A 115,343-nucleotide genomic window follows, 5' to 3' on the forward strand; every position below is an offset into this window, starting at 1 on the left:
CCCTGCATACAGCGCACCGTGCGCCTGGGCGGCATCTTCCAGTACGTTCAGATTGTAGTACCGGGCCAGGTCCATGATCGGCGTCATGTCGCAGCAGCGGCCGTAAAGATGCACAGGCAGGATAGCCCGGGTTCGGGACGTAATAGCCGCTTCGATGCGGGTGGGGTCGAGCAGGTACGTTTGCGGATCCGGTTCTACCCAGACCGGCGTCAGACCGGCGTGCGTAACACTCAGCACGGACGCAATGTAGGCGTTGGCCGGAACGATAACCTCGCTGCCGGCCGGAAAATCCCAGGCTTTCAGCACGAGCGTCAGCGCTTCCAGCCCATTGGCCACGCCAATGCAATGGCGGGTTCCGCAGTAGTGAGCAAACTGTTGTTCAAACGATTGAACCTCTTTCCCCAGAACGTACCAACCCGATTGAATCACTCGTTCGGTAGCGGCACTGATCCGGGCCTGATAGGGTTCGTTAATTCGTTTAAGGTCGAGAAAGGGAATCATTCCGAAGCCGCCAGTACCCGGCTGTTCGGGTAAGGATCGTAGATATAATCGTTTTTATCGTACGGCTCGTTGGAGACAACCAGCAGAATAGCGTCCTCCGAAAACTCATCCATAATGTGCCAGTCTTCCGGTTCCAGCACCAGACACTGGCGGGGGTTTGTGAGTCGGTACGTCGCTTCTGACTGCCCGTTGTGACTATAAACCCGGCAGCTACCCGACAGGCAGACCAGCGCGTTCCAAGCCCGATGGTGGCGGTGCCCCGCACGCGGACTTTGCCCAGCTTCGTAAATGTAAAAAACCCGTTGAATCGTACCGGGAATGATATTCTCAAACACGGTCAGGTTTCCTTTATCTGAAACGAAGGTTTTTAATTCGTGCAGTTGCGCCATCGAACGTTGTAATAAGTTTATTTAGTGGGACTAATCCACGCTTACAGCGGGGCCAAAGATAAGTAGAAACACGCAATAAACACCTGAAAAGCTCTATGATAACATGTCACTATGATGCCCTTTTCTGCTACCTATTGCAACACATCACATTAAAAACCCATTAAATATAGATGAGAGAACCGTTTCTATTATTCACTATTGACATGCTTTTGTTTCAAATCCTATGTTAAAAAATAAATTCTTTTTGACCGGCCTATTTCTGCTGGTGCTTATTGTGCTGTATTACAGCTTTTTCGATGGAGGTAACCTAACCTCCGGTGGGGGTGTCGATGAGGTGATCGAGCCCGAAACGTACCGTCAGCAGATTGATGCGGAGCGCAAGCGAAAAGATGAGTTTTTTCGCACCAGTGAGCAATCGCCGATTACGGACAAAGACGCCTTCAAAGGACTTCGGTATTTTGCACCGGACCCCGACTACCGGATACCGGCTCGGCTCGAACCCTTCGCCGACAAAACGCAGAAACTGGTCATCCGTATGACCGACGGCAGTGAGGAAGTATACGATAAATTTGCTCACGCCGTATTCAGCCTCAACGGCGAAACCCACCGACTGCTGATCGTCAAGCAGGGCGAAACGTACGCGATTCAGTTCCGCGACGCCACCTCCGGCCAGGAAACCTACGGCGGTGGGCGCTACATTGAACTCAACCCCGACGACGTAACCGACAACCGCGTAACCCTGGATTTCAACGCGGCTTACAACCCTTACTGCGCCTACAACCCTACGTTCGCCTGTCCACTCCCCCCCGCCGAAAACAAGTTACCCATCGCCATAAAAGCCGGAGAGCGGTATCATTGAAAAGGGGAGAAAGGAGGAGAGGAAGGAAAGGAGGAAGGGGAGGAGAAGATGAAGGCGATACAGGGATTCAATAATGAACCCTGTCATTCCCTTCCTCCCCTTCCTCCCCTTCCTCCTTTCTTCCCTTCCTCCCCTTCCTCCTCTCCTCCCCCTTTCCTCCCTTCTCCCTTTTCTCCTTTCTTCCTACCTTTGCCTTTATTTTCGAATTGCCGCCGTATGGAAGTTTCTTATAAGTGGTTACAGGAGTACATTGAGTTGCCCGAATCGCCCGAAGAAGTGGGAAAACGCCTGACGGGCACGGGGCTGGAAGTAGAAGGCATTGAAAAAATAGAAGCAATACCCGGCGGCCTGGAGGGAGTTGTGCTTGGCGAAGTGCTGACGTGTGAAAAACACCCCGACGCCGATAAGCTAAGCATCACGACGGTCGACGTAGGTGGTGAACAACCCCTCAACATCGTTTGCGGAGCACCCAACGTAGCGACCGGACAAAAAGTAGTCGTTGCGCTGGTCGGAGCAACCCTTCACCCGACAAACGCCGAGCCGTTTCAGATCAAGAAAGCCAAGATTCGGGGGGCGGCCTCGGAGGGGATGATCTGCGCCGAAGACGAAATCGGCCTGGGTACGTCCCACGCCGGCATTATGGTGCTCACTACCGACATGCCGAACGGGACACCCGCAGCCCGTTACTTCAACCTCGAAGCGGATTACCAGATCGCCATCGGCCTGACACCGAACCGTATCGATGCGGCTTCGCACCTGGGCGTAGCCCGCGACCTGAAAGCAGCCCTCAACCGGCCCCTGCGCTGGCCGTCGGTGGATGCCTTTGCCGTTCAGAACCACGACCTGACGATCGACGTTCGGGTGGAGGCCCCGGAAGCCTGCCCACGTTACACCGGCCTGACCATCACCGGCCTGGCCGTTGGCGAATCGCCGGACTGGCTGAAGCAACGCCTGCTGAGCATCGGCCTGAATCCGATCAACAACGTAGTCGACGTAACCAATTTCGTCTGCCACGATCTCGGTCAGCCGCTGCACGCCTTCGACGCCGACAAGATTACGGGTGGGCAGGTTGTGGTTAAGACCCTTCCCGAAGGTACGCCGTTCGTCACCCTCGACGGTATTGAGCGGAAGCTCACGGCCACTGACCTGATGATCTGCAACGGTGCCACGGATCCGGCCGAAGCCGCCATGTGCATCGCCGGCGTGTTCGGAGGCCAGACCTCAGGGGTAACGGCTTCAACCACCCGCATTTTTCTGGAATCGGCGTATTTCTCGCCGACCTCCGTCCGTAAAACAGCGCAGCACCACGGTCTCAAAACCGACGCATCGTTCCGGTTCGAGCGGGGTACGGATCCCAATATGCCGGTCTTTGCCCTCAAACGGGCGGCCTTGCTGATTCAGGAAGTTGCCGGCGGCACCATCAGTTCCGACGTTACCGACCTGTATCCGGAGCCCATCGAGCCCTTTCGCGTACCGGTGCGTTACCGCAACGTTGATCGGCTGATTGGTATCCGAATCGACCGCAGCGAAATCCACCGCATTCTCGAAGCACTTGACATCCAGGCGGACGACCGCACCGACGAGGGCTTCGTGGCTATAGTTCCCCCCTACCGCGTTGACGTAACCCGTGAAGCCGACGTAACCGAAGAGATTCTGCGCATCTACGGTCTGGATAACGTACCGCTGTCGGACCACCTGGGCGCCGATTCGCTGTCGGAGTTTCCGGCCACCGACCCCAACCAGTTGCAGAGTCGGGTCGGGCAGGCATTGGCGGCTAGTGGTTTCTTTGAAATCCTGACCCTGTCGCTCACCCGTCCGTCCTACCACGACGCCATTCGGCAAACGCTGCCGGGTGCCGACGTAACGCTGCTCAATCCGCTGAGCGAAGACCTGTCGGTCATGCGGCAGACGCTGCTGTTTCAGGCCCTCGAAACGCTGGTATACAACAGCAACCGCCGGCAGAAAGACCTGAAAGTGTTTGAGTTCGGCAAGGTGTATTACAAAGCCGACAGCGACAACGGCACGGGTAAGTACGTCGAGAAAATGCGGCTGAGCCTGGCCATGACGGGCAATCAGCAGGCCGAAAGCTGGCTGGCCAAAGGGCAGCCCGTTGCGTTTCATGATCTGGCCACGGCCGTTCAGCGCGTACTGAATCTGTTCCGTATCCGGGCGTTTGAGACCCAGCCCGCCGATGCTACGTTGTATCAGTACGGGCTGACTTACGTAGTCAACAAAAAGCCCCTGGTCAGTGTGGGGCTGGTGCAGCCGAAGCTGACCCGCCTGGTTGATCTGAAACAGCCGGTCTTTTACGCTGATTTCGACTGGGACGCCCTGCTGAAGCAATACAGTGCCAAAGCCCGCTACGAAGAAGTACCGCGGTTCCCCGAAGTCCGGCGCGACCTCTCGCTGGTGCTGGATCAGGCCGTTACGTTCGAACAGATCAGCCGGCTGGCGCACCAGACCGAGCGGAAACTCCTGCGGACGGTCAATGTGTTTGATGTATACGAAGGGGAAAACTTGGGTACCGGCAAGAAGTCGTACTCCGTAAGCTTTACGCTGCAGGACCCCGCCCAGACGCTCACCGACGCGGCCATCGACAAAACGATGCAGCGGCTGATGACCACCTTCGAAAAAGACCTGGGTGCCGTAATTCGTAAATAATTGAATGATTGAGTTGTTGAACGACTGAATTAATTGCTGTCCAACCAATTCAATCAGTCAACAACTCAATCATTCACTCAGTCAACTATGGTCAGCGAACATCAGATCATCGCCGTCATTGAGCAGCTCGAACGAAAAATCGGGTTGCTTAAGGGCGTTTGTGAAGATGCCAAACGCCGGGTGGAGTTCCTTGAAGGCGAAAATAAACGCCTGCGCGACGATCTGAAGAAACAGGAAGACCTCGCGAAGCGTTTGCACAAAAATCAGGCTAATTCCGATAAACCCTTTCCGAAGTCAAAAGAAATTGGTAAGATTGTAAGCAACAATCTGTCAGCAACAGATACAAGTACCGAACTAAAACAACAACTCGACGAGTATATCCGGGAAATTGAACGGTGTATTGCTCATTTGAGTAGTTTGTCATAAACCAGAATTGGGCCGGTGTATGGACGCCCCGCGTCGATTCGCCGAACTGACCGCAGCGATGGAAGAGCTATCTATTCGCCTTAAAATTGCCGACCGGGAGTACGGGATAAAAGCCGAACCTGACAACGAAACGCTGGTACGCGATGCCGGCCGCCTGCTTCAGGAGGAGCTGAAAAGATACCGTGACATGGGTGTCCGCGACACGCAGGACGCGCTGGCAATGCTGGCCTTCGATTGCCTGGTAACGAAGCTGCGGAGCGATCAGCAAATACAGCGCTTACAACGAATGGTATTTGACAAAATTACTCAATTGGATCAGATCGTTACGCCCGTGATTACCACGTAAGTGAGATCCGTGTTTTTAAGCGCCGGAAGACGAATATAGTTTTGATTGAGTTAACGACTGTTGATTGTCTTAAAAACAAGTACTTACAGGCTTAACATCCGCTGGTTAGGCTGTTGAGTGAGTTTTATGTTTGGGACGCTGTATCGCGGCAGGTTGAGCTGGTTATTTGTTCAACCCAAACGATATAAGTACCATGAATACATCGAGCTGGCTGATGCTCTTTCTTGACAATGTTGTCATGCTGGGCATCGGCATTTACGTCGGCAGGAAACTGCTGTATAAAGTGTTCAGTAAACGCGAGCAGGAAGCGGAAGAACGCGCTGCCAATATCCTGAAAAACGCGGAACTGCAGGCCGAAACCCTCAAGAAAGACCGGATGCTGGAGGCCAAGGAGAAGTACCTGAAATTAAAAGCTGAATTCGAAGAAACGACCAATCAGAAAAAGAATTTACTCCTCCAGAACGAAGGTAAGCTTAAGCAGCGTGAGCAGCAGCTAAACCAGCAGGCCGAGCAGCAAAAGCGCCGGGAAACCGAACTTGACCAGCAGAAACACGCGCTGGCTCAGCAGCAGGACGCCCTCAATAAACGCAAAGAAGAAGTGGAACGCCGTCGGCAGGAAGCCGAGCAGATGCGGGCGCAGCAGGTCGAGCAACTCGAACGGATCGCCAATCTGTCGGCTGAGCAGGCCCGTGACCAACTCGTCGAAACCCTCAAGGCCGAAGCCGATTCGCGGGCGTCGTCGTACGTCAAGAACGTTATCGAAGAAGCCAAACTGACGGCTACCAAAGAAGCCAAAAAGGTGGTCATTGAAACCATTCAGCGGACCGCCACCGAACACGCCATCGAAAACTGCGTGTCCGTATTCAACATTGAATCCGACGACGTAAAAGGTAAAGTGATCGGTCGGGAGGGCCGTAACATCCGGGCCCTCGAAGCGGCCACGGGCGTTGAAATTATCGTTGACGATACACCCGAAGCCATCATCATCTCCGGTTTTGATCCGGTTCGGCGCGAGATCGCCCGGTTGTCGCTGCACCGCCTGGTTCAGGACGGTCGTATTCACCCCGCCCGGATTGAAGAAGTGGTGGCCAAAACCCGAAAAAACATTGAAGACGAGATCGTTGAAATCGGCGAACGGACCGTTATCGACCTTGGCATTCACGGCCTGCACCCCGAGCTGATCAAGATGGTGGGACGGATGCGTTTCCGGTCGAGCTACGGCCAGAACCTGCTCCAGCACTCCCGCGAAGTAGCGAAACTCTCGGCTACGATGGCCGCCGAACTGGGACTGAATGCCAAGCTGGCCAAACGCGCCGGTCTGCTGCACGACATCGGTAAGGTGTGGCCGGAAGAAGCCGAACTGCCCCACGCCATTCTGGGCATGGAACTGGCCAAAAAATACAAGGAGAACGCCGAAGTTGTCAACGCCATTGGCGCGCACCACGACGAGATTGAAATGACCAGCATGATTTCGCCCATCGTCCAGGTTTGCGATGCGGTGTCCGGCTCACGGCCGGGTGCCCGCCGGGAGATGATGGAGTCGTACATCAAGCGGCTGAAAGAACTGGAAGAACTGGCAACCAACTTCTCAGGTGTGACGAAATGTTACGCCATTCAGGCGGGCCGGGAGCTGCGGGTTATGGTCGATGCCGATCACGTAACCGACGACCGGGCCAGTGCGCTGTCGTTTGAAATCTCGCAGAAAATCGAAAAAGAGATGCAGTACCCCGGTCAGATCAAAGTGACCGTGATTCGGGAGATGCGCTCCGTTGCCTACGCGAAGTAGACGGTTTTTTTGGCAAACGCAGAGGAAACAGAGACTGCATGAGACACAGAGTTTATCTCTGCGCGCTCTACGGACCTCTGTTTTCTCTGCGTTTCTGGTTACAACAAACCCACCCTAAACCGGTTAAGTGGACTATGGATTTTCTGACTACTGTGCTTTTGCTGATCGTTGGCGGAGGGGCTGGTGTTGCGTTGTCGAATGCCCTGCGAAAACGATCGGGGGTTACCGACGTTCGGCGGGAGTCGACCCTGCTGCTCGAACGCATTGAAAAGGTATTTAAGGTGGTGATGGCCGAGGGTTATTTTTCGGAGATTTACAACTATCAGGACCAGAAAAAGATCCTGTATCTGTTCAACGACCCCAAGAAAGCCATGATCATTGCCCGGTCTAAAGTACTGGTTGGGTTTGACTTCGCGAAAGTACGCTTTCGGCAGCCGGAGAACGGCGAAAAAAAGCTGCTTATCGAGTCCTTTCCGGCACCGGAAGTGCTGTCCATCGACACGGATTATAAGTTCTACGACATCCAGGCGGGTATTTTGAACCACTTCCACGGCGAAGATTACACCCGGCTTCTGGACGAAGCGAAGCAGGCTATGAACGAACGGGCCATGCAGAGTGATCTGCCCAAAATTGCCAATAACCAGATTCAGTACATGATGTACCAACTGGCCAGTTCGATGGGCTGGCAGCTTCAGCTTCCCGAAGCGGAGCAGCAACAACTGGAAGCCCTGAAAGCACAGGCTGAGCAGCCCATCACGGTACCAAAGCAACTATCGGTCGGCTAATTGCTGTCTGCACAATGAACCCCAACTCATATTGGTTTACGTGGCATGAACTACCGGCTCTTCATATTGCTGCTGCTGTTTCCGCTGCTGGCCTCGGCTCAGGCAGATGAAGCCGACGGCGCCCGGGCCTGCCAGCAGGGAAAGGTCCGGTATTTTGGTCAACTGGCTACCGACCCCAGGGCGCGGGTGATGTACCCGGGCGATTCCACCATCGACGTAACGTATTACGGGCTTGACCTTCGGCTTACGCATACCCCGGCTTACCTGCGGGCTGCGGTTACCATCGGCCTGAAAAGCACAGCGCCTGCGCTTTCCAGTTTTGCGCTGGATTTACGTTCCGGAACAACGCCGGGCGCAGGGCTGCGGGTCGACTCGGTCAAAGCGGGTAGCCGGCGACTGTCTTTCCGCCACGAACAGAACAAGCTAACCATTACGTCCCCACAACCCCTCGCCCGGGGGCAGTCCCTCGCCGTAACGGTCTATTATCAGGGCCGGCCCGGTACCGGTGGGTTCGGCGGATTTGTGTTCGGTACGCACAGTCGCGAACCCGAGATTTGGAGTTTAAGCCAGCCGTTCAGCGCGCCGGAGTGGTTTCCCTGCAAAGACACCCCCGGCGATAAAGCCGATTCCTCGTCGGTCAGCATCACGGCCCCGACCCGTTTTGTTTCGGTGTCCAACGGTACGCTGGAAAGCACAACCGACAATCCGGACAGCACCCGTACGTACCGCTGGCGCAACCGCTATCCCATCGCTCATTACCTGATTTCGGTGGCGATGACCAACTACGTACGCTACGATACGCCGTTTACGTACAACGGCATGACCCTGCCCGTCACGCATTACTTATACCCCGAATCGCTGGCCGAAAACCGGGCTAATCTGGACCAGACACCCGATATGCTGCGGATTTTCACCGAACGATACGGCCCTTATCCGTTCCTGCGTGAGAAGTATGGCCACGCGCAGTTCGGTGCCAGGGTTGGGGGAATGGAGCACCAGACGATCAGCTCGATGGGTACGTTTGATCCGAGTATCATCGCCCACGAACTGGCCCATCAATGGTTCGGCGACAAGGTCACCTGCCGCGACTGGTCAAGTATATGGCTGAACGAAGGCTTCGCTACGTACAGCGAATACGTGTACCGGGAAGCCCGGAACGGCCGGACTGACGCGGCATCGCTGATAGACTATTACATGCGGCTGGCCCGTACGGCAAGAGGGACGTTGTATGTCCGGTCGGTGAACAACGCCGACAGTATCTTTGCCTATAACCGCACCTACGCCAAGGGAGCCGTAGTGCTGCACATGCTGCGGGGAATTGTCGGCGACAGTCTGTTCTTCCGGACACTGCGTACCTACGCAGCCGCACCGGGTCTGGCCTACGGTACGGCGCTGACCGACGATTTTCGGACCGTTGCCGAACAGGTGTCCGGGCAGAAACTGGATTACTTCTTTCAGCAGTGGATTTACGGTGAGGGCTACCCCGCCTACCGGGTTTCTTACACGGGAAACGGTTCGCCCAGAGGGGTGTCGCTGCGGATTGAGCAGCGTAATGGCATGTCGTCGGGGCAACCCACGTTCTTTACCATGCCGGTTCAGGTACGGATTCAGTCGGCTGCGGGTGACACGACCGTTACTATCGTGAACAACCGGGCCGATCAGACCTTCAGCCTGACCGGTCGCGGACCGGTTACGGGCGTTGTCGTTGACCCTGATGCATACATTCTGAAAACGGTGGAATACCTCAACACCGTTACGTCCCTGCCCGCCATTACCAATCTGGCCGTTCAGGTATTCCCTAATCCAACAACCGAAACACTCACCGTTACGTTTGGTACCGCATCAGCCGGCCCCGTCACGCTGACACTGACCAACCTGCCCGGCCAACCCGTTCGGACACTCACCGAAGCAGTGGTTCCATCCGGTTCGCATAGCCGCACGGTCGGGATGCGGGGGCTGCCGGCCGGGCGCTATGTCCTCACAGTGGAGACATCAACCGGCCGACAAAGCCGGGTAGTTTTGCACCAGTAGCTTCTTTCTGCAGTATGAAAAAGTTTCTTTTTGCGTTCCTGTTCTTGTCCGGAACGGCGTTCGGGCAGGACAAGCTGGGGGTTATCCGGCATAATCACCTGGCGCTTCACGTCAAAGATATTCCGACGAGCACGGCTTTTTACCGCGAGGTTCTGGGATTGAAGTCCATTCCTGTGCCGGAAAATTTGAAGGCCATCCGGGCCTGGTTTGATATAGGTAACGGTCAGCAGATTCATTTGCTGGCGGGCCGGACTGAGCCGATTGTCCACGATCGTAACGGCAGCCACATTGCCCTCTTTGTCGAGAATATGGATAAATCAGAAGCTTATCTGAACGCGAAAAAGATTCCGTTTCATAAGCAAACCCGTTTTGACGGCGTCGTTCAGATCTATTTTGCCGATCCGGATGGGTATTTGTTTGAGTTAAATGAAGGCAAAAAGCTGACCGCAGGGTATTGATAGTTCGGTTTATTCAACCGACTAGCCCCGTTATTGTACAATAACGGGGCTTTTTTGTACAGCACATACCGTTTGCTCAATCTATTTTCGTGTATCTACAGATTTTTCATACGAAACACCCAATCTATCATGTTATAAAATTACGTATCTATTCGTGAACGCACCGTAACCTTCATGCAACATCCTGTATTCGCCCCCGAATCAGGCCTCTCTATGTCCCAGGAGCAGGCTTCGCTCTGGCAACAAGTTCTTCAGCACTCCGTCAGCGGACTGGTTGGTTTCATTGCTGAGCGCGATGAGGCCGGTCAGATCAGCAATCTCCGCTATTCATTCATTAATAAAGTGGCGCTCCGCGATACGTTCAGCATTGGCAGGCAGGCCGACGAAGAACAGGTGATCGGGCGCTACGTCACCGATTTCTTTCCAACCATTCGGGGTTCTGTTATCTGGCGGACCTACCTGGATGTCATTGAAACCGGCACTGCCCAGCGACTTGAACAAAAATACACCCTGAACGGGCGCGACGTCTGGATTGCCCAATCGGTAGCGCCTTTTGGGCAGGATGGGCTGCTGCTCTCCTATTCAGAGACCAGCGAACTCCACAACACCGCCCATCGGCTAACCAACCAGAGCGCCTTGCTGAACGAAATTCTGAACAGTTCACCCAACGCGATTGCTGTTTTTGAGGCCATTCGGGATGGAGCCGGCAAGCTGGTCGATTTCCGTACGACGCTGGTCAATCGGATGGTCGAACGATTGTCGGGTTTACCGGCCCATTCGTTCATTAATACGCAGCTTAGTCAGATTCACCCCCTTACGCCCGAGTCATTTGAACGGCTTAACAACCTGCTGATTACCGGCGAAAGCGTACACGTCGAACACTTTGTGCCGGGTGCATCGGTCTGGCTCGATGTAACCCTCACCCGCCTGAACGATGGGTTTGTGGCAACGCTACAGGACATCACAGCCGCCAAACAGGCCCAGCAGCAACTGGAAACGGCCATTCAGAACCTGCACCGGTCCAATCAGCATCTGGAGGAGTTTGCCTACGTAGCGAGCCACGATCTGCAGGAACCCCTGCGTAAGATTGTAGCCTTCGGCGACGTACTGCAGCACCAGTACGCCGATCAGCTCAGCCTGTCGGCCACTGATCTGGTGGGGCGGATGCAGAAATCGGCTAATCGGATGCGTTCGCTGGTCAACGATCTGCTGACCTACGCACGTCTGTCGAACAAGCCCGACGGGTTCGGTCTGGTGGACCTCAACCACCTGATCGCATCGGTAGCCGACGACCTGGAGGTAACGATTCAGGACAAACAGGCGGAGGTTACCCTGGATACGCTCCCGACGGTCTGGGGCGATACGGTTCTGCTCCGGCAGCTGTTTCAGAACCTGCTGAGCAATGGCCTCAAGTTTCACCAGCCTGGCCAGGCGCCGGTGGTCCGGATCGAAGGGCACGTAGCCACACCCGACGAGTGCCGGACGTATTTGTCGGCGACTGATGCCTCGCAGGCTGGCCGCCGATATGCCCTGATCGATGTCGTTGACAAGGGCGTGGGTTTCGACGAACGCTACCTCGACCGGATCTTTACCATTTTCCAGCGGCTGCATCCCCTCAATCAATACGTCGGAACGGGTATGGGCCTGGCCATCTGCCGGAAGGTAGTCGATATTCACGGCGGTCATATAACCGCCATCAGCCAGCCCGGCCACGGGGCAATCTTTCGTCTATTGCTGCCGATGCAGTAGACGTATATGGCCATTAGCTCGGTAATCGTAACAATTGAAGTGAGTTTCTGTTCTAATACACACATCCGCGTCAGTCTGTGCAGTCTCTGTGCGGCCTACGTTATTTAATCCTCTGCTCACTTCTTATGAAAGTTACTGACTCAACACCCCTAACGGATACTCAATCGTTATCAATCAGCTCTGTGCCGTCTGTTGCGTCGACGGTCAACGCCGTTTCATCGTCGACGACTGGTGAGACCCGCGATTTAGTTTGCTTTTCTCATCTTCGCTGGAATTTCGTTTACCAGCGTCCGCAGCATCTGCTCACCCGGGCTACCCGTAATTATCGGGTCTGGTTCATTGAAGAGCCTGTCTTCGGAAATGATCTGCGCATGGCGGTTTGTACCGAAAATGACCGGCTTCGGGTGGTGGTTCCGCACCTGCCCCACGGCAGCAGTCCGGACGATATTATCCGTTACCAGCGCCAACTGATTGACGAACTGCTCCAGAAAGAGCGCATTACCGACTTCGTAGCCTGGTATTACACCCCTATGGCCCTGTTTTTCAGCGATCATCTGAAACCACGGCTAACGGTCTACGACTGCATGGATGAGCTGTCGGCGTTCTGGGGCGCTCCGAAAGAATTACTCGATCAGGAAAAACGCCTGATGGACAAAGCCGGCATCATGTTCACCGGCGGCTACAGTCTGTTCGAAGCCAAGCAACGGCGGCACCCACACGTGTTTGCGTTCCCGAGCAGCATCGACTTTACGCACTTCTCGAGCGCCCGTCGTCCCCTGCCCGATCCGGTCGATCAGCGGTCGTTGCCAAACCCACGTATAGGGTTCAGCGGTGTCATTGACGAGCGCTTTGACTACGAACTACTGGGCGAATTAGCCGAGCGTCGGCGCGACTGGCATTTCATCATGATTGGACCAATTGTCAAGATCAATCCGGCCTTACTGCCCAAGGGACCTAATGTCCATTACCTGGGCATGAAGGACTACAAACAGCTGCCGGCTTATTTCAGCAACTGGAACGTAGCGATGCTGCCGTTTGCCATGAATGAGTCGACGCGGTTTATCAGCCCGACCAAAACGCCTGAGTACCTGTCGGCTGGGCTGCCGGTGGTTTCGACGCCAATCCGCGACGTAGTCCGGACGTATGGCAGCCAGGATTTTGTGCAGATTGCCGACACGGCTAAAGCCTTCGAAGCTGCCATCGAACTGGCGCTGCAGCAGAAACACCCGAGCGACTGGTCGGCAATTGATACGTTCCTGGCCGAAAGCTCCTGGGATTGCACCTGGGGCGAAATGAACCGGCTCATGACCGCTCAGATGGAAATAGCGGTGGAGCAATAGGAAAGGAGAAAAGGGAGGAAGGGGAGAAAAGGAGGAGGGAAACCATCCATTCCCTTTCCTCCTCTCCTCCCTTTTCTCCTTCCTCCCTATCACTCCCCCCTCGGAACGACCATCACTACGTCTTCCTTGTCGACAGTCACCTGGCCTTCGGCTAATCCTTTAGGCTTGCGGACGAATTTTTTGGGGGTAACGATGACCGGGCAGAGGCTGTCGGTGCGTCGTTTGGAGTACCAGGCAGCCAGTTCGGCGGCCCGTTCAATAACGCTTTTGGGAAACGTTTTACCGGCCTGGTACTTGATAATTACGTGCGAGCCGGATACGTCGCGGGCGTGTAGCCAAAGGTCTTCCTTGTGCGCGTACTTCTGGGTCAGCAAATCGTTGTTCTTCGCATTCCGGCCGATCAGGATACGAAAGTTTTCGACTTGTACTTCCTTGAAAAGCTGAACCGGTCCATCGGCCGGGACATCCGTAAGCAGGTTGGTTTGCTTGATGTATTTTCGCAGTTCTTTTAGTGTCTGAATGCCTTCAATGGCCTGTACGTGCTGTTTTACCTGCTCGATTTCAGCTTCGCGGTTGGCAATCTGCTGGTTCAGGTGTTCCTCTTCAATCTTCTCATTTTTCGACTTCCGGTAGTAGTTTTCGGCGTTTTTCTGCGGACTCAGATCGGTCTTGAGCTTGATGGTAATGGGTTGATCCCGGTAGAAGTCATACAACTCAACCCGCTCCGGCGACCGGGCACCCGGCACCTGGGGTATGTCGTGCAGGTTGGCCATCAGAATATGCCCCATCTCCTCGTGAGTGGCCCCTTCTTCGCGGGCAATAAGCCGCTGCATATTGGCGTCGATGAGCGCTTCAGCGCGCTTCAGGCGTTTTTCGAGCAGCCGTAGCAGATCGGCCTTCTCGCGCTCGAACGTACTGAGGCCGTTATAGGAAATATAGAATCGGTTAGCGGCTTCGATCGGATCATCGAACTCGCGGTAAACGTCCCCAAAGTACAGCAGTGAGAGCGTTGGGCGATGGTCAAATTTGATAAGATAGTAGCGCGGCTGTTCAAGCTGTGTCAGTATCGCCTGAATAATCTGCCATTTCCACCACCCTTCCTTTCCTCCCTCCTCCTTCTGCTTCAAATACGCATTCACTTCCTTCCCGAAGGTTGGGAACAGTTTACGATGATCGTAGCCGGCCCGTTCGAAGGCCTCCCACGATTGATCGATGGGCCGGTCGAGCGCGTCGAGCGTCAGGTGCTGATCGGCAACAAGCCGGGTATTGAATAACTCAATGACAGCAGCGCCCTGAAACGCCAGCAGGTTGGGGCGGTTCCCGAAGAATTTGAACAGCAGCGTGTAGTCATCCTCCAGCTGAATGGCCAGACAACGCTCATTCAGAAAGGCGCGGACACCAACCACCACGCGCCCCACCCCTTCTTCGCCACCCGTTACGCCCTCGAACAGATCGACGCTGTTGGTCCGGGCGCGCTGCACGGCTTCCGGAAACAACAGCCCGGAAAAGTCGGGCCGCAGCGTGGCTTTGATATAAAAAGGCTTGTAGTAATTCGTTTTTCCTTTCGCCTGGGCGAACACCAGCACTACCTCGTCGCGGTCCTGGCTGAAGCACTCCATGAACTTCAGGCCGGTCAGGTGGGGGGCAAGAGCGGGGGCGAGCTGGCGGAGGAAATAATAATTGGTGTGCATGATTACAAAGGTAATGCTTCCCGTTGCTGGTCGGTCAGGGAAAGTTTGAGCGTACGGAGCAATGGCGTGCTGGCATCCCCTCAGAAAGCGGTTTCGTGCAACCAAACCATCGGCTTATGCATCTTCCATAAAACGATAAATCAAGTCTATGAAGCGAGTTGCTACCCTGCTTGTGCTGCTCTCAATACATCTCAGCGCATTTGCTACCTGGTCAATCATAATCATAGATCCTAAAACGGGGGAGATCGGTATTGCAGGAGCCTCATGTACTCATAGTTGCCGGGGAATAGCCAGGATTGCACCGGGTAAAGGAGCTATTGTTGTCCAGGCGATGAGCAACAGTGACGCCCGGAAGAAGGGATTACAGATGATTATAGATCACCGGTCGCCCGAGGAAATCATCCAGGCTTTGAGAGCCCCGGAATTCGATCCGGAAAGGCAACAATACGCCATCGTAAGTACGAAGTATTTGGATACGCCAATGACTTACACGGGCAAAGCTACAACATCCTATACTGGGGCATTGACTGCCAAAGGGGTATCCGTTCAGGGTAATACGTTAGCCAGTGCTCGTGAACTAAAGGCTATTATGGATGCCGTTGTTAACGGGCAGAACGATCAACTGAGCATTAATGAGATTCTGATGCGTGCTCTTGAAGCGGGCTCAGAAGCCGGCGGAGACAAGCGTTGCGGAGAACAGCGGGCAACCTGTGCTTTTCTTATGGTCGCAAAACCGGATGATAAACCAGGAAAGCTTTACATGGATTTAGAGTTCTTCGGCCAGAAACGCGGAGGGATGAACGCAGTCCATTTACTAAGGGGTAAGTACGAAAAGTGGAAAAGAAAGCACTCCGTCTAGCATTGCCCTGTAGGCCACACCTTCACACCTGCCACTTTCCGTTCAGAGGAGTGCCGATTTTTGCGACTAAAATCCAAAACAATCGCTTTTCTGGCCTGTTATAATTCTACTCAACAACTAGACCACAACGGTATGGCTAACAATAAAACGGTAGATCAACCCGGCTCAAACGACAAGCAGCCCAACAGCGACCGGACCCGCCGGGTCAACGCACGAGACACATCCGGCAACCAGCCCAACATGGAACAGACCCGGGGCAACCACGACAAAACGGTGCAGCGCCCGGAAGAGGATCACGTGAACGACAAAACGAAATCTGAGCTCATGGAAGAGCGCGGTGGCCATGGCCACTCCGGGCATAGCAGCAGCCGGAACGGCAGCCGCAAATAGCGGAATTTCCCGGCAATGGGTAAAGTTAGGCGGTCAAGGTTAGAAGTTGGGAACTCCCCACTTTTGGCATTGAACGCCTAACTTTTTGCCCGATGGTTACTCCGCTGCCGACCCACATTCGCCAACAGTTCCACCAGGAACACAAGGATATTCTTGCCTATTGGCAGCGCTACGCGCCCGATCCGGTAAACGGCGGTTTCTACGGGCGCGTGAATTACCAGAACCAGCCCGACCCTAAAGCCGACAAAGGCATCGTGCTCAACGCCCGCATTCTGTGGACGTTTTCGGCGGGTCTGCGCCACACGCATCACGACGAGTATCGCCCCCTTGCCGATCAGGCGTTTCAGTACATCAACCAGTATTTTATCGATCCGCAGTATGGGGGTGTCTACTGGTCCGTAACGGCCAAGGGCGAACCGGCCAACGCCACCAAGCAGCTTTACGGCCAGTCGTTCGCGCTTTATGGCCTGAGCGAATACGTCCGCGCCACCAACAACCCAACCGCTAAGGCAATGGCCCAGGAGTTGTTCAGATTGATGGTCAAACACGCGTACGACCCCAAACGGGGCGGTTTTCAGGAAGGGCTGGCCCGCGACTGGTCGCCAACGGATCAGCTTGTACTGAGCAAGAAGGCAAACCAGGAAACGAAGACCATGAACACCCACCTCCACATCCTGGAGGCTTTTACGAACCTGTACCGCGTCTGGCCCGACAAGTCTGTCGATACGCAGATCCGGGGTATGCTCGACGCGTTTACGAACCACATCGTCGATCCGAAAACGTACCGCATGAATTTATTTCTGAACGACGACTGGCAGGTACGTCGGACGGCCATCTCGTACGGCCACGACATTGAAGCGTCGTGGCTGCTGCCCGAAGCTGCAGACGTTCTGAAAGACCGGGCACTGCAAAAAAGAATCAACGACCTCGGCATCAGGATGGCGCGGGCCGCTGCGGACGGCCTTGACCCCGACGGCGGCATGAACTACGAGTACGATACGGTTACGGGCCATCGGAATCGCGAACGGTCGTGGTGGGTCATGGCCGAAGCGATGGTCGGCTTTTACAATGCCTATCAGCTCACCAGAGAACAGCAGTTTCTGGACAAGTCGCTGCAAAGCTGGGAGTTTACCAAAAAACACCTGCTCGACACCAAAAACGGAGAGTGGTTCAGCGGAGTGGATGCTGAACACACCGTGTTGGGTAAGGACAAAATCAGCATGTGGAAGTGCCCTTACCACAACAGCCGGGCCTGCCTGGAAATGCTGGAGCGCTCGGAAGCGTAGCCTCCTGGAATCAATACGTAAAATTCCAACTGATTGAGGGAATGATGGTGCCGAAGACCGATAGCTGATAGCTGCGGGTGGTGGTGTTGATGCGCTGAAAATAGATCGAGTACGCGTTGCGCCGGGCATAAACGTTGTAAAGCGAGAGCGACCAGTTGCTGTAACGTCGCTGCCCCGGCACGCGCCGACCGTCTTTGGTGAACGCTACGTCTAACCGGTGGTAGTCGGGGATGCGGTCGGCGTTGCGCTGCGAATAGTCAAGCACCACTACGCCGTTCAGGCGATACGTACCGTCGGGATAGGTCGTGGGGCGGCCGCTGGTACAGACAAAATTGGTGCCCAAGGTCCAGCCGCGTTTCCATTTCCACTGCGTCGAGACGGTCAGGTTGTGGGGCCGGTCGAAGGTAGCCGGATACCAGCTGCCCCCGTTGATCTGATTGACGGCGAAGGGCGTGTTCACCCGGGCAAAGGTGCGGGCAAACGTATAGGCCAGCAGGCCCGTCAGCAGACCCCGCGTTTTCTGCACGCTCACCTCCACGCCATAGGCCCGACCCTCGGCCCGCAGCAGGTCGGCATCCAGCGTAGGGTTCAGCAGCAGCGTGGCCCCGTTACGGTACTCGACCAGGTCGGTGAGTTGTTTGTAATAGACCTCTACCGATGCCTCGTAGGTGTTGTCCAGGAAGTTGCGGAACAGCCCGGCCGCCCACTGATCGGCCAGTTGGGGGGGCACCAGCGGGTCGGCCAGTTTCCAGAAATCGACCGGTGAGATGGACGTAGTGTTCGAAATCAGGTGCAGGTACTGGCGGGTGCGGTTGTAGCTCAGCTTCAGCGACGTATTGGCCGCCAGTGTGGCCCGCACGGTCAGGCGCGGTTCCCAGCCGCCGTATTGGGCGATGGGTTGCCCCGCGCCCACCTGCGCCGTATCGGTGATGCTCTCGCGGGAGCGCGGTAAGCCCTCGGCGTATTGATACACCACGCCCGGCCCCCGGTTACTGAAGCGCACGTAGCGCACCCCTGCCTGCACCGACAACCACCGAATGGGCGTCCACTCGTCAGATACGTAGCCCGCCCACTCGGTGGCCTGCTCGGTGGGCAGCGTCTGCGGGTTGATGTTGGTATCGGTGCCGGTGGGCCGGATGAAGCCGGGCTTGAGCCGGTAGCTCGTCAGCGCACCACCCCACTCGATGCGGTGTTTGTCGGGCGTGAAAAGCCAGTCGAGCCGGGCGTCCTGCTGGCGGATTTCAGACTGGTAGCGATACGTATTCTGGGCAGTCAGGCCGTCCAGAAAGAAGCGGTAGTTGCTGTGGGTGGCGCCTGCGTTCATACTTAGCCGGGGTGAAACGTGTTGGCTCCAGCGCAGGGTAGCGAGCGTGCTCTGCCAGCCGAAGACCGTATCCTGCGGGAACTTGAAGCTGTCGAAGGCGTGGTAGCCCGTCGCCGTCAGTTGGCTGCCCTCGCCCAGCCGGTACGTGAGCCGCCCGTTGAGGTCGTAGAACGACGCCCGGTTGCGCCGGGTCGGATCGGGAAACAGGCCCAGCATGAGGTTGGGGTAGGCTAGGCGCCCACCCGCTATGAACGTCAGTTTTTTGTTGCGCGTCAGCGGTCCGTTGGCCAGCAGCCGACTCGTAATCAGGCCAATACCACCCGCAATGCTCAAACGCTCGTCGTTGCCGGGTTTGGTATTGAGCAGCAGCAGGCTCGATAGCCGCCCGCCGTAAGCGGCCGGAATGCCCCCCTTGTAGAGCGTTACGTCCTGAATGGCATCGGCGTTAAGATTACTCAACAGACCCAGCAGATGGCTGGTGTTGAAGATCGGGGCCCCATCGAGCAGCACGAGGTTCTGGTCAGCCGCCCCGCTCCGCACGTTGAAGCCAGCGGCCCCTTCGCCCACGCTCGTCACGCCCGGTTGCAGCAGCAGGGCCTTCAGTACGTCCACCTCGCCGAAGACCACCGGAATGTTTTTGAGGTTCTTCATATCGAGCCGCACCACGCTCATCTGAGCCGCCGTTACGTTGGCGTCGGGGGCGCGGCCCGTTACGATCACCGGCGCCAACTGGCGGATGTCGGGGTTGAGTTCGACGTCGAGGTAAGCGTCCCCCCGGCGCATATCGACGTAGCGGGTGCGGGTGTAGTAGCCCACCGCCGAGAAGGTCAGGGTGTAGGGGCCGGGCAGTACGCGCATCGTAAAACTGCCGGTGCTGTCGGTACGGGTCCCCGCGCCCTGTTTGGTATCATAGACCGATACGTTGGCCAGCGGCTTCTGCGTCGTACCGTCGATGACTTCGCCACTGATCGTAAAGCGTTTCTGGGCCGATACGCTCAACGCAGCGAGTAATACCGTAGCAAAAACAAGACGCGTAACTGAGCTGCGCATAGGCCGAAAAAAGGTTTACTACGTTGATCTGCCGACTCCGCTACCGGGCCGGCCAACCCGACGGGGGCACCAGAATGGGGTTAGAAAAATTACTGAAACAATTACCCGTAGGCGGAATGAACTGCTTGCCGTAGCGCACCAGAAAGCGGTTGTAATTGATGGTGTCGCCTGGAATGGTTAGGCGCTGCTGACTCACCGCCGATGCGCCAAAGAAGCCCAACGCCCGGATGGTGGTATCCTTGACGGCCCGTACATTCCCTTCGATGCTGGCGGGCTGGGCATCAAACAGCGACCCGCTACGGGTCCGCTGCTGTTCAAAGAGCGTCCAGTACTGGTAAGCCGCCCGGGTCAGCGAAAACTGCTGTACCTGCACATATTGAGCGCCAACGGCCTGTATGGGCGCACTCAGTACCACCCGTCCACTAATGCGATTCCCATTGACGAGTGCGTCTGATAACACATCGCCCGGAGGCCCGTACGTAGGCACCCAGCACGAACATGCACAATCGTCTGTAACGAAGACGGAGGGCGGAGGATTCTGGGGATCAAATCGGACCCAGCGTCGTCCATATGCCAGCGCTGACCAGCGATAGTAGTTTTCGGGGGTGGGTGGGTCCTGGGTATCAATCAAAATATCGTATACGTCGGGTTGGCGTAAGTAATCCAGTCGTCGACGGTAACGTGCCCGAAGCGGATCGAGCACAGGGACTGGATTCAGCCGTTCGGTCCGGGACTCGTAGCTGGTGCCGTCCGGCAGCGTTACAGACAGGATGTAAGAACGACCTACTTGCCCAGTGAAGGTACTATCGCGCAGACTGTAGTAAGCCGGTGCAAATGGATCGGGCACCAGCCGTACGCTTCGCCCCTGGTCGTCGCGGATGACCACCAGCGCATCGTTGACAACCAACTCGGGTGGGGCGGGGTTAGCGGATGTATAGCGTCCGGTGTAGGTAAGCCGTACCCAGGGAAACGGCCCATCGGTCACCAATCCCTCAACAACCAACCGACGCTCCGTCTGGCGAATGGGCAAGTCTACCTGATCCACACAGGCGATGAGCAGACCTATTAATAATACACTGATTGATAGCCGTTGTATCATTGCATAACCCGATCCCCGGATCAGGACTCGTGAATCAATCAAAGTTGTATTTCCCACCAATCCGTGCAGCCCACCAACCGGATGCCCCCAGCGGCCGTAGGCTGATGCTCGTATCCCCAACCAAGAAACGTACGGCCGGGTTGCTGCCCCACCGTCAGATAGATACTGCCCTGCCCAGGGTAATCCGTTACGTACTGCCAGCGATCGGTGGCGGGGTCGTATTGCCAAAGATCGCGTAACGTATCCTCATTGGCGTTAAGGCCGAGCCCAAAAAAAACCCGGCTGCCCGCCGTGAAGCCAATGCCCTGCCGACGAACCGGACCTGGGAAGTCAGCACGGCGGCTCCACTGTTCACGCTGCATATCAAACGCCCACAGATGAGCAGCCTGCCCCGGCCGCTGATTGACGACGTAGCCGGTGTCGCCAATCCGGAAAGTAGCCAGCGTACCCGTTGGCTCTGGAAAATCAGTTGTGCGGTACTGCCCCCAGTCACCCCGTCGCACCCAGACCTGCTGCGACCCTTCAACCAGTTGGTAAGCCCGGTCAAGTGTCGTAAAGAAGCGAACTTCGCCATCGGGGCCGGCAAAGAACGGCTCGATAATACGCAGCCCGCCCATGTCTTTTAGGTACACCCGTTGGCTGGGCAGCACCTCGTTGACTAAAAAGCCCAGTCCGGCCAGGTCATAGTAAACCCCTTCAACAGCCCTTAGTCGGTAACGTATTAACCCATGCCGTGGTGTGGGCGGCTGAGCATTCACCGGCACCCAGTCATCATTCTGCGTATCGTAGTACAAGGTCTGCCACTTGCTCTCATTCTGGTATCGCCACACCGACAGCAACCGGCGGTCATCGCGTTCGGGGGTGTTATCCGTACTCAGTGCGCTGCCAGCAAAGTCCCCGCCCACCAGGGGTGCATGGGCCAGCCGCAGCCAGCGCGGGCCGCTCAGGCGGTGGGTATACAGCCGCTCCACCTTGACCGAGTCGCCCCCGGCATTGCGGGTTTGGAAACGCAGCCGGTACGTTTGCCCAACGGTTAGCCCGCCAACCCGGTAAGGAACTATGTTAAACTGGGTAAGCCGCTGGGTCTGCCCAGCAGACAGCGCTTTACGCTGACCGGCCTGATCAAGCCATGTAAGCTGCCAATTGGTATCTGCAAACTGGAAGCCCGCTTTGACCACTATCTCGGCTTGATCGGAAGCTAGTGGCTGGATACTAACGACGGCTGGTGAGATGATAGTTGGCGATTCTTCGGCTATTATTATCGGATCAACGGGGCGCTGGCAGCTAAAGCATCCTGCCAGGCAAGCTGTTATACCCAAGGAAACAAGCTTCCGAACGTTGCAAAATAGCGCCGTATGTCTTCGTCCCAACACCATAAACATTCTGCAATTTATGCGTTATACTGAAGCCTGTTATTAAGCGAGAGAACCTAAGTATTTATCAGTTCAACAGGCTCACACGACGTAAGTGCAACTGCGATTTTTAGCCAGCTAATACGTGTCAGCACATAATCGGACCGGTCCAGTTGGCAATTATAGGTTACAATCACCGCAGCCTGCCCAGCAACGAGCGGTTGCACGGACACGATAGCAGCCCGAACGGGCGGCACTCTACCACCACAACTAATTCAGGTCGTTGGCTACCCAGAAGGTGAACGAAACGTAAGGAGTGAGGTGACATTGCAATATAAAAGGATTGGGAAGCATTCCCAATCCTTTTATATTGTGTCCAGTATGCGGTTCCTGAGTTACTTTATGCTCTTAGGGTTTACTGCCAGCCGCCACCCAGCGCCCGGTACAGGTCGATGAGCGACAGGAACTGCGCCTGTTTGGTGTTGATCAGGCTTAGCTCAGCATCCAGAACCGATCGTTGCGCGGTGATCACTTCCAGATACGTAGCGTAGCCGGTTCCGAACAGATCATCGGAGGTTCGGGCGGCCTGCCGCAGAACGGCTACCTCCTGCGTTTGCAGATCCGCTACGTTCCTGAAGTTTTCCAGCCCTTTCAGGCTCGTCACCACCTCCGATACGCCGGTCAGGATGGCCCGCTGATACCCATAGTACGCTTCCCGGCTTTGCGCTTCAACGGCGCGCAGATTGCCTTTCAGGAACCGGCGATTGAAGACCGGGGCCGTCAGACTGCCCAGCACGCCCAGCGCCAGCGACTGCGGATTGACCAGCACACTGGCCCGGAACGCGTTCAGACCGGCATAGGGCGTCAGGTTCAGCGAGGGCAGGAACTGCGCCTGCGCAACGGCTACGTCCACGTTGGCCGCTTCCAGTTCACGTTCTGCCTGCCGGATGTCGGGCCGACGACGTACCAACTGCGACGGAATCCCGGCCGCTACAACCGGCGGCAACTGCTGCTTTTCAATGGATTCTCCGCGCGTAATGGGTTGCGGATACCGCCCGAGCAGCGCATTCAGCTGGTTTTCAGTCCGGACAATATCCTGCCGCACCCGACCCTCCAGGCTGCGTGTGTTGAGGAGCTGCGCCCGGAACTGCTGCACGGCCAGTTCCGTAACCCGGCCGGCGGCTTTCTGAACCTCAACGAGTTCTACGGCCCGCCGTTGCAGGGCTTCGTTCTCGCGGATGATCTCCAGTTCGGCATCCAGTGCCAGCAGCGTATAATAAAACCGGGCGACATCGGCCGCCAGATTCGTGATGATCAGATTACGTCCCTCCTGCGACGCCAGCACACGGGTATAGGCCGCCCGGCGCTGGTTGCGCAGTTTGCCCCAGATGTCCAGCTCCCACGACGCCCGGAAGCCTACGAAATAATCCGGCGTGGGGTTCGGGATCACGTTCGGTCCGGTGATGTTCTCCGACAGGTTGGTATCGAAGTTACCGACGCCGTTGAGCGAGTACCGGGCGTACCGATCTACCCCGGCCGATACCACCGCATCGACCTGCGGCAGCAGCACTCCCTGCGAGATATCGTAGTTGGCCCGCGCGATTTCAATACGCTGGAGCGCAATCCGCAGATCCGGGTTGCGGGCCAGGGCCGTGTCGATCAGCGCGACCAGATTCGGGTCGGCAAACAGTGTCCGGTACGGCCGGTCGCCGATACTGGCCGAATCCTGGCCACCGGCATACGACGTGGGCACCGACATAACCGGCGTAGGCGCTGGGTTGTGCATAATCCGGCACCCCCCCAGGCTACCCGCCATGACGACACTGATGAGTGGTATTATGAATTTACGATCCTTGAAGAACGGCACCGTTAGCATTCGTTTTAATGGCTATTGACTTTTTAGATGGTTGATCGCCGGCGGAATCTTTTGGACCAAACCGCTCAGCGATTCGGGCAAACAGAACATACAGGCCAGGCACCAGCACCAGGCCAAAGATGGTACCGATGAGCATACCACCCGCAGCCGCCGTACCGATGGACCGGTTACCCAACGCCCCGGCTCCCGATGCAATACAGAGCGGAATCAGCCCCATGATAAAAGCAAACGACGTCATCAGAATCGGTCGCAGACGCGTTACGGCTCCTTCGATAGCGGCCTTGACAATTGGCAACCCCTCCTTCTGACGCTGGTTGGCAAATTCCACGATCAGGATGGCGTTTTTACCCAGCAGACCGATGAGCATGATAAGCGACACCTGGGCGTAGATGTTGTTTTGCAGACCTGCCAGTTGCAGACAGAGGAACGAGCCGAAGATACCCGCCGGCAAGGACAACAGCACCGACAATGGTAACAGCACGCTTTCATACTGCGCTACCAGCAGCAGGTACACAAACACCAGACAGATCAGGAAAATATAGATGGCCTGATCGCCCGACAGCACTTCTTCCCGCGACATACCCGACCACTCGAAGGTGAAACCACGCGGCAGTTCCTTCTCCGCCACTTCTTCAATGACCCGCAGGGCATCGCCACTACTATAGCCCGGAGCCGGACTACCGTTGATCATCGCCGACGTGTACAGGTTATAGCGCGTGAGCTGTTCCGGACCGTAGACCCGCTCCAGCCGGACAAAGTTTGAGTATGGCACCATCTCGCCTTTGTCGTTCTTTACCCGCAGCGTCAGTACGTCTTCGGGCTTGGTACGGTATTCCGGCGAAGCCTGCACATACACCCGGTACATCTGCTCGAAGCGAATAAAGTTGGTTGCATAGAAGCTACCCATCAGGGTTTGCAGCGTATTCATCGCATTCTCGATGGATACCCCCTTCTGCGCGGCCTTGTCCTGATCGACATGCAACAGGTATTGCGGGTAGCTCGGGTCAAAACTGGTGAAGGCCGTACCGATTTCAGGGCGCTTCTTAAGCTCAGCAATGAAGTCGTCGGCTACGTCCTTCACCTTCTGAAGATCGCCCGAACGGGAGCGGTCCAGCAAGCGCAGTTCGAAGCCACTGGTATTACCAAAACCCGGCACCGTTGGTGGCGGCAGATACTGAATCTGCGCATCCTGAATGTGTTTCGTTTTATCCTCCAGCTCGGTAATCACGTCATCGACCGACTGTTTCCGTTCGTCCCACCCTTTCAGGTTGATCATGCCCATCCCGAATGAAGCACCCGCCCCATCGGTGAACAGACTAAACCCGGATAGGGTCGATACGTTCTCAACGGCTTCTATTTTAGAGGCTACCCGCTGCACCTCATCCATCGCATTCTCCGTCCGCTGCACCGTAGCCCCTACGGGGGTTGTCAGGTTGACGTAAATCATGCCCTGGTCCTCGGTCGGGATGAAACCGCTCGGCAGAATGGAACTCAGGCTCCACGTACCGCCGGCAAACAAAGCCAGCATACCCAGCGTGATGACGGTTCGGCTTACCACCCGTTTCAGCAGACTCTGGTAGCGGCCCGTTACGCGCTCGAACCACCGGTTAAACGCACCGAAGAACCGGCCCATCAGCCCTTTCTCAACGTGATTCGGGTCGTGCGGCTTCAGCATGATGGCACAGAGGGCGGGCGTAAGCGTGACGGCGTTGATACCCGAGATGACGATAGAGATCGCCAGCGTCAGTGAGAACTGCCGGTAGAAGATACCCACCGGCCCCGACAGAAAGGCTACCGGCACGAACACCGCCGACATGACCAGTGTGATGGCCACCAGCGCCCCGCTGATTTCTTTCATAGCCACGAACGTAGCCTCTCTGGGTCCCAGGTGTTCCTCGGCCATTTTGGCGTGAACCGCTTCGACCACTACAATGGCGTTATCGACCACAATACCGATGGCCAGCACCAGCGCGAACAAGGTCAGGAGGTTGATCGAGAAGCCGATCGCGCTCATAAACGCAAAGGCTCCGATCAGCGCCACCGGTACGGCCAGCGCACAGATCACCGTCGACCGCCAGTCCTGCAGGAAAATGAACACGACCAGGAATACCAGAATAAACGCTTCAAACAGGGTATGCAGTACCTCGTCGATGGACGCATCCAGAAAGCGCGATACGTCGTAGGCGTAGTTGTAGGTCATCCCTGCCGGGAAGGTTTCGCTCTTCAACTCGGCCATCCGGGCTTTCACGTTGGCGATAACTTCGCTGGCGTTGGAGCCGGGCCGCTGCTTGAGCATGATCGACGCCGATGGACGGCCGTCGGTTTTGGAGGTAATCATGTACTCGGCCGATCCGAATTCGACATCAGCTACGTCTTTCAGACGCAGGATTGAGCCGTCGGGGTCGGCCCGCAGCACGATGTTGGCGTATTGTTCGGGCGTAACAAACTTACCCGTATAGCGCAGTACGTACTGGAGCTCCTGCGGGGCGCGGTCGGCGCTTTCGCCGGCTTTACCGGGAGCCGCTTCTACATTCTGCTTCTGCAGCGCCAGCACCACTTCATCCGCCGATACGTTGTAGGCATTCATCCGGTCGGGCTTCAGCCAGACCCGCATCGAATAGTCCCGCGACCCCATGATCTGGGCAAATCCCACGCCGTTGATCCGCCGAAGCTCCTGCAGGATGTTGATGTCGGCGAAGTTGTAAATGAATTTTTCATCGACGGACGGATCCTCACTGACCAGGTTGATGTACAGCAGCATACTGTTCACCTCTTTCTCGGTCACCACCCCGGCCTTGATCACTTCCGGCGGCAGTTCGTCCAGTACCGACGTCACCCGGTTCTGTACGTTCATGGCCGCCAGGTCGGGATCCATACCTACTTCAAAATTGATGGTAATCAGCGTAACGCCGTCGTTGCCCGATACCGACGTCATGTAGGTCATGCCCGGTACGCCGTTGATAGCCCGTTCCAGCGGGGTGGCAACGGCTTTCGTACTCACTTCGGCATTGGCACCGGTGTATTTGGCCGTAACCGTTACCGAAGGCGGTACGATATCCGGGAATTGCGTGATCGGTAAGCCAATTAAAGCCAGCACACCCAATAGTAAGATTAAGACCGAGATAACGGCTGATAATAGTGGGCGCTTTATGAATATATCGAACATGAATAATTCGGTTTACAATGTCTGGTTTTCGGTGTTCAGTTCTCGGTGTTCAGCAACACTACCGAAACGCATCATAGGTCTGGTACAATTTACAGTACTCGGGGTACCGACCGGGCGGTTCTGCGACCCGCCCGGCTGCAAACTTGAAATCCGTAAACTGGAAGCTTAATTCTTGGCTACCTCCTCAGCCTGATCCCCCTTGCCGGGTGTCGAACGGGGAATGATCTGCATGCCGTCTTTTACGTTCTGGATGCCTTCATACACGACCCGTTCGCCGGGTTGCAGCCCCGACTTGACGATGTAGTACTTACCAACTCGGCTTTGCGGCACGAAGCTTTTGGACTTCACCCGGTTGGCCGCGTCAACGACGTAGACGTAGTTTTTATCCTGGATTTCGAAGACGGCACGCTGGGGTACCAGCAGCGCATCACTCATGAAATTGTCCAGCCGGATGATGCCCGACGAACCATGCTTCAGCAAGCGCTGTGGATTAGGAAACCGGGCCCGCAGCGAAATCGTACCAGACTCTTCGTCGAAAATGGTTTCCATCGTTTCGATGCGGCCTTTCTGGGGATAAACCGATGCGTCGGCCAGTACCATCTCAACGGCCTGCCCACCCTTGCCAACCAGGTTGCGGTTTTTCTTCAGAAAGTCTAAATATTCTTTTTCTGATACGTCGAAATAGGCAAACACCTCGTGGAGATCGGAGACCATGGTCAGCAGGGTACCTTCTTCGATCAGGCTGCCCATTTTAAACGGAATCCGGTTGATTACCCCGTCGAACGGTGCCCGAATGTTCGTGTGGGCGAGGTGCAGATTAGCCTTGGCCAGTGCAGACCTGGCTTCGTCTATCTGCGCCCGGGCCGACTCAAGCTTGGCTTTAGCCAGCTGGAGTTCGGAGGGCGATATGATTTTTTTGTCGACCAGCATTTTTACCCGCTCCACCTCCACGGCCGCCGTTTTTTCGCTGGCCATCGCGCTTTTCAGGGTAGCCCGGGCCCGATCAGCTTCGGCATTGTATTCCGCCTTGTTCAGGGTAAACAGCAGCTGCCCTTTTCGGACCCCCTGCCCTTCGTCGACGTGAATTTTCTCCAGAAAACCCGAAACACGGGCTCTTACTTCGACATTCCGAATGGCTTCGAGTGAGCTGACGTACTCGCGCTGAAGCGTTGTGGGCTGCCGGGTGAGCCGTACGACTGGAACGGCGAGCTTTTCTTCGGTTTTTTTCGATTGATCTTCATTAGACGTACAGCCCATTACTCCGCCGATTACCATCAGCATGAGTAGTTTGTAGGTGCGTGGGCTCCGTACACTGCGTGCAATTTGTGTATTTATCATAGTTGAGAAGGCATAAGCCGAACCAAGACAACGTGTTTTGGTGCAACAATCCGGCGTGTGTTTCTTTCTTTTTTTGGCAAGGTGGCCCCACAGACTAAGAGCAGGCTTAGAAAAAAATTAGAAAAATCTTAGAAATTGGAAAAGCCATAAAATTGTACAAAAACAAAAACCCTGTCAGGATCAGCGTCCCAACAGGGTTATTAGCAACCATCTCAATCAGCTACGGCGCGAATCAGACGAAGTAGTCCTGATTCACAGCAATCCATTTACTTTATCACAGAGGCTGTCCCATCCGCTACAACTTGACATCTCCGTTAGTGGATCAAAGTTCCTGTCTACTTCTTAGAAAGTGCTTAACGGATTATTAGATTTTACTTAGATATTTCTGGAATAATCAGTCGATGGAAATAGAATGGAACAAAGTCGAAAAAATGAACTGATTATCAGAAGAAACGAATGAGATCCGTCTGCCAGATAATTAGCAGCGTCAGCAAAATCAGACCGATCATTAGGAGCAGCAGCCAATCCGGCTTGGGGGATGGAGGAGTCCGGGGCGTGGTAGACGGGGTAGCCTTCGTCGGTACCACCCGCCCCGGTGAACTATACGCCAGACGAGTATCGTCCAGCAAGTCTTCCATCCTGGCCGGTTTAAGCTGGTTATCAAGAAACCGTGACATACACCAAAAGTAAGTACCAGATATTAATAATATCTAAACATTTCCTTAGAAAGTCCTTAGAAACAGGCTAACGAATTAGCTCTATTGTAAACACCGTGGGTTTACCGGCTCCTGACTGGGCCGTCAGATGGCCGCGATGCAGCCGGATGATGCGCTCAACCAGCGAAAGCCCAACACCATACCCCCGGGTTTCGGCGGTTTGTCGGCCGCGGTAGAACGGTTCAAATATATACGGCAGATCATCGGCGGGAATGGGATCGCCTTCGTTTTCAACGCTGATGCGAACCACCTGCTCTTCAAAGCCGACACGGATCAACGCCTGGCCGTCCGACGAAAACTTGCAGGCGTTTTCGGTTAGGTTCTTGAGCGCTGTCCGGAGCAGAGCGGCATTTCCGGGTATGGCCAGCTGATCAAAATCATCGGGCAATTCGCCCAGATCGACCGTTACCTGGTAGCGGGGATTGATACCGCTTACTTCGTCGCGAACGTCCCAGACGATTTCATCGATACGGACCGCATCGGTCAGTAACCCTACGGCGTCGTCGCGGTTCACCTGCGACAACTGCAGCAGTTCACGCGTCAGGGCCGACAGCTCCCCAACGTCGTCGAGAACCGATCGGATCGTTCGTTCGTAGGCCTGCGGTTCCCGCCGGTTAAGCAGCGCCACTTCCAGTTGTGAACTGATCTGCGTGAGCGGGTTTTTCAACTCATGCGATACGTTGGCCACAAACATCCGCTGTAGCCGAAACGATTCGTCAATCCGGTCGAGCAGCCGGTTGATGGTAGACGACAGCCGGCTGATTTCGTCCTGCTCGGGCGAAACCGGCAGCCGTTCATGCAGCGTACGGGGGAAAATGTAGCTCAATTGCTTTTCAATCTGCTGCATAGGCTGCAGGGCATCGCCCGCGTAGAGCCAGCCCGAAAAGGCAACGATTGTCGTGATAGCAAGAAAGACGCCCCCGAATGCCCACATCATCCGGCGCAGAAACTGATCGCCATATACGTTTTCGGCACTGGCCAGCACCACATACTGACCCGTTGGAGTTTCGTACACAATTCCTGACAGGTAGTAGTTTTTCCAGCGAAAATCCCGTCGGCTCTGTTGCCGGACATTGGTCAGTTCATACTTGGGTATGCCCAGCGTAATGAGATCGTTGGTTGTGAAGATCGGGAAGTTTTGCTCGTTGTAAACGGTGATTTTCTGGTTGGGTAGCTGGTCTTTTCGCAGCTGGCTCAGCCGACGCAGCAACTGCGGCTCCAGGCGCTGCCGGATAAAGAGTTCGCCATAGGTGTTGGCTTTCCGGTCGAGCCGGTGGTAAAAATCGGAGGTGATGTAATACCAGATAAAGCCATAGATGCTGGCAAAAGTCAGCGCCACAATGGCCGAAACCAGGGCCGTGAAACGAAGCGTCAGGCGCGTACGGATGGTCATGGGGAGAGGAGGAAAGGGAGGAAAGGAGGAAATGGAGGAAGGGAGGAAAGGCGTAAAGGACTCTGGTCGAAGCTCCTTTTCTCCTTTCCTCCCTTCCTCCTTTACTCCTCTTTTAACACATACCCCATACCAAACTGTGTGTGAATGAGTTTGGTCGGGAAATCCCGGTCAATTTTTTTCCTCAGGTAGTTGATGTATACCTCTACTACGTTGGTGCCGGTATCGAAATTCAGGTCCCACACATGTTCGGCAATAGCCGCTTTCGACAGGACTCGCCCCTGGTTACGAATCAGGAATTCGAGCAGCGCAAACTCGCGGGCAGTCAGGTCGACAGGCTGCCCGTTCCGGGTAACCGTTTTGGAATCCAGGTTCATTTCGAGGTCGGCGTACCGCAGCGTCTGTGCGGTCATGGCTACCTGCGTACCCCGCCGGGTCATGGCCCGTAGCCGTGCCAGCAGTTCCGAAAACTGGAACGGTTTAGTCAGATATTGATCGGCCCCCGCGTCAAACCCGGTGATTTTATCGTCGGTTTCGCCTAGAGCCGTCAGCAGCAGAATCGGCGTCGATAAGCCGCTGGCCCGGAGTTCATGCGTCAGCTCAAAACCATTCAGCCCCGGCAGAATGACATCGGAAATGATGGCCGCGTAATTATTCTTCAAGGCTAACCGCTTGGCGATCAGTCCATCATACGCTATATCTACCTCATACTGGCTCTCTTCGAGCCCCTGCTGAATGGCGTGCAGGGTTTTGGGTTCATCTTCTACTACCAGGATTTTCATATCTGTAGTGTCTGTCGACACAGTCATAATTAGGTAAACAACTTTCTACGTATTTATTCTTTCCGGACGATTGTCTACGTTGTTGAGATACTCCTCGCCTTTCTTTGTATCAAACCGGTACAGATAAGGCGCTTTATGGGCGCCACCCGTCCACTTTTTGTCCAGCCGCTCCAGAATTTCAAGGCTCAGCATCTTCCGCTGGAAGTTGGTACGCAGCAGCTTCTTACCCAGAATGGTCTCATACAGACGCTGCAGGTCACCCATCGTAAAGGTTTCCGGCAGCAGGTTAAAGCCTACCAGTCGGTGATCGAGCATCAGCCGAAGGGTATCGAGTGCTTTCTGCACAATCAGCGAATGATCAAGCACCAGCGAAGGCAACTCCCGTACGTCGTACCAGCCGATAGATTCCGATAATACGTCGGGGGATGGAACCACCCGCGAAAAATCCACCAGCGCGTAGTAACCAATCGACACAAACCGGCGCGTGAACCAATGGTCGGCCGGAAGGTCCACCCCGTTTGCCCCGGCAATTTTACGACCAAAGTGATCGCTGCCCCGACCGAGTTGCCCAAACGTATGGAACTGCTCCAGATAGATGTCCGTCAGCCCGGTACGTTCGGCCAGAATGCGCTTGGCCGCGTCGTCGACATCCTCCTGCCGGTGAACCAGCCCGCCCGGCAAAGCCAGCAGATCCGTCCGCCGGAACGTCAGCAGCAACACCTTCAGCTCATTTTCGTGGAAGCCGAAAATAACGCAGTCGACAGAAAGGCTGGGCAACCACTGCTGTTCGCTGTTCAGAAATTCGTGTAAATCGGTGCTGCGCTGCATAGACTACGGTGGGGCTAAATTCCTGGTAAAGAAAACTTTGTTATTCGAATTTTACAGCATATTATTGTACCATTATGATACAATATCCGATCAGTGCGCTGGAGCGCTGATTCACGTATCGGGTGTCGTTCTGCGTTGCTAAGATAGTATGAAGTCACTGGCAAAATCCGCTTTTTGGTTGCCCGGTATCCTGGCGGTTCCGTCCGCGTCGACCTTACCCCGGGATGCCTCGTTGCCGGGCGACCGTCCGGCCCTTGCCAATATGTATCTGGATCGTCCGGCCGTTCTGTTTGACTTCTCGTTAATGGAAGCGGTTCAGGCACAGAAAGACAACGTACCGTACAGTTCGAAAAATCCGTTATACAAACTCGGCTTCGGCCTTAGTTATTCATCGACCGCCGTTTCGCGTCGGTAAGCCTTTGGTAACACATTACTAACTCCTGACTATGTCACTGACTCACAAAATTTCGCGTAACCAGTTTCTCAGAACAAGCGCTCTGGCGGCTTCGGCTACGTTCCTGACCGGTCGCGTTGCGTTCGGCAAACCCCTGGATAAAGTTGGTCTTCAGTTGTACACCCTGCGCAACGAACTAAGCAAAGACGTAGAAGGCACATTAAAGAAAGTAGCCGAAATCGGCTACAAAGAGGTCGAAACGTTTGGGTACGCCGACGGTAAGTTTTTTGGCAAGTCGCCCAAGGAGTTCAAGCAGTTGCTGGACAGCCTGGGGCTGAGCGCCGTGAGTGGCCACTACCTGGTTGGCTCAGCCATGCCGGCTGTGAAAGGGACGCTGACCAACGGCTGGGAGCAGGCAATCAACGACGCCAAAGAGGTTGGCCTGAAGTATATGATCTGCGCTTTCCTGTTCCCCAACGAACGCAAAACGCTGGACGATTACAAACGCTACGTTGACCTGTTCAATAAGTCAGGCGAAGCCACCAAAAAGCAAGGCATTCAGTTTGGTTATCACAACCACGACTTTGAGTTTCAGCCGGTAGACGGCCAGATGCCTTACGACCTGCTGCTGAAAGGCACCGATCCGAAGCTGGTCAAAATGGAGCTTGACCTGTACTGGGTCGTGTTTGCCGGCAAAGATCCGGTCGATATGTTCAAGCAGAATCCCGGCCGGTTCCCGCTGGTCCACCTGAAGGACATGGAAAAATCGTCGGAGCGGGCTTTTGCTGAAGTCGGCACGGGGTCCATCAACTTCCAGCGCATTATGGATGCCCGGAAAACTGCGGGTATCGAACACTTCTTCGTGGAGCAGGACGTTTGCAAGCGTCCTCCGCTGGACTGTATTGCTACCAGCTTCGCGAATGTAAAGAAACTGACTGTTTAAAACCGGCGGATGCCCCTATACGCAGCCAGCCGCTCTGTATCACACGAGCGGCTGGCTGCGTATAGGGGCATCCGGTTCGTTTCGATGGCTGTTCCGGACCATTAGCTCACTTTAGGCCGGACGTTCTGCACAGTGAAATAATCCTAATGTTCTATAGATTATTACACCATTATAAGTAGATTTTAATAAAAATAGTGTTATATTAGCGTATACTCACTATACTCAACACATCGATATGGAAGCGACAAAACTAACCCTGACTTTGTTGGGCTTGCTCATTGCATCGGGTCTACTGACATATTTCACCCGAAACGACCAGCCGGCGTTTATTAATGAACCGCGTAAGAAAAAGCATCATAAGAAGGAACGAAAGCGCGAACTCCAGCCCCGGCTGCTTGAGAACGGCGTTGTTGTGCTCAGCTCTGAGCGGGAAAAGCGGCTATGGAAGGAAAAACAGCGATTGGATGACCTCTTTGAGGACGATATGCCCGTTGACCAGCGCCCTGCTCAGCCCTCCCCTACGCCGGGTGCATAACCCATGCGATTGAGCAGCCGGGATGTTGTATAAAAACAAGATGAATTCTGTGAAAAGCCGACGGTCATTGTCGGCTTTTTCTACAAACGTACCGTTGTCGCTGAAAAGCCGGTATGATTTCCAAATTACTGCGGTCGTCTTGTTTAGAAATATTCTAAGTTTACGTATATTTGCTACTCAAAAGTGCATTAAACTTGATCTGATCACGTGTATACGGTAAGTTCCCGCTCAACCGACTGGATTGAAATCTTCCGCACCGACAAGGGTGTTGTTTACCAATGCGATGCTACGCAGCGGCTGATTCTGGCGTTCTGGGATACGTACACGGCCCTGTCGGCCCGCGACTTTGCGCAGTTCCGGCGGATGGTTGAGACTATTGATGTGCGGCAAATGGCCCTTAGCACCGACTTAGCCCACGACGTTGAGATTCTGACTCCACCGCGTTCTGAGCGTTGCTACGTATTGACTCTCTGCGAAGTTATTCACCTCCGCGAATTGCTGAGTGGTGCGCAGACGATGCTCGAACTGAACAGCCTGCTGCGCGAATGCGGCTGCCGCTTGCCGTAGACTCTACAACTAGACTTTTTCTAAATTTCCCCTAGTTGAGCCAGTCGCACAACTCCGACTGGTTTTTTGTTGTTTATTTGGCATTAGATTACCCTCACCGGATAAAATCGTCTGTTTATGAAAGATTTAGTAAGACTTCGGACCCCGATCAAAGAGAGCGTCGAACTGGCGCTGAACCAACAGATACAAATGGAAATGGTTTCATCGTCGAAGTACCTGGCGATGGCGGGCTGGTGCGACCGCAATGGGTTTGACTACAGCGCTGGTTTCTTCTACAAGCAATCGGAGGAGGAGCGCGGCCATGCCATGAAATTGTTCCATTACCTCTGCGACCAGGGCGCTACGGCGATTTCACCCGAAGTTCCGGCCGTTGCGCAGGAATTTGATACGCTGCGGTCGGTTTTTGAGGGAGCGCTGGAGCAGGAAATTGCCGTTACCGACTCTATCAACCGCATTATATCGGTTTGCCGCCGGGAAAACGACTTCGCAACGGAAGAGCTGATGAAGTGGTACGTGAAAGAGCAGATGGAAGAAGAATACATCGCCCGTCGCTGCCTTGACCTGTTCGACCAGATCCCGGCTGACCAAATCTTTGAGCTGGACAAGCAGCTGTCGAAAGTTACCTACGACGGTAACGTGTTCGAATAATATCCCTCTTTACACAGAAAAGCCCACGTTTGCGCGTGGGCTTTTTTTGTTTTATAACCAGGAGTTAACCCAGGACTTCGCATTTTAATCCCGCCTTCTGCATAACCCGGATTACGTCGACTTCGGCCACCGTTTCGGCTTCAATACGCAGCACACAATCGCAGTCTTCAAGGTCGACACTCCAGCGGCAGATTCCTTTTAGTTTACACAACCGGCAGGCCGCTTGATGAACACGCTGAGCCGAGTTAATATTGGTACGAAAAACAAGAACGTTCATAGCGTTGAAGGTTTACAATCAGTGTTTCAGCGAATAAGACGGCCGCAGCCGGTCTTTATCAGAAGTCCTGATTAACGTGGTCTGTTTTCTGAACTTTTTGCGACGGTACCACAGCAAAAAGCCGGTCACCGTCAGAACGGCCCCCGAAAGGCTCATAAACGCGTAGAGGATTTTGATGGGCAAGCCGCCGTACTGCCCGAAGTGCAGGGTGTACAACGTGTACTCAAAGCGTTCCAGATTGCTCAGATCCCGTTCGCGAAATACCGTTTTTACAGCACCCGTTTGCTGATCGAACTCTGCGTAGCTGCTGTATTCACCGTAGAGCCAGTTCTGGCCGGGCGAGGTTGCATAAATACGAACGGGAGCGTCTTCCTGCCGCGGAAACGAAACGTTATTGACCCGCCCACCAAATAACGTCAGCGTTTGCTGTACCAGTTTGTCGAGGTTGACACGAACGACCGGTGGCGCCTGCGTTTCTTCAACGGTTGGCTTGCTGCTGAAATGGGTCCTGACTTCCAGCGCATATTTCATCATCCAGAAGCCACTTAACGCCAGGATCAGGTTGAACAATAGTCCCCAGACACCCATAATCCGGTGCAGGTTTGAGGAGATCGTTCGCCAGTTGGTCCATTTTCCATTGAATTGAAACAGCAGGACTTTCAGCAGTGATTTCCGATACACGTACAGGCCGGTAATGACCGAACCCAGTAGCGCCAGCGCAAAGATGGCCGCCAGAAACTCACCGAACTTGCCAAGGTAAAATTCGTAGTGGATCGTGAGCAGAATGTCGTACAGGCTATCGAAGGTTTTACCCAGCACCTCGCCATTGTACGGATTTACGTAGAGCAGGCCGTACCGCCCGGTCGACGGCTCATAGATGCGCATCTCAATGGTTTCTCCGGGCGTTTTGGGAAGCCTTCGAAACGAATACAGATACGTGTCTGCCACCTGGATGCTGACCCGCTCGTAGATCGTTTGGTAGGGTAGCCGCTGGGCTTTCGGCGCCACGCGCAGCAAGTGCGGATGCTCCCACAGGTTCAGTTCTTCGCGGAAAACGATGATCGACCCCGTCAGGAAAAACACGAGAATGAACAGCCCGGCGATCAGGCCTAACCACGAGTGAAGTGCGAAGATGCGCCGGGCCAGTTTCATAACAGTCAGAATTTATACGATACACCCAAAATTGCCCGACGCGGCCATTGCGGCTCCCAGCGCCCACCAAACTGCCGCAAATACGACGTTTGGTTGGTCAGATTCGTTACGTTGAGCTGCGTCCTGAACCCCTTCCATGCATAGGCAATGCTGGCATCCATGGTTGAATACGGCCTGGTCAGGCTGGCAACCGTGTTGTCAAGCGCACCGTAAAACTGGCCTTTGTGGAAAATACCGTAGCCCAACTCAAGGCCCGGCAGCAGACGCGGTACGCGGTATGATGCCCACACACTGTAACTTTGGCGTGGCTGGTTCGGTAACCAGTTACCTTTGGGGAAAGCCGGATCATCAACTACTTCGGCCCGGATAAAAGAGGCATTCGCGTTGACCTTCAGATTATCCGTAATCCGGCCATTTACGTCTACTTCAATACCCTGGCTCTGATAGCGGGGGGCATAATAGGTATAGTACCGTTCATCTTCAGACCAGTTGATGATAGGGAAGCCGGTTGGTCGCTGGTCGCTGTCGGCATACGTATACACATTATCCTTGTTGATCCTGAACAGAGCCACCGTCACGCCTAACCGTTCGCGGAGCAGATTGCTCTTCACGCCTACTTCAATCTGGTCACCCTTTGTGTTTTGAAGCATGAGGTTCGGATCAATATAATCGAAGCCGTTGACCTCATAGCTCTGGCTATACGAACCGTACACCGACATCCACGTGCGGGGTTTATACACCAGACCAACGCGCGGTATCAATGGATTCACTTCCACAGGCTTGTACCCTTCTGGTACGTCGCTGGCATTGTCGTAACGGTTACCATTGGTGTACTGATTATAGCGCAGCCCGAGCAGAACCTGCAACCGATCGTTGAACAAACCGATCTGATCCTGCGCGTAGAAGCCCCAGCGGGTGTAGAACGACCGATAGTTGTCAGCTTCTTCCTTAAACGGTTCCAGCACCTGCTCGCCGTAGTTCGGCCGGAACATGTTGAATGTCCCCGGAATTTCTACGCTAAGAAAACCCAGGCCCAGGTTCGTATCCTCTACGTAATCGGCGCCCACCAGAACGTTGTGCGTCAGCGGTCCGGTTGTTACCGAGCCAACCAGATCGAGTGATGCGGTATAGGTGTTGAACCGTTGTTTGAAATAGTACTGCTGGCGGGTAATGTTTCCGAGCAAATCAGCGTCATTCTGCGGGTAGATGTTCAGGGGTGTCCGCTCGGTCAGCGTATAGCTGAGCAGATTCCGGACGCTCCAGCTACGACTCAATTGATAATTGACCGTTGAGAATAAGCTGGTGTTCAAATAATTGTAGGTCGCGCTTTTCTCGCCAAGGAACGTATTGATCGGCAGTCGGCTCAATCCCTGGAACGTTCTGTCTGGCGAAACCAAGCCCGGATCGCCCACCCGATTGTCTTTCTTATAGTTGGCTTCAACCGTCCAGGACAACCGCGGTGAAATATCCCAGGTGATTACCGGGGCCAGCATCAACGTTTTGTTGTTCACCACATCCCGGAAGCTGTTCGACCGTTCGTAAGTAGCGTTGAGCCGGTATTTGAGCGTCCGGCTGGCGTTCAGCGGGCCACTGATATCAACCGACGGGCGAACCAGTCCGTACTGACCCACTTTCAGATCAATCCGGCGATAATTATAATTGAGCGGTTTTTTAGTGACGAAATTGATGATGCCGCCGGGCGCTACGTCGCCGTACAGAATAGCGGCCGGTCCTTTCAGAAACTCAATATTCTCGTAGAAATCGGCGAAGTGGTTACCCATGTTCCAGAGCAGCGTTCCGTTTCGCCGGAAGTTGGTCCAGTTGTTCATGTCAAATCCACGCGAGTTGAAGAACTGATACCCACCGCTGTAAGAACCTGTCAGCGTTACACCACTGACGTTCTTGACCACATCGGCCATATTGATGATTTGCTGCTGCTGAATCAGATCCTGCCCGACAATCTGCACCGATACGGGAATATCGAGCAGGGGCACGTCTAATTTGGTTGCCGTGGCGGTCCGGCGCTTCTGACCGGTTACAACCACTTCCCCAAGTTGCTTGGCCGTTGATTTTAAGGTTACGCTGACGGTAGCCTCAGGGTTAGATGATACGGTGACGGTTTGTTCGATCGGCTCAAAACCAACCGCACTGACGAGCAGCGTCTGTTCACCTTCTGGCAGATTGCGCAAGGTAAAATTGCCGTCTCCATCGGTGGTGACACCGACTTTGCCACCTTTTACTACTACGTTTATGAAAGCGGCCGGTTGGCCATCGAGGGTGGTAACGTTACCTCGTAATGTGCCTTTAGGCGACTGAGCCATTATCCGGTTAGACAACAGCATGAGTACAAGTATACAGGTATAGCTAAACTTCATACGACAAAAGTAATTAGTATTTAGACTCATTTTAAACAACACCCAAAAATTTACTTGTCACTTGGTTAACATTCGGTAAATCAATTGGCTGAATAATTTTGATTCATCAGTGTAGCCCGGCGCATGACCGCCTTAGCCGCTTTTTTTCGGCGACCCCACCAGATCAGGAAACCGGTGACGGGTAAACTGGCCAGAAACAAAGCGACAAAGCTGGCCAGCAGCTTGGTTGGTAAGCCGTAGATACTACCGACATGAATGGCGTAGTTGGAATTGCGCCAGGTAGCGCCCAGAGTTTTGTCCTCCTGCCGATCCTGGTGAAACAGGTCGCCAGTGCTGGGGTGAACCAGAGCCGGTAACAGCATAAGTATAAGTATGGATGTAAAGCGAAATTTCATACGCTAAGGATAATTATTTAGACTCGTTTCAAATGATGGACAAAATTTTGTTAATCAATTACTTCCTGAGATGTGGTTGATTTGAGTACCGAGTCGGCCGCATAACCAGCCTGTTAATGGATAGTAAACCGATCGGCTGCATAACGCGGTTAGCAGAGTGTAAGCCGCCAGTTCATGAGGACGTGAACCCACGCAGCGGCAGGTTGAAGCGCAGATAAATTCGATTCATGCGCTAATTTTGTCGGCCCACCGAAACCGTCGGTGGCATCTTAGCTTCCGTTCGCGGGCTTCGGTCTAGTTAGATCCTGACGCTCAGGCTCGCCAGCCAGTTAATGGGCTTTTGCGGCAGACCCGCGTAGTTCCAGTAGCGTTGGTTAGTCAGGTTGTTGCCGTTCAGGCTGAAGCGGCAATTGCCTACGTTATAGAACACTGTTGCGTTGAGCACCGTATAAGCCGGAATCACAAAGGTGTTTAAGTCATTATTAAAATTCTGTGCGTAGTGATTAAACCCAAACCCGAAGCCTAATCCTCTCAGGATTCCTGTCTGAACCGCATAGGTCGTCCAGAGGTTAGCCGCGTGGGGCGCTACACCCGCCGGGCGTTTACCCTGCACGCTTTCGTCGGCGCGCTCAAACTGGCTGTTGTTGTAGCCGTAGCCGGCCAGAATCCGCCAGCCAGGTAGCGGATTAGCCACCACTTCAACATCGATCCCCCGGCTCAGGCGCGTACCATCCTGGATACGAAGCTGCTGATTGGTCGGACTCTGCCGCACCACGTTGCTAATCGCGATATCGTAGTAGCTGAGAGTACCCGTCAGGATATTATTCAGAGCCAGCTTTACCCCCCCTTCCCACTGACGCGAAAACTCGGGCTGGAAGGTTTGCAAGGACGTGGGGGCCACGTTGTTGAAACCCGTCGAATAGTTGCCGAAAAGGGATAGTTTTTCAGGAATAAGTTGATAAACGGCCCCCAGCTTGGGCGACAAAGCGCCCTGTCGGTACGGTTGGGGGTTTTGGCGGCTAAAATCTGCGTAGCCGGGATTGTAGTACCAATCGTAACGTAGGCTCAGCAGCACGTGAAACCGGTTGGTCAGATCCACCTGATCAGCTACGTACAGACCCGTCGACCGAAACTGGTTCAGGTACGTAAACGTCACGTTATTGGCATTAGCACGGGCTGTAGTCGGATTAGCAATCGGGACAAAATCCCGCGCCAAGTTAATGGTATCCATGTGGAATGGCGTGGCACTGTAACGCCCCTGCGACGCCTGCTGAACGTCCTGCACATTTACCCCTACCAGTAGGTTGTTTTGAATTCGCCCCAGCCGGAACTGACCGTTCAGGTTGAGTTGAGCGGTGGTAGCATCAAACTGATAGTCGTAATCGTAGTAATCGCGCGCCATCAGCGTGTCGGACCGAAAGTAAGGAAAGAAAGCTCCGTTTGTGTGGTCATACATCGTCTTCTGTAGGTCGGCCGTTAGTTTCCAGCCGGAACTGAGCGTATACTGCGCCTGACCGGCAAAAAAGTTCTGTGTGACCGGCTTGACATTGCGAAACTGCTGATCACCGTAGTAGCGGTCGTAGCGCAGGGGTAGGTCTCGAATGTTGCGGGGACGTGATAAATCCAGCCCATCGGTCAAAAAATAGAACTTATACGGGTACTGGCTTGAATTCAACTCGGCTTCGAGCTTCAGTTGCAGTTTATCGGAGGGTTTATACACTAAGACAGGCGCGACAAGCATGTCTTTTTGCTTGGCGCTGGTCTGCTGCCAGAACGGGTCAACCTGGTAGGCTACATTAAGCCGAAAAAACACGTTGTTCTCCTGGCTTAGCACCGTGTTGATATCCGCCGTTGCGCGAGTCAGGCCGTAGCTCCCTAGCGCCAGACTTCCTTCGTAAAGCTGGCCGTTGAAGGCTGTTTTAGTTACTTTATTAATGACTCCACCATACGAAGCTGCGGTGCCCGACGAGCCGAAGAGCGTACCGGCGGGGCCGCGAAGCACCTCAATCTGTTCAATGCTCTGCGGGTCCCCGCCCGTCAGCGTATTGTTGAAAAGACCATTACGAAAGTTAGGCGACACGGCAAAGCCTCTCAGATACAAGGTTGTATAGCCGTATCCATCGGTGGTGGCTGCGGCTGCCCCCGGCACGGCCCGAAGTGCTGTCTGAAAGTCGGTGGCCCCAATCTCGCGGATGACCTCCTTGGTCGCGACCGAATACGCCTGCACATCGTCAAGGTACTTGATGGGCATCCGGCTAAGCTGCCTCGAATCCGGCTTCAAGGTCCGCCCGGCCGTGATGGTCACCTCCTGAAGCTGCTCGTTATTTTCAGCCAGAGTAAAGTCGGTTGTCATAATTTCCCCAACGGCGACGGTAACCATCTTCTCCTGCGTTTGCAAGCCTACCAAACTGGCCGTCAAGGTATACGTACCCGGCTTCACGCGATCAATCCGAAATTGTCCCTGAGCGTCGGCAATGCTACCCCGGCTGGTACCCTTGAGTTTCACACTCACAAATGCGGCTGGTTTACCATCGGCGGTTTGGACTGCCCCTCTTATACTGGCGTTTTGTTGCGCTAAAGCGGAACTGCCTACTACTAAAAAAGATAGTAGACAAACAAACTGGCAAATATGGTTTACAAGAATGACCCTGATAGAGTAGTGGTATAACATGGGATTACATTACTAAGTGTATGTAGTTAGGTAGCTGTCAGGTGCCCAACAGCGGACAACCGGTTTAAACCTCAATGCCTCACGTTTGAGCCTTTCTGTGAAGGTTTTCATGAATACCTGGCACAAACCTATATCCTCTTTAGAATGATTCCAAACAATTTCTTCAGTTATTTGTATAAAGTCTAAATAAATTCAGAAATTTAACGATCTCATTACAAACACGTTACCTATGCGCCTATTATGCTTACTTACCGGGCTTGCTCTCTTAAGCCGTATCAGTCATGCCCAGCCCTCTCCAACTGCTCAGGATATTGCCGCCATCAAAGGCCAGTGCGGCTGCCATGATGTCGAGTTCGTGTACGCCGAGACGTTCGCGCCCGACAAGAATTACTCGTTCAAAGACCGCTACCGGGCTAAGGGAACCGAATGGGTATTTGTGGAAGAGGATCGACCAGGCAAGATCGTTATCCAGCACCTGCTGGTCATCGGCGCGTCCACGCCGGGCGAAACGATGGTGATCAAGCACTGGCGCGAAGACTGGCTGTTTGAGAACACCAGCCTGCTGAAGTTCGACCAGAACGCGACCTGGAAACGCGTTCGTCTTACCCCGGCGCAGGCCAAAGGGCAGTGGACACAGCAGGTTTTCGAGGTCGACGACAGCCCCCGCTACGAAGGCTCAGCTACGTGGGTTCACGCCGATGGGCGGCACTTCTGGGAAAGCACGGCCGATGCGCCCCTGCCCCGTCGGGAATACACCAAACGAAGCGACTACAACGTACTGCGCCGAACCAACCACCACGAGATTACGGCCGACGGCTACGTACATGAGCAGGACAACGACAAGATTATCCGCACGGAGTCTGGTGACCAATTGCTGGTTTCGGAAAAAGGCCTGAACACCTACAAACGTACCGATGAAGCCAAATGCCAGGCTGCCAAAGCGTGGTGGCAGAAGAACCGGGCCTACTGGGCCGACGTCCGCGCCGTGTGGAATGAGGTACTGGCCAGCCGCACAACGGTAGCCCTGCGCGGGCAGGTGAAAGGCAATGTCCTCGGCCGCGAACTGGACGAACTGGCTGCGTCTGCCCAGCAATCGACGTATAACTCCGCAGCCAGTCGTCAATTGATCCGGCAGACGATTGAAAAGTATCTGAAGTAAGCATCCACCCAAGCTCTGAAGGCCGGCAGCGACCAACCGGCCTTCGGGGGTTGGGGATATTTTTATAAATTTTTCACTTCATCCATAGGGGTGCGGGCAAAAGCGGTTGTCTTAGGGCTGTAGATGAACAGTAATACAACCATTTTTAATCATGCACGCATCCTTTTCACCAGCATCGGCGGCTCCCAGTCTGACACAGCCGCTCGTGCATCAAACTTCACACCAGCCGCCGGCTGACCCGGTTTCGTCAACCTATTCGTATGGGCCGGTTCCGCCACCGAGCCGACAGTCCCGAACGCACAGGTGCCGTGCGTGCCCCCTCCCTACGTGCCCTAACCGGCCGTAAGAACGTAGCAATGTATTGGGTTAACTGTACGCCTGACCGGCCATTCCGGTGGGAGCGGCTACCCTATTGCCCAATCGGATCCAATCAACTAACAACAACACATACAATGAATAGCGCACCCATCTCCTTCCTCGCTCTGCTGGTAGCTCTGCTGCTTCAGGGTATCCTGCCCGTTCAGGCCGCCGGGCGTGACTCCTTTCCGTCGCCCCCGACCTCATCCAACCGGCTGTTTTACATTCAGCGCAGTAAAGACGCCAATACCATCGTGTACGACGCGAACCTGACCGCCGACGGTCGGCTCGACACCAGAAAGCCGATCCAGGTGTATTGGATTCGGTATGCCGACCGGGGCCAGCGCGAAGACCTGAGTTCGGTCCAATGGCACATGGCCTATGGCTACAAACACAATCCGGCTCCGGACGCCCCCGACGCCTACGATGTCAGTCTGAACGCGTTCCGCAAGCGCCCCATTAAGGTGGTGTACCGGCAAGGAAAGCCCGTCGCGATGACGACCATCAATGGCCATTCGGCCTGCCTGCAAAAAGTGTTCGTGCAGGTATCGCCCGGCTCCGGCCTGATTCCTAAAGTTCATTACGTCGACATGTTCGGTATTGACCCTGAGAAAGGCCAGCCCGTTCATGAACGAATCCATTTCTAACGCACCTCTTTCTTACTACCAATCATGAAATTTGAGTCAGTGCAAGCTGACGTACAACCGATTGTGTTGTACGCCGTGCCTCTTATTGTCGTTTGCATAGCCCTGGAGTGGTGGCTCACCCGCCACGATGATGACCGGAAATACGATAGCCGGGATTTCAAAGCATCGCTGGGCATTGGGCTGGGGAGCCTGGTAATCAACGGTGTTTTGAAAGCCGCTACGGTCGGCATGAGCTGGTATTTCTATGAGCTGGTCCCCTGGCGGCTGCCAAACACCTGGTGGGTCTGGGTACTGGCGTACCTGAGCATCGACCTTTGCAACTACGTAGCGCATTTCGTAGCGCATAAGCAGCGGGTCTGGTGGGCTACCCACGTCACGCACCATTCATCGGAGCACCTGAACTTCTCGACCTCCTTCCGCAACTCGTGGACGCAGTATCTGAAAATCATTTTCTTTACACCGGTCTGGTGTTCGGGGATCCATCCCGTCATTACGTTTACCTGCTACCAGCTTGATCTGCTCTATCAGTTCTGGATTCATACGGAGGTGATTCCCAAGCTGCCGCGCTGGCTGGAATACGTCTTCGTGACGCCCTCGCACCACCGCGTGCACCACGGTCGCAATCCAAAGTACATCGATAAAAATTTCGGGACAACGTTCATCATCTGGGACCGGCTGTTCGGTACGTTCGAGGAAGAAACCGAGGAACCTGTCTACGGCCTGACCAAGCCGGTAACCTCCTTCAACGTAATCTACCTGAACTTCCACGAGTGGGCCGACATCTGGCGCGACCTCCGCAAAAGCCGCAGTGTCCGCGAAGTAATGACGGTGCTGTTCGGCCCTCCGTGACGATTTTGATGCGACCTTCGTGTAGCCCGTTAACAAAATAGTTTGATTTACATATCTGCAAAGCTGCACAGGAGCGACCTAGTCAAGCGGGTCGCTCCTGTGCAGCTTTCTGCGTTTGCCACGTAGTTTGTTATCGACAGGCCTCATGCCTGGTTTTATAGTTTTTCACATACCGGGTTCAACTTTTGCCTATTATTCTGCGTCTTAATGGCGAAATTGACGTCATTTTTAGCCATACCTCATGAAAAGAATAGCCTATCTACTCGTTGGTCTCATGGCCGTTTCGTTTGGCTGTGACCGTGATCGCCTTCCCAAAGGCACTCCGCAGTGCGTTCGGGACGAAATTGAGAAAATCAAGCAAGCACCCGTTTGGAACCCGCCCCTCAAGGTGTATAGATACTTGTACAAAGGGCAGACCGTTTATTATATCCCTGTTTACCAGTGCTGTGATTTTGCGAGTCAATTGGTGGACGAAAACTGTAATGTCGTATGCTCTCCTGATGGGGGACTCAGCGGCCGGGGCGATGGTCGATGCCCTGATTTTACCGCTACGCGCTCCAACGAAAAGTTAGTCTGGCAGGACACCCGGAAACCATAAACGCGTGGCCGATCAGAGCACTCTGATCGGCCACGCGTTGCCTATGTCCCCGTACGGTATTCGTCAAAATGCGATGCGGTAGCTCAGCACCGGAATCAGGCCGGTCATGTAGCTGGTCTTGAGCTGCCCGGCGCGGGGGTCGTAGTACTGCCCGAAAATGTTCTGGCGATTCGTTACGTTCTGCACATCCAGCGAGAGCGTCCGGGTTGACGAAACGCGGTTTTTCTTCCAGCTCAGGCGAATGTCGGCCCGGAAATAATCCGGCAGTTGTTCCGAGAAAGCCGCCGACTCCACCAGCACGGTCTCCCCTTTCTGCCGCGATGTCTCCAGGTCGACCGGTGTCGTACGGTAGCCACCGTAATACGTCACCTTCACGTTCAGCCCAATCACGCTTTTCCGGAACAAACCCCGGTCGCCTGTGCTGATCTCTTTACCCGCCAGGAAACTGCTCGCGTAGCGGCCGTTGAAGCGCGTATCCCGCCAGATCCTGTCTGAACCCCGGTATTCTGAGTTATACAGCGACGACGACCACAAAAAGTAGAAGTTGTTGTGCAGAAACTGCTCTACGGTCAGCTCCAGGCCGTAGTTCCGCCCAATGCCTTTGTTCGCCAGCCGTTCGGTAGTCAGGCCATCGAAGCTGTTGACCAGGGCGAACGAGTTACGCTTGTCGGCCGAAACAGGGATGTTGAACAGAGATTGGTAGTACGTTTCAGCTTTCACGCGGAGGTGGTCGTTGATGGACCAGTCGTAAGCCAGCACGAGGTGGTGCGACCGAGTAAATCCAAGGTTCTGGTTCAGCGTATTTCCGAGGCTGTCGGTTGTGAAATACGTACCGATGTTTTGTAGCTGGCTGTGCAGTCCATAGCCGGCGCTGATCGATTTGTTCGGCGAAAACGCCCAGCGTATGGAGCCGCGGGGTTCAACGGCATCGGAGTTATTCAGCAGCAGGCGCAGGTAGTGCAGTCCGGCGTTCACCGTCAGCTGATCGGTAATCCGGTAGTTGACCTGCGCGTAGCTCTGAACAGTATAGGTCGAATTCCGGGCCTGAATCTGGCTTTGAAGCACCTGTAAATCAGGGTTCCAGTCCTTACGCGACAGGTCATATACCAACTGCGTACCAATCAATCCGGTACGTACGGTCAGCTTTGGTGAGAATCGGTACGTCAGCGTACTCGACGCAATCCGCTTCTGTACCGTAAACGACTCATTCGTGCGGGCCGATGAAGCATACTGTTCATCCAGGTATTCACTCCGGTACCCCGTCCGGTACGCCGACGCCAGGAATACCGTTTTCAAAAGCGCATTCCGGCCAAAGTTGATGGTGTGCGTCATACCGGCCGCGCCCGTGTTGGCGAAGAACCGGTCGGTATAGCGGTCGAACTCACCCACCCATTTAGTCGAATCCTTCACGGCGTCGGTGTTGCTGGTGCTTAGCCCACCAAACCCAAAGGCCGTAAACGTACCGGCCTTCCCGGCGGGCAGATACACGTTGAACGACAGGTCCTGGAAGATATTCACCGCCGAACCAACCGACACCCCCAGTTTCGACAGCAGCCCCAGCGTCGAATACCGGTAATTGAACAGGTACGATCCGTTGTATTTTTTGGAGAACGGCCCCTCGCTGGATACGTCGACGCCCAGCAGTCCGACCTGCACCGTATGTTCGCGTTTGGCGTTGTTGCCTTTCCGCAACCGCAGATCGAACACCCCCGACAGCGTGTTGCCGTATTCGGCCGGGAAGGCCCCCGTCATGAAATCGGAGTTAGCCAGCAGCTGGGCGCTCAGGATTGAAATACCACCCCCAGCCGTGCCGAGGTTAGCAAAATGGTTGGGGTTCGGAATTTCAACGCCCTCCATCCGCCAGAGCAGCCCGGTTGGGGAGTTGCCCCGGATCACAATGGTATTGCCGCCGTCGTCGGCCCCCACTACGCCCGCGTAAGCCGTGGCCATCCGGGCCGGGTCGTTTACGGCCGCGGCAAACTTCTGGGTTTCCTCGACGGAAAAGGTTCGGGCACTGACGGCCGCCATCTCGTTCAGCGGCTTATCCTTTTCGATCTGGGGCTTTACGGTTACCTCAGCGACCTGCTGCACGGTTTCTTCAAGGTTGACGGTCAGGACCAGTTCTTTACCGGCATCAACGACGATGTTGGACAGCAGCAAGTCCTTGTACCCCATGAATGAGATCTTCAGGGTTTGTCGCCCAACGGGGACAGCCGCGAGCCGGAACGTACCATCGGGACCGGTGGATGTCCCTCTCAACGGGGTGGAGTTAACGATAACGACAGTAGCCCCGGGGATGGGCGTTTGCAGAACCTGATCGATTACGGCACCCCGAATCGTTTGGGTTAGGGGCTGGCCTTTAGCGACGCCGGCGAGCAGGCCAAAGGCCACTACAAAGAGGGAAGTGTTGACTTTCATGATGCTGTTATTCAGGTTTTTACAGCACTAAGACAGCTTGTTTACAGGTCCCCCCTACGGCAATAAAAAGTATTTTTCCAATAGTTGCAGAAGTATCCGGCACGTTATGAAAAGGCACTTTTTTTACTACGTTAAATTAGCTTTAACGCATTACCCCAAACCAGTACGCCGGACCGGTTTGGGGTAGAATAAAAGCGAAGACAAAAGTTACCGGCTGCAGATCCGCAGGGCTGCGTGGAAGCCAACCCAACCCGCGTTGTAATTGCCAAACGTATCGAACCGATCCGTGAAGAGCGGCACATCGATGACCCGGCCGGGCTTGGTCGTTTCGTTTTGGCTGACGAACCAGTTCGCCGTAGGGCCGACCGCGAGGGCAAGGCCCGGGGTGAGTTTTTTCTCGATACCCATGCTTAGGCGGTACAGCTGACTACCCTCATCGAAGAAAGCCCAGCCGGTCGGCAGGCGGTAATTACCGGTCAGATCGAAGTTGAGCATCCAACCCCGCTGCAGGTTAATAGCTGATCCCAGACCGTACCCAAAGCTCCACGACGGCCGATCAGCATCCTCCAGATTGGACCCGGCGGTGAAAATGTTATAAAAGGCCGCCTTACCGGTTTTGAACGTCAGGTTGGCCCGGTTTACTTCATCCGTAGAAACCTCTAACCGACGGTACCCATTTTTCTGGACCCAGCTTAGCAGGCCAATCGGTACGTTTCTGGACGAGCCCGAGACGTTGAACAGACCAATCTGGGTGCCGCTGGTGACGCTTTTGGCTGAGTTGAAAAAACCGGCAATCTGCCACCCCTGAATGCCTTTACCCGCTACGTTGAAAAAGCCCGACAGTTGCAGGCCGGTCGCTTCGGCCGCGGCTACGTTGCCGAAACCCGCGATTTGTGCACCCCGTTGCCGTTGCGCAGCCAGATTAAAAAAACCGGCTACCTGGACGGCATCAACTTCCCGGGCACCAATGTTAGCGAACCCGGCTACCTGTACGCCCCGTACATTACGAGCCGTCACGTTGCCGAAACCCGCTACCTGCACCCCATCCGGCAGCCCCCCCAGCGTTACGTTGCCAAAGCCGGCCACCTGTACGCCATGCATATCGTCGCCAATGGCATTGCCGAACCCAGCTACCTGCACCCCATGCACCGTTGTACGAACGGCGTTACCGAAGCCGGCTACCTGCACCCCATCCATCCGCTCACCAACTACGTTGCCGAAGCCGGCCACCTGTACGCCCGTTACCTCGCCCCGAACCCCGTTCAGGAAACCGCCTACCTCTACGCCCGTATTACCGAGTGAGTAGCCGCCCAGAATGTTGAACGACGTCCGGTTAATCACCCGGGCGCTCAGCTTTCCATTGGTGCCCACAAACGGCAAAAAGCTGATCTGTACGTCGCGGTAGAGCGTATCGCCGACGAGGTTGGCTTCGTGAATTTCCGATTTGGTCGACATGAACCAGTCGGTCAGGCGCTGTTTACCCCGCTGCCAGGCCGATATTTTAGGGGTCTGACTGGTATCGGCCGAGGCCAGTAAAATCGGCTGGATAGGCTGCTGCACCGCCACGGCGATGCGACGGGTCGTATCGACCGACTGCCGGATGGTGAGCGGCTGAACGGTCCGGCTCAGGGGCGACGGTTCGAGCCGGATGTTGAGCGTGTGCGACTGCCGCGATGTTACCCGCACCGTTTCCCCCACGTAGTTCTGCTTACGAACCTGGAGTTGCAGCGTCGGCAGCTCGGTAGGCAGCTTGATCCGGTAGTAGCCGTAGGGATTGCTGATGGCTGATGCCAGCGTGGTCTTTTCAAAAACACTGGCCTGCCCAATCTTCTGACCGGTAGCCTGGTCCAGGATGTAGCCGTCGAGATAGAAATTTTTGGGGCGGTCGTCGACCTCCGGGAGTTCGGCCCGGATCAGGATGATGTAATTCCCCCGCGCCTTGTACGTGACCGAGCCGCGAAACAGTTGATTCAGCGCGTCGCGGACCGTACTGTTCGACACCCGCAGCGACACAAGGCTGCCTTCATTGATCACCGAAGGGCTATACGAAAAATTTAACTGCCCTTCGCGGCCGATTATGTTCAACGCCCGATCCAGGCGCTCATTACTGATCGACAAGGTAATGGTTCGCTCCAGCGGTGGCGTAGGCTTAGCCGAACAAACGACGACGAGCAGCCAGCCAAGAAAAACCAGTACGTAACGGTGAATGTACATAGCAATTGATGCGTTTGTCGATAAGACAGCCCTTGCCGCATTTCCCCCTATCAACAGCACAAAAATTACTGCGGGCAGCCTGTGCCTTCAATGATAAACCGATCGCCTTCCCGCCGAACGCGCAGCCCCATTGTTTCGGACACTACGTACACGACGGTTTCGACCGTGTCGTAATTTTCAAAACCGGTATTGGCGTACAAGCAGTTGTTTAACTGAGCGTTAGCCAGCCGAACGTCCGCCCGGTAGACCTCATTGATTGTCTGAACGACTTCACTCAGGGGCGTTCCTTTAAACGCCAGCCGCCCCGTTCGGTAGGCAAACACATTGGGATCGACCCTGACTAATTTCCGGATTGTATCGGCCCGGCTATCAAACGTAGCCTGCTCGTTCTTAACGAGCGTTACTTCTTTCTTCTTCGCGGCAAACAACACCTTACCCGTCCGGACAGCCACGCGTACGTTGCTGTCGTAGGCCCGCACACTGAACGACGTACCCAACACCTGCACCGTGGCCTGACCGGCCTGGATACGGAATGGCTTCGACGGATCGGGCTTCACTTCAAAGAAGGCCTCTCCGGTAAGTACCACCTCGCGGCTGTCGTCGGCAAACGTCTGCGGATAACTCAGCTTACTCCCCCGGTTCAACCACACCTTCGAGCCGTCGGGCAGTGTCTTTTCTACGGTCTTGCCCGTTGAGGTAACGGCCAGTTGCGGCACTGCCACCGGCTCGGTCTGCTGGTTTTTGAGCAGGAACCAGCCCAGGCCCGACACCAGCACGAGCGCGGCCGCAATCTGCCAGTACCGGCTCCAGAGCGGACGGGCAAGCTGAGTATCCGATGGCAGCGGTCTGACAACGGGTTGGTTGCTTTCCGGGGCCGCTTCGTCTTTTTCGTCGGGCCGAACGACCGTAAAAGGAGCCGGGGCCGACACCGTACTGCTGCCAGTCTGCATCCGGCTTCGCATCTTCTGCCAGGCGGCATCCGTATCGACCGGTGCTTTGCGCTCTTCCGATGGCGGTTTGAGCTGGGCGGCTGTTTCCCAGATCCGCTCGAACCGCTCAAACTCCTTCTGGTTATCGACTTCGGCGGACGGATCGCGCTGGCTCAGCCACAGGCGCACCCGCTCGGACTCGTCGGGGTTAGTCTCCCCGGCGAGGTACTTGCCGATCAGGCTGTCATCTATTGGCTGTCCGTACTCGTTCGCCATCGTTTTTAGGTTAGTTTGTGGTTCGTAGTTTGTGGTTTGTAGTTGCTCCGCACGGATTAACTACAAACCACAAACTACGAACCACAAACGTCTGTAACTTATTCATACATCCGTATCCCCAACAACATGATCACCGGCAGGTATTCGGCCAGTTCTGTCCGCAGGATACGGAGCGCCTTACCAATCTGGTTTTCCACCGTTTTGATGGACAGACCCAGCCGGTCGGCAATTTCCTGGTACTTCAGCTCCTCAAACCGACTCATCATAAAAATCAGCCGGCACTGCTCGGGCAAAACCTGTATGGCATCGTGCAGACGTTCCGACAGCTCGTTGGCCATCAGCACCTGCGCCGGCGCTTCGTACGACTGGTTCAGCTCGGCCTCCACGTGGTTCCGGTGTTCGGCCTGAACAGCCAGGTGTTTGATCCGGTTCAGACACCGGTTGTGCACCGCCCGGTAGAGGTACGACTTCAGCGACGTATTGATTTCCAGCGCGTCCCGTTTCTCCCAGATGACCATAAAAACCGCCTGCACCACCTCCTCGGTATCGTCCCAGTCTTTCAGGAACGAGTAGCCATACTGGCAAAGCGGGTTGTAATGCTGCCGAAACACGGCCTCAAACATCCGCTCGTCGCCAAGTTGTATGGCAGACAGTATTTCCTGATCAGATAGTTGCACTGGGTGGTTGAAAGACTGATTTCCGATGCAAATCTATCATACTTCTGTCGATGAACATACGCTCTCATCCATCAAGACAGCCGAACACGCTTATCCCCCTATTCAACGGTAAATATTTTTACACTTTTTTAGTGTATTTCTCAGGCGGCCGGGGGTTCGGAGGGGCGCCAGCTACCGGACTACGTTCATAATGCCCTGCATGACGTAGAAGTGGCCGGGCACCGAGCACTCGTACATATAAGCGCCGGGTTTGTCGGGCGCGACGAAGTAGATGGTTTCGTTCGTATTCGGCTGAAGCAGATTGGTGTGGTATAACACCTTATCGGTCTGCGGAATGTAATGTTTCTCCTGACCTTCCAGCCCTAACTTCATCGCCAGTTCGCCAACCTGAATGGCAGAGCCCGGGGCCACGACAACGAAATTATGCAGCATGTCATCCTCGTTGTTGAACACGACCCGCACCTTACTGCCTGCTTTCACCTGAAACTGCTCCGGTGCAAACTTAAGACCGGGTTTAGTGCCCATGTTGATGGTATAATCGGGCTCACCCCACGACGCAGGCATATCCGTGATACGTTTGGCCGTTGTAGCTACCGTCGGCTTCGCGGTGCGTTTGGCCGTTGTTTTGGATTTTGAAGTCGTTGGGGCCGTCGATGCGGCAGACGCCATGGCCGAATGGTCATGCATCGGAGCCGTACGGGTAATCGCTAATTTTTCGCCCTCGGGCTGGTTGTTCAGCGTGTAGTAACCGACGTTGTGCAGCAAAGACCGGCCGCTGGCCGCCCGGACACCATCGGTCGTGATCTCATGAATGTAGCCCAATCGCAGACTATCAACCACCAGTCGGGCTTTCAGACCATCCGGCGAAACAACTACGCCACGGATAGGGCAATTGCCCCGGTTAATTACGGGACTGCCATACGTAGCGTGGTATTTATAGTTGAAGCCGGTGATCTTGTACGACGCCGGGTCAGCCGCCAGGTCCCGGTCAACCGGCTCGGTGTACTCAATCTCAAAGCCGTCGGGCGTAGCGCGGATGGTTTTCATTTCAAACGGTACTTTCCCCGTCCAGACCACCCGTTGCAGACTGTACAGTTCTTTACCCGTTGAGGACCACCCCCGACTCGTCATACCCACGAACATGGATGCGTCGTGGCCCCAGACCATCCGCAGAATACCCGATGAAAATCCGTCGCGGAAGGGAAACACAACACCCTGATACTCGCCTTTCACGCGCTCCAGATCGACGCGCATGATCTTGCTCTGACCCTGATCGCCAACGAACAGCTGATTCGCAAACGGCCCGAACCTGCCGCTCGTGTTGTCGTTCAGCAATCCGGACGTAGAGATGCCCAGGATTCCGTGAGGTAGCCAGACGGCGGGGGCTTTCAGGTCAGGGAGCCGCTTCGCTACGTCGTACAGGGGTTCGCCGGTGTTCGGTACGTCCTGGGGTTTCAGCGTCAGGGGCGAGCCGGGCAGGCCCGTCCAGCGAAGACTTTCGGCGTTACCGAGAAAATCGCCTTTCTCGACCTGCGAAATCCGGCCTGAGCCGACCCAGTCGCCCTGGTTCTCGGTGTAGAAAAAGTCGCCGGCTGCGTTCATGCCATAGCCCGCGGGCGAGCGCATGCCCGCTGCAAACGGCGTCATATTGCCGTCTGGAGTAATTTCCAGCGTCCAGCCGCGCCAGGGCGCCAGGCTAACCCCATGCCCCAGGCTGTTGCTCCATCCGACGTTGAGCGTAACGAGCATGTTGCCGTTAGGCAGGAACGTGGGACCGTATGAGTATTCGTGGTAATTGCCCGATAGCGGCCAGGCATACACCTTGTCGTAGGCATCAGCGCGGCCGTCGCCGTTGGTATCGCGCAGTCGGGTGATCTCGCTCCGCTGGGTAACGTAGATGTCGCCGTCCTTATACGCCAGCCCCAGCGGCTCGTGGAGACCGTATGCAAAGCGTTTGTAGGTCGGCCGCTGGTTACCGCTGATGGATGGGTTCGATACGATCCAGACTTCACCCCGGCGCGTACAGACGGCCAGACTACCATCCGGCAGGGTAGCCATGCCGCCGACTTCGAGGATGACGTTTTCAGGAACGGGCAGCGAAATGATTGTATAATAATCATCCTCTTTCTGCGGCACATCGTCAGCTTTGGCCAGTCCCTTCGGTGCCGGGGCGGGTTGTTTACTGCCCGAACTGACCGGGGCACTGGTCTTCGGCTGAATCTGCGCCCAGGCGGGTAAGCTACCGACGAGTAAAAGACCTGACGCGACCAGAGCGGTTTTCGCCAGTTTCTGTATGTTAGGCTGAGATAAGTTCATGATACTTGTTATTCAGAACGTTGCGTGCTTACCAGACAATTGAATAGGTCACAACACCCCCGTTGTCTTTACCTTTTACCGGAAGCAGTAGCTCTTTGGTATTTCTGGCCGTGGACCGAATGACCGGCTTCTGGTTGGTGGGTAGCTCAATAAAATACTGTTTGTCGTTGATGGCGTATAAACCATTTGGCAACTCCGTAATATCACGGCCTTCGGCTACGCGGCACCAGATTTCACCCGGGGCCTGCCCCGTCGACGTAACGATAAAGCGGTGCGCCAGTTTCCGACCACCGTCTTCCGGCTCGAACGATTCCCGGACGTTGACACTACCCAGGGTGTACTTGAAAACGGGACGTCCTGCCGGATCAACATCGTAACCCAGGTTGTTGTACGTAGCGTTTGAGTCTGGCCAGGCCGAATGTTGGTCCGTCATTACCGCCAGCGAGGGCTTTCCCGACAGTTCAATCACACTGCCCAGCGGTACCGACAACTGCGTTTCGCCCCGGCCGTACCACATGGGAGTCGTTTCCAGAAAACCGCCCCGCCAGATTTGCAGCAACTCGCCTTTTTGTAAATCGACCGTGTAGTTGGCCGCGCCCGGTTCGCCAACGGAGATTGTATGCGTGTGCTTTCGGCCCCGGTGGTTCACAAAACCGCGCTGCATAATCGGTTCACCTTCGGTTTGTAACGTAATGGCGCCGACCGGATCTTCGACCCGCACCGGAGCCGCCAGCGCCGTATAGGCGACACCGGGGCCTTCAACGGCCAGGGTAATGTCGTTGCTGCGGGCGTACCATAATCCAAAATTCTTGTAGTACGTCAGAACCACGGGATGATCGCCGGCTTCGAGGTTCACAATGGCCGAAGCGGTACCGCCGTTACGACCGTCGACCCCAATCGTTTTACCTCCGATGGTCAGCTCGCCCGCACCGTTTGGATTGGCCGGGTTGGTTTCGGCGGGAATCCAGGCAAAATTCAGGCTGATCAGATACTGCCCCGACTTGGGCAGGTGCAGGAGACCGGTGATCTTTCCCCCAAAATTGTCTTTGTTGCCGGGAGCCAGATGCGCCAGCACATCAATGGCCATCTCGCGCCTGGGAGTCATGGAACTAAGGTCTGCCGGCGATTTAAACTTGCCCTCATACGCGCTCAGCTTCAGGTTGGTCAGGGTCGCGGGTTCGGTACCGTACGCTTTGTAGCGAATGTTCCGGATCGCCACCGGTCCGTGATCACCCTGGATCATGAGCGGCCCGGTAGGTTGTTCATCCTGAAAAGCAGCCGCCCGGGTCGGGCCGGTTACGTCAATGTTTTCGTGGATGGTGACGCCGTTCAGCATGACTTTCTCAAAACGGGCGTTTTGGATTTTTGTACCGGCCGGGTTGAAGCGTGGCGCCCGGAAAACAACGGTCAGGTGCTGCCACAAACCGGGCGCTTTGCTGACATTCTGCGCAGGCGCATGGCCCTCATAGCCTTTGCGTCCTTCGGGACGGCTGTCGTCCCAGCGTTCGTAAATGGCCCCGCAGTCGGCTGAGGTTGGATTCTTGACGCCCCAGCTGTCGAACAACTGGATTTCGTACCGGCCCTGCAGGTACACACCGGCGTTGGACCCTTTATCCATCATGAAATCCAGGTCCAGCTCTATGTCCCCGTGTTCCATTTTGGTGATGATGTGCCCGTTGCTTTTGCCGGACAAGTCGTTGACCAGTATACCCGTTCCCGGTTTTAAACTGCCTTTGCCGGCCTTGTTCAGATCATAAAATACATCACCGGCCAGCTTCCAGTTACGGCCCGTGGGGGTAAACTCATTGAAGCTTTGCAGATTAAGTACGGAGGAAGGGACTTCACTGGACTGAGCCGATACCGGTAAGCCCGGCATCAGAAATAAGAAGAGAAACCATTGAAAACGTATCATAGGCAAGTAAAACGAAATAACGTCTGGGAACAAGTGATCGCTATAAATACCCAGAATGCTCCCGGAAACCAGGAGCATTCTGGGCTACTGCGCTGAACGCAAGCAGGAATCGGTAAGGGCAGGAATAGCCAACGTAGGATAGTAGCCGGCTGGCAAAATTTACTTAACCGCTTTGTTTGAAACAACCCGGATGTTGTCGACACCAATCGACACTTCACCCATCCCGTCGGTATCGGCCACCAGCATCATCTGGAACTGATTTTTACCCGCGGCCCCCAGCAACGCTTCCAGCGATGGCGCTGCGTCGCCGGTGCCGTTGGACGTTCTGAACTCCGAAAGCGGTATGGTTACGGTTTGCCAGCCGGTCGTCTGGAAGTCAACCGAAGCCGTACCAATTTTCCAGGGTGTGTACCGATACGTATAGCTGTTCGGTTTTGCATCCCGGTTGGGGGTAATCAGCATGGTGCCGGTTTTCCAGGGCGTTTTGACAAAAATTTCAAACTTCAGGGCGTAGTCGCTGACCGGCGCTTTCAGGTTAGCCGGCGCAATCCACTGGGTTTCGTTTACGTTGATCGACCGGCCACTGGTCCACCACTCGCTATTGCCGCCCACGATGCCTTTGACCGACAGGTAACCGAAACTGCCTTTGTTGCCCGGAAAGAGCGTGGCATCTTTACTGGCCGTACCCGACCAGCCCGCGAAGGTATTGACATCGTCGAAGTTACACAGCACCCCCGGCCCCGTTACGTAGTTGATCGGCGCGGGTGTCGTCGTCGTGCCAAACGTAGCCACGATCGACAACGGTCCGCTCTGGGTCATGTTGGCCGGCACGCGTACCCGGATTAGCGTACCTTCTCTGTTCGGTCTGAATCTGGTTGAATCAACTTCCAGATTGCCCGGAAAAACGATTTTGCTGACCCCAAAGAAGTTAGCCCCCGCGATGGTGATCGAGTCGCCGGGACTGGCATTTTCGTTTGAAATGCTGGCAATAACCGGGGGCGCCTGCACGACCGTGAAATCGAACGTACCTTCGCCGTGGGTCGTCACGATCCGGACTTTATTCGACACTTTCGGGGCAGTTACGGCCGTTGGCGTTTGTGCCGGAATCGTGATGATCAGGTTCTCGGCCGTATTATACACCGGGTTGAACGCAGCCGGAAAGTCGTTAAAATAGACATTGACGGCATTGTTCAGGTTTTTACCCTGGATGACCAGCAGCGTTCCGGGAACAGCCGCCGTGAACGTACTGTCTTTTTTGATTGGGTCGAGCAGCCGGAATCGTTCAACGACCGGTGGGGCATTGACCTCGTCTTGCTGGCAGCCCGACAGCCAGGATAGGCAGCCCAGAATGGCCAGCAGGGGCAATAGGCGTACTTTATAGTTTTTCATGGGTGAATTCTGGTTTGTTACTTTACCCCCAACCCCCTGACGGGCGGACGGCCGCTGCCGGGCTAAACCTATCCGGCTCAAAAGCCCGTCCGCCCGTCAGGGGGTTGGGGGTAACAGGTATCATTACATCTTGCTGAAGTCAAACGGTACAGGTGGCTTGCGCAGGTTCGGCGCTTTCGTCAGTTCAATGTCCGGATACGGCACAAAGAAGCTGGCGTCAGTGACCGGGTAGTTCGTGGGCGTAGCTGCGTAGGTGATGTTCCATTGCCGCGTCCTGCTGTTGGCTATCGGCGTAACGGTGTAGTTGGCTTTGTCCATCTTGCTCAGCATATCCTTCGCTTTGGTCGGATTGAAGTAGTATAACCGCACGAATTCATACCACTGTACCCCTTCCATGGCGCATTCGATGCGTTTCTCTTTGAAGATGTCGTCGAACGTGATGCTTGTTTTCGGAGCCAGCCTGGCCCGGGTCCGAACGGCGTTGAAATAACGCAGCGCTTCGGCATCGCTGGTCGATGCGGCATTCCCCATGATCGCTTCGGCGTAAATCAGATACACCTCCGCCAGCCGCAGCATATAGCTGTTGATCTCCGTGTGCATGAAGCTCACCTTGCCGTCGTTGTCCATCGGCAGGCCCACCACGTATTTCTTCACGTTAGCCCGGTTTGTGTTGGTCAGCGGCACAACCAGTTCCTGCGTAAGCTGCTTGCCGGGGTTAGCCGGGTCAGGTACCAGTTGGTGGATGTACTTGTAGTGATCGCCGGGGAACATGAACGTCGCTTTCCGGCGAATCGAATCAGCAGGCTCGTAGGCTTTCAGGATGTCGGCCGTTGCGCCGTGGTCGATACCCCAGCCGTCGCTGAAACCGGTGATGGACGAATTAAACGCGAGGTACGACTGCATGGTGTTCTGCGTACCCCACTGCGGACCGTTCCACACCCACTGAAGCGCGAACAGGCTTTCGGGGTTGTTGTTGTTCCTGGTCATGAACAGATCCTCGTAGTTCGGCATGAGCGACGCCCCGCTGTTCTTGATGACGTCACCGGCGTAGTAACGGGCGCTGTCCAGGTCACTCTGCGAGCGATTGCCTTCTGTCTTGCCCAGACCAGCGCGGGTCAGAAACATTTTGGCCAGCATACCTTCCGCCGACCACTTCGTCAACCGGCCTTTCTGCACGGGTGTTGCCGGCAGGTTCTGAGCGGCATAGCGGAGATCCCGGATCACGAACTCCCACACGCTTTCGACCGTATTCCGGGCCTGGGTCGTATCGGTCAGCAGTTTGGTATTGTCCGTAATAATAGGTACCGCGCCGTAGTTACGTACCAGATAGGCGTACGCCAGCCCCCGCATGAACCGGGCTTCGGCAATACCGTGCCGCTTGATGTTGTCCGGCACACCGGCATCGGCATACGTGTTGATATTCCGGATGATGGTGTTGCACTGCCCGACGATGTTGTAGAATGACTGCCAGGTCAGGGCCACTTCGGGTTCGCTGGCCGACGTATTGAACCGAACGTGCGACGTCCAGCTGCTGCCCGAAAACAACGTACCGCCCCGGGCGTCGCCGAGGGCAAAAGACGCTTTATCGTTGTAATCGAACCAGACGATGTTGTACAGCGGAGCCGTTCCCATCAATACCTGATCGGCATTTTTGTAGTACGTAGCATCCACCAGGGTATCCAGCGGAAGCCGGTCCAGGAACTCCTTATTACAGCTCGCCATCGTCAGGACGAAAGCGATCAGGGTGATATATCGTGTCAGACTATTCGTTTTCATGTATGCAATGGATTAAAAATCAACGCCTACGCTAACTGTGTACATCCGGGTCAGCGGATAGCGACCGTAATCGACACCAACAACGGACTGAGCCGGGTTTGACCCACTGCCCACGAACGCCCCAACCTCCGGATCATACCCGGTGTATTTGGTAAAGGTGAAGGCGTTCTGTACGCCGGCCGTTACCCGAACGCCCTGCACGACCTTCTGCCGGCTGATGAGCGACTTGGGCAGGTTATAGCCGAGCTGAATGTTTTTCACGCGGATATACGAGCCGTCTTCCACGTAATCCTGCGTAGCCCGGTTGGCATTCCCATTGGCGTCGGAGCCGGTGATCCGCGGCCGGTCGGCGTCAGGGTTGAGCAAAGTCGGATTGGTCGGATCGTCGGACAGTCGAGCGTAATTGGCCGCGCCCGCCAGTAAGCCGCGACCGACGTTGGTACGTCCGGGGTTTTCGTTGCGGAAGCGAACGAAGTTGTAGATCTGGTTGCCGTACGAACTGGTCAGCAGCACAGTCATATCGAAATCGCGGTACGACAGGTTGTTCGTGAAGCCGAACGTCATTTTCGGCCAGGGGTTACCGATGAACGTCTGGTCGCGGGCATCGATGATCTTGTCGCCGTTCAGGTCTTTGTACTTGATGTCGCCTACCCAGGTGCTGTTCGGCGATACGGTATTCCCCGCCGGAATGGCTGAATTATTGATTTCTTCAACCGACTTGAAAATACCTTCCTTCACGTAGCCGAAGAACTGAAAGGCCGGCTGGCCAACCACCGAACGAGCCAGGAAGTTTTCCATGAACCAGTACGGACGGTCGAGGGTAGCCGTTTCGGCGTACAGCTTACTCAGGTTGTTTTTGAAGCCCGATACGTTGAAGTTGCTGGTCCATTTAAATCCGGACCGGTCGATGTTCACCGTGTTCAGCGTAATACCATACCCCCGGTTTTCGAGCGCGCCGATGTTCACCAACGGCGGTCCGATTGAGCCTGAACCGCTCGTACCCATGTAGGTCGGCAGCGGAATGTTCATGATCAGGTTGTCGGTCTTCTTGATGTAGAAGTCGCCTTCGAGCTGAATCCGGTTGCTGAACATGTTCAGGTTGAAACCCAGGTTGTAGGTCATCGTACTTTCCCACTGATACTCCGGATTCGCGTAATTGCGGGCCAGATACCCCGTTCCCCACTGCGTGGCTACCGGTTGCAGGGCCGAAAAATACCCCGTGCTGCCCTGGTTGCCGGTCAGACCCGTTTCAAAGCGGAGCTTCAGTTCGTTGATCTGCGGAACCTGCTTCATAAACGGCTCTTCCGAAATACGCCAGGCCGCCGACACCGAGGGGAAGTACCCCCAGCGCTTGCTCGGCGCAAAACTTGGCGAACCATCGGCCCGGAAAGCCGCCTGCACGATGTACCGGTCATTGTAGGTGTAGTTGACCCGGGCCAGGTACGATTCCATGCCCCATGAGCCTTTGTAGCTGCTGTTGGTTGCGGTTTTGGGATCACCCAGCGGCAACTCGGCAATGTTGTTGGTAACGAACCCCTGAATACCGGCCGAAAGCCCCTCATACGTGCTTTCCTGCGCTTCGTGGCTGGCAATCGCGTTGATGCTGTGCTTGCCAAACTGCGTATCGTACTGCAGCAGCTGGTTCAGGTTCCAGTAGTAATTGTTGCCGCTGCCTTTATTGGCCGAGGCCGTATTGTTGATGATCGTACCCAACTGGTAGGTTGGCGTAAACGTATTGTTGGTGCTGAACTGACCGCTCCCGTTGAACGAGTTGCGGAAGATCAATCCTTTGAACAGGGTGATGTCGGCCGTCACCCCTCCCAGAATGTTGGCGCGGTTGACCCGGTTGTCGATCAGACTAGCAATGGCAATGGGGTTATTTACCGCAAACTGTGGGTTGGTTGGGCCACCCCATGATCCATCCGGATTCCGGAGCGGAATGTTCGGCGACTGTTCGATCGCCAGGTTAATCAGGTCGTTGTTGGTTTGCGTCACCCTGTCTTCCGTTTTGCTCAGGTTCAGGTTACTGCTGATTTTCAACCAGCTGCGGGTTTGATTATCTACGTTCAGGCGGACGGAGTACCGATTGAACGACGAGCCTACCGCAACGCCCTGCTGATCGAAGTATTCGCCGGACAGGTAATACGTTGTCTTGTCGTTGCCACCGCTCAGGCTAAGCTGGTGCTTCAGCAACGGCGCCTGCCGGAACAGTTCGCGCTGCCAGTTTGTGCCTTCGCCCAGCAACGACGGGTCCTGAAATTCCGGAATCGGCGTCTGGCCGCTCAGCTGACGGTACTCATTCACCATCACGGCATACTCCCGCAGGTTCAGTGTAGGCAGCAGCTTAGGCGTATCCTGCAGCGTATACAGGAAATTGTAGTTGATCTTGGTCTGGCCGGCTTTACCACGCTTGGTTGTAATCAACACAACCCCGTTGGTGGCCCGCGATCCGTAGATGGCCGTCGCCGACGGTCCCTGCAGGATTTCCATCGATTCGATGTCGGACGGGTTCAGACCAGCCAGGGGGTTAATTGAACTGGTAACCCCGTAAGAACCACCGGGGGCGCCCTGAATCTGCACCCCATCAATAACGTACAGCGGCTCGTTCGAACCATTGATGGTGTTGATACCCCGGATGTTCACCGAGATGCCACCGCCCGGCTGACCGGTGTTCTGCGTTACGTATACGTTCGCCGAGCGGCCCTGCAACGCCTGCTCCAGGGTGGTGTTGACCGTTTTCTGGATGTCGGCCGACGTAACGCTGGTCTGCGCACTGGACAGGTCGGCCCGTTTGATCTGACCGTACCCGACAACGACCACTTCCTTCAGGTTGGAAACATCTTCCTGCATCGTCACGTTGACCGTTGTGCGGTTACCCGTGGCGACCTCCTGCTTGACGTAGCCGATAAACGAAAAAACCAACGTAGCGTTGGCCGGAGCCTCCAGCGAGTAGGCCCCCTTAGCGTCTGTGTTTGCGCCAATGGACGACCCTTTGACCACAACGCTGACGCCCGGCAACGGCTCATTGTTTGGGGCGGCCGTCACAATTCCCGTTACCCGCTTACGCGTCTGGGCAATACTGTCGGCTCCCGACCAGAACAGGAGCAGGAATGCAAGGGCCAAATAGGTTCCCGCCCGGAAAAGCCTGCTATCAGCTAAGGTACCGTACCCCCGCCTGCGGCTGTACACTTGTGTCATCGACATAAGGTTTTGGGTTGAAAAAACAGAATTAGACTTTGGATAGTGAGTTGATTAAAGGGCTCAACCCGGTTAATGGGTAAGGGATAGGAATAATCGATGTACTAATTGAAGATCGAAAAGGATCAAAGGCTGTGATACAGGTTAATAATTAGACAAAAGCCAGTTTTTATTTGACAAAATTACCAATACGGTAGCCGAAGGGAGGGTATAGCTTGTTTCGGAAAGGGGGTGATTTTGTAAAATGGCTCGGATCAGATGTTTCCGAACGGGGTATAAAATGTTAACATCGACCCGAAGCTTCGAACATTTCTGGCAAGGGCGTCAACCAGTCCCGGCTTTGGCGCGGGTAAAAGCCCTCGCGTTTCATCCGTTCTGCCTACGTTTGTACGATTTAGCTGCGGAGTCACTGCGCCGGGATATGACCGGATCAATCGGAGTTAGGCGGTGTTTTTTTCGCCCTTTTTGAGTGCGGTTTTCGATTAGCCGGGGTTTACTTTCAACCACCGGATGGTCCTTGACAGGTATGGTTTGTTTCAGTTTTTCAGTAATTTACCCTTCGATAGCCTAAACGCCATCGGGATTTTCGGCAGACACGAATGGATCTTGTGACGCTATCGGCTGCCTATTGATTATTTATCTGTACTCAACCCTATGAATACGCAGCGGGACGCCCTGTTGGACCTATCATCGACCCCTTTTCTGGAAACCAACGGGGTAGTTACCCTCAGTGCGCTACGTAGTCCGGATGGGGAGCTCATGGACCTGTGCCTGACGTCGCTACGTGTTCAAACCGGATCAAACTGGCAGGAAGTCCATACGTACGCTCCCGGGCAAAAGCTTTCTGAGCTACTGAAACCGTATAACCTGACCGACGAGCTGACGCTGCTGACCGACCGCTGTGCGGAAGTGATTCAGACCCATCAGCCGGCTAGCCTTCGCCACCGTTTTCAGCGTTCCGGTAAGACCTTTCTTTTCGATCTTTCCATTATTCCGCTGGGCGATGGCGTGCTGATTACGTACACGAACAATTCCCCGGTCGATACCTCGCCTACCCAACCGTCTGCGGTCGACGCCCTGCTCCTGAAGCTATTGGATACAGCCTCGTGCGGTCTGCTCTACAGCCGGGCCCTGCGCAATCAGCAGGGGCGGATTGTCGACTTTCAGGTTGAGCAATGCAACGAGGCTATCTGTCAGATGACCGGCATCCCGCGGCAGCAGATGCTGACCCAGACCATGCTGACCTGCGATCCGCGCGGACTCGACAGCGGTATCCTTGACCGTTGGGCGGAGGTCGTCGAAACGGGCATCCCGCAGGCGTTTGATCATTACTTCGTTGGGCAGGGACGGTGGCTGCAGCAGAAACTGACTCCCTACGACGGTGGCATCCTGGCCAGTTTCGTGGATGTATCGGAGGCCCGGCTGAATAGCTGGGCTGAGTTGCTTGAGCAGGCGTTCGACAATGTTTATACGGGAATTGTTGTGTACCAGGCGGTTCGCGATCAATCGACCGATCCCCAACCCGGCCGCATCGTGGATTTCTACATCCGGCACGTTAACCAAACGGCCGCCCGGATGCGTGGCTTACCAGCCGACCAGATCACCGGCCGGCTGGCGTCCGAACTCTTTCCCGAGCAGAAAACCAAAGGATTATTTGAGCAGTTTGTAGACGTTTGTCAAACGGGCAGGCCAATCCGTACGGAAAAACACTACGCTGATTTTGGTGTATGGGTCGATATTACCATCACTCGTCAGGGCGACGGGGTAGTGGTCACCTTCACGGACGTCAGTGCTCAGAAAGAAGCCGAATTGGCCTCTCAGAAACAAGCCAGCCTGTTGCAGGCCATCGTTGACCGAACCGAGGCCGGTATTACGCTCCTGGAGCCCGTTTATGATGCCTCCGGCACTCTGATGGATTTCCGTATGGTTTTGGTGAATCAGTATGCCGCCCGTACGTATGGCTGGTCCCCTCAGGAACTTACGGATGGTCGCCCAGTTGGCCATTTTATGGCTGGCTGGCAGCAAACGGAACGATTCAACGTACATAAACAGGTGCTGGAGACCGGCGAGGTGCACTCAACGGTCCTTTATCAGGACAACTACGGCATTCGGGGCTGGTTTGAAATAACCCTGAGCCGATTTGACAACCGGTTGCTGCATACCCTCGTCGACATAACGGCGGTTCGGCAGGCCGAAGAACGCCAGCGGGAACAGTCTCGACTGCACCAGACCGTTATAGACAACATTCAGGCGGGGGTAGTGCTGCTTGATGCCGTACGAGACCCGGACACTACCGGCCAGCCGGGGGCCATTGTCGATTTCCGGTATCGGCTAACCAACGAGGTCAATGCCCGACAGGGTGGCAAAACCGTTGACGAGCTAAGCGGTCGCCTGGTCGGGGACATATTTCCAGGCTGGCAGCAAACGGAGCTGTTTCCGCGGATGGTGCAGGTGCTGGAAACCGGCGAACCACAGAACAACGTTGGCCCTTACACCCATTACGGCTGGAATGGCTGGTTTGACGGCTCTTACAATAAGATAGGGGATAGTCTTCTGTATACCTACGTCGACGTGACCCGCCTGAAAGAATCCGAACTCAACGCCCGCCGGAAACAGGAACTACTCGACAGCATTCTGAACGTTTCGCCAACGGCGATTCTTGCCTGCGAGGCCATTCATGACCCCGTCGACGGACGCCTTATCGACTACCGATACGTAGCGGCCAACTCGGTGGCGGCCCGGTTGTCCGGGCGTTCGCAGGACGAAATCATCGGCCAAACGGTAACCGCCTTATTCCCGTCTTCGGAAGAAACCGAGTTTCTGACCTACTGGCAGCGGGCCTACGAAACAGGCGAGCCGCAGCGGTTCGAGACGTTCTACGCGGCAGAGGGCGTTCAGGGCTGGTACGACATGACCGTAGTCCGCTGGGGAACCGGGCTGGTTATCGTCGGCTCCAACGTAACGGAAACGCGCAAAGCCCAGGAAGAGAAAAAATACCAGGCCGATACGTTCCAGGCAATGCTGGCTTCGATGCTGCATGGTATGTCGATCTTCCAGGTTATTCGCGATGAGCATGGGAAGCTCGTAGATCTGGTCTACGAATACGTGAGTGAGCAAATTTTACGGGACACCGGTCTGACCCGCAATGAGTTAGTTGGCCAGCGGATTCTGACGCTCTTCCCGGGGGTCAGACAATCACAGTTCTGGCCGGCCTACGAAGCCATGCAGGAAGTTAACGAGCCGCAGCAATTTGAAGATCATTACAACCACGATGGTATAGATAATTACGTCATGGGGCAGGTTGTGTGGATCGACGCCGACCGGCTGGTTATGACGTATCAGATTCTGAACGATCTCAAACGCGCGCAGAAACAGACCGAAGAGCAGGCTAAGCTGCTGCGCTCAGTACTCGACGGTTCGCAGAATGGTATCATCGCGTTTGATGCCGTTCGTAACGAGGAAGGCACCATTGTCGACTTCCGCTACGTACTCCAGAACGAAGCAAACCGCCAGCGGGTGGGCCGTACCGACCAACAGCTGATTGGCCACACCATGCGGGAGTTCTTCCCCGACGTAGCTGAGAACGGGCTGCTGAACCAGTACGCGCAGGTCGTTGACACCGGCCGGCCGTTCCGCCAGGATCTCGAATACGACTACGGGCGCGGACTGGGCTGGTATAACATCTCGGTGGTCAAACGTGGCGATGGCATGGTCCTGACGGTTATGGATAAAACCGCCGAGAAACGGGCGGAAGAAAGCATGCGTAGCTCCCAGCGCCAGCTCGAAGCCGCCAACGAAGAACTGAGCCAGTCGAACGAAAACCTGCAGTCGTTTGCCTATGTTGCCAGCCACGACCTGCAGGAGCCGCTGCGCAAGATTCAGTCCTTCGGGGATTTGCTGATCGAACAGTATGCGCCCCTCCTGCCAGCAGAAGGTGCCGACCTGATCCGTCGCATGCAGACTGCATCAGCCAGAATGTCTGATCTGATTCGCGATATTCTGGCTTATTCGCGCATCACCACCCACGGTCTGCCTTTTGTTCCCGTACAGCTCGACACTGTGTTGCGGGAAATTCAGGCAGACCTCTCCCAGCGCATCGTTCAGACGGGCGCTCTGATAGACATTGGTTCCTTACCCACGGTGCAGGGAGACCGTAGCCAGCTCTGGCAGCTTTTCAGTAACTTACTGTCCAACGCGCTGAAGTTCATTCAGCCGGGGCAGGTTCCCCAAATTACCGTACGTGCCCAACACCTGACGAATGACGAGGCTCCTGACGCTTTACGGAATCGCCAGGAAGGCAGCTGGTGGGCCATCAGCGTACAGGACAACGGAATTGGTTTCGACGAAAAGTACCTGGAGCGCATCTTCCAGGTGTTTCAGCGGCTGCATGGCAAGAAACAGTATCCGGGTAGTGGAATCGGGCTTGCCATCTGCAAACGGGTCGCCGAACGCCACGGGGGGATGCTGACCGCTACCAGCAAACCCGGTCAGGGAGCAACCTTCAAGGTTTACCTGCCGGTAGCCATCAGCGAGTAACCGTCCGCCAACCTTGATGAACTGGCCTTTTTCCTCAAACAGAACTACCTGTTACAGGATAACGAAGAAGGCAGAGGCTGCTGCAATGGCTACGTACAGTGTCATTTCCACAACCAGATAGATTCGCTGCAGTTGCTGGTTTTTGTTAGAGGGCATAGTATAGTCTTGTCCGTGTAAAGCGCTCACAAAACTACACGGCTCTACCAGGACGGAGGGGTATCAAATCGTAACAATCCGGGGTGCATGCGTAACCACGGGCGATTTAATGCGTCTCCTGATGCGTATCCGAACGCTTTTCTGCGCTATAGGCAGAAGGCAGCGTGTTGAACTCCTGCTTGAAGTATTTCGTGAAATATTTCGGATTATTGAAACCAACCTGGTAAGCCACCTCGGCGACAGTCAACTGGCTGCGTTCGAGGAGTTGGGCCGCCCGCTGCAGGCGAACCGTCCGAATGAACTCGATCGGAGTCCGGTTGGTTAACGCCAGCAGTTTTTTGTAAAGATGGACGCGGCTCATGCCCATCTCGCGACTTAGCTCCTCCACCGAGAAGTCGGCGTTGCTCATGTTGTCTTCTACCACTTTCAGGGCCTTCTGAATTAACTTCTCGTCCAGGGATGTGACCTCAATTTTGCTCGGGCTGATGTCGGCCGGCTTGCGCAGCGCCCGTTCCAGCAGATTGCGCTGGGCGATCAGGTTCCGGATACGGGCCTGCAGCATCTCGAAGTTGAACGGTTTGGTGATGTAATCGCTCGCGCCGGTCTCCAGCCCTTCCAGCTTTTGTTCCTCAGCGCTGCGGGCCGTCAGCAACAGCACCGGAATGTGGGCGGTACGTTTGTCATTCTTTATTTTTCCGCACAAGGTGATTCCGTCCATCTCGGGCATCATAACATCACTGACAATCAGGTTCGGCAAATGCGTCTGGGCCTGCTGCCAGCCATCCCGGCCATTGGCGGCTTCGAGGATATTGTACTGGTCGCGGAGGTTGTCTTTGAGGTAAAACCGGAAATCTTCGTTGTCCTCTACCAGTAAGACCGTTATCTTCTTTTCTGCTTTTCCAGCCACCGGGGCTGCGTCCATTCGATTTACCAGCTCCACACGTGGCTCAACGGCTTCCTGTAGCGGCTGGTACGTAGCGGGCTGATCTGCCACCGTCCGGATGGGAAACTGAACCGTAAACGTACTGCCCTGATCGGGGGCACTGTCGACCGTAATGCGTCCGCCGTGAAGGCGCACAAACTCTTTCGTAATGGCCAGACCAATTCCGCTGCCCTGGTTGACGAGCGTACCGGGAATGTCGTTCTGAAAAAATCGCTCGAAGATCTGGTCGTGCTTTTCGGCTGGTATACCAATACCCGTATCGCTGACGCTGATCGCCAGCAGCTGTTCTGCGGCTGCATCCTGTTCATCTGGTTCGCCCGCGTTGAGCCGTAGTGCCACCTTGCCGTTCTCCGGGGTAAACTTGAAGGCGTTGGACAACAGGTTGAACAGAATGCGTTCCAGCTTGTCGGGGTCAAAATACATAACCAGTTCCGTTACGTTCGACTCAAACGTGAAGCGGATCTGTTTACGCTCCGACAAGTCGGAGAAAGAGTAAAAAATCTCTTTCGTAAACCGGATGACGTCGTTCTGAACCAGGTTCAGTTTCAGTTCCTGCACCTCCATGCGCCGAAAGTCGAGGAGTTGGTTCACCAGGTTGAGGAGCCTTTTGGCATTCCGTTGAATCAACTCAAACTGCCGCAGCTGGCCAGGGTCTTTGGTTTGTTTAAGCAACCGGTCCAGCGGACTGAGAATGAGCGTCAACGGCGTCCGGAACTCGTGGCTGACATTGGTCAGGAACTTGATTTTCATCAGATCGAGTTCGTGCAGCTGCTGGGCCTGCTGCCGTTCCTGCTCCAGCTGAAACGTAATGCGGGCGCGTTCGAGCACGACCCAGCGGGCCAGCCAGAGCGCTCCCAATATCAGCAATACGTACAGCATCAGCGCCGTGGGGCTTTTCCAGAAGGGCGGCAACACGGTAATTTCCAGCTGAACACCATCGGTATTCCAGACGCCGTCGTTGTTGGCCGCCCGCACCAGAAACGTATACGTACCGGGATTCAGGTTCGTGAACGTCGCTTTTCGCACCTGCGGGTCGGCGGTTATCCAGTTGTCGTTGAAGCCTTCCAGCTTGTATTGGTACGTATTTTTTTCCGGGTGGAAATAATTGAGAGCCGCAAACCCGATCGAAAACATATTCTGCCGGTGCGTCAACGTCAGCTCCTGCGTTTGCGTAATGGAGCGATCCAGCACGACCTGGTTTTCATACCGTTCGCCGGGTCGCACATACTGATTGAACACCTGCAGATCCGTCAGCACGACGTTGGGCTTCTGGTGATTGATACCAAAGGCTTTCGGATCAAATAGGGTAAAGCCATTAGGCCCGCCGAAGACCAGTTCGCCCCGGCTCGTTTTGAAGCCGGCGTTTTCGTTGAACAGATTGCTTGGCAACCCGTCCGCTTCGTCGTAATTGCGGAACGTAAACGTGTAATCGCCAGCTCCTTTCGGATGAATCAGTACATGACTCAATCCGTTGGGCGTACCAATCCACAGGTTGTGAGCGTCATCTTCAACGATACTTTGAATCGTGTTGTCCGCCAGTCCGTTTTCTTTTTTGAAAAAGCGGAACGTATTCGTTCGCCGATTAAACAGCGTAAGCCCTTCGATGGTACCGATCCATATCCAGCCCCGGCTATCCTCGGTTATGGCCGTTACGTTATTATGGCTCAGCCCCCGCCGGGTGTTATCACTAGCCGTAACGTGTACGGAGGTCTGGTTCCGGCGGTTCCAGACATCTATTCCATAGCCGTGTCCGACCCAGAGGTTGCCCTGTCGATCTTCCCGAATCGAGGAAATGTATTCCGAATGCAGATAGTTCGTTTCAGGCGGCCGGTAATGGTCAAAACGGCCGGTTGCCTTGTTCAGTCGATCCAGCCCCCCACCCAGCGTACCAATCCAGAAGTTTCGTTGAGAATCTTCGTATAGTTCCCATACACTGTTGTTGGCCAGACTGGTCGGCTGATCATCGCGGTGTACAAACCGCGTAAAGCGGCCGTTCACCAGTCGATTCAGCCCGCCGAGGTACGTACCGATCCAGAGCTGCTGCTGTTGATCAACGAGCAGACTCACGATCACATCACTGCTTAAACTGTTGCCCGAGGAGTTGCTACGGTAGGTAGTAAACGTATTCTGCCCTCTGTCGAAATAAAGAAGACCACCGCCGTTGGTACCAATCCAGAGGTTACCACGGGCATCTTCCGCAAACGTGTTTATATCATCGTAGGGCAACGGACTGGCCGTGTTGCTGTGCCGAAACGCCGAAAAGCGAATGAGATCCGGGTGGTAATAGCAAACGCCGTTTTTATAAGTACCCACCCAGACAATCCCCCCATCATCGCAGTACTGGCTATAAATGGTATTCTGGCTGACGCTTCGTTCGTTACCCTCCTCATTGAGCAGATAACGAACCGAGAAGTCTTGCTTGTCGAGCACGTTGATGCCTCCGTGATCCGTACCCAGCCAGATTTTCCCTTTGCTGTCCTGAATAATACTACGTACCAGATTATTCGTCAGTCGGCCGCGGGTCGCTCCGGTGTGCAGCCGCAATACGGTTTGGTTCCGGGCATCGATGTAGAACGCGCCCGTTCCTGCCCTGCTTTCATACACCCACACGTCGTTGTCGGCATCGACAAAGAGCTTGAAATTGGCGGCTTCGGTCGGGGCCGTTCTAACCAGAGTTGTGCGGTAAACAGCCCGGTGACTGCGGCTGTCCAGTTTTTCGAGCAGCCCAGACTGATGAATCACCCACAAATGACCCAGACCATCTTCGGCAACATCGGTGATGTTGTGGTCACGGATCGAGGTAGTATCCTGGCGTGAGTGCGCAATGCGTCGGGTACGCCGGGTGGCCGGCGAATACCCGAACAAGCCCTGGCTGGTATGCAGAAACCAGTAGGTTCCGCGTTTGCCGCCCCGGATGGTGACAACGTTCCCATCGGGCAGCCCATACGTTCGGGCGAGGGCGTCGGGGCGTCGATTGAAGCGTTCGGTTGCCGGGTCATATACCGTTACGCCTTTTCGGTTGCGTATCCAGAGCAGACCGGCAGGGTCTTCCGCGAGCGTTTCAATGTAATTATCGTTCAGGGAGGTCGTGTCCTGCGCCTGCTGTCGGAACACCTTGCAGGTATAGCCATCAAAGCGATTAAGGCCCGATAAGGTACCGAACCAGACGAATCCCTGCCTGTCTTTCAGAATGCAGTTAACCTGCTGGTGCGACAACCCGCTCGACCGCCCTAAGCGCATGAACGCGTACGGATTCGTCTGGGCCAGCAGGACCCTGGCGGATAAAATCCAGAACGCAAAAAAAAGAAATCTCACAGTACGTTAAGTAGACTGGCTTCTCCTGAACCGCAGAAGCACAACTCAATTTAAAAGTAGGTATACAAATTAGTGAAATTTAGGGATTAACTAGCTATTCTTTCAAAAATAGTAGGCATACGCACCTGCCCGAACCCCTGTTGTTTTGCCGGATCGGTGCCGGTTTCATTCTTCCGGTGCCGGCCCGCTCTGCCAGGGCCGCAGCAACCACTCATCCCGAATCATTTGTGGATCGTTTTATGTTTAGTAAATTTCCGTATTGAATTGCGCGGAGCGGCAAGGCTCATTAGACGAACGACACGAATGATCAGCGAATTCAGGCACATAATTGATACGTATCGGCAGGTTGATTTCACCCAGCGGAAGGCCGCACTGGCTACGGTGGTCGGGTTGAAAGGGTCCGGCTACCGGCGGCCGGGGGCACGAATGCTCATCACCGACGATGGCCACTGGACCGGTGCCATCAGCGGGGGCTGTCTGGAAGGCGACGCCCTCAGGAAAGCCCGGGAGGTGATGCAATCCGGGCAATCCCGGCTCGTGACGTATGATACCACCCAGCCCGACGGCGAAAACTTCGGGATCGGTCTCGGCTGCCACGGCATACTGGATGTTCTGATTGAGCCGCTTACCCCAACGGACACGCAAAATTCGCTCGAAGTACTCGATCAGATCCTGCAGAACCGGCGCGAGGTCGAACTGTCGAAACCCCTGCCCAACGGCGACTTCTTTACGGAACAGCTCAGACCGGATATTCAGCTGCTGGTGTTCGGCGCGGGCTATGACGCGGTTCCGCTCGTGGCGCAGGCGAAACTGGTTGGCTGGCACGTGGTAGTCGCCGACGACTGCGTGGCGCACCTCAACCCCAGACGGTTTGCCCAGGCCGATCAGTTGCTGGCCATTCAGCGCGATAACTTCCGGCAGTCGGTAACGATCGATTCGTACTCAGCGGCCGTGCTGATTTCGCACAACTACAAATTTGACCGGTCGGTGCTGCGCGAACTGCTCCAGACCGACATTCGGTACATCGGGATTCTGGGGCCCAAAAAACGCGGGGACGCCCTCCTCGACGAGCTTGCCGACGTAGTGCAGCCCTCCGACCATGACCGCATCTTTGCGCCGGTGGGCCTGGATGTTGGCGCCGAAACCCCGACCGAAATTGCACTCTCGATTGTATCAGAAGTGCAGGCCGTTTTCCGGCAGACCTCGGCGCGTCCGCTTAAATTCAAGAACGCACCTATTCACCAGCCGGTGGCGCAGCCAACGCCCATCGAATCCTGACCCGGCGTGCAGATCGGCAGTATCATTCTGGCGGCCGGAGCCGCAACCCGGTTCGAAGGGCAGCCCAAACAGCTGCTGACCCTGAACGGTACGACACTGGTTCAGCGTATTACGCAGACCGCCCTGACGGCCTGCCCGAACGGCCCCGTGGTGGTGGTGGTCGGGGCCAATCAGGACCGGATTCGCCCCGAACTCCTGAACTACCCCGTTACGGTCGTAGACAACCCACACTGGTCGGAGGGTATGGCTACGTCGCTGAAAGCCGGGCTGAATTCGCTACTGAGCCGGCATCCTGCGCTCGACGCGGTGCTTGTTCTCCTGTGCGACCAGCCGCTGATTACCCCCGATGTACTTCAGGCGTTGATCGGTACGCACGAACAGACCGGCCAGCCCATCGTTGCCTGCCGCTACGCCGGTTCTGTGGGCGTCCCGGCCCTGTTCGCCCATGCTTATTTCGACAAATTACTGGCGCTAACCGGCGATCAGGGCGCCCGGTACCTCCTGAAAAACAACAAAACCGACCTCGCTGAAGTCGGTTTTGAGTTGGCCGCTATCGACCTTGATTCCTGGCAGGACGTAGACCGGTTCAACCAGAGTCAATCAGACGACAACCAGGTTACCCCAGGTCGTTGATATCAAACGGCAGCTTCCGGATACGTTTGCCCGTAGCCGCAAAAACGGCGTTCGCCAGGGCCGGGGCTGCGGGGGGCAAACCCGGCTCCCCAACGCCAATCGGCGACTCCGAGCTCGGCAGGATATGCACCTCGATGGGCGGGGTTTCATTCAGGCGCAGCATCTGGTAATCGTGGAAATTGGTTTGCCTGGCGCGGCCTTCGTCGAATGTCAGCGCACTTTTCAGAGCCGCCGTCAGCCCCATAACCGTTCCGCCCTCGATCTGCGACCGTACGTTGTCCGGATTCACGGCCGTACCGCAGTCAACAGCCGCAATGATCTTTTCAATCTTAACCCCTTTGTCCGTTTTCGATACGTATACGACGTGCCCGGCCTGCCCGGCAAAGAATTGCCAGAACGCGACGCCTTTCCCCCACCCGGCCGGCAACGGTTTTTCCCAGCCACTCTGGTCGCGCAGGAACCTCAGCAGGTTTTTCATCCGGACATTCTTCCCGATCAGGTTTAGCCGGAACGCCAGCGGGTCCTGCCCGACGGCATGAGCCATCTCGTCTACGAAGCTCTCGTGGGCGAAACAGGTGGTTGCCGAATAGACGGCCCGCCACCAGCCCATCGGCACCGGTACGTCGGCGAAGATGTTGTTGTATGTAAGGTTCGGGATTTCGTAAGGAGCTTCTTTCAGGCCCTCCATCGCGCCATCATCCTGCCGTTTGGCGGGATCCTTGCTGCCAAACTGGGTATCATTAATGGACGGGGCCACCACTTTGTGCTGAAAGGCCACGGGGGTATTGGCCGCGTCGAACCCGGCCCGGAGCAGGCTGTAGGTAGCCGGACGGAACGGGCCGCCGGCCATGTCGTCTTCGCGGGTCCAGACCACTTTCACCGGCCGCCCTACCTGCTTCGACAGGTACACGGCTTCCATCACCTGGTCCAGAAACAGCCGCCGGCCAAAACCTCCTCCCACAAACATCACGTGCACCGTTACGTTCTCAGGCGGAATAGCCAGGTATTTAGCCGTCTCTTTCTGCACATCGTCGGGTAGCTGGGTGGATGTCCAGATTTCGACCGTATCGCCTTTTACGGACGCCAGGCAGTTTTGCGGCTCCATCGGCGCATGAGCCGCAAACGGCAGCTCGTATTCGGCCTCCAGCTTTCTGGCGGCCCCGGCAAAGGCCTCATCGAAATTACCTTTGCTGGTATCGACATGCCCATCCGTTTTGGCCAGCTCTTTAAACCTGGTCGTTATATCGGTTGAATTGAACGCGGCATGCGGGCCATTATCCCAATCAATTTTTAGCGCCCGTCGACCCTGCAGAGCCGCCCAGTAGCTATCCGCCAGCACGGCTACGCCCTGGAAGGTGTTTTTGTACATCTTGCGTTCCGCCTTCAGTACGTGCCGAACACCCGGCATTTTTCTGGTGGCCGTATCGTCGAATGACTTGACGGTAGCCTGCATGACGGGGGCCCGCTCAACCGATGCGTAGAGCATACCCGGCACTTCAGCATCGATACCGAATTTGGCCCGGCCAGTCACTTTAGCCGGAATATCCGGACGTTTGCTTGGCTTGCCGACGAGCCGGAAGTCTTTGGCGTCTTTCAGCTTCGGCTCTTTGGGTACGTCAATCGTTTTGGCAATCTCGGTCAGGGCACCGTATGGCAGGCTTTTTCCGCTGGGCTTATGAAAAATCTTGCCGTCTTTGGCGTAACACTCGTCTACCGGAACGTTCCAGGTTTTGGCCGCGGCCTGGGTCAGCATCTCGCGGGCCGCGGCACCGGCTTTACGCAGGTTTGCCCATTCGCCCCGGACGCTGTAGCTTCCCCCGACGCCCATATTACCGAACTTCTTATCGGCCATCGCCTGCCGGATCTCCACCTGATCGAGCGACACCTCCAGTTCTTCGGCCACAATCAGGGGCATTGACTGGAACGTACCCTGCCCGATTTCGGGCTTATGCGCCATCAGGATGATCTTTCCGGTGTTTTCCAGAATAACCAGCGGACTGACCTCCAGTGATACCAGCGCTTTCCCAGCCATTTGTTCGCTGAGGTTGACCAGCCCGGTGCCGGCCTCGGCGGAGTTGACCCCGATGACCAGCGACGACACCGTCAGACTGCCTGCTTTCAGAAACGCCCGGCGGTTCATGGATGAAGAGGATTGCGGTTTCATGGGCTATTTAGTCGTTAGGGCGGTTTCTTTCAGCAGGTCCGAAGCCCGGTGAATGGCTTTACGCACACGGTTGTAGGTGCCGCAGCGACAGATGTTTCCGCTCATGGCCTGATCAATTTCAGCATCGGTAGGGTCCGGATTTGTCTTGAGCAAAGCCACCGCCGACATGATCTGGCCGGACTGGCAGTAGCCGCACTGCGGAACCTGCTCCTCGATCCAGGCCTGTTGAACGGGATGCAGGCGGGTTTCGCTGCCTACGCCTTCGATGGTCGTAATTTTCTTGTTGGCAACCGAGGAAACGGGGGTGATGCACGAGCGGATGGGCTTGCCGTTCAGGTGAACGGTGCAGGCTCCGCACTGCGCCATACCGCAACCGAACTTTGTACCTTTCAGACCAACCACATCACGAACGGCCCACAGCAGCGGCATTTGCGGATCAGTGTTGATGGTGCGTTTTTTGCCGTTAATAATCAGGGAGATAACAGCCATAGATGAGTATAGTTATTGACTAGCGAACCCTATAAAGTTTGTTCTTTTTGAAGAAGAAGGCAAACAATCTTTTACGACTGTTCCGAATCCCGGTATGAACGGAAACGAAGCTGAAACCTACCGCGTTATGTATCAACACGGTGAACACGAAAAAACCCCACTTTGCAGCGGGGTTTTCCGTAGAGTGTATAGCGATGTCGGTAACTAACCGGCAGTCGTGCCTCAACTAATTAACGAGCGCTATCAGATGACATCATTGAAGCTGAGTCCGTAGCCATCGTTGAATCGGTAGACATCATCGTAGATGAATCCGTAGACATCGTGCTTTCAGTACCAGCTGCTGATTCAGTTTCAGTCTTCTTAGATGAGCAAGAAGTAGCCAGGGCGATCATTGCCATGAAGAAGAACGCAGATTTTGCAATAGCTTTCATGATTTTGGGGTGTTTAAGCGTTGTTAATGGTAAATTGTCAACTTTAATACACCGATTGTAAAAAGGTAACCCAACATTTTTTAACTTTTTTTTGGGTTACGTTTGAGGTGTATCCGTATTAAGTAGTGACGCAACGTAATGAGAAGAAGTAGCGGGGGAGTACTGCTGACCGACGACGAATTGCTGATAGGGCTGGCCAGTGGCTCGGATGCTGTACTGACCCAACTCTACCGTCGGTATTTCCCGATGGTACTGCATTTTGTGACGAGCAACAGCGGCAGCGAAGACGACGCCAAGGATATTTACCAGGAGGTGCTGGTGGTGCTGTATGAAAAAGTGACGAACGGCTCGCTGGAACTGAACTGCCAGTTGAAGACGTACCTCTACTCGGTTGGTCGGCGGCTGTGGCTCAAACAACTGGCTCAACGGAATCGACATTTCATCAATGATACTGAAGCGGTGGTGGCCGTCGACGACGACCTGACCGATCATGAAGAACGGAACCGTCAGTTTGACCTGATGGCCGATTCGCTCGAACGGCTCGGTGAACCCTGCCGCACATTGCTGGAAGATTTTTACACGCGGCATTTGTCAATGCAGGACATCACCGAAAAATTCGGGTATACGAATGCCGACAATGCCAAAACGCAGAAATACAAGTGTCTTCAGCGATTGAAGCGGTTGTTTTTCTCGGAATATAAACAGTAAACGGTTAGTCAGTTTACGATTTTCAGGGGCGGCTGGCGGGTAATTCACCGGCGCGTTGCAGACCACCGAAAACCGTAAATCAAACACTGAAACCCAATAATGACCATGGAAACGAACGACGATCAGGACATAGAGCGTGCGCTTCACGCGTATGGTGAGCGCATTCGGTTCCGGCAGCAGCTGGCTCAGGTTCACGCGGGGCTGAATATGGAAGCCATGCGCGAGGAGGCTGGCGTGTACCGTGAAGAAACCGTACGGCCGGGCCGCATCCGGACGTTCTGGCAAACGTATCGCACCACCCTGGCCGTTGCGGCCTCCGTGGCGGTGTTGACTACGTTCAGCACCATTTTTCTGTATCGGCAGTACCAGCAGAGTCACCAGCAGCAACAGCAATATAGCTTGCTGCGCCGGGATATTCAGGCCATAAAGTCATCGCAGAAGCAGCTCCTGAACGACATTACCGGTCGCAGCCGGGCCCTGAGCGTAAACCCCGGTCAGGTTGCCGGTACGGGTTTCCTGCTGACCGCCGACGGCTATTTTGTGACGAGCAATCATATTGTGCAGGAGGCCGACTCGATCTACGTACAGAGCCAGAAAGGCGAGGTGTATAAAGCGCGGGTGGTCCATTCGGATCAGGCGCACGACCTGGCTATTCTGCAACTCGGCGACGATAGTGCGTTCCGGCCGCAGCCAACCATTCCATACAGCTTCGACGGGAAATCGTCTGAGCTGGGCGAACGCGTATTTACTCTGGGCTACCCGCGCGAGGAGATCGTCTATGGCGAAGGCTATCTGAGTTCGGGAACCGGCTATCGGGGCGATACCGTTGCGTATCAGGTGGCCATCAGCGTAAACCCGGGTAACTCGGGCGGGCCGCTGCTCGACGAGCGGGGCAACGTAATTGGTATTATCAGCGCCAAACAGACTACCTCTGAGGGTGTTAGCTTTGCGGTGAAAACGAACTACCTGTTCAAGGCACTGGAAAACATTCCGGCCGATTCACTGAAAGGCATTCCGCTGAACCTGAACCGGAAAAATACGCTGGTGCATCTGCCCCGTAAGCAGCAGATCAAACGGATGCAGAGTTACGTGTATCAGGTGAAAGTATTTAAGCACGAGAAATAAAGACGCTATAGTGTACTGTACTACAACGCCCGGACGGTATCTGCCATCCGGGCGTTGTTCATTTACGGGCAACCTCACCACCGGCCAGCCTGACGGTTCGGCGTCCTTTCAGGCCAACAACCTCCGCGGTTAGCGCCCCGACCGGCACTCGGACGGTGCGCGACGACTGAGCCAGGTACGAGGCTCCCCAGTAGCCTTCCATTCTCTGTTTTTTTCCGTTCGGCAGGGTCGCCAGTACGTACTGATCTGTCGGCTGGAGCCGAATCGTTTGGCTCCGCAAAGGCCGGGCCGGCGCAAACACCCGCAGGCTATCCTGGTTCTGCGCAGCCAGAAAAAGCGGCTGCCCGGATGGCCGCGTCAACTCGGCCAGCGCTTTGGCATCTTTGTCCACCAGAAAGCCGGACTGCCCAACGGGCACCGACCGAAAATACCCCCGGCCGTCGCCCTGCAGATACACGCCTATGCCGGCATCGTTCCAGCCGGTCAGGATGTCGGCTGCGTAGTCGTTGCCCACCAGCAACAGGTCCAGGTTTCCGTCTTCATTTACGTCGGTAGCCGCCATGCCGAACACCGGCGATAGTTGAGCTTCGGTCGGCAGCGGCCGCACGCTGAACGTACCAGCGCCTTTGTTTTCGAGAAATGCCGACGCAAAATACGTAGCCCGGCGCACGAGCGCTTTGGTTCGCTGTTCGTCCGGAATCATCTCCGCGAATGGCTTTTTGCCGTAAGCTGCGTAGGACGTGAACTGCTTGCGAAAGGCGGGCATCTGATCGGTCAGTGTTTCGCGGGGGTGCGCTGCGTATTCGTTTCCCTGATTGAACCAGGTTATGATCGGGTCAAGGGATCCGTTCTGGTCGTAGTCGGCCGCATAGACCGAAACCGGCTCCGTTTCCGACGCCCGGTAGCGGGTATTCAACCCCAGGTTTCCGGCTACGTAATCCGTATCGCCATCGTTGTCAAAATCACCCGCGACCAGACTATTCCACCAGCCGGCGGGTGCTAAGGGCGTAGGACGCAGGACAAAGGCGGGCTCCCAGCCATCGGGCTTATGTGCTGCGCCCTTTGTCCCGTGCCCCAGGCGATTCGTAAACACCATGACCGGCATCCACTCGCCGGTTACCAGCAGATCCAGCCAGCCATCGTTGTCGTAGTCGGACCAAAGAGCCGCACAGACCAGACCAGCCTCAGCCAGTCCGGGGGCCAGCTGCTGGGTTACGTCGGTGAACTTCACCCCCTTCCCCTTTCCTTTTGAAGGAGAGGGGTGCCCGTTAGGGCGGGGTGAGGTTAATTCACTATCATTGCGCAGCAGATAGCTTCGGGCGGGTTTGGGGTACGTTTGCGGCACCACCCGCCCGCCGATGAACAAGTCCAGATCCCCATCCCTGTCGAAATCGCCCGCCGTTACGCAGGAACCACTGGCCGTAGTGGGCGGCAACGCATTCACGGCGGGGGTCAGATGTCCTTTCCCATCGTTCAGATACAGCTGGTCCTGGTATTGGGCCTGGTTTTTACCAAACTCGGTACTGCCCCGAACCGCGTACAAATCCTGGTCGCCATCGTTATCAGCATCGAAAAACAACACCCCCGTCTCTTCTTCGTCTTTTGTGGGCATGGCCGTGCGCCGGAACGTACCGCCGGGCTGCTGAATAAACAACGCCCCCGGTTGCTGAGCCGCACCGGCAATGTATACATCGTCGAGCCCATCGCCGGTAACGTCGCCCACCGCCAGGCCCGGCCCGATCTGCGAATGTTTATGCGGCAACAGGGTCTGCTGCATCTTGTAATCCACAAAATCGGTCTCCTCATGGCGGAACGCCAGCCCGACTGCCGTCGACACTTCCCGAAACAGCGGCTCCGACGCGGGCTCCTGCCGACGCATGAACGAAGCCCCCTGCGGCCTGGCCTGCGCCTGATCGAGCGTCAGGACCTGGTTCACGGCTACGTTAGCGAGCACCTGCCCCCGCCCGTCGGGCCAGCGTATTTTGAGTGAATCGATCCGCCTGGCCTTCCCCAGGCCAAAGTGCATCAGGGGCTCAACCGTCGACTGATAGCCCCGTTGCACTACCTGCTCGGCGTACTGCATCTGCCCCTGAACATAAATAGAAACCGTCGCTCCCAACCCGTTTAGATTGCCGGGTGTTCCTTTCAGCCGAAGCCGCAGAAACGCGTTATCGGCCGAAGGCTGCCCGCGTATTGTGTTGTTCCGGTAGATAAAGGCCGGGTCGTTGACATTGTTCATGACCAGGTCAAGGTCGCCGTCGTTGTCGAAGTCGGCGTAAGCCGTTCCGTTGGTATACGACGGTTGATCCAGCCCCCAGTCCTCCGCTACGTTGGTGAACGTAAGCCCCGTACTGCCTGCATCGGTGCCCCTGCCGTTATTCCGGTACATGACGTTGGGCTTATGCACCCCTTCCAGCGTTTTCAGGCTTTCGAGAATCCGCCGGTGCCGGTCGTCGTCGGAGCCAAACTGGTTAGCCTCGCGGTTATACGTCGAAAAGTCGAGATCCGTTACGTCGCGCCGGTAACCGTTCGTAATCAGCAGATCCCGGTAGCCGTCGTTGTCGAAGTCGGCCAGCAGCGGACTCCAGCTCCAGTCGGTCGCATACACTCCGGCCATATAGCCGATGTCGCTGAATAGGGGTGTGGGGCCGGGGGCCGGGGGCGAAGGGCGTGGGGCAAAGGGTACAGCACTCCCCCTAGCCCCCTGCCCCACGCCCTTCGCCCCCAGCCCTTCGCCCTCCGGCGCGAAGCCTCGATTCAGCTGTAGCATGTTCCGGACGTATTGAGGCTGGTAACCCAGGCGCTGAGCCATCTGGAATTTGTCGTACGGCACGGTTCCGAACATGGTTTTCTGCCGCAGGTTATCATCCGGCATCATATCGACTACCGTAATGTCGTTCAGGCCATCGTTGTTAATATCGGCCATGTCGACGCCCATGCTGTTATGGCTCTGGTGCTTAAGAGCGTCGGCAATCCGGTTGACAAAGTGGCCGTGCTGATCGTTGATGTACAGCACATCATTCGACTGAAAATCGTTGGCTACGTAAATATCCGGCCAGCCATCCTGGTTCACGTCATTGACGATCACGCCCAGGCCCCACCCCTCATGGATGATGCCCGCTTCCTGCGATACGTCGGTGAAGTGGGGCAAAGGGCGGGGGGCCGGGGGCGGAGGGTTTATTCGATCATTCCCGCCGGCCCCAAGCCCCTTGCCCCCCGCTCCTTGCCCCACCCCATCATTCCGGTACAGCTTGTCTACGCTCCGGGCGGTTCCGTTGTTGCGGGGGCCTGTAACGGTATTGCGGTTGTATTCTTCGAGGGCATTCGTCAGCAGATACACGTCCAGGTCACCGTCGCGGTCGTAGTCAACAAAAGCGGCCTGGGTACCGAAGCTCGAATCAGCCAGCCCCACCTCCCGGGCGGCTTCGACGAACCGGGGCACACCACTGGCGTCGTTGCCCTGGTTCAGAAAGAGCAATTTGGGAACGGCCTTTCGCTTGTCGGGGTGTAGCGTTGACACGAATACATCCAGCCGCCCATCCTGATTAATATCGCCCACCGCCACCCCCGAACACCAGACCTTTGTACCAACCCCAGCGGCTTCGGTCACATCCTCAAACCGGAAATCGCCCCCGCCAGGTGTGGTCCTGTTCAGGTACATCCGGCTCGACACCTGATTACCGGCAAAGAATATGTCGGTCAGGCCGTCGCCGTTAAAATCACCAACGCCGACGCCCCCGCCATTGTAGATGTATTCGAACTCCAGTACGTTGAAGGAATCCGTTTCGGTGATGGTGTTGGTAAAGTCAACCCCGGTTTGGCTGGGGCTTAGCAGGTCAAATCGGGTTGATCGATGCCCGCAGCCGGTTAGCCATACCACACAGCCAGTAAGCAAAAATAAAGCACTACGCATATGGGTAAGATACGAAAAAAAGCCTCCCCGTTGGAGGAGGCTCTTGCTAGATGTTTGCCGTTCAGGATTACAGTTTCCGACGTACTCAGTTTGCACCTGGAACCCTAAATCAACGCTGGTTACCGTGAATTATGGCTAGGCATTGGATTCATGTATGCCCATTTTTGTCATCCCTCCTGGCGTCGGGATGACAAAAATGAGCATTGCCAACTACGGAATAGTCATAACCAACGGTAAATTAATAGCCGGGGTTCTGATCGGCCTGACTCAGCTTACCGTTGTTGTCCAGTTCCTGCTGCGGAATCGGCAACAGCTCCTGCTTGCCTCTGGCAAAATACGAAATCGGCTCTGTTCTCAGCTTGTTCTGAGCCCGCCAGCGCAGAATGTCGCGGTTGCGAATCTGCTCACCGGCCAGTTCAACGCGCCGTTCGTGTACGATCGCCCGAAACACCTCATCCTTGCTGTTGACGGGATAGGCCTTGGTCGGATACGGCGGCATGGCCACACTCTTCCGGGCCCGTACCTGGTTCAGCAACGCAATGGCAGCGGCTGAATTACCCGTTTCGTTCTCTGCTTCGGCCATACCCAGCAGCACATCGGCGTAGCGGATGATCCGCATGTTAATACCTGACGTGTAGAACGTTTCCGCATTTTTGTACATGGCCGTGTATTTCCGCCAGCTTATTTTCTGGGTTGTTCCGTTGAACGACTGCGCATTGCCCTGTACATCGCCTTCGGCCAGTGTCCGGGCTCCGTTGTTGAACTTATCCCCAATGAAGTAGAAGTTGTAGCTCAGGCGCGGGTCGGTTTTCTCATCCCCCTTGGCTGTATGCTCGTATTCCGCCAGCAAACTAGCCGATGGAATCAGGTTCCGCCAGCCAATGGCGCTGTATTCCTGGCTGCGGGTCATCGTTTCATTAGCGCCCCCGTCGTTGCCGTCGCCGTCCCAGTTAAAATCGCCGATTTTCGAGAAACCGATTTCGAACAGTGATTCAGCGTTGTTCTCATTCTCCTCCTGGAAGTTAGCGTCGTATTCGTCGGTCAGGCGGTAAAGACCCGAGCTGATTACCTTCTGAAACTCCGTTTTCGCTTTGGCATAATCGCCCTGCTGCATATAAACCCGACCCAGCAGCCCAGCAGCCGCTCCACGGGTAGCCCGGCCCAGATCGGCCCCGCTGTAGCTCGCTGGCAGATCAGCCTGAATCGCCAGTAGATCAGACGTGATCAGTTGATAGACCTCAGCCGGTGTTGCCCGGGGTTTGGTCCCGTCAACGGCCGTTACGAAGCTGGTATAGAGGGGAACACCGCCCCAGAGGGTAACCAGATCGAAGTACGACAGCGCCCGCAGAAACTTAGCTTCGGCAATGGCCCGCTTCGTCAGCGTCGGATTGTCGGTTACCTCGGCACCCTTGTCAATTACGACGTTGGCCCGGTGAATGGCCCGGTACAACCCGTTCCATACGGAAAACGCCACCGGATTGCCTGGAATCTGCGCCCCGATCAGAATCTGGTTACGGGGGGCTTCCAGCTGCCCGCCACCCGAGGTCATCTCATCGCTGCGCAGGTCGTGCAGGAAAAACCACTCCCGACCAGTCAGGTTGTAGCTTTGCCAGATTGAATACACGGCATTGACGCCCTTAACCAATTCAGCCGCGTTATTATAATACGTCTCGGTGGTGTATTGATTCGGGTTTATCTGATCTAATTTATCCGTGCTGCACCCTAAGAGCAGCCCCAGCGTAATGGTTGTGACGGTTAAATAGTTGCGTTTCATTGTGTAGTTCATTTGAAACTTACGTACATCAAAACTTTTTGAATACTGTTGAGCAGCTTGTTTTTATTTTTGAAAAAATTGCATCTAATATACATCCCCCGCCCCATCATGTACAAGGCGGGGAACGAAATTTATCAGAAGCCTAACTGCAAACCAACCATCAGCGTCCGGGCCTGCGGGAACTGACCATAGTCAACACCATTGGTCAACGGCGTGTTGGTACTGGGACGCGAGCCAATTTCAGGGTCGTAGCCCGTGTACTTCGTCAAGGTCAGCAGGTTCGTAGCGGCTACGTACAGGCGAGCCCGGCTCAGCGTACCGCGCGTCCACGACTGCAGGGCTCCGGCCGGCAGGTTGTAGCCCAGACTGAGGTTTTTCAGGCGCAGGTACGAGCCGTCTTCAAGGAACCGGTCCGACGTACGGGTATTGCCATTGGGATCGCCACTAACCGCCCGGGGCACGTCGGTGTTCGTGTTGGTCGGCGTCCAGGCGTTCAGTACGTCCGTACCGGCATTGAACAGCCGCAGCATCCCCTGCGACAGCACCTTCACCCCGTTGTACACCTTGTTGCCCTGAACGCCCTGCAGGAAGAGAGTCAGGTCAAAATTGCGGTAGTTGGCGTTGAAGTTGAACCCGTATGTGAAGTCGGGCAGGAAACTACCGAGGTTCGTCCGGTCGTCGGCGTTGATCACTCCATCATTGTTGACATCCACGAAGCGGATATCGCCAGGCTGGGCGTTGGCCTGCGTCGCAGCGGCTCTGATTTCATCGGCGCTCTGGAAGATACCGGCCACTTTCCAGCCGTAAAACGACTGAATCGGCTCACCGGCGATGGTCCGGGTGATGTCGAACCCGCCGTAGTCGGCATTATTACCGCTAAACAACGGCGAAATGTTCGGTCCCAGGTTCAACACTTTGTTGCGGATAACGCTGGCGTTGGCTGATACGTCGAACTTGAATTCACCCTGCCGGCGGTTGTAGCCGATCTGTAGTTCGACACCCCGGTTGCGCATGCTGCCTACGTTCACAATCGGCGACTGCGAGTACCCGATCGACGGAGCAATCGGCTGGCCCAGAATCAGTCCATCGGTAACGCGGTTGAAGTATTCGGCGGTCAGGGCTATGCTGTTGTTCAGCAGGCCCAGGTCCACGCCAACGTTGGTCATGTCGGTTACCTCCCAGCGCAGGCTTGTATTGCCCAGCTTGTCGAAATACGTTCCCTGCACGCGCTCGCCGTTGAAGATCGCGTTCGTCGTCTGCGATACGGCTACCTGCCAATCGTAGTCGCCGATGCCGTTGAAGCCCATTGACCCGTAGCTAGCCCGTACCTTCAATTCCGAAATTGTCGGTACGTTCTTCATGAAGGCTTCTTCGCTGATGCGCCAGCCGGCCGATACGGAGGGGAAGTTACCCCACTTATTGCCAGGAGCAAACCGGCTCGATCCGTCGCGCCGGAACGAAGCACCCAGCAGGTACTTACCGCCATAATCATAGTTGATACGGCCCAGGTAGGAGATCAGGACGTTCTGGTTCCGACCACCGGTCAGGCCCAGGCCCGTTGACGACAGACCGCTCACCTGCCGGATGTCGTTTGTCGTAGCGTTACCGGATGCGTTCAGGTTTGAGTAGATACCCGCCTGGCGCTCGGCCACCGCTACCGCATTGATGCTGTGTTTACCAAACGTACGCTCAAACGTCAGCTGATTGGAGATCAGCGGTGAGGTGTACGTGTACCGGTTGTCGGTCAGGCTGGCCAGCGCGCGGGCGTTGAAGCTTTCGTTGTAGATCGGCTGAAATGCGTAATCCCGTGAGGTCACGTAGTCAATGCCACCCCGGATACGGTAGGTCAGTCCTTCGAACAGCTTCACGTCGAGGTAAGCACTTCCCAGGATTTTCAGCCGCTGCGTATTGGTCCGGTCCTGCAAAGCCGCCCGAACGGGGTTCTGCGGGTCCGATGCGTCCGAGCCATCCGGACCACGGTAGCCACCCGCCAGGAAAGGGTCAGTAACTGGCATATACGGCGTCATCCGGATCATATTCTGGATCTGCGTCCGGCCGCCGGCTTCCACTTCGCTGTACCGGTCGTCGTACGAAATCGTCAGCGTCTGCCCGAACGTGAAGCGCTTGCTCAGCGTATGGTCCGAGTTAATGCGGAAGTTACCCCGCTGGTAGCTCGTTCCAATCATGATACCATCCTGCTGGAAATAGCCCAGCGACGAATAGAACCGCGATTTGTCGTTGCCACCCGATAATTGCAAACTGTGCTGCGTGATGGCTGCATTGCGGAACACGGCATCCTGCCAGTCGGTGTTGGTCTGCGCGTAGGTTTGCGTAGCCCCCTGGTAGATGGGCTGGTTCATGTTCAGGAAGCGGGCCGGGCGGGCATCGATCGGGGCCCGGTTTTCGGCGGCCGCTTTATCGTTCTCCGCGTTTTGCAGCAGAGCCGTACCGTATTGCAGGTACTGGTCCGTATTGAGCAGGTCGAGTTGCCGCCAGGCGCTCTGCACACCCGCGTAACCGTCGTAGTTAACGTGCAGCTTGCCATCGCGGGAGCCGCGCTTGGTCGTGACGATGATCACCCCGTTTGCCGCCCGTGAACCATAGATGGCGGCCGACGAGGCATCTTTCAGTACGTCCACGCTTTCGATGTCGCGCGTGTCGAAGTTATTCAGGTCGCTCGTTGGATACCCGTCAATTACGTAGAGCGGGTTGGATGCATAGTTGATTGAACCGATACCCCGGATGCGGACAATCGGCGATGTGCCCGGCGAGCCGTTGCTTACCACGCTCACGCCCGGCACCCGGCCCTGAATGGCACTCTCTACGCTCGGGACCGGCAGTTGGGTTACTTCCTGCGAGGAAACCGACGAGATCGCCCCCGTTACGGAAGCCCGCTTCTGCGTACCGTATCCAACTACCACCACTTCCGACAGCGCCTTCACGTCTTCGGCCAGGGTTATGTTGACCTGGCTTCGCCCCGATACGGCTACCTCCTGCGACAGGTACCCAACGAAGCTGAACACCAGCGTAGCGTTGTTGCTGGCGTTGATCGTATACTCACCGTTGGCGTTGGTGGTCGTACCGCGGTTTGTGCCTTTGATAACCACGCTGACCCCGGGAATGCCCGAGCCACTACGGTCAACCACGCGGCCCCGGATGTCTTCCAGTGGTTTGGTAGTCGTCATCGACCAGCCGATCCGCTCTAATTTGTTGAGTGTCCGTTCGGGAAGCGTGGCGGGTTCGCCCGGCGAAGCCATTTCGGTTTTGGTGTCAAGCTGCTCGACTTTCCGAAAAACCCGGCCGCTCTTATCATTCGCCGACACAATTGCGTAGAATTTAGGCTGCACCTTCCGGTACGTCAGGCCCTTATCGGTCAGCAGGCTGGTCAGCGCTTCTTCCACATTCTGGTTACGATGACTCCCCAGCAGCACCCGCGTATCCATCAGCGTTGTGGGGTAAATGAACGAAACGTTGTAGTGCTGCTCCAGTTCAGCCAGGGCACTACGCAACGAAATCAGGCGGGTGTCGCTCTCTTTAGTTTGTTGAGACGCATACCGATTTGACGAGGCCAGGAGCTGCGCCTGAGCCGGCAGCGTGCCGATCAGGATCAGCATTCCCAGCGCAGACAGGAATCGCTTCATAGATAAAGTAGATTGGGTCATTGGATTACGATTCGGTTAGATTGACGGGTAATGTGAAAATCGAAAAGTGTAGACAGGCCGTTGAGAATAGTATTGATGTTCTGATTCGGAATACTGCCCGAAAACCGCTGTTTCTGTAAAGTTGGGTCGGCGATTTCGACCTTAACGCCGTAGGTGTCCTCCAGCATCTGGGCAATTTCGAGCAGACTCACACCTTCAAATACCAGCTTCTGGTCGCGCCACGACGCCAGCGCCCTGGCATTCACCTGCTTTTTGTAGTACGTCTTGCCTTTCGTGTCGGCAACCACCATTTCGCCGGGTTTCATCACGAGCTGCTTTTTCCGCTGCTCATCCAGCAGCAGCCGGATGCGGCCCGTATCGAGGGTTACTTTGGTTTTTGATTTGCGGGTGTACACATTGAAGCGGGTACCTAGCACCTCCACGTTCATGTGGGCTGGCAAGTGCACGACAAACTGCTGGTGGCTTTTGGTGTGTACTACGTCGAAGAACGCTTCCCCTTCGACCCACACCTCGCGGGGCTTATCGTCGGTCCAGCGAACCGGGTACGTAACGGACGAATTGCCGTTGAGCGTTACTATCGACTGATCGGGGAGCGTGATCAGCCGGGTCTGGCCGTAGGGGGTCCGCAGGGTTACACAAGGCTCTTCAATCGACTGCTGATACAGCCACCAGCTACCCATTCCCAGCGTCAGCAACACAACGGCCGCAGCCGCCCAGCGTACTGCCCACCACGTAGTCGACCGGGTGGCGGTCAGGGCAGGGCGTTTGGCCGACTGAATCCGTTTGAAGACCCGCATGGCTTCGGCCTGTTCAGCGGGGTCAAGCGGCATCGGCCTTAATGAGCTGGTTTCCCGGTCCACCACCCGCTGCAATAACCGCTGCCCGTCGTCGGTGGCCAGGAAAGCCAGCACCTGTCGGACTTCGGTGGGTGAGCATTGGTTTCGCAGGTACTTTTCCAGTAATTGTTCATCCATAGCGTTCAGGTTCCTTAGAAAAGGTCAAGACGTTCTGCTATGGATACACATTTGTGTGCCCGAAGTATGATAGAGCCAGTAAAAATTTTTATTTTTCTTTGCCGAAGCGGTTATAACTCGTTCAGCAACAGGAAGAGAAGGACAGGCAGCATTCCTTCGATGTCGGCGTGTTTGCCGAGGTAGCTTTTCATGAATTTGGTCGCCTGCGAGAACTGGAACTTGACCGTGTTGATCGAGATGGAAAGTTGCCGGGCAACCTCTGCATTGTCGAGACCCTGGAAGACCTTCAGCCGGAAGATGTGCTGTTTCTGGGGGGATAGCTGCGTCAGCCCGCGTTCGACAATCTCGCCGTATTCCCGCCACTGGTAATCATCGGCGGCCGTTTCTTCGTTCGTGTAGTCGGTATCCAGCCGATTCGACAACGATTCCCAGATTTCAGCGTGGTTGTTGCGAATGACGTTCAGCACGTGATTCCGCATCGAAATCGATAGAAATCCTTTAAGCGAGTAGGTTTCGTTCAGCGCCAGTCGGTTGTCCCACAGCTTTAAGAAAATATCCTGAACGGCATCTTCGGCCAGTTCGGGGTCTTTCAGAAACTTCAGGGCAATGGCGTGGAGGTGTTTGTAGTAGTAAAAGAAGATTTCTTCAAACGCACGTTCGTCACCGGCCCTTACGCGCAGGGTCAAATCCGCTTCCCAATTGGAGTCTGGCTGAGTTACGAACCGTTTCGTGTTACGCATCGGTCGTCGGTGATTTTATTCGGCTAATGTAATCAATTGGCTTAGAAAAGCCAAAATCTATGTTCTTTACATACTATTCTGCAGCAGTCACAAAAAAGCCTGCCCGTTCAGAACAGGCAGGCTTTTCAAATACTAGTATGGCTTATAAATTACTTTATAAGTCGCTGAATACCAAATCAATTCTGTTCACTACGTCCGGATCGGGTCAGAAGCGATAGTTCGCCGTCAGGCTAAACCGCGAACCGGGGGCTTTGATGTAATCAGCATCACGGGCCGCCCACTGCGAAATCGGCGGGTAGTAGTCGCGGTTCAGCAGATTTTCGATGCCCAGCGTCAAGTTCAGATTCCGGTTGATCGCATACCCGCCGGTCAGGTTCACGACTGTATAGGGCGTTACGGGCCCCTGTCCGTAGGTGTAGAGGCCGCGGGCGTTGGGCTGGAAGCGGCTGCGGGCACTCGACCGCAGTGCATTCACGGTCAGGTTCCAGCGCGAACCGGGGCTGACGCGTACGTAGGCCGTTGTTTTGGGGGCCATGATCCGGTCGCCACCCAGGTAGGTTTCATAATCTCCGTTGTTGTTGCCATCCGTTTTGCCTTCAACGTAGGCATAGGCACCCCCTACCGTCAGGAAGCTGAGCGGACGCACATCAATGGCCAGTTCGTAGCCCCAGACGTTCTCGGGCGACCGTACCACTTCGAATACGCCCGACGGTAGTTGCCGATACGATGCCCCCAGTTCCGACGTACTGCGGAACAGCGCCAGATCATAATGCACATAGCGGCCGAGATCGCCGATAGCACCGGCTTCATAGTTATTCACCAGAATGGGGTCGGTTGGCAGTTGCGATACGATACTCTTCTGCGATGTGCGCAAAATCCGGCCTAACTCGTTGATCGAAAACGACTGCGAGAAGCTGACAAACGGCTGGAACGCCCGCAGGCCGTTGTAGCGCAGGCCTACGTTGCCCACGAAGGCATTGTAATTCAGCGTACCGCCCTGCACGGCCACGCCCCCGTCGAACTTCTGGGTAGCCGTGTTGTAGGTACGAATCGTTGTGAAATCGGATACATCGACGCGGATGTTTTCGAACCGGGCCCCGGCTTTCAGCACCAGGTTGTTCAGGATGTCGAGCTTTAACTGGGCGTAAGGTGCCAGATTTCGCATGTTCATGTCCGGCGTCCAGAACCGGCCGTCCTGCAGTTTCTGGGCGGTCTGGTCGCTCAGCAGATCGACCCCGTAGAGCAGTTCACCGCTCAGGGCCGAACCCAGGCGGTACGGCGACTGAATGTTCAGCCGAACGCCTTTTTTGTTGGAAACGATGTTGGATTGACCGCCATTCTCGAAATACTGAGCATCGTAGCCGTATACGGTGCGGAAACTCTGCCCGTACACGATCACCTCGGCGTCGGTACCACCCACGATACGACTGTAGTTATAGCGGAGCGTAACGTTGTGATTGTAAGGCGTCCCCTGCGGAGTACCCGGTGCCGTTTCGATGGCCGGGACACCGATGCTGGGAGTTTTACCGTACACGCCCACTTTTTCGACGTAGTTCAGATCCGAGCGGCTCGCGTAATAATTGTACATCACCTCCAGCCGCTGCCGATCGGTAAGCGTATAGCCCGCTTTGGCCAGCACGTTGTAGTTGTTCATCTGGCCGGGGCTGTAGAACGGCGACAGCACCTCCCCGTTGGCATCGCGGAGCAGACCCGTCCGTTCAAACGTACCGTTCAGTACGTAGTCGACCTTACCGGTTTTGCCCGTAAACTGCTGGCTGAGCCGGAAACCCTGCGTCTGGTCAAGGCTGCTCAGCCCGCTGGTCAGACCCGCCCAGGTCTGGCTTGTGAAGGCTTTGGCCGTTTCGGGCCGCTTCGTAATGTAGTTAATGATGCCCCCATCGGCGCCGTTACCGTAAATAGACGTAGCGCCCTTGATTACTTCAATCCGTTCGAGCGCGGAGGGATCGATCAGCCGCAGGTCCCGGCCACCATTCCGCAGCGGAGTCGACTGCGGTACGCCATCGACCAGCACCAGCACCTGCCGCCCGCGCAGGGTCTGGCCCGTATTGCTCGTCCGGTAGGTAGCCGGAGCCAGTCCCGGCACGGTGTATTGCAGAACGTTGGTGATATCGGCGTTCATGGCCGTTTGTTCGGCAATCTGGCGTTTGTTCACGATCGTGATGGCCGACGGCACCTCGTTGATGGTTTCGGCCCGGCGGCTCGCCGTTACAACCACTTCATCGAGAGACGATTCGCTGGCCCGGGTAGTCAGGTTCAGGGAAGCCGTTTCGCCGGCACGGAGCGTAACCGACTGCCGGACGGCCTCGTATCCAACGCCGGATACGGACAAGGTATAGGTTCCGGCCGGGGCTGCTAACTGAAAGTTGCCCTGAGCGTCGGTCAGCGTACCGTAGCGGGTGCCGGAAAGGCTGACGTTGACGGCAGCAACCGGTTGACCACTGGCATCCAGAATGGTTCCCCGCAGGGCGGGCTGTTCAGATTGAGCAAATAAGGTGCAGTGAATAGACAGGAATACGCACAAAAAGAAAAATCGAAGCATAGGACTGACTCAGAACGAGTTCACAAATTTCACCGCAAACTTAAATCTTGTTTAGATTCAGTCAAAATAAACGCTTATATAATTTGGAATAAATCTAAAGAAGCCCCAGCTTTGTACAGTAAAGCGGTAAACGTTCTGTTGGCGGGTACCCGTCGCACTGCGCATGAAAAAACTCTTCGGTAAACTGCACCTGTGGCTTGGCCTGGCATCGGGATTAATCGTCTTCATCATTAGCCTGACCGGCTGTCTGTACGTCTTTGAAGAAGAGCTTCAGGCCGTTGTGTATCAGAAGCAGTTGTTCGTTACTCCGCAGGCCAGACCGATCCTCAGCATGGGGCAGGTCGCTTCGGCCGTCGACCGGGCGTTTCCGGACAGTAAGTTGCAGCGCATCTTCCGCCGGCACGATCCTGACCGCAGTTTTCAGGTCACCCTGAAAGACAAGCGACTGGTCAGTATCGATCCGTATACCGGTGCTGTCCTGGGCATCCGGAATCTCAAAACCGACTTCTTCGCCCTTGTCCGGGAGATGCATACCAGCCTGATGCTGGGCAAAACCGGCAGTACGATCATTGGCTATTCGGTGCTGATCTACCTGTTTTTGCTCGTGTCGGGCCTGGTTCTCTGGTGGCCACGCTGCAAGACCGTACTGAAACAGCGCCTGACTATCAAATGGAACGCCCGCTGGCGTCGGGTCAACTACGACTGGCACGCTGTTGGTGGCTTTTATGCTACGTGGCTGCTGCTGGTGATCGCCATGACGGGCCTGATCTGGGCATTCGACTGGTGGGAAAACGGGTTGTACGCCCTGACTGGCTCCCCCGCCCGCGATCGCGAAAAAGCTGTTTCGGTGTATCAGCCCCAGGGCGAACTGATGTCCATCGACAAGGCCTATGCGCAGGTGCTGGCCCTTGAACCCAACTCCTTTGAGTCCTACGTTATTTTTCCGGCCGATTCGGTCGGCGCGTTGCGGGTTCAGGTCCGTTACGACCAGAGCGCGTTGTACCGGAAGTATACGATCTTCTACTTCGATCAGTACAGCGGGGCGAGATTGAAAGGCAAACGTTACCAGGATTTCTCGCGGGGCGACGTAGCCCGGGGAGCCGCCTACGACCTCCATACGGGCGGCTGGCTGGGTTTACCGGGTAAGATTCTGGCTTTCCTGGCCAGTTTGTTTTCGGCTTCCCTGCCGGTGAGCGGCTTTCTGATCTGGTGGGGAAAACGGAAGAAGCAAACCAAGAGCAGCAAAACGCCGGTCGAACGCCGGCAAGCTGCCCGCAAGCTGGTTCGTGAAGTAGCCTGACCAAACCTTACTGTGGTTTGGCGGTTAACTACTGACCAAACTACTTCACACATGACCATCCGCTTAGCCCTTGACTGGACCCCGAATACCAACCACACGGGTTTTTACGTAGCCCTCGCCAGCGGGTATTACCAACAGGCCGGTCTGGACGTTCAGATCCTTTCCCCAGACCAGGACAATTATCAGACAACGCCCGCAAAGAAGGTACACCAGGGTCAGGCCGACCTTGCCATTGCCCCTTCCGAAAGCGTCATCAGTTTCCACCTCAACGGTACGCCGATGGTCGCCGTAGCGGCTGTGCTGGCCCGCGACGCCAGCGCCATCGTAACGCTTCAGCAAAGCGGCATTGATCGGCCGAAAGAACTCGATGGCAAGGTGTACGCGTCGTACGGTGCCCGGTTTGAGGACGAAATCATCAGCCAGATGATTATCAACGATGGTGGCCGGGGGCATTTCGTTTCGCACAAACCGGCCAAGCTCGACATCTGGCACGCCCTGCTGACCAACGAAGTGGACGCCACCTGGATTTTTCTGCCGTGGGAAGGCGTCGAAGCCGATCTGAACGATATTTCCCTGAACCGCTTTCAGCTCAGCGACTACGACATTTCGTACGGCTATAGCCCGGTTCTGGCCGCCAACCGCGACTGGGCCAGCGAGAACGCGGATGCCCTGCGCTCGTTTCTGGCCGCTACGGCTCAGGGGTTCCATCTGGCGGTTGATAACCCCGAAGAAGCCGCCGAGCTGCTCGTTAAAACGGCCAGTCACCCTACCCTCGCCAACCGCGATTTCGTGGAGCAAAGTCAGCAGGTTGCGGCCAACTATTACCTGAACAGCAACGGACAGTGGGGCGTCATGAGTCCGGGCGTCTGGCGGTCGTTTATCAACTGGCTGGTGCGTAATCGCCTGCTCACGACGCAGGACGGTGAGCTGGTGCAGGAGCTGGATATCAACCTGTTATTCACCAATGAATTTTTGTCGCCGGGGCATTAACCGCCAATCGTAGCCATTGACTCCGTAACGGTATCGCGCTGCCGTTCGGCCTCGAATCCGTTGGCCGGGCGGTGGGCGAACGCCCGCAGGAACGCGTCGGTTAACTCAGCATCCGAAACCTGATTGCGCAGCAACGCCCGTACATCGAGCACGCCATTATCATAAAGGCAGGTTTTGAGCGTTCCCTGGGCAGTCAGTCGAATGCGGTTGCAGGTGCCACAAAACGTCCGGCTGAACGCGGCAATAACGCCAACCGTTCCCCGGTGGCCGGGAATCTGATAGTTGGCCGACGTAGAAAACGGCGGATCGGGTAGTTTCTGTAAATCCGGATACTGCGTTCTGATTGCATCGACAATGCGCTGGTGCGTCCAGTGCAGAACCGGATAGTGGCTCCCCTCGCCATTAAACGGCATTTCCTCAATGAACCGAACGTCGATGGGCTGGCTACGGGTCAGTTCGACCAACGGGCCGATGTCCTCGATGTTCTGCCCGTCCATCACCACGGCATTGATCTTCGTCTGGATGCCGGCAGCCAGCAGTGCATCGAGCGTATGGAGCACGGCGGGCAATTCGTCGCGCCGGGTGATCCGCCGAAACCGCTCCCGATCCAGCGTATCGAGGCTCAGGTTAACCGACTGCACACCAAGGTCGGCCAGTTCGCGCACGTGAGGGGCCGTCAGCACCCCATTGGTCGTCATCGACAGATCGTTCAGCCCGTCAATGACCGCCAATCGGCGCATGAAGTCCATCAGGTCTGTCCGCACAAACGGCTCCCCACCCGTAATCCGCACCTTCGACACGCCCAGCTTCGCCAGCACCCGGACGACCCGCTCCATTTCCTCGTACGTCAGCAACTGGCGCTTGGGCAGGTATTTGATTCCCTCTTCCGGCATGCAGTAGAAACACCGCAGGTTACAGCGATCCGTTACGGCCAGACGCAGGTAAGTGATGGGGCGATTGTGGTTGTCGTAGATCATGAACGGTCGTTGCACAGCAGGGTAACACAAAAATAAGGCTTTTGGCTCCAATTGATTCCGCATCCTCAGATTACGCCCGGCCGCACAGATGGAAACCGTATCTTTGGACGTTAGGCAGGTAACACTGATCCGCAGGCTCGATTGTGCGCTACCTGATCCGTAAACTCATTTCTACGCATTTTTAGATGAAGCAACTCCGTAAGGGCCTCGTTCCGATGGCACTATGGCTCCTGTTGCCCGCCTGTACGTTCGCACAGGGTCTGGTAGACGGGTTCATGCGCGGCCAGGATAAAGCCAGCTTCGCGCTTACCTACTCGCAGGAAGCCTTTGACACGTATTACGCCGGCACGACCGAAATCCGGAATCCCAACCTCGGCACCATTACGACCCAGTCGGTCAATCTGTACGCTACCTACGGCCTGGCCTACGACATCGACGTGATCGTGGCGGCTCCCTACATCCGTACCGAATCCAGCGCCGGCTACTGGCAAAAGCAGGAAGGGTTGCAGGACCTGTCGGCCGCGCTGCGCTGGGAAGCCTACGACTGGAAGTTCGACGGCGTAACGGTATCGTGGCTTTTTTCGATCGGCTATTCGTTACCGCTCCAGAAATACGTCATTGATGCGCCCGTTGCGATCGGCCACGGCTCACGTAACATCGACGGCCGGACATTGCTGCACATCAAAGCCGGGGCTTTCTTCCTGACGGGTCAGTACGGCTACATCCGGCGGGGGGCCGTTGACCTCGACCGCGTCGTGAACTACTACGTACCGGATCAGGTCAATCCGAACATCGGCACGAAAGTAAACGTACCGGACGTAACGGACCTGATTATCCGCAGCGGCTTTTCTACCAGACATTTTTACGTTGACGGCTGGGTGCAGAAGCAAACGCCCTACAGCCAGGGCACTGATATTGGCCCCGCCATCCCGTATCCAACCAATGCCATCGGATTTACGCGGGCGGGTGCTAACCTGTACATCCCGCTCGTCAAGACGTTTGGCCTCACGGCGGGCTACAGCACCACCCTCAGCGGCCGGAACGTCGGTAAGGCAACGCGGCTCAGCGGAGGGTTTGTGGTCGGATTATGAGGACTATAGAATTCGACGCAGTGCGGGGTTTTACCCGGCCGGTACTGCTGGTTTCAGCGTTGTCAGTGCTTCTGAACTGACCCGCGCGGTTCCGGGGAGCCGTCTTGGCAACGATTAAACGCGGTTTTGGAAACCACTCTTGTCGGGCATCAGCAGCCCGGCAACCCACGAACAAACGACGGTAGCCACAGCGGCTGTCATACTGTCTGGACAACATATATGAAAACATACGCTTCGTTCATAGTTATCACCGGGTTACTCCTCTGGACGGCTGGCTGCAAAGAGCCGGTCATTGATGAGCCCATTCCTACCTTCTACGCGCCGGCCACGACCGATCCTGATGGCGGCAACTGGCGCCCCATTCTGTTTCAGAACGTAGCCGACGTTTGTGTGTCTCAGCCGGAACCTATTACGTCCGATGCCTACAAAACAGAACTGGTTGAGGTACAGAACGGTGCCTTTGCCCTGAACGTCGAGCAGATCAACGCCGTCAACTACTGGGCAACCGGGGGAGTGCTGCGCTGGAATCAGATTGCCCGCCAGCTGATTGCAAAATACAACCGTACGCCCGGCTACAACGATGCGACCGGTCAGACCGTCCCGTTCGATCCGAACAAACCCCTTGTCGGGTTTCCGGCGGCAGCGCGCATACTGGCGTTACTCAGTGTGGCCCAGTACGATGCCCTGGTAGCGGCCTGGCACGCCAAGTACCTCTACAACCGGCCCTCGCTGGCGCGTCAGGGCGTGAACCCGCGCCTGCCGGTTGCCGACGTCCCCTCCTACCCCTCCGAAGATGCGGCCGTTGCCGAAGTCTCGTGCCAGGTGCTGGCGCTTCTTTTCCCGGACGAAACCAACTGGCTGATCGCGCGAGCGGGCGAGCACAAGCAGAGTCGGATCTGGGCCGGTGCCAATGTGCCCAGCGATGTAAAAGCCGGCGACGAAATAGCCCACTCGATTGCGCAGCGGGTGATTACCTACGTCCAGAACGATGGCATTCAAACGCTTCCCGACGTAAACAACGCGTGGGAGGAACTCCGGCGGGCCGCTTCGTACGACGTGAAATGGGTGAGTCTGGCAACGCCCGCGCGTCCACCGATCCTCCCTCAGTTTGGTACCGGTGCGATGTGGTTCAGTCAATCGGCCGACTTCCGCAAGGCACCCGCCCCCCCGGCCACTACGTCTCCGGCTTTCCAAACGGCGCTGCAGGAGGTTCGCACCATTGCCGACAACCGGAGCCGGGATGAATCGCGCATTGCCAACTTCTGGGCCGACGGCGTAGGCACGTACACACCCGCCGGGCACTGGAATCTGATCGCTGAAGACTTCATCCGGCAGGACCGGCAGAACGAACTTAGAACCGCCCGCACCCTGGCGCTGCTCAATCGGGCGCTGCAGGATGGGACGGTTGCCAGTTGGTTCACGAAGTACCAGTATTTTGTGCCCCGACCATCCCAGATTGACCCCACCATAAAAGTGGCGACGGAAATCCCGAATTACCCCGGCTACGTCTCGGAAGTTGCAACCCTGTCAGGAACGGCATCAACGGTGCTGAGCTATCTGTTCCCGTCGCAGGCAGCCCGGATAAACGAACTGGCATCCGAGGCCGGTATGTCCCAACTGTACGGCGGCACGCAGTACCGGTTCGATAACGCGGAGGGCATCAGGATGGGCCAGAACATTGGCCAGACCGCGGTTAACTGGGCCAAAGCCGACGGGGCAAAATAGTCTTGTTTTTGAACCAGTAAGGCTCCATCATCTGTGTCTGTTTCCTGGCACCGGTGATGGAGTTTTTGTGTGTACCTTCCGGTTTTGATCCGTTCAGCGGGAGCTCCTTCGTCTGTACCACTTTCTCACTGACGGCCGGAACGTTCGTAATGCTTTGGCTGCTCTTCGGTATCCGAACCGCGGAGTTTATGAGTAACTACTCTGCCAGGCTGTTAACGAAAACAGCTTCACTTGTACTTTTTCAATAGTTTTCGCGCTGACTTTTCTGAAGAAATATATTCGCGGCCGGAATTGTTCTTTGACCAGTTCAAACATAAAGGCACCATTTATCTACCTATTTTATGAAAACAGTTCTTTTTACATTTATCCTGACATTAGCGGGCCTGTCCGCTTATGCTCAGCTACTTGAGGTGCGGGGACGAGTTGTAGACGCCACCACCAATCAACCGCTCCCCGGGGCGAACATCCTGGCGAACGGTGGTAAAGGCGCGGCTGCCAATGCCGACGGTGTCTTCACCATACGGGTCAACGCGGGCGAAACCATCACCGTATCGAGCATCGGGTATGACACGCAGCGGGTTCCCGTTCCTGCCACGGGCGAGCTGACCGTTTCGCTCAAACCCGGCGAAAACGTGCTGGACAACGTAGTCGTGGTTGGCTCACGCAGTACGTCGCGGACGGTTCTGAATACGGCCGTTCCGGTGGATGTTCTGCCCATCCGAACGCTGCAGCGGACGCTGCCCCAGAACGACGTGAATCAGCTGCTGACCTACGTAGCGCCTTCGTTTCAATCGAACCGGCAGTCGTCGTCGGACGGGACGGAGCATATCGACCCCGCTTCGCTGCGTGGGCTCGGTCCCGACCAGACCCTCGTGCTGATCAACGGAAAACGCCGGCATACGACCTCGCTGCTCAACAACCAGGGTACGTTTGGTAACGGTACGGTCGGTACCGACCTGAACGCGATTCCCGTATCGGCAATCGACCGCGTCGAAATTCTACGCGACGGGGCCTCGGCACAGTACGGCTCCGATGCCATTGCCGGGGTTATCAACGTCATCCTGAAGAAGAACACTAACCAACTGGAACTACAGGGCACCACCGGCCTGACGCAGGAGGGCGACGGCGGTTTGCTGCGACTGAATGCCAACTACGGCCGGGGCCTGGGCAAAAACGGCGGTTTCCTCAACCTGTCGGCCGAGGGGTACATTCGCGACCGGACCAACCGGACGCAGAACCACGACCTGATTATTTTTGACCAGTCGAACGAGGGGTACTTTTTTGCGTATCCGTTTGCGGGCGAGAACGGGGCCGATGCCGCGCAGTCGCGGGCTATCGACGACCGTATTTTGCAGGAACGCGGCCTGAAACGGGACGACTTCAACTTCCAGGTGGGCGATGCCCGGATTCGCAATGCCAACGTATTCGCCAACCTGAGTTTACCCTTCGGCAATGGCAAAGGCGAGTTTTATGCGTTTGGCGGCTACAACTACCGCAACGGCAACGGCTTCGGCTTCCGGCGCCTACCGAGCGATCCGAGCCAGATGGTGTACAGCCTCTTTCCGAACGGCTTCCAGCCAACAACCGGCTCCGATATCCACGACCGTTCGCTGGCCGCAGGGGTAAAATACCGGCTGGGGCAGTGGCAGATGGATTTGAGCAATACGCTTGGCAATAACCGCTTCGACTACACGGTTGGCAACACGGTCAATGCATCGCTGCAGGAACGATCGCCTACTTCGTTTGAAGCGGGGGGCCACGCGTTTACGCAAAACACCGTTAATCTGGATTTTACGCGGTATATCACCACCGTCGCCAGCGGCCTGAACGTGGCGTTTGGGGGTGAATTCAGGGCAGAACAGTACCGGATTCGGGCGGGACAGGAGGAAAGCTGGCGCAACTACGGCCTTGTCACGAACCCCAACGGTACGGTCGAGAACCCAACTGGTCTGGCGGGTGGTTCACAGTCGTTTATCGGGTTTTCGCCGAACAACGCCGTAACCGCTTCCCGCAGCAACGCAGCGCTGTACGTCGACACGGAACTGGACGTAACCCGGCGCTGGCTGGTGAGTGCCGCCGGCCGGTTCGAAAATTACACCGATTTTGGGAGTACGTTCAATTACAAGGTAGCCTCCCGGCTAAGTGTAACTGACTGGCTGAACCTTCGCGGGGCCATCAGTACCGGCTTCCGGGCCCCCTCACTGCACCAGCAGTATTTCAGCTACGTCAGCACAACCATTCTGGCCAACGGCCGGCTGGGCAACACCGGTTTCTTCCCGAATCAGTCGCCCCTGGCGCAGGCACTGGGTATTCCTGAACTTAAACAGGAAACTTCGCAGAACTACAGCCTGGGATTGACCCTCCGTCCGACCAGCCGGTTCAGCCTGTCGGTAGATGCCTACCGCATCCGGGTAAAAGACCGGATTGTCCTGACCGGCCTGTTTGGCTACGATCCGTTCGGCGAACCGGTTCCGGCCATTCAGACGCTGCTGGCACCATTCGAGGCCGACGGCGCCCGGTTTTTTACCAACGCGATCAACACGACCACCCGCGGGTTAGACGTCGTCATGACGTACAACGCTCCTGTGGGCACCGGCACCCTGAACGGCATTCTGTCGGCTAATTTCAACGAGACGAAGGTTGATGATCAATTCAACATTCCGGCGCAGCTCCGTGGTCAGGAAGACGTCTTCTTCAGCCCCAATGAGCGGGGGTTGATCGAAACGGTAAATCCGCGGCAGAAGGTCAACCTTACCCTGACGTACAGCATCGGCAAGTGGACGGCGGCTCTGGCCAACGTCTATTTCGGTGCCGTAACGCGCAACGGCTTCCCATTCGGGGTAATACAGACGTTCGGCGGCAAGGTCGTAACGGACGTATCGTTGTCGTACAACGTACTGAACAATCTGTCGATTACGCTCGGCGCCAACAACCTGCTGAATGTTTATCCCGATGTTCAGGCGTACGAAAACTCGTATTTCGGTGTGTTCAAATACGCGCCCGTGCAGATGGGCATGAACGGAGCCTTCTACTTCCTACGGGCCAACTATCGGCTGGCTGTCAGGTAACCGGCGGTTCTGCTCCGGGAGTTGGCAGCACGACCGCTCCCGGGCTACGGGCGGGTGCCGACCGAGTTGTAACGGGTCGGCACCCATCTTTTTCCATAGAAGCTAAAAAAACGCCTAGGTACAAATACCAATTTTTCCAAAAAGATTTATATTTGACTAAAATTTCTCCTGTTATCGATTGTGAGACGTGTAATTGGCTTCGGACTTTGCCTGTTGCTGCTCTACCATACGCTGGGCTACGTGCTCGTATTTTTCAGCGTTCGGTGGCAGGAGCAGCATGATTTGTCCAGACAGTTGCTCGTTTATCGGTCGGTAGATAGCCTGGTTGAATTCCAGATTCCGCTGAAAGATCAGCCCGACGAGGTGGATCTCGCTACGGCAACTACAGACGGATTCAGCTACCGGGGGCATTACTACAGCGTAGTCAGCATGGAGATCCGGGGCGATGTGCTGCACATCGCCGGTCTGGAAACCACCAACCGCTCGTTCTGGCAGAGCGACCTGCTGACTTTCCTGCACGACCACCTGACCAAGTCCGACGATGCGAACCGCAAGGCTGGTCAGTGGCTTAAATTTTTACTCAAAGAGTACTCGCCTGCTTCCCGTTTAGTCCTTCATTTTCCTCACATTGACTGGCGCGCTCCCGTGCGAATCCCCGCTCAGGCGTTTGTGGTACCGTTACGGGCCCTGCCTGTCCACTCGCCCCCTCCGGAGCTTCAGTTTGCGTTGATCTGAAACCATTGCAACAGGTATCGGCTGGATTCTGAATCTGGCGGTCAGATGTACCGTCAGACCACTAAATCGATCCCGGCATTTCAGTCAGCCGTACCGTCTGAATGCATGATCGATCCCGGTAGTTTCGGTCAGACGTACCGTCAGACCGCGTAATCGACCCCGGCAGTTTCGGTCAGACGGTACGTCTGACCGCCCGGCGACCCGATTATACGGCCAGCCTGCTTGCGCCACTGTAAATCATCCAAAACTGACCAGTCAGGGCAAAACGCCCCGTACCCTGATTCCTGCTTTTTTCCCGGGGCAAGAACGTACACGTATGAAATCGCTACGTATGTGCATAGGGCTCTTATTCCTATGCCAGATTTACCATAACCAAACCGTTGCGCAGGGCTGCGTGGCCATCCGGCACATGAGCTGCGCGACTCCGGCGGGAACCTCGTCGGCCGACTTTTTTAAACAACGTACCGGCCACTGGCAGATCAATGCCGGGTACCGCTACTTCCGCTCGTTCCGGCATTTCAGGGGCGATCACGAAGAGCACGAACGCATTGAACAGAACACCGAAGTGGTCAACGTATCGCACGCGCTCGATTTGGGCATTACGTATATGCCAACGCCACGCTGGTCGGTTTCGGCGTATCTGCCGGTTCAGTACAACGATCGGTCGTCGCTCTACGAGCACTATGGCAACGCCATCGCCCAGAACCCTGAGCAGAAACGCTTTCACACGGGTTCGCAGGGAATTGGGGATATGCGTATTTCGGGCAACTACTGGCTCGTCAATCCGTTCAAGCTGCCTAAAGTAAACCTGGCGCTTGGCCTTGGGGTGAAACTACCGACCGGTAACTACCGCGTAACGGACGATTTCCACAAGCTCGATAAGGAGAAGAAAGACTACGTGATCAATAAGCCGGTCGATCAGTCCATTCAGCTTGGCGATGGTGGCGTAGGTGTCAGTCTGGAAGCGCAGGGATACGCCCAGATCACCAAATCGCTGACAGCCTACGTAAACGGCTTTTACCTGTTCAACCCCCGCGAAACGAACGGCGTTCTGCGCAATCCGGAAGCTACCACCATTGATCTGGCAGCCGGCGAATTTTCGGTGGCCGATCAGTTTGCAGCCCGCGTTGGGCTGAGCCAGTCGCTCCGGTTCATTCCGGGACTGGCCGTTATGCTCGGTGGCCGTATAGAAGGTGTGCCAGCCATCGATGCCGTTGGGGGCAGCAAGGGTTTCCGCCGTCCGGGCTACATCGTATCCGTCGAGCCGGGGCTGACGTACATGCGCGGTAAATTCTCAGCCGCAGCCAGCGTTCCCGTGGCCGTCTATCGCAACCGCATCAAGAGTTACGCCGACCGACTCGACCCGCTGGGCCAGCGCCACGGCGACGCGGCCTTCGCCGACTACCTGGTGTCAATCAACGTATCCCGCTGGTTTTAAACCGTAGCCCAGTCGGCCTGCCGAAACGGACGGTTACGTTCGGCTTCGGCAGGCCCGCTGTACTCCACCAACACGCATGAAACGAAATTTTTACGTAGGACTGCTCCTACTGGTAAGCAGCATCGCGCGGGCACAGATGCCAAACGATGCGATATACATGCCCAGAAAGTCCGTTTGCATCGCGGGCCTGTACGGCCGCAGCACCTGGACTCGCTACTGGGAAGGAACGCTCAGTCGCGATAATCTTAACATCGGCAGGCACACAACCCAGAGCATTATGCTCATGCCCGCCATCGGGGTTACCGACCGATTCAACATCATCCTGAGTTTGCCCTACGTCTGGACCGAAACCAGTGCGGGCAACCTGATGGGCCAAAAGGGGTTTCAGGACCTGGCAGGCTGGCTGAAATACAAGCTGGTCGATGTTAAAGGGTTTTCAGTCAATGGGCTGGCAGGGGCATCCATGCCGGTCAGTAACTACGTACCGGACTTTCTGCCGATGTCGATTGGGCTGCAGGCCCGGACGGTTACGGGTCGACTGCTGCTCAACTACACCCATCCCCGCACCGGCCTATACGTAACGACTCACGGCAGCTACAACTGGCGGAGCAACATCCGGATCGACCGCGACGGCTATCAGGCCAACGATCGGGTGTACAACACCAACGAGGTGAGCGTCCCGAACGCCATTGATGCCGGTGTCCGATTGGGTGTTCTGCGTAAAACCTGGCAAACAGAAGTGTGGGCCGAGCGATTTGCCTGCACGTCGGGCGATAACATTCGCCGGAACGACATGCCCTTTCCAACCAACCGGATGGAAGCCACGTCGATAGGCTGGTACGGGAAGTTCCAACCCCGCCACGTCGGCGTAAACGCCCGAATCGGCTACGTCACCAACGGCCTGAACGTTGGGCAGAGTACCAGCTACTCGGTGGGTCTGTTGTATCAGTTAAATTTTTAGTGACTTCCCTTCATGAAACGAATACTCCGTAACATCACCATACTCAGCTTGTCAGTACTGGGCTTTTCATCGGTCCTGACATCCTGCGACAAAACGATTGACGAACCACAGCGCGTGGGCTACGTACCCGCCAACGTCGACGAAAAAGCCGGTACGTGGAAGACCTATATTCTGACCGCCCCCACCGACGTAACCGTAGCGACACCAGCCTCCGTAACATCAACCGAGTACCAGGCTGAACTGACCGACCTAAAATCAAAATCGGCCAGCCTGACCCGCGAACAGCAGGAAGCGGTGGTGTACTGGGGCGCCGGGGCCGTGTACCGCTGGAACGAGATTGCCCGCGAGTTGGCCGCCCGTTACAACGTACCACCCGCATCGACGCCCGACGGCAAGTACCCGGTGCCCGATGCCAGCAATCCGCTGGCTGACCCGCGGTTCCCGTTTGCCAATCCGCCGTATACGGCCCGGGCCTTGGCGTACCTCAGCGTCGCACAATACGATGCGCTGGTGAGTGCCTGGCACTACAAATACAAATTCAGGCGGTCGGCACCGTCGAAGATCGACGGGGCGGTACGGGTTGCATTGCCTGTATCAGCGCTGCCGACGTACCCTTCGGAGGACGCGGTTGTTGCAGCCGCTTCGTACACAGTGCTGAAAGCGATGTTCCCCGGCGAAGGTCCCTTCCTGGATGCGAAGCTGGCCGAACACCGCAACAGCCGCCTGTGGGCCGGAATGAACGTAGCGAGTGATCTGGCGGCCGGGGCCAGCCTGGGTAATCAGGTAGCCGCCAGCGTGATGGCCCGTGCCCGCACCGACGGCATGAGCGCGGCCAATAACCAGGCCCTCACAACCGACATGATTGCGGCTGCCAAAGCCCGAGGGCTAAGCGAGATTTGGGTAAGTCAGGAAATTCCGGCCCGTCCGCCCATGCTGCCCAACTACGGAGCCGTTACGCCCTGGAACTTCGATAAGGCAACGGTAGCCAGGCTCCGTCCGGGTCCGCCCCCGGCGCTCACCAGCCCGGAGTTTGCCAAAGCTCTTGATGAGTTGAAGACGATTAACAGAAACCAGACGCGGGAGCAGGCCCGCATCGCCAACTACTGGGCCGACGGAGCAGGCAGCTACACCCCGCCCGGCCACTGGAACCGAACAGCCGCCAATGCCGCTCACGAAGCCAGATTCAGCGAGATTCGGATGGCCCGTACGCTGGCTCTGGTCGGCACCACCCTCATGGACGCGGGCGTGTGCTGCTGGGAAACCAAGTTTTATTATTATTTTCCACGCCCTCAGCAGTTTGGCATCAAAACTTCGGTGGGTTTGCCTAACTTTCCGTCGTATACCTCCGGCCACTCGACTTTCTCGGCGGCCGCAGCTACGGTACTGGGCTACGTCTTTCCAGACCGTGCAACTGAGTTCTGGGGTAAAGCTCAGGAAGCATCCGATTCGCGTGTGTATGGACTGATCCACTATCGTTTCGATTGCGAGGCAGGGCTGACCTGCGGCAAGAACATCGGAAACTACGCCATTGCGCGTGGGAAATCCGATGGGTCAGGTTTTTAAAACAAGCAGCATTTCTACGTCGCTTTCCGCTTATACCACCCAGAAACCCGGTTCAGATTTCCAGCAGTACACCCAACCGGTCAGGTAATCGACTGTTACCATGACCGGTTGGGCTTTTTGTAGGGGTTGCTCCCGGAAGCCCAACCGGTCAACGTCTGCTCACTCCCGTTATTTATAGTCGAGCCATGCAGTGGCTGCGCAGGCTTTGTCCGTTTTAAACCGTACCCATCGGGCCTGAAAGTCTTTGGGGAAAGCGAAGTTGACCACTTGCCCCGGCTTTACCGTAAACGTTTTGTACGGCATCCAGACGCCCGTACCCACGGGGTCGGCTTCCAGGGTGAACGTAACGGGGCTGGATGCCTTGTGCGATAGTTGCAGACTCCGCTGGTCATAAAACCCAATCAGGTACGGATCAGAGGTGTCGTTGGCCCGGACCGTGGTGTTTTTCCAGGGGCCACCATGCCCCGTTGGTTTGCCCAGCTTCCACAAGTCATCAATCACCCCGGCCCAGACAGCCGCCTTTTTATCGTCGGATACGATAATGTGTTCTGTATGGGTTGCCGACGGCAAGTCGATGCCAGTCATGAGCAACAGCCCGCGGTAGGATGCGTAGTCGTTAATACGCAGGGTATGCGAAGCAACCGGCCGGATTTTGGCGTAGCCGTCGGCGTTTTCGGCCGGTAATTCGTAGAACGTACCATGGCAGTTGAACAGATCCCGCTCGGTGGCTACCTCCCGGCAGATCCGCACCGTAGCCTGATTAGTCAGGTTTGTATAGGCCTCGTTGCCCAGGGGCAGCCGCCAGCGCCGACCTTTATCATCAACGACCAGTACACTCGCTTCGTCGATCGTTACGGCCCGCTGCGGGATCGCAAACTTGTTCTTGATGAATGAGTGGGTTTCAGTGTCTTCTTTCCGGACCAGTTGCATAGCTGCGTTGAGTTCGTAGTAGCCGACATCAACGGGTCTGGTACCTTCGTACGTAACAGCCGCCAGCCCCAGCGCCCGGCGATTCTCACCCAGGCCATAGAGCATACCACCCAACGATTTTGCCGCCGAAACACTGCTCAGGCCGGCAAAAATGGGGTTCGCCGTGCTAGTGCGGGTGTCGTTGGCCGCGTAAGCAAAGTGAGCCGACAGGGTAGCCGCCCTGTTCGACGTCAAGCGGATCCACTCGCCGGCTGCGTTGGCCGGAAAGGGAATCTGCACGGCAGCGCGGGGCCCAATGGCTGCGGTTTGAAGAGGGATCCACGTACCATTGCCGGTCTTATCCACCTCAAACGTAATCGTCACGTCGGCGTCGCTGCTGTTCTGCACCCAGGCTGACCGGTTGGCCCAGCCCGCAAACAGAAACGGTTCGGATGGTTCGCCGGCTTTAACCGCTTCATTGAGCCAGACAGCCCCTTCGGCCGTGTTGGGGCCAAGCTGGTCGGGCAGGTTCAGGGGTGCAAACCACAGATTTGAGTTCGACTGGCCGGGCCCCTCGATGTTTCCCTTGGCCTTCCGTTTATTCAAAAACTCCTTCTGGGCGGAGTCATCGCAGCCGAACACCAGTTTATCGTTCCAGCGGGTGTAGTCGCCAATTACTTTCAGATACGCCGACCGGGGCCGGATGCCGGCGGTGTTCCTGGCCGTGAAACCGCCGGGAAACGTCCAGAACAGGCCGTGCATCGTCATCAGGTAGTCCGGTTTATCAGCCGTGCCGACATCCCGGATGCGTGGCCATTCGGTATTCCAGCCGTGGGCTCCGTCGTAGCTGTGACTGGCTTTGGGCATCCGGAAAAAACGCCAGCCAGCTTCCCTGTCCCGAACCCCCAGCAAGACGGATTTATGATCCCAGCCCGTAGCCCAGATCGGGTCCGTATCGGGGTTCCTGTTGCCGTAAAGACCACCCGGCCCGGTCACCTCCACAAACTGGTTCCGGCGCACAACCGTCCAGTTTTTCCCGTCCCACTCCGACAGGGCACCCGCGTCAATATCGAACTGTTCAAGGGCCTTCTGCCCGGTTTCGCCGTTGTTGGAATACACCATCACGCCCTGACCCGAATACAGGCCTTTACCGTGGGCCCCCGGCAGCAGCGATGTTGGCTGGTTACCCGTTTCGTCGGCTCCTTTCTTATGCCTGATGTTGCCGTCTTCATACAGCAGCGTGGGCGACAGGCTTTTGACGTCAACTTCATAAAAGCCCTCTTCCATGGTGCCGTAGTAGATCTTATTCTTTGGATCGGTGAGGTGGCGGGCGTTGCCGGTATGGCGTCCCGGCATGGCTTCGTACGGCATCACCCGCACGGTGCCCTTGCCGTCGATCGCGTAGGGACCGATGAATAACTGTCCGCTTTCGGGGTGAATCATCCGGTTGGCCGGGGTACCGCCGATGCTCTCCCGCCGAACCGTCTGCTGCAAATCCGCCGTGATTTCGTACAGCTTATCCGACGAGCCGAACGGCAGATGCGGTCCGTACGTAACGACCCACAACTTACCGGCCCAGGGAACCACCGCACCGGTGCCACACTCACCTTCGTTGTTGTACATAGCCAGGTGCGGGTAAATCCCGCTGTACGACGGCCTGCTTTTGGGCTGGGCAACTACCGATTGACTCAGCATCAGCAGCCCGCCAACGAGGCAGACCGGAAGCATATATTTTTTCATTCAGACAATAATTAACTTGATTATCAACTACACTTCACAACCGGCAACGACACATAAAGTCGCCGGAAAGCCATTAATACCCAGGATTTTGCGTAAGGCTAGAGTTAACGCGACGCTCCAGGGCCGGTATTGGCCAGAGGTATTGCCTTGTTTTATCGAAACTCCGCTGCGCCACCACTTTAACGTCGGCACCGAAGCCTGAATAATCGGCAATGCCATCGTCGTCAATGGGCGTTACCCCCGGAAACGGCCACTTCGTCCGGTTCTGGGCCGTCGGGTCCGGCAATCCGATCACGGGGCGGGTCAGGGCTTTTTCGGCCAGTTTCCAGCGGATCAGGTCCATGTACCGCAGTCCCTCCTTGGCAAACTCAACCCGCCGTTCGCGCCGAACAATCCGCCGAAGTTCGGCGCGGTCGCTGGTCGTCACGGCCGGGTACGCCGACGTTTGACCCACGGCCACCCCATAGGCCCTGGCTCGCACCTGGTTGATGGCGCTGAGCACGCTGGCATCAACCTCGCCCAGTTCAATTTTGGCTTCGGCGTAGGTAAGCAGCACCTCAGCGTACCGTAACAGAATCGCGTCGTTGTCTTCACTGCGTTTGTCGGCCCAGCTCTGGTCAACGCCTTTTTTCCAGAGAAACCCCGTAAAGCTGGCGAAAGCGGCTACGGCCCTGGTATCCAGGTTCGACACACGCCGATTTTCTTTCGAGCTAAAGATGGTGGTTGAATCGGGGTGCGGCTGATACGTATACCCCAGCCATTGCGTACCAAACTCAACAATAGACGCCGTCAGGCGTGGGTCGCGGTTTTTGAACGGTTCTTTCGGGTTATACAGGGGCGACTCGTCAATGGGTTTTCCATCCCGACATTCGTAGGCATCCACCATCTCCCGCGTTGGAATCTGCGCCCCAAATCCACCCGTAACCCGGGGAAGCTGATCCTGTACGTTGGTACCGGTCGTAAACACTTTCTGCGCTTCGTCGCGCGGGATGCTGATAATCAACTCCGGACTGGTTTCTCCGGCCTTAAGAAACAGCTGACTGTAGCTGGGATGCAGGCTATAGGCACCGGCCCCCGTGAACTGCATAATGGCCTGAGCAGCGTCTTTGGCAACCGCCCAGTTTCCGGTGTATAACGCCGTACGGGCCTTAACCGCCATAGCAGCCCCTTTGGTCAGTCGCCTGACGGCCGAAGCGGGGTACGACTGGGGCAGATTGGCGATGGCAAAATCCAGTTCATCGAAAATGAATTTTAGCACCTCCGCCTGACTCGTGCGGGTGACGCCGTAGGAGTCTTCCAGGACCATCGGCCTGGTCATCAGCGGTACGTCGCCGAAGTGCGTAATGAGCCGCGAATACTGATACGCCCGGATCAGCCGCATCTCGGCTTCCAGCTGCGTCATTACCGATGCCGGGGTATTCGCTTGTGCCCGGTCTTTGTTAGCCAGGAACGAGTTGGCCCGGGCAATGGCTTTGTAGCAGGCCGTCCAGTAGGCCTGAACGGTAGCGTCTTCGGCGTTCATCGTACCGAACGTAACGGCGTTGCCCAACTGCCCCCGGTGCCAGTAATTATCGGTGAACTGCTCATTGTCGTTGCCCCAGAAATCCAGTCGGTAGAGGTCGTTGACGGCCAGTTCAAGTTCCGTCTGGTTCGAATAAAACGTTTCCGACGATGGTTCAGACAGTGGGTTCAGGTCCAGCGTATTGCAGGCGGTAACGCTGGTTATCAGCAGGAGTATAGGAAGTAAGTTCTTCATGGCTACTGTGTTGGCTATTCAGGAATCAGCGTTCGGTTAGAAGCGTAAGGTCGCTCCGGCCATCAGGGTCGTTACGATTGGGTAGGCCGAGTTGCCCAGTTCAGGGTCCCAGTACCTGGGGAAACGGTGAACGGCAAACACGTCATTGGCCGATACGTACACCCGCGTCGATTGCAGCCCGATTCGTTTCAGCAGGGCATTACGGAGCGTGTAGCCCAGGGTGATGTTCTTGACCCGGAAATACGCGCCACTGATCAGCCAGAAATCGGACATCTCGTAGTTGGCACCCAGCGACCGGGTCGACAGCCGGGGATACCGCGCCTGCAGGTTCTGTTCGGCCGTATTGTTTCTGCTCCAGAATCGGCCGATAAGTTCCTGCGGTACGTTGCCGAAAGCTTCCGCAAAGGGCCGGACAATCTCGTCGGGCAGGCGGCTTAATTTCTTGCCTACGCCCTGCACCACCAGGCCAACATCAAACCCGTTGTAATCGAAGCGTAGCGTGCTGCCGTATTGGTAGCGGGGTAATGAACCACCGAGCAGCACCCGATCGTCGGGGGTGATCCTACCGTCGTTGTTGATATCGACGTAGCGCACATCGCCGGCCGTTATGTTGGTGTTCAGGCGTGGCGAGTTGGTGGCTTCGTCCGGCGTCTGGTAAAGGCCGGCCGATCGATAGCCGTACCATTCGTTGTATTCACTGCCTTTGAACGTAGACAGGCTACCCAGCACCTGCGTACCTTTCAGATCGACAATCCGCGACCGGGCATCCGACAGATTGAAGGCAATTGAATAGTTTACTTTCCCCGCAATCCGATCGCGCCAGCTCGTTTCCAGTTCCCAACCGGCCACATCCAGAATACCGGCATTCTGCTGCGGGCGTTCGTAGCCCAGGTACAGCGGAATGTCCAAGGCCAGCAGGATGTCGTACGTGCGCTTTTTGTAGTAATCGGCCGTAACGGAAAGCCGGTTTTTCAGGAAGGTGGCATCCAGACCAACGTCGAACGTACGGGTCGTTTCCCAGGAAATGTTTTCAACGGCATAGTCAACCTGACCACCACCATTCAGCGGCACAACCGCTCCGTTCTGGTAGAACAAGGCGTTGCTGAAACTGATCGTGGCCTGATAGGGGTAGTTACCGATCCGTTCGTTCCCTACCTCGCCGAAGGAGCCGCGTAGTTTCAGGAACGAGATCCAGTTGTTTGTGCGAAGGAAATTCTCTTCAGACAGCGTCCAGCCGGCCGAAACCGACGGGAACAGGGCATCGCGGTATTGACGATTAAAGCGCGATGACTGATCGTAGCGCAGGTTGCCCTGGATGTAGTATTTGTTCTTGTAATCGTACTTGACCCGGCCGAACACCGACCGCAGCGCCACCTCACTGGCGCTTCCTGAATTATCGCGCAGCTCCTGCGACCCGGCGTTGAGGTACGGAAAACTGGTCAGCGCAAAACCACTCCGGGAAGCCGACAACGATTCGTTGCTGTTATAAATCTCTTCGTAGCCGCCCAGCACATCGATGTTGTGCCCACCGGCAAAATCCCGCGTATAGTTGGCCAGCAGTTGCCCCGTAATGGCCAGATTTTCGGTTCGCCCTTCGGAGAGCGTCGTGCGGGCCTGGTTGCTGAACGAACTCGGGCTGCCGTCTGGGTTGGTAAACGAAATGCGCTTGGAGAACGACTTGGTTTTGTCAAGGTCGATGGTTGGCGAAACCAGCGCAGTTAAGGTGAGGCCGTCGACAGGCTTAAAGTTGAACGCCAGCCTGGCCAGAATCTGGTTGTAGGCGCCGTTGGTGGTACCGCCTTCATTCAGCTGCGCAATTGGATTGCGGCCATCTTTGGCCAGTGCATATCGACCATCCGAATAGAAATTGTCGTAGATGGGCGGCATGACCCGGGCCTCGTAAATTGGGTTGACAACCGGCGCGACGGTATTGGTCCGTTTGTAGGCCACATCGAGATTAACCCCGAGCTTCGTGTTTATCTGTAAGTCGTTGTTTACCCGGAACAGGTAGCGCTCGTAGTTGTAGTTGTCGTAAAAAGCCCCCGCTTTGGTGTAGCCTAACGAGGCTTTTGTCTTGATTTTCCCTGTTCCCATCGTGAACACCAGGTCATGACGGATACGGGGGGCCGTTTCCCGGGTCATAACGGTTTTCTGCCAATCGGTGTTGGCAAACGGGAATACGTCAGGCCGCTCGCGATTGTAGCGCTCAAAATTCTCGATGAAGTCCTGCGAGTACGGCCCGCTGGAGGAGCCATCGTTGGTAGCCTGCTCATTGAACAGCCGCATGTATTCGGGAGCACTCGCGTAGGCCGGCAACGCCGTGGGCCTCTGAACCCCATACTCAACGTTGTACTCGAAACTACTCTGCCCTTCCCGGGCCCGCTTCGTCGTTACGAGGACCACCCCGGCAGCCCCGCGCGATCCGTAGATAGCCGCCGACGCAGCATCTTTCAGAACGGTGATGTTTTCGACGTCGTTCGGGTTGACGTTGTCGATGCTGCTCACCGGCACGCCATCGACGATAATCAACGGGCTATTGGTCCCCAGGGTCGTAATGCCCCGAATCAGGATGTTGGAACCGGCCCCCGGGGCTCCGCTGCTCCGGGTAACGGATACCCCCGCAATACTCCCCTGTAAGGCCTCCGAGATCTGGACGGTCTGGCGCCCGCCGACGTCTTTGGCATCGATGGTCGAAACCGCGCCCGTCAGGTCTTTCTTTTTCTGCGTACCGTAGCCGACTACCACAACTTCTTCGAGGGAGTTGTCGTCGGGTTTCAGCGCAACGTTCAGGGTTGACTGGCCGGCGGCAGTGAGCTCCTGACTTTGGTACCCCACGAACGAAAACGTCAGTACTACGGTAGCCGCGTCGGGAATCGTGAGCTTATAGTCACCGGTAGCATCGGTAACGGTACCCCGCTGGGTCCCTTTGACGACAATACTGACGCCGGGCAGGTCCTTGGCTGCTTCGTCGGTCACCTTCCCGCTTATCTGGCGGGTCTGCGCCAGCAGCGGGGTTAACCATCCACAAAACAACACACAGCTTAGTAGAAGTTTTTGTCGCATAATTTTTCCGATATTTATTGGTTCTTAGTCGGGTCTACCCCGAAAGGACTTGGAATAAATTTGAGTAAGCAAATATAAATTTGCACTATGCGACGATGAGCCTGGCCGATCTGACCATTTGGCTGACCAAAATTATGGACAAGATAAGCTATTGATAAACAGACCTTTATCTGAGCGATGATTGCAGAAAGTGGACAAGGCAAGGCCGGCTTCTACTATCACCTGGAGCACTGTTGTCAGCTGGTAAGTGAAACGTATGGCAAACCCGAACGTACGGCCTGGACAAACGGCGACTACGTCCGGCTGAGTCATATCCTTTTCCGGAAGACCAGCGTACAGATCAGCCCCAATACGCTCAAGCGAATTTTCGGCAAGATCAAGACGGATTCCCGCTATTACCCCCAGAAAGCCACCCGCGACGCACTGGCCAGTTACGTCGGCTACCCCGACTGGGATCACTTTGTCGAAGCCCAGTTGCGACCGGAGCCTCTCGTTGAGCCGCCGGCCGAAGCGTTACCGACACGGCAAACCGCCGTACCCGTAGCCGCCCTTGGCCCGGCCCCCACGAAAAAACCCTACGCCAACCGGCCGCTCTGGTTGATAGGACTGGCTGTTCTGGTTCTTTCCGTCGGTGGTCTGCTACGATCAGGCAGCCCCATTGCCAGGAAAGCCGCCCCAACCTCAGCTCAGCTGATCTGTAAAAATCCGGTTGGTGAAAACCCCCATTCGGCAAACCTGCAGATTCAGGGGCTGGAGGAACTTGTGGATAAATCGACCCACTATCAGATTGATTTTGGCGACGGGAAGCGCAAGCCGATTGACACGACGACCCTACTCTACAATCACTACTACGAAAAGCCGGGGCGCTACTTTGCCGTGTTGAAGCGAGGTTCACAAAACCTTGATACGGCGACCGTTTTTTTGCCGACCAGGGGCTGGGCGGCCACTGCCTACATGATGTACGACACCACACGGGTCTATCCGATTGACATACCGGACTTGTTCGTGACCGGCAAGCGAAGCATCAGCGCAACCGAAACGGCCCACGCCGGAATTGATACCAACCGAACGTTTTTCATTGAGTTTGCCAATACACAAGCTACGGACATCGACGCGGATAATTTTGAGCTGACCACCCACGTACTAACCTCGCCTACCCGGACGGGCGTTCGGTGTTCACAAGTAGGCGTTACGGTCTACGGGGAGTCGTCGAAACACTCGTTCGAAATTATCAAGCCCGGGTGCGTGTACTGGTCGCAGATTCAGCTATCGGAACAGGTAAAATGGGGCCAGCGGGACGATTTACGGTTTCTGGGAGCCGACCTCCGCACGGGCGGCACACTGACCCTGCGGGTTGTTAAGCAACGGGCCCATGTGTTCATCAACGGCCGACAGGTCTATGAAGCCTCGTACCAGCATCCCCTGCACCGGGTCTACGGCGTCAACATCCGGTTTGCGGGCATCGGCACCATCAAT

At 55.8% G+C, this 115,343-nt stretch carries 78 protein-coding genes (2 of these 78 cut by a window edge); 37 read left to right on the forward strand and 41 right to left on the reverse strand.

What is annotated here, in order from left to right; translation table 11 throughout:
* Both DYU11_RS26285 and DYU11_RS26290 read right to left on the reverse strand, forming a co-directional pair.
* Positions 1 to 501 carry the 5' portion of a DegT/DnrJ/EryC1/StrS family aminotransferase gene (locus DYU11_RS26285; protein ID WP_119670718.1) on the reverse strand. 609 nt of this gene lie to the left of the window's left edge, so only the first 501 of its 1,110 coding nucleotides appear in the window; the start codon lies at positions 499 to 501; its stop codon lies off the left edge, out of view.
* On the reverse strand, positions 498 to 890 hold the full coding sequence (locus DYU11_RS26290; protein WP_119670719.1) for a sugar 3,4-ketoisomerase: 393 nt from the start codon (positions 888 to 890) through the stop codon (positions 498 to 500). The genes DYU11_RS26285 and DYU11_RS26290 overlap by 4 nt, the downstream gene beginning before the upstream one ends.
* A gap of 223 nt (positions 891 to 1,113) precedes the next feature.
* Between DYU11_RS26290 and DYU11_RS26295 the strand changes: the two genes are divergently transcribed.
* The 10 genes from DYU11_RS26295 (at position 1,114) to DYU11_RS26340 (ending at position 13,331) form a co-directional block, all read left to right on the forward strand.
* Positions 1,114 to 1,749, forward strand: coding sequence for a DUF1684 domain-containing protein (locus DYU11_RS26295; RefSeq protein WP_119670720.1), 636 nt, complete (start codon positions 1,114 to 1,116; stop codon positions 1,747 to 1,749).
* 216 nt (positions 1,750 to 1,965) lie between these two features.
* Positions 1,966 to 4,410, forward strand: coding sequence for a phenylalanine--tRNA ligase subunit beta (gene pheT / locus DYU11_RS26300; RefSeq protein WP_119670721.1), 2,445 nt, complete (start codon positions 1,966 to 1,968; stop codon positions 4,408 to 4,410).
* 87 nt (positions 4,411 to 4,497) lie between these two features.
* Entirely contained in the window at positions 4,498 to 4,836 is a 339-nt protein-coding gene (locus tag DYU11_RS26305; protein ID WP_119670722.1) for a hypothetical protein, read from the forward strand.
* Positions 4,837 to 4,855: 19 nt separating this feature from the next.
* The gene (locus DYU11_RS26310) at positions 4,856 to 5,182 is read left to right on the forward strand and encodes a cell division protein ZapA (protein WP_310589506.1); all 327 of its coding nucleotides are present in this window, start codon (positions 4,856 to 4,858) and stop codon (positions 5,180 to 5,182) included.
* Positions 5,183 to 5,375: 193 nt separating this feature from the next.
* Complete coding sequence (rny, locus tag DYU11_RS26315; protein ID WP_119670723.1) at positions 5,376 to 6,968, forward strand: ribonuclease Y; 1,593 nt, start codon at positions 5,376 to 5,378, stop codon at positions 6,966 to 6,968.
* A gap of 134 nt (positions 6,969 to 7,102) precedes the next feature.
* Positions 7,103 to 7,753, forward strand: coding sequence for a DUF4230 domain-containing protein (locus DYU11_RS26320; RefSeq protein WP_119670724.1), 651 nt, complete (start codon positions 7,103 to 7,105; stop codon positions 7,751 to 7,753).
* 45 nt (positions 7,754 to 7,798) lie between these two features.
* Complete coding sequence (locus DYU11_RS26325; protein WP_119670725.1) at positions 7,799 to 9,784, forward strand: M1 family aminopeptidase; 1,986 nt, start codon at positions 7,799 to 7,801, stop codon at positions 9,782 to 9,784.
* A 14-nt stretch (positions 9,785 to 9,798) separates the two neighbouring features.
* Positions 9,799 to 10,242 (forward strand): VOC family protein, encoded by a 444-nt coding sequence (locus DYU11_RS26330; RefSeq protein WP_119670726.1) that lies wholly within the window; start codon positions 9,799 to 9,801, stop codon positions 10,240 to 10,242.
* 174 nt (positions 10,243 to 10,416) lie between these two features.
* On the forward strand, positions 10,417 to 11,991 hold the full coding sequence (locus DYU11_RS26335; RefSeq protein ID WP_119670727.1) for a sensor histidine kinase: 1,575 nt from the start codon (positions 10,417 to 10,419) through the stop codon (positions 11,989 to 11,991).
* Between the two features lie 125 nt (positions 11,992 to 12,116).
* A complete protein-coding gene (locus DYU11_RS26340) occupies positions 12,117 to 13,331 on the forward strand; it encodes a glycosyltransferase family 1 protein (protein ID WP_119670728.1) in 1,215 nt (404 codons plus the stop codon).
* Positions 13,332 to 13,420: 89 nt separating this feature from the next.
* Here the strand turns inward: DYU11_RS26340 and DYU11_RS26345 are convergent, their stop codons facing one another.
* Positions 13,421 to 15,022 (reverse strand): NFACT RNA binding domain-containing protein, encoded by a 1,602-nt coding sequence (locus DYU11_RS26345; protein ID WP_119670729.1) that lies wholly within the window; start codon positions 15,020 to 15,022, stop codon positions 13,421 to 13,423.
* A gap of 148 nt (positions 15,023 to 15,170) precedes the next feature.
* Between DYU11_RS26345 and DYU11_RS26350 the strand changes: the two genes are divergently transcribed.
* The 3 genes from DYU11_RS26350 (at position 15,171) to DYU11_RS26360 (ending at position 17,557) form a co-directional block, all read left to right on the forward strand.
* Complete coding sequence (locus DYU11_RS26350) at positions 15,171 to 15,881, forward strand: DUF1028 domain-containing protein (RefSeq protein WP_119670730.1); 711 nt, start codon at positions 15,171 to 15,173, stop codon at positions 15,879 to 15,881.
* Between the two features lie 132 nt (positions 15,882 to 16,013).
* Positions 16,014 to 16,271, forward strand: a complete 258-nt coding sequence (locus DYU11_RS26355; RefSeq protein WP_119670731.1) for a hypothetical protein — start codon at positions 16,014 to 16,016, stop codon at positions 16,269 to 16,271.
* A gap of 92 nt (positions 16,272 to 16,363) precedes the next feature.
* Positions 16,364 to 17,557 carry an AGE family epimerase/isomerase gene (locus DYU11_RS26360; RefSeq protein WP_119670732.1) on the forward strand — a complete coding sequence of 398 codons (1,194 nt, stop codon included), beginning with the start codon at positions 16,364 to 16,366 and terminating at the stop codon, positions 17,555 to 17,557.
* A gap of 10 nt (positions 17,558 to 17,567) precedes the next feature.
* Here DYU11_RS26360 and DYU11_RS26365 read toward each other — a convergent pair whose 3' ends face one another.
* From DYU11_RS26365 to DYU11_RS26410, 10 genes are all read right to left on the reverse strand, one after another.
* Positions 17,568 to 19,931, reverse strand: a complete 2,364-nt coding sequence (locus DYU11_RS26365; protein ID WP_119670733.1) for a TonB-dependent receptor — start codon at positions 19,929 to 19,931, stop codon at positions 17,568 to 17,570.
* 40 nt (positions 19,932 to 19,971) lie between these two features.
* Complete coding sequence (locus tag DYU11_RS26370) at positions 19,972 to 21,072, reverse strand: DUF4249 domain-containing protein (RefSeq protein WP_229366056.1); 1,101 nt, start codon at positions 21,070 to 21,072, stop codon at positions 19,972 to 19,974.
* Positions 21,069 to 22,208: a Kelch repeat-containing protein gene (locus tag DYU11_RS26375; RefSeq protein ID WP_119670734.1), complete on the reverse strand. Its 1,140-nt coding sequence runs from the start codon at positions 22,206 to 22,208 to the stop codon at positions 21,069 to 21,071. Before DYU11_RS26375 ends, DYU11_RS26370 begins: the two co-directional genes overlap by 4 nt.
* A gap of 589 nt (positions 22,209 to 22,797) precedes the next feature.
* Complete coding sequence (locus DYU11_RS26380; RefSeq protein ID WP_262697173.1) at positions 22,798 to 24,258, reverse strand: efflux transporter outer membrane subunit; 1,461 nt, start codon at positions 24,256 to 24,258, stop codon at positions 22,798 to 22,800.
* A complete protein-coding gene (locus tag DYU11_RS26385) occupies positions 24,227 to 27,424 on the reverse strand; it encodes an efflux RND transporter permease subunit (protein WP_119670735.1) in 3,198 nt (1,065 codons plus the stop codon). Before DYU11_RS26385 ends, DYU11_RS26380 begins: the two co-directional genes overlap by 32 nt.
* Positions 27,425 to 27,589: 165 nt before the next feature.
* The gene (locus tag DYU11_RS26390) at positions 27,590 to 28,705 is read right to left on the reverse strand and encodes an efflux RND transporter periplasmic adaptor subunit (RefSeq protein ID WP_229366058.1); all 1,116 of its coding nucleotides are present in this window, start codon (positions 28,703 to 28,705) and stop codon (positions 27,590 to 27,592) included.
* A 500-nt stretch (positions 28,706 to 29,205) separates the two neighbouring features.
* The gene (locus DYU11_RS26395) at positions 29,206 to 29,439 is read right to left on the reverse strand and encodes a hypothetical protein (RefSeq protein ID WP_147368040.1); all 234 of its coding nucleotides are present in this window, start codon (positions 29,437 to 29,439) and stop codon (positions 29,206 to 29,208) included.
* A 67-nt stretch (positions 29,440 to 29,506) separates the two neighbouring features.
* On the reverse strand, positions 29,507 to 30,871 hold the full coding sequence (locus DYU11_RS26400) for a sensor histidine kinase (RefSeq protein ID WP_119670738.1): 1,365 nt from the start codon (positions 30,869 to 30,871) through the stop codon (positions 29,507 to 29,509).
* A 101-nt stretch (positions 30,872 to 30,972) separates the two neighbouring features.
* Positions 30,973 to 31,650 (reverse strand): response regulator, encoded by a 678-nt coding sequence (locus tag DYU11_RS26405; RefSeq protein ID WP_119670739.1) that lies wholly within the window; start codon positions 31,648 to 31,650, stop codon positions 30,973 to 30,975.
* Between the two features lie 45 nt (positions 31,651 to 31,695).
* Complete coding sequence (locus tag DYU11_RS26410) at positions 31,696 to 32,478, reverse strand: NUDIX hydrolase (protein WP_119670740.1); 783 nt, start codon at positions 32,476 to 32,478, stop codon at positions 31,696 to 31,698.
* Positions 32,479 to 32,626: 148 nt separating this feature from the next.
* On the opposite strand from DYU11_RS26410, the gene DYU11_RS26415 reads away from it, so the two are divergent.
* The 5 genes from DYU11_RS26415 (at position 32,627) to DYU11_RS26435 (ending at position 35,565) form a co-directional block, all read left to right on the forward strand.
* Positions 32,627 to 32,893 carry a hypothetical protein gene (locus DYU11_RS26415; RefSeq protein WP_119670741.1) on the forward strand — a complete coding sequence of 89 codons (267 nt, stop codon included), beginning with the start codon at positions 32,627 to 32,629 and terminating at the stop codon, positions 32,891 to 32,893.
* A 31-nt stretch (positions 32,894 to 32,924) separates the two neighbouring features.
* Positions 32,925 to 33,815, forward strand: a complete 891-nt coding sequence (locus DYU11_RS26420) for a sugar phosphate isomerase/epimerase family protein (protein ID WP_119670742.1) — start codon at positions 32,925 to 32,927, stop codon at positions 33,813 to 33,815.
* Positions 33,816 to 34,050: 235 nt separating this feature from the next.
* A complete protein-coding gene (locus tag DYU11_RS26425) occupies positions 34,051 to 34,350 on the forward strand; it encodes a hypothetical protein (protein ID WP_119670743.1) in 300 nt (99 codons plus the stop codon).
* 207 nt (positions 34,351 to 34,557) lie between these two features.
* Positions 34,558 to 34,917: a hypothetical protein gene (locus tag DYU11_RS26430; RefSeq protein ID WP_119670744.1), complete on the forward strand. Its 360-nt coding sequence runs from the start codon at positions 34,558 to 34,560 to the stop codon at positions 34,915 to 34,917.
* Positions 34,918 to 35,034: 117 nt separating this feature from the next.
* Positions 35,035 to 35,565 (forward strand): ferritin, encoded by a 531-nt coding sequence (locus tag DYU11_RS26435; RefSeq protein ID WP_119670745.1) that lies wholly within the window; start codon positions 35,035 to 35,037, stop codon positions 35,563 to 35,565.
* A 64-nt stretch (positions 35,566 to 35,629) separates the two neighbouring features.
* Here the strand turns inward: DYU11_RS26435 and DYU11_RS26440 are convergent, their stop codons facing one another.
* From DYU11_RS26440 to DYU11_RS26460, 5 genes are all read right to left on the reverse strand, one after another.
* The gene (locus DYU11_RS26440) at positions 35,630 to 35,842 is read right to left on the reverse strand and encodes a hypothetical protein (RefSeq protein WP_119670746.1); all 213 of its coding nucleotides are present in this window, start codon (positions 35,840 to 35,842) and stop codon (positions 35,630 to 35,632) included.
* An 18-nt stretch (positions 35,843 to 35,860) separates the two neighbouring features.
* Complete coding sequence (locus tag DYU11_RS26445) at positions 35,861 to 36,994, reverse strand: PepSY-associated TM helix domain-containing protein (RefSeq protein WP_119670747.1); 1,134 nt, start codon at positions 36,992 to 36,994, stop codon at positions 35,861 to 35,863.
* Between the two features lie 5 nt (positions 36,995 to 36,999).
* Positions 37,000 to 39,369, reverse strand: coding sequence for a TonB-dependent receptor (locus DYU11_RS26450; RefSeq protein WP_158600365.1), 2,370 nt, complete (start codon positions 39,367 to 39,369; stop codon positions 37,000 to 37,002).
* An 80-nt stretch (positions 39,370 to 39,449) separates the two neighbouring features.
* Positions 39,450 to 39,764, reverse strand: a complete 315-nt coding sequence (locus tag DYU11_RS33715) for a PepSY domain-containing protein (RefSeq protein WP_119670749.1) — start codon at positions 39,762 to 39,764, stop codon at positions 39,450 to 39,452.
* A 298-nt stretch (positions 39,765 to 40,062) separates the two neighbouring features.
* Positions 40,063 to 42,435: a TonB-dependent receptor gene (locus tag DYU11_RS26460; protein ID WP_119670750.1), complete on the reverse strand. Its 2,373-nt coding sequence runs from the start codon at positions 42,433 to 42,435 to the stop codon at positions 40,063 to 40,065.
* Between the two features lie 229 nt (positions 42,436 to 42,664).
* Between DYU11_RS26460 and DYU11_RS26465 the strand changes: the two genes are divergently transcribed.
* From DYU11_RS26465 to DYU11_RS26480, 4 genes are all read left to right on the forward strand, one after another.
* Positions 42,665 to 43,594, forward strand: a complete 930-nt coding sequence (locus DYU11_RS26465) for a DUF6607 family protein (RefSeq protein ID WP_119670751.1) — start codon at positions 42,665 to 42,667, stop codon at positions 43,592 to 43,594.
* Positions 43,595 to 44,046: 452 nt separating this feature from the next.
* Positions 44,047 to 44,598, forward strand: a complete 552-nt coding sequence (locus DYU11_RS26470) for a DUF4833 domain-containing protein (protein WP_158600366.1) — start codon at positions 44,047 to 44,049, stop codon at positions 44,596 to 44,598.
* Positions 44,599 to 44,622: 24 nt separating this feature from the next.
* Positions 44,623 to 45,447 carry a sterol desaturase family protein gene (locus tag DYU11_RS26475; RefSeq protein WP_119670753.1) on the forward strand — a complete coding sequence of 275 codons (825 nt, stop codon included), beginning with the start codon at positions 44,623 to 44,625 and terminating at the stop codon, positions 45,445 to 45,447.
* A 241-nt stretch (positions 45,448 to 45,688) separates the two neighbouring features.
* Entirely contained in the window at positions 45,689 to 46,045 is a 357-nt protein-coding gene (locus DYU11_RS26480) for a DUF6970 domain-containing protein (RefSeq protein ID WP_229366060.1), read from the forward strand.
* A gap of 63 nt (positions 46,046 to 46,108) precedes the next feature.
* On the opposite strand, the gene DYU11_RS26485 is transcribed toward DYU11_RS26480, so the two are convergent.
* The 9 genes from DYU11_RS26485 to DYU11_RS26525 form a co-directional block, all read right to left on the reverse strand.
* Entirely contained in the window at positions 46,109 to 48,463 is a 2,355-nt protein-coding gene (locus DYU11_RS26485; RefSeq protein WP_119670754.1) for a TonB-dependent receptor, read from the reverse strand.
* 207 nt (positions 48,464 to 48,670) lie between these two features.
* Positions 48,671 to 50,677 carry a secretin and TonB N-terminal domain-containing protein gene (locus DYU11_RS26490; RefSeq protein ID WP_119670755.1) on the reverse strand — a complete coding sequence of 669 codons (2,007 nt, stop codon included), beginning with the start codon at positions 50,675 to 50,677 and terminating at the stop codon, positions 48,671 to 48,673.
* Between the two features lie 65 nt (positions 50,678 to 50,742).
* On the reverse strand, positions 50,743 to 51,882 hold the full coding sequence (locus tag DYU11_RS26495) for a FecR family protein (RefSeq protein ID WP_119670756.1): 1,140 nt from the start codon (positions 51,880 to 51,882) through the stop codon (positions 50,743 to 50,745).
* A gap of 98 nt (positions 51,883 to 51,980) precedes the next feature.
* Positions 51,981 to 52,559, reverse strand: coding sequence for an RNA polymerase sigma-70 factor (locus tag DYU11_RS26500; protein ID WP_119670757.1), 579 nt, complete (start codon positions 52,557 to 52,559; stop codon positions 51,981 to 51,983).
* A gap of 171 nt (positions 52,560 to 52,730) precedes the next feature.
* Positions 52,731 to 54,875, reverse strand: coding sequence for a plastocyanin/azurin family copper-binding protein (locus tag DYU11_RS26505; protein ID WP_119670758.1), 2,145 nt, complete (start codon positions 54,873 to 54,875; stop codon positions 52,731 to 52,733).
* Between the two features lie 28 nt (positions 54,876 to 54,903).
* Complete coding sequence (locus DYU11_RS26510; RefSeq protein WP_158600367.1) at positions 54,904 to 56,787, reverse strand: 3-keto-disaccharide hydrolase; 1,884 nt, start codon at positions 56,785 to 56,787, stop codon at positions 54,904 to 54,906.
* Between the two features lie 159 nt (positions 56,788 to 56,946).
* Positions 56,947 to 58,176, reverse strand: coding sequence for a glycan-binding surface protein (locus DYU11_RS26515; RefSeq protein ID WP_147368041.1), 1,230 nt, complete (start codon positions 58,174 to 58,176; stop codon positions 56,947 to 56,949).
* A gap of 123 nt (positions 58,177 to 58,299) precedes the next feature.
* Positions 58,300 to 59,952, reverse strand: a complete 1,653-nt coding sequence (locus DYU11_RS26520; protein ID WP_119670761.1) for a RagB/SusD family nutrient uptake outer membrane protein — start codon at positions 59,950 to 59,952, stop codon at positions 58,300 to 58,302.
* Between the two features lie 12 nt (positions 59,953 to 59,964).
* Positions 59,965 to 63,156 carry a SusC/RagA family TonB-linked outer membrane protein gene (locus DYU11_RS26525; RefSeq protein WP_119670762.1) on the reverse strand — a complete coding sequence of 1,064 codons (3,192 nt, stop codon included), beginning with the start codon at positions 63,154 to 63,156 and terminating at the stop codon, positions 59,965 to 59,967.
* 648 nt (positions 63,157 to 63,804) lie between these two features.
* Here DYU11_RS26525 and DYU11_RS26530 point away from each other — a divergent pair.
* Entirely contained in the window at positions 63,805 to 67,686 is a 3,882-nt protein-coding gene (locus DYU11_RS26530) for a PAS domain-containing protein (RefSeq protein WP_119670763.1), read from the forward strand.
* Positions 67,687 to 67,948: 262 nt separating this feature from the next.
* On the opposite strand, the gene DYU11_RS26535 is transcribed toward DYU11_RS26530, so the two are convergent.
* Entirely contained in the window at positions 67,949 to 72,100 is a 4,152-nt protein-coding gene (locus DYU11_RS26535) for a hybrid sensor histidine kinase/response regulator transcription factor (RefSeq protein WP_229366062.1), read from the reverse strand.
* Positions 72,101 to 72,403: 303 nt separating this feature from the next.
* Here DYU11_RS26535 and DYU11_RS26540 point away from each other — a divergent pair, with 303 nt between their 5' ends.
* Both DYU11_RS26540 and DYU11_RS26545 read left to right on the forward strand, forming a co-directional pair.
* On the forward strand, positions 72,404 to 73,378 hold the full coding sequence (locus DYU11_RS26540; RefSeq protein ID WP_229366063.1) for an XdhC family protein: 975 nt from the start codon (positions 72,404 to 72,406) through the stop codon (positions 73,376 to 73,378).
* Positions 73,379 to 73,384: 6 nt separating this feature from the next.
* On the forward strand, positions 73,385 to 74,011 hold the full coding sequence (locus DYU11_RS26545; RefSeq protein ID WP_119670764.1) for a nucleotidyltransferase family protein: 627 nt from the start codon (positions 73,385 to 73,387) through the stop codon (positions 74,009 to 74,011).
* On the opposite strand, the gene DYU11_RS26550 is transcribed toward DYU11_RS26545, so the two are convergent.
* From DYU11_RS26550 to DYU11_RS33375, 3 genes are all read right to left on the reverse strand, one after another.
* Positions 73,995 to 76,175 (reverse strand): xanthine dehydrogenase family protein molybdopterin-binding subunit, encoded by a 2,181-nt coding sequence (locus DYU11_RS26550; RefSeq protein WP_119670765.1) that lies wholly within the window; start codon positions 76,173 to 76,175, stop codon positions 73,995 to 73,997. The genes DYU11_RS26545 and DYU11_RS26550 overlap by 17 nt on opposite strands.
* A 3-nt stretch (positions 76,176 to 76,178) precedes the next feature.
* Positions 76,179 to 76,664 carry a (2Fe-2S)-binding protein gene (locus DYU11_RS26555; RefSeq protein WP_119670766.1) on the reverse strand — a complete coding sequence of 162 codons (486 nt, stop codon included), beginning with the start codon at positions 76,662 to 76,664 and terminating at the stop codon, positions 76,179 to 76,181.
* Positions 76,665 to 76,894: 230 nt separating this feature from the next.
* The gene (locus DYU11_RS33375; protein WP_158600368.1) at positions 76,895 to 77,095 is read right to left on the reverse strand and encodes a hypothetical protein; all 201 of its coding nucleotides are present in this window, start codon (positions 77,093 to 77,095) and stop codon (positions 76,895 to 76,897) included.
* Positions 77,096 to 77,233: 138 nt separating this feature from the next.
* Here DYU11_RS33375 and DYU11_RS26565 point away from each other — a divergent pair, with 138 nt between their 5' ends.
* Both DYU11_RS26565 and DYU11_RS26570 read left to right on the forward strand, forming a co-directional pair.
* Positions 77,234 to 77,803, forward strand: a complete 570-nt coding sequence (locus DYU11_RS26565) for an RNA polymerase sigma factor (protein ID WP_119670768.1) — start codon at positions 77,234 to 77,236, stop codon at positions 77,801 to 77,803.
* Between the two features lie 105 nt (positions 77,804 to 77,908).
* Entirely contained in the window at positions 77,909 to 78,928 is a 1,020-nt protein-coding gene (locus DYU11_RS26570; protein WP_119670853.1) for a S1C family serine protease, read from the forward strand.
* A gap of 58 nt (positions 78,929 to 78,986) precedes the next feature.
* Here the strand turns inward: DYU11_RS26570 and DYU11_RS26575 are convergent, their stop codons facing one another.
* The 6 genes from DYU11_RS26575 to DYU11_RS26600 all read right to left on the reverse strand — a co-directional run bounded on the left by DYU11_RS26575 (position 78,987) and on the right by DYU11_RS26600 (position 92,551).
* Positions 78,987 to 82,841: a VCBS repeat-containing protein gene (locus tag DYU11_RS26575; protein ID WP_119670769.1), complete on the reverse strand. Its 3,855-nt coding sequence runs from the start codon at positions 82,839 to 82,841 to the stop codon at positions 78,987 to 78,989.
* Between the two features lie 238 nt (positions 82,842 to 83,079).
* Positions 83,080 to 84,615, reverse strand: a complete 1,536-nt coding sequence (locus DYU11_RS26580) for a RagB/SusD family nutrient uptake outer membrane protein (RefSeq protein ID WP_119670854.1) — start codon at positions 84,613 to 84,615, stop codon at positions 83,080 to 83,082.
* A 134-nt stretch (positions 84,616 to 84,749) separates the two neighbouring features.
* Entirely contained in the window at positions 84,750 to 88,256 is a 3,507-nt protein-coding gene (locus tag DYU11_RS26585) for a SusC/RagA family TonB-linked outer membrane protein (RefSeq protein ID WP_229366064.1), read from the reverse strand.
* 17 nt (positions 88,257 to 88,273) lie between these two features.
* The gene (locus DYU11_RS26590; RefSeq protein WP_119670771.1) at positions 88,274 to 89,251 is read right to left on the reverse strand and encodes a FecR family protein; all 978 of its coding nucleotides are present in this window, start codon (positions 89,249 to 89,251) and stop codon (positions 88,274 to 88,276) included.
* A 110-nt stretch (positions 89,252 to 89,361) separates the two neighbouring features.
* Positions 89,362 to 89,991, reverse strand: coding sequence for an RNA polymerase sigma factor (locus DYU11_RS26595; RefSeq protein WP_119670772.1), 630 nt, complete (start codon positions 89,989 to 89,991; stop codon positions 89,362 to 89,364).
* 205 nt (positions 89,992 to 90,196) lie between these two features.
* A complete protein-coding gene (locus DYU11_RS26600) occupies positions 90,197 to 92,551 on the reverse strand; it encodes a TonB-dependent receptor (RefSeq protein ID WP_119670773.1) in 2,355 nt (784 codons plus the stop codon).
* 163 nt (positions 92,552 to 92,714) lie between these two features.
* Here DYU11_RS26600 and DYU11_RS26605 point away from each other — a divergent pair, with 163 nt between their 5' ends.
* Both DYU11_RS26605 and DYU11_RS26610 read left to right on the forward strand, forming a co-directional pair.
* Complete coding sequence (locus tag DYU11_RS26605; RefSeq protein WP_119670774.1) at positions 92,715 to 93,851, forward strand: PepSY-associated TM helix domain-containing protein; 1,137 nt, start codon at positions 92,715 to 92,717, stop codon at positions 93,849 to 93,851.
* Positions 93,852 to 93,902: 51 nt separating this feature from the next.
* Positions 93,903 to 94,841: an ABC transporter substrate-binding protein gene (locus tag DYU11_RS26610; RefSeq protein ID WP_119670775.1), complete on the forward strand. Its 939-nt coding sequence runs from the start codon at positions 93,903 to 93,905 to the stop codon at positions 94,839 to 94,841.
* Here DYU11_RS26610 and moaA read toward each other — a convergent pair.
* Entirely contained in the window at positions 94,838 to 95,818 is a 981-nt protein-coding gene (gene moaA, locus DYU11_RS26615; RefSeq protein WP_119670776.1) for a GTP 3',8-cyclase MoaA, read from the reverse strand. The genes DYU11_RS26610 and moaA overlap by 4 nt on opposite strands.
* A 185-nt stretch (positions 95,819 to 96,003) precedes the next feature.
* On the opposite strand from moaA, the gene DYU11_RS26620 reads away from it, so the two are divergent.
* From DYU11_RS26620 to DYU11_RS26650, 7 genes are all read left to right on the forward strand, one after another.
* Complete coding sequence (locus DYU11_RS26620) at positions 96,004 to 96,909, forward strand: hypothetical protein (RefSeq protein ID WP_119670777.1); 906 nt, start codon at positions 96,004 to 96,006, stop codon at positions 96,907 to 96,909.
* A 219-nt stretch (positions 96,910 to 97,128) separates the two neighbouring features.
* Positions 97,129 to 98,634, forward strand: coding sequence for a vanadium-dependent haloperoxidase (locus DYU11_RS26625; RefSeq protein ID WP_119670778.1), 1,506 nt, complete (start codon positions 97,129 to 97,131; stop codon positions 98,632 to 98,634).
* Positions 98,635 to 98,975: 341 nt separating this feature from the next.
* Entirely contained in the window at positions 98,976 to 101,702 is a 2,727-nt protein-coding gene (locus DYU11_RS26630) for a TonB-dependent receptor (RefSeq protein ID WP_119670779.1), read from the forward strand.
* Between the two features lie 180 nt (positions 101,703 to 101,882).
* Positions 101,883 to 102,437 (forward strand): hypothetical protein, encoded by a 555-nt coding sequence (locus DYU11_RS26635; RefSeq protein WP_119670780.1) that lies wholly within the window; start codon positions 101,883 to 101,885, stop codon positions 102,435 to 102,437.
* A 316-nt stretch (positions 102,438 to 102,753) separates the two neighbouring features.
* Positions 102,754 to 103,875 carry a hypothetical protein gene (locus tag DYU11_RS26640; protein ID WP_119670781.1) on the forward strand — a complete coding sequence of 374 codons (1,122 nt, stop codon included), beginning with the start codon at positions 102,754 to 102,756 and terminating at the stop codon, positions 103,873 to 103,875.
* 76 nt (positions 103,876 to 103,951) lie between these two features.
* Positions 103,952 to 104,836 (forward strand): hypothetical protein, encoded by an 885-nt coding sequence (locus DYU11_RS26645; RefSeq protein ID WP_119670782.1) that lies wholly within the window; start codon positions 103,952 to 103,954, stop codon positions 104,834 to 104,836.
* 12 nt (positions 104,837 to 104,848) lie between these two features.
* Entirely contained in the window at positions 104,849 to 106,399 is a 1,551-nt protein-coding gene (locus DYU11_RS26650; protein WP_119670783.1) for a vanadium-dependent haloperoxidase, read from the forward strand.
* A 168-nt stretch (positions 106,400 to 106,567) separates the two neighbouring features.
* Here the strand turns inward: DYU11_RS26650 and DYU11_RS26655 are convergent, their stop codons facing one another.
* The 3 genes from DYU11_RS26655 to DYU11_RS26665 all read right to left on the reverse strand — a co-directional run bounded on the left by DYU11_RS26655 (position 106,568) and on the right by DYU11_RS26665 (position 113,867).
* A complete protein-coding gene (locus tag DYU11_RS26655; protein ID WP_119670784.1) occupies positions 106,568 to 109,048 on the reverse strand; it encodes a hypothetical protein in 2,481 nt (826 codons plus the stop codon).
* A 73-nt stretch (positions 109,049 to 109,121) separates the two neighbouring features.
* Positions 109,122 to 110,804 (reverse strand): RagB/SusD family nutrient uptake outer membrane protein, encoded by a 1,683-nt coding sequence (locus DYU11_RS26660; protein ID WP_119670785.1) that lies wholly within the window; start codon positions 110,802 to 110,804, stop codon positions 109,122 to 109,124.
* A gap of 36 nt (positions 110,805 to 110,840) precedes the next feature.
* On the reverse strand, positions 110,841 to 113,867 hold the full coding sequence (locus DYU11_RS26665; RefSeq protein WP_119670786.1) for a SusC/RagA family TonB-linked outer membrane protein: 3,027 nt from the start codon (positions 113,865 to 113,867) through the stop codon (positions 110,841 to 110,843).
* Positions 113,868 to 114,044: 177 nt separating this feature from the next.
* On the opposite strand from DYU11_RS26665, the gene DYU11_RS26670 reads away from it, so the two are divergent.
* Positions 114,045 to 115,343 carry the 5' portion of a hypothetical protein gene (locus DYU11_RS26670; protein ID WP_119670787.1) on the forward strand. It continues 54 nt past the right edge of the window, so 1,299 of the gene's 1,353 nt are visible here — the first part of the coding sequence; its start codon is at positions 114,045 to 114,047; the stop codon falls past the right edge of the window.

Origin of the sequence: Fibrisoma montanum (assembly GCF_003583365.1) — a bacterium.
GTDB lineage: Bacteria > Bacteroidota > Bacteroidia > Cytophagales > Spirosomataceae > Fibrisoma > Fibrisoma montanum.

Excerpts from the sequence above, each read along its gene's own strand:
- DYU11_RS26290 (WP_119670719.1), bottom strand. The coding sequence starts at position 890 with ATGGCGCAACTGCACGAATTAAAAACCTTCGTTTCAGATAAAGGAAAC.
- DYU11_RS26295 (WP_119670720.1), top strand. The coding sequence starts at position 1,114 with ATGTTAAAAAATAAATTCTTTTTGACCGGCCTATTTCTGCTGGTGCTT.
- pheT (WP_119670721.1), top strand. The coding sequence starts at position 1,966 with ATGGAAGTTTCTTATAAGTGGTTACAGGAGTACATTGAGTTGCCCGAA.
- DYU11_RS26305 (WP_119670722.1), top strand. The coding sequence starts at position 4,498 with ATGGTCAGCGAACATCAGATCATCGCCGTCATTGAGCAGCTCGAACGA.
- DYU11_RS26310 (WP_310589506.1), top strand. The coding sequence starts at position 4,856 with ATGGACGCCCCGCGTCGATTCGCCGAACTGACCGCAGCGATGGAAGAG.
- rny (WP_119670723.1), top strand. The coding sequence starts at position 5,376 with ATGAATACATCGAGCTGGCTGATGCTCTTTCTTGACAATGTTGTCATG.
- DYU11_RS26320 (WP_119670724.1), top strand. The coding sequence starts at position 7,103 with ATGGATTTTCTGACTACTGTGCTTTTGCTGATCGTTGGCGGAGGGGCT.
- DYU11_RS26325 (WP_119670725.1), top strand. The coding sequence starts at position 7,799 with ATGAACTACCGGCTCTTCATATTGCTGCTGCTGTTTCCGCTGCTGGCC.
- DYU11_RS26330 (WP_119670726.1), top strand. The coding sequence starts at position 9,799 with ATGAAAAAGTTTCTTTTTGCGTTCCTGTTCTTGTCCGGAACGGCGTTC.
- DYU11_RS26335 (WP_119670727.1), top strand. The coding sequence starts at position 10,417 with ATGCAACATCCTGTATTCGCCCCCGAATCAGGCCTCTCTATGTCCCAG.
- DYU11_RS26340 (WP_119670728.1), top strand. The coding sequence starts at position 12,117 with ATGAAAGTTACTGACTCAACACCCCTAACGGATACTCAATCGTTATCA.
- DYU11_RS26345 (WP_119670729.1), bottom strand. The coding sequence starts at position 15,022 with ATGCACACCAATTATTATTTCCTCCGCCAGCTCGCCCCCGCTCTTGCC.
- DYU11_RS26350 (WP_119670730.1), top strand. The coding sequence starts at position 15,171 with ATGAAGCGAGTTGCTACCCTGCTTGTGCTGCTCTCAATACATCTCAGC.
- DYU11_RS26355 (WP_119670731.1), top strand. The coding sequence starts at position 16,014 with ATGGCTAACAATAAAACGGTAGATCAACCCGGCTCAAACGACAAGCAG.
- DYU11_RS26360 (WP_119670732.1), top strand. The coding sequence starts at position 16,364 with ATGGTTACTCCGCTGCCGACCCACATTCGCCAACAGTTCCACCAGGAA.
- DYU11_RS26365 (WP_119670733.1), bottom strand. The coding sequence starts at position 19,931 with ATGCGCAGCTCAGTTACGCGTCTTGTTTTTGCTACGGTATTACTCGCT.
- DYU11_RS26380 (WP_262697173.1), bottom strand. The coding sequence starts at position 24,258 with ATGCTAACGGTGCCGTTCTTCAAGGATCGTAAATTCATAATACCACTC.
- DYU11_RS26385 (WP_119670735.1), bottom strand. The coding sequence starts at position 27,424 with ATGTTCGATATATTCATAAAGCGCCCACTATTATCAGCCGTTATCTCG.
- DYU11_RS26390 (WP_229366058.1), bottom strand. The coding sequence starts at position 28,705 with ATGCTGATGGTAATCGGCGGAGTAATGGGCTGTACGTCTAATGAAGAT.
- DYU11_RS26395 (WP_147368040.1), bottom strand. The coding sequence starts at position 29,439 with ATGTCACGGTTTCTTGATAACCAGCTTAAACCGGCCAGGATGGAAGAC.
- DYU11_RS26400 (WP_119670738.1), bottom strand. The coding sequence starts at position 30,871 with ATGACCATCCGTACGCGCCTGACGCTTCGTTTCACGGCCCTGGTTTCG.
- DYU11_RS26405 (WP_119670739.1), bottom strand. The coding sequence starts at position 31,650 with ATGAAAATCCTGGTAGTAGAAGATGAACCCAAAACCCTGCACGCCATT.
- DYU11_RS26410 (WP_119670740.1), bottom strand. The coding sequence starts at position 32,478 with ATGCAGCGCAGCACCGATTTACACGAATTTCTGAACAGCGAACAGCAG.
- DYU11_RS26415 (WP_119670741.1), top strand. The coding sequence starts at position 32,627 with ATGAAGTCACTGGCAAAATCCGCTTTTTGGTTGCCCGGTATCCTGGCG.
- DYU11_RS26420 (WP_119670742.1), top strand. The coding sequence starts at position 32,925 with ATGTCACTGACTCACAAAATTTCGCGTAACCAGTTTCTCAGAACAAGC.
- DYU11_RS26425 (WP_119670743.1), top strand. The coding sequence starts at position 34,051 with ATGGAAGCGACAAAACTAACCCTGACTTTGTTGGGCTTGCTCATTGCA.
- DYU11_RS26435 (WP_119670745.1), top strand. The coding sequence starts at position 35,035 with ATGAAAGATTTAGTAAGACTTCGGACCCCGATCAAAGAGAGCGTCGAA.
- DYU11_RS26440 (WP_119670746.1), bottom strand. The coding sequence starts at position 35,842 with ATGAACGTTCTTGTTTTTCGTACCAATATTAACTCGGCTCAGCGTGTT.
- DYU11_RS26445 (WP_119670747.1), bottom strand. The coding sequence starts at position 36,994 with ATGAAACTGGCCCGGCGCATCTTCGCACTTCACTCGTGGTTAGGCCTG.
- DYU11_RS26450 (WP_158600365.1), bottom strand. The coding sequence starts at position 39,369 with ATGAAGTTTAGCTATACCTGTATACTTGTACTCATGCTGTTGTCTAAC.
- DYU11_RS33715 (WP_119670749.1), bottom strand. The coding sequence starts at position 39,764 with ATGAAATTTCGCTTTACATCCATACTTATACTTATGCTGTTACCGGCT.
- DYU11_RS26460 (WP_119670750.1), bottom strand. The coding sequence starts at position 42,435 with ATGTTATACCACTACTCTATCAGGGTCATTCTTGTAAACCATATTTGC.
- DYU11_RS26465 (WP_119670751.1), top strand. The coding sequence starts at position 42,665 with ATGCGCCTATTATGCTTACTTACCGGGCTTGCTCTCTTAAGCCGTATC.
- DYU11_RS26470 (WP_158600366.1), top strand. The coding sequence starts at position 44,047 with ATGAATAGCGCACCCATCTCCTTCCTCGCTCTGCTGGTAGCTCTGCTG.
- DYU11_RS26475 (WP_119670753.1), top strand. The coding sequence starts at position 44,623 with ATGAAATTTGAGTCAGTGCAAGCTGACGTACAACCGATTGTGTTGTAC.
- DYU11_RS26480 (WP_229366060.1), top strand. The coding sequence starts at position 45,689 with ATGAAAAGAATAGCCTATCTACTCGTTGGTCTCATGGCCGTTTCGTTT.
- DYU11_RS26485 (WP_119670754.1), bottom strand. The coding sequence starts at position 48,463 with ATGAAAGTCAACACTTCCCTCTTTGTAGTGGCCTTTGGCCTGCTCGCC.
- DYU11_RS26490 (WP_119670755.1), bottom strand. The coding sequence starts at position 50,677 with ATGTACATTCACCGTTACGTACTGGTTTTTCTTGGCTGGCTGCTCGTC.
- DYU11_RS26495 (WP_119670756.1), bottom strand. The coding sequence starts at position 51,882 with ATGGCGAACGAGTACGGACAGCCAATAGATGACAGCCTGATCGGCAAG.
- DYU11_RS26505 (WP_119670758.1), bottom strand. The coding sequence starts at position 54,875 with ATGAACTTATCTCAGCCTAACATACAGAAACTGGCGAAAACCGCTCTG.
- DYU11_RS26510 (WP_158600367.1), bottom strand. The coding sequence starts at position 56,787 with ATGATACGTTTTCAATGGTTTCTCTTCTTATTTCTGATGCCGGGCTTA.
- DYU11_RS26515 (WP_147368041.1), bottom strand. The coding sequence starts at position 58,176 with ATGAAAAACTATAAAGTACGCCTATTGCCCCTGCTGGCCATTCTGGGC.
- DYU11_RS26520 (WP_119670761.1), bottom strand. The coding sequence starts at position 59,952 with ATGAAAACGAATAGTCTGACACGATATATCACCCTGATCGCTTTCGTC.
- DYU11_RS26525 (WP_119670762.1), bottom strand. The coding sequence starts at position 63,156 with ATGTCGATGACACAAGTGTACAGCCGCAGGCGGGGGTACGGTACCTTA.
- DYU11_RS26530 (WP_119670763.1), top strand. The coding sequence starts at position 63,805 with ATGAATACGCAGCGGGACGCCCTGTTGGACCTATCATCGACCCCTTTT.
- DYU11_RS26540 (WP_229366063.1), top strand. The coding sequence starts at position 72,404 with ATGATCAGCGAATTCAGGCACATAATTGATACGTATCGGCAGGTTGAT.
- DYU11_RS26550 (WP_119670765.1), bottom strand. The coding sequence starts at position 76,175 with ATGAAACCGCAATCCTCTTCATCCATGAACCGCCGGGCGTTTCTGAAA.
- DYU11_RS26555 (WP_119670766.1), bottom strand. The coding sequence starts at position 76,664 with ATGGCTGTTATCTCCCTGATTATTAACGGCAAAAAACGCACCATCAAC.
- DYU11_RS33375 (WP_158600368.1), bottom strand. The coding sequence starts at position 77,095 with ATGAAAGCTATTGCAAAATCTGCGTTCTTCTTCATGGCAATGATCGCC.
- DYU11_RS26565 (WP_119670768.1), top strand. The coding sequence starts at position 77,234 with ATGAGAAGAAGTAGCGGGGGAGTACTGCTGACCGACGACGAATTGCTG.
- DYU11_RS26570 (WP_119670853.1), top strand. The coding sequence starts at position 77,909 with ATGGAAACGAACGACGATCAGGACATAGAGCGTGCGCTTCACGCGTAT.
- DYU11_RS26575 (WP_119670769.1), bottom strand. The coding sequence starts at position 82,841 with ATGCGTAGTGCTTTATTTTTGCTTACTGGCTGTGTGGTATGGCTAACC.
- DYU11_RS26580 (WP_119670854.1), bottom strand. The coding sequence starts at position 84,615 with ATGAAACGCAACTATTTAACCGTCACAACCATTACGCTGGGGCTGCTC.
- DYU11_RS26585 (WP_229366064.1), bottom strand. The coding sequence starts at position 88,256 with ATGAAGCGATTCCTGTCTGCGCTGGGAATGCTGATCCTGATCGGCACG.
- DYU11_RS26590 (WP_119670771.1), bottom strand. The coding sequence starts at position 89,251 with ATGGATGAACAATTACTGGAAAAGTACCTGCGAAACCAATGCTCACCC.
- DYU11_RS26595 (WP_119670772.1), bottom strand. The coding sequence starts at position 89,991 with ATGCGTAACACGAAACGGTTCGTAACTCAGCCAGACTCCAATTGGGAA.
- DYU11_RS26600 (WP_119670773.1), bottom strand. The coding sequence starts at position 92,551 with ATGCTTCGATTTTTCTTTTTGTGCGTATTCCTGTCTATTCACTGCACC.
- DYU11_RS26605 (WP_119670774.1), top strand. The coding sequence starts at position 92,715 with ATGAAAAAACTCTTCGGTAAACTGCACCTGTGGCTTGGCCTGGCATCG.
- DYU11_RS26610 (WP_119670775.1), top strand. The coding sequence starts at position 93,903 with ATGACCATCCGCTTAGCCCTTGACTGGACCCCGAATACCAACCACACG.
- moaA (WP_119670776.1), bottom strand. The coding sequence starts at position 95,818 with ATGATCTACGACAACCACAATCGCCCCATCACTTACCTGCGTCTGGCC.
- DYU11_RS26620 (WP_119670777.1), top strand. The coding sequence starts at position 96,004 with ATGAAGCAACTCCGTAAGGGCCTCGTTCCGATGGCACTATGGCTCCTG.
- DYU11_RS26625 (WP_119670778.1), top strand. The coding sequence starts at position 97,129 with ATGAAAACATACGCTTCGTTCATAGTTATCACCGGGTTACTCCTCTGG.
- DYU11_RS26630 (WP_119670779.1), top strand. The coding sequence starts at position 98,976 with ATGAAAACAGTTCTTTTTACATTTATCCTGACATTAGCGGGCCTGTCC.
- DYU11_RS26640 (WP_119670781.1), top strand. The coding sequence starts at position 102,754 with ATGAAATCGCTACGTATGTGCATAGGGCTCTTATTCCTATGCCAGATT.
- DYU11_RS26645 (WP_119670782.1), top strand. The coding sequence starts at position 103,952 with ATGAAACGAAATTTTTACGTAGGACTGCTCCTACTGGTAAGCAGCATC.
- DYU11_RS26650 (WP_119670783.1), top strand. The coding sequence starts at position 104,849 with ATGAAACGAATACTCCGTAACATCACCATACTCAGCTTGTCAGTACTG.
- DYU11_RS26655 (WP_119670784.1), bottom strand. The coding sequence starts at position 109,048 with ATGAAAAAATATATGCTTCCGGTCTGCCTCGTTGGCGGGCTGCTGATG.
- DYU11_RS26660 (WP_119670785.1), bottom strand. The coding sequence starts at position 110,804 with ATGAAGAACTTACTTCCTATACTCCTGCTGATAACCAGCGTTACCGCC.
- DYU11_RS26665 (WP_119670786.1), bottom strand. The coding sequence starts at position 113,867 with ATGCGACAAAAACTTCTACTAAGCTGTGTGTTGTTTTGTGGATGGTTA.